This is a genomic window from Gluconobacter thailandicus F149-1 = NBRC 100600 (assembly GCF_000964465.1).
Taxonomy (GTDB): domain Bacteria; phylum Pseudomonadota; class Alphaproteobacteria; order Acetobacterales; family Acetobacteraceae; genus Gluconobacter; species Gluconobacter thailandicus.
The window spans coordinates 1-115,343 of the sequence record NZ_BANH01000002.1; the positions used below are offsets into that span (position 1 = coordinate 1).

The 115,343-nt window shown below is 57.0% G+C and carries 99 protein-coding genes, 4 tRNA genes and 1 pseudogene (1 of these 104 running past the window's edge); 33 read left to right on the forward strand and 71 right to left on the reverse strand.

The genetic code is table 11. From position 1 onward, the window contains the following. A partial coding sequence (locus tag B7444_RS00240) for a cation:proton antiporter (RefSeq protein ID WP_048855100.1) occupies window positions 1-2,242 on the forward strand: 2,242 nt, incomplete at its 5' end. On the opposite strand, the gene B7444_RS00245 is transcribed toward B7444_RS00240, so the two are convergent. Next, window positions 2,210-3,616 carry a peptide MFS transporter gene (locus B7444_RS00245; protein WP_007282033.1) on the reverse strand — a complete coding sequence of 469 codons (1,407 nt, stop codon included), beginning with the start codon at window positions 3,614-3,616 and terminating at the stop codon, window positions 2,210-2,212. The two genes, B7444_RS00240 and B7444_RS00245, sit on opposite strands and share 33 nt — an antisense overlap. Before the next feature lie 508 nt (window positions 3,617-4,124). Between B7444_RS00245 and B7444_RS00250 the strand changes: the two genes are divergently transcribed. Further along, window positions 4,125-5,813 (forward strand): porin family protein, encoded by a 1,689-nt coding sequence (locus B7444_RS00250; RefSeq protein WP_007282034.1) that lies wholly within the window; start codon window positions 4,125-4,127, stop codon window positions 5,811-5,813. Window positions 5,814-5,855: 42 nt separating this feature from the next. On the opposite strand, the gene B7444_RS00255 is transcribed toward B7444_RS00250, so the two are convergent. From B7444_RS00255 to B7444_RS00290, 8 genes are read right to left on the reverse strand one after another with little or no spacing between them, the layout of a single operon-like run. Beyond that, window positions 5,856-6,647, reverse strand: a complete 792-nt coding sequence (locus B7444_RS00255) for an MBL fold metallo-hydrolase (protein WP_007282035.1) — start codon at window positions 6,645-6,647, stop codon at window positions 5,856-5,858. Next, complete coding sequence (locus B7444_RS00260; protein WP_007282036.1) at window positions 6,644-7,429, reverse strand: TatD family hydrolase; 786 nt, start codon at window positions 7,427-7,429, stop codon at window positions 6,644-6,646. Before B7444_RS00260 ends, B7444_RS00255 begins: the two co-directional genes overlap by 4 nt. Next, window positions 7,426-8,964 (reverse strand): methionine--tRNA ligase, encoded by a 1,539-nt coding sequence (gene metG, locus B7444_RS00265; protein WP_035729046.1) that lies wholly within the window; start codon window positions 8,962-8,964, stop codon window positions 7,426-7,428. The genes B7444_RS00260 and metG overlap by 4 nt, the downstream gene beginning before the upstream one ends. 29 nt (window positions 8,965-8,993) lie before the next feature. Continuing rightward, window positions 8,994-9,917: a DNA polymerase III subunit delta' gene (locus tag B7444_RS00270; protein ID WP_007282038.1), complete on the reverse strand. Its 924-nt coding sequence runs from the start codon at window positions 9,915-9,917 to the stop codon at window positions 8,994-8,996. Next, window positions 9,914-10,579, reverse strand: coding sequence for a dTMP kinase (tmk, locus tag B7444_RS00275; protein ID WP_007282039.1), 666 nt, complete (start codon window positions 10,577-10,579; stop codon window positions 9,914-9,916). Before tmk ends, B7444_RS00270 begins: the two co-directional genes overlap by 4 nt. Continuing rightward, window positions 10,563-11,840, reverse strand: a complete 1,278-nt coding sequence (locus B7444_RS00280) for a D-alanyl-D-alanine carboxypeptidase family protein (protein ID WP_007282040.1) — start codon at window positions 11,838-11,840, stop codon at window positions 10,563-10,565. The genes tmk and B7444_RS00280 overlap by 17 nt, the downstream gene beginning before the upstream one ends. Continuing rightward, on the reverse strand, window positions 11,837-12,691 hold the full coding sequence (locus B7444_RS00285; protein WP_007282041.1) for a septal ring lytic transglycosylase RlpA family protein: 855 nt from the start codon (window positions 12,689-12,691) through the stop codon (window positions 11,837-11,839). Before B7444_RS00285 ends, B7444_RS00280 begins: the two co-directional genes overlap by 4 nt. Continuing rightward, window positions 12,678-13,661: a lytic murein transglycosylase gene (locus tag B7444_RS00290; RefSeq protein ID WP_007282042.1), complete on the reverse strand. Its 984-nt coding sequence runs from the start codon at window positions 13,659-13,661 to the stop codon at window positions 12,678-12,680. Before B7444_RS00290 ends, B7444_RS00285 begins: the two co-directional genes overlap by 14 nt. A gap of 179 nt (window positions 13,662-13,840) precedes the next feature. Here B7444_RS00290 and B7444_RS00295 point away from each other — a divergent pair, with 179 nt between their 5' ends. Together B7444_RS00295 and B7444_RS00300 are read left to right on the forward strand one after the other, a co-directional pair. After that, window positions 13,841-14,407, forward strand: a complete 567-nt coding sequence (locus B7444_RS00295; RefSeq protein ID WP_007282044.1) for a DedA family protein — start codon at window positions 13,841-13,843, stop codon at window positions 14,405-14,407. Between the two features lie 4 nt (window positions 14,408-14,411). Beyond that, window positions 14,412-15,476, forward strand: a complete 1,065-nt coding sequence (locus B7444_RS00300) for an ATP-grasp domain-containing protein (RefSeq protein WP_007282045.1) — start codon at window positions 14,412-14,414, stop codon at window positions 15,474-15,476. Between the two features lie 7 nt (window positions 15,477-15,483). On the opposite strand, the gene B7444_RS00305 is transcribed toward B7444_RS00300, so the two are convergent. Continuing rightward, window positions 15,484-15,948 carry an MlaD family protein gene (locus tag B7444_RS00305; RefSeq protein ID WP_007282046.1) on the reverse strand — a complete coding sequence of 155 codons (465 nt, stop codon included), beginning with the start codon at window positions 15,946-15,948 and terminating at the stop codon, window positions 15,484-15,486. A 128-nt stretch (window positions 15,949-16,076) separates the two neighbouring features. Here B7444_RS00305 and B7444_RS00310 point away from each other — a divergent pair, with 128 nt between their 5' ends. Further along, entirely contained in the window at window positions 16,077-16,919 is an 843-nt protein-coding gene (locus B7444_RS00310; protein ID WP_007282047.1) for an undecaprenyl-diphosphate phosphatase, read from the forward strand. A gap of 39 nt (window positions 16,920-16,958) precedes the next feature. Then, window positions 16,959-18,476: an APC family permease gene (locus B7444_RS00315; RefSeq protein ID WP_007282048.1), complete on the forward strand. Its 1,518-nt coding sequence runs from the start codon at window positions 16,959-16,961 to the stop codon at window positions 18,474-18,476. A 113-nt stretch (window positions 18,477-18,589) separates the two neighbouring features. On the opposite strand, the gene B7444_RS00320 is transcribed toward B7444_RS00315, so the two are convergent. Beyond that, entirely contained in the window at window positions 18,590-19,777 is a 1,188-nt protein-coding gene (locus B7444_RS00320) for a mechanosensitive ion channel family protein (protein WP_007282049.1), read from the reverse strand. 182 nt (window positions 19,778-19,959) lie between these two features. Here B7444_RS00320 and B7444_RS00325 point away from each other — a divergent pair. Together B7444_RS00325 and B7444_RS00330 are read left to right on the forward strand one after the other, a co-directional pair. Further along, window positions 19,960-20,034, forward strand: a tRNA-Met gene (locus B7444_RS00325). 69 nt (window positions 20,035-20,103) lie between these two features. Next, window positions 20,104-20,973 (forward strand): glycosyltransferase family 2 protein, encoded by an 870-nt coding sequence (locus tag B7444_RS00330; RefSeq protein ID WP_007282050.1) that lies wholly within the window; start codon window positions 20,104-20,106, stop codon window positions 20,971-20,973. Window positions 20,974-21,008: 35 nt separating this feature from the next. On the opposite strand, the gene B7444_RS00335 is transcribed toward B7444_RS00330, so the two are convergent. Continuing rightward, the gene (locus B7444_RS00335) at window positions 21,009-21,452 is read right to left on the reverse strand and encodes a DUF4167 domain-containing protein (protein WP_007282051.1); all 444 of its coding nucleotides are present in this window, start codon (window positions 21,450-21,452) and stop codon (window positions 21,009-21,011) included. Between the two features lie 251 nt (window positions 21,453-21,703). Beyond that, window positions 21,704-22,552, reverse strand: a complete 849-nt coding sequence (gene prmC, locus B7444_RS00340) for a peptide chain release factor N(5)-glutamine methyltransferase (RefSeq protein WP_007282053.1) — start codon at window positions 22,550-22,552, stop codon at window positions 21,704-21,706. A gap of 30 nt (window positions 22,553-22,582) precedes the next feature. Between prmC and B7444_RS00345 the strand changes: the two genes are divergently transcribed. Then, entirely contained in the window at window positions 22,583-23,041 is a 459-nt protein-coding gene (locus B7444_RS00345) for a hypothetical protein (protein ID WP_007282054.1), read from the forward strand. Between the two features lie 3 nt (window positions 23,042-23,044). Here B7444_RS00345 and prfA read toward each other — a convergent pair whose 3' ends face one another. Genes prfA through B7444_RS00375 form a run of 6 tightly spaced genes read right to left on the reverse strand, consistent with a single transcriptional unit; the run spans window position 23,045 to window position 30,175 of the window. Further along, entirely contained in the window at window positions 23,045-24,106 is a 1,062-nt protein-coding gene (gene prfA / locus B7444_RS00350) for a peptide chain release factor 1 (RefSeq protein ID WP_007282055.1), read from the reverse strand. 3 nt (window positions 24,107-24,109) lie between these two features. Beyond that, window positions 24,110-25,351, reverse strand: coding sequence for a histidine--tRNA ligase (gene hisS, locus B7444_RS00355; RefSeq protein WP_007282056.1), 1,242 nt, complete (start codon window positions 25,349-25,351; stop codon window positions 24,110-24,112). Next, window positions 25,351-26,496: a flavodoxin-dependent (E)-4-hydroxy-3-methylbut-2-enyl-diphosphate synthase gene (ispG, locus tag B7444_RS00360; protein WP_007282057.1), complete on the reverse strand. Its 1,146-nt coding sequence runs from the start codon at window positions 26,494-26,496 to the stop codon at window positions 25,351-25,353. The genes hisS and ispG overlap by 1 nt, the downstream gene beginning before the upstream one ends. 59 nt (window positions 26,497-26,555) lie before the next feature. Beyond that, complete coding sequence (locus tag B7444_RS00365) at window positions 26,556-27,797, reverse strand: helix-turn-helix domain-containing protein (RefSeq protein WP_007282058.1); 1,242 nt, start codon at window positions 27,795-27,797, stop codon at window positions 26,556-26,558. A 15-nt stretch (window positions 27,798-27,812) separates the two neighbouring features. Further along, window positions 27,813-28,847 (reverse strand): NAD(P)H-dependent flavin oxidoreductase, encoded by a 1,035-nt coding sequence (locus B7444_RS00370; protein WP_007282059.1) that lies wholly within the window; start codon window positions 28,845-28,847, stop codon window positions 27,813-27,815. Between the two features lie 5 nt (window positions 28,848-28,852). Beyond that, complete coding sequence (locus tag B7444_RS00375) at window positions 28,853-30,175, reverse strand: aspartate kinase (RefSeq protein ID WP_007282060.1); 1,323 nt, start codon at window positions 30,173-30,175, stop codon at window positions 28,853-28,855. A 175-nt stretch (window positions 30,176-30,350) separates the two neighbouring features. On the opposite strand from B7444_RS00375, the gene ubiG reads away from it, so the two are divergent. After that, window positions 30,351-31,106 carry a bifunctional 2-polyprenyl-6-hydroxyphenol methylase/3-demethylubiquinol 3-O-methyltransferase UbiG gene (gene ubiG, locus B7444_RS00380; protein WP_007282061.1) on the forward strand — a complete coding sequence of 252 codons (756 nt, stop codon included), beginning with the start codon at window positions 30,351-30,353 and terminating at the stop codon, window positions 31,104-31,106. A 40-nt stretch (window positions 31,107-31,146) separates the two neighbouring features. On the opposite strand, the gene B7444_RS00385 is transcribed toward ubiG, so the two are convergent. From B7444_RS00385 to B7444_RS00420, 8 genes are all read right to left on the reverse strand, one after another. Beyond that, on the reverse strand, window positions 31,147-32,418 hold the full coding sequence (locus B7444_RS00385) for a lactonase family protein (protein ID WP_035729048.1): 1,272 nt from the start codon (window positions 32,416-32,418) through the stop codon (window positions 31,147-31,149). A 104-nt stretch (window positions 32,419-32,522) separates the two neighbouring features. Further along, window positions 32,523-33,008, reverse strand: coding sequence for a DUF2147 domain-containing protein (locus tag B7444_RS00390; protein ID WP_007282063.1), 486 nt, complete (start codon window positions 33,006-33,008; stop codon window positions 32,523-32,525). Further along, the gene (gene grxC, locus B7444_RS00395; protein WP_007282064.1) at window positions 33,009-33,266 is read right to left on the reverse strand and encodes a glutaredoxin 3; all 258 of its coding nucleotides are present in this window, start codon (window positions 33,264-33,266) and stop codon (window positions 33,009-33,011) included. Between the two features lie 7 nt (window positions 33,267-33,273). Further along, window positions 33,274-34,050, reverse strand: a complete 777-nt coding sequence (locus B7444_RS00400) for a ComF family protein (RefSeq protein WP_261766700.1) — start codon at window positions 34,048-34,050, stop codon at window positions 33,274-33,276. 9 nt (window positions 34,051-34,059) lie between these two features. After that, window positions 34,060-34,242, reverse strand: a complete 183-nt coding sequence (locus B7444_RS00405; RefSeq protein WP_007282066.1) for a DUF3553 domain-containing protein — start codon at window positions 34,240-34,242, stop codon at window positions 34,060-34,062. Between the two features lie 27 nt (window positions 34,243-34,269). Then, on the reverse strand, window positions 34,270-35,676 hold the full coding sequence (gene pgmG / locus B7444_RS00410) for a phosphoglucomutase/phosphomannomutase PgmG (RefSeq protein ID WP_007282067.1): 1,407 nt from the start codon (window positions 35,674-35,676) through the stop codon (window positions 34,270-34,272). Beyond that, a complete protein-coding gene (gene galU, locus B7444_RS00415) occupies window positions 35,676-36,554 on the reverse strand; it encodes a UTP--glucose-1-phosphate uridylyltransferase GalU (RefSeq protein ID WP_007282068.1) in 879 nt (292 codons plus the stop codon). The genes pgmG and galU overlap by 1 nt, the downstream gene beginning before the upstream one ends. Window positions 36,555-36,773: 219 nt before the next feature. Beyond that, window positions 36,774-36,859, reverse strand: a tRNA-Leu gene (locus B7444_RS00420). 75 nt (window positions 36,860-36,934) lie between these two features. Between B7444_RS00420 and lipB the strand changes: the two genes are divergently transcribed. Further along, a complete protein-coding gene (gene lipB / locus B7444_RS00425; protein ID WP_007282070.1) occupies window positions 36,935-37,618 on the forward strand; it encodes a lipoyl(octanoyl) transferase LipB in 684 nt (227 codons plus the stop codon). Here the strand turns inward: lipB and B7444_RS00430 are convergent. Beyond that, entirely contained in the window at window positions 37,599-38,192 is a 594-nt protein-coding gene (locus B7444_RS00430) for a LolA family protein (protein WP_007282071.1), read from the reverse strand. The genes lipB and B7444_RS00430 overlap by 20 nt on opposite strands. Further along, window positions 38,189-38,479, reverse strand: coding sequence for a BolA family protein (locus tag B7444_RS00435; RefSeq protein ID WP_007282072.1), 291 nt, complete (start codon window positions 38,477-38,479; stop codon window positions 38,189-38,191). Before B7444_RS00435 ends, B7444_RS00430 begins: the two co-directional genes overlap by 4 nt. 67 nt (window positions 38,480-38,546) lie before the next feature. Here B7444_RS00435 and B7444_RS00440 point away from each other — a divergent pair, with 67 nt between their 5' ends. From B7444_RS00440 to B7444_RS00450, 3 genes are all read left to right on the forward strand, one after another. Beyond that, a complete protein-coding gene (locus B7444_RS00440; protein WP_007282073.1) occupies window positions 38,547-39,161 on the forward strand; it encodes a J domain-containing protein in 615 nt (204 codons plus the stop codon). A gap of 78 nt (window positions 39,162-39,239) precedes the next feature. Continuing rightward, window positions 39,240-40,256, forward strand: a complete 1,017-nt coding sequence (gene cobS / locus B7444_RS00445; protein WP_007282074.1) for a cobaltochelatase subunit CobS — start codon at window positions 39,240-39,242, stop codon at window positions 40,254-40,256. A gap of 6 nt (window positions 40,257-40,262) precedes the next feature. Next, the gene (locus B7444_RS00450; protein WP_007282075.1) at window positions 40,263-42,137 is read left to right on the forward strand and encodes a cobaltochelatase CobT-related protein; all 1,875 of its coding nucleotides are present in this window, start codon (window positions 40,263-40,265) and stop codon (window positions 42,135-42,137) included. On the opposite strand, the gene B7444_RS00455 is transcribed toward B7444_RS00450, so the two are convergent. Both B7444_RS00455 and B7444_RS00460 read right to left on the reverse strand, forming a co-directional pair. Continuing rightward, the gene (locus B7444_RS00455) at window positions 42,106-43,518 is read right to left on the reverse strand and encodes a pyridoxal phosphate-dependent decarboxylase family protein (RefSeq protein WP_007282076.1); all 1,413 of its coding nucleotides are present in this window, start codon (window positions 43,516-43,518) and stop codon (window positions 42,106-42,108) included. The genes B7444_RS00450 and B7444_RS00455 overlap by 32 nt on opposite strands. Window positions 43,519-43,592: 74 nt before the next feature. After that, window positions 43,593-44,411, reverse strand: a complete 819-nt coding sequence (locus tag B7444_RS00460; RefSeq protein WP_007282077.1) for a DUF1217 domain-containing protein — start codon at window positions 44,409-44,411, stop codon at window positions 43,593-43,595. Between the two features lie 119 nt (window positions 44,412-44,530). Here B7444_RS00460 and B7444_RS00465 point away from each other — a divergent pair, with 119 nt between their 5' ends. Next, window positions 44,531-45,403, forward strand: a complete 873-nt coding sequence (locus B7444_RS00465) for a DUF2125 domain-containing protein (RefSeq protein ID WP_007282078.1) — start codon at window positions 44,531-44,533, stop codon at window positions 45,401-45,403. Between the two features lie 19 nt (window positions 45,404-45,422). Here the strand turns inward: B7444_RS00465 and mfd are convergent, their stop codons facing one another. After that, window positions 45,423-48,923 carry a transcription-repair coupling factor gene (gene mfd, locus B7444_RS00470; RefSeq protein WP_007282079.1) on the reverse strand — a complete coding sequence of 1,167 codons (3,501 nt, stop codon included), beginning with the start codon at window positions 48,921-48,923 and terminating at the stop codon, window positions 45,423-45,425. A gap of 70 nt (window positions 48,924-48,993) precedes the next feature. On the opposite strand from mfd, the gene recG reads away from it, so the two are divergent. After that, complete coding sequence (gene recG / locus B7444_RS00475; protein ID WP_007282080.1) at window positions 48,994-51,096, forward strand: ATP-dependent DNA helicase RecG; 2,103 nt, start codon at window positions 48,994-48,996, stop codon at window positions 51,094-51,096. Between the two features lie 215 nt (window positions 51,097-51,311). After that, complete coding sequence (locus B7444_RS00480) at window positions 51,312-52,871, forward strand: putative bifunctional diguanylate cyclase/phosphodiesterase (protein ID WP_224777779.1); 1,560 nt, start codon at window positions 51,312-51,314, stop codon at window positions 52,869-52,871. 44 nt (window positions 52,872-52,915) lie between these two features. On the opposite strand, the gene B7444_RS00485 is transcribed toward B7444_RS00480, so the two are convergent. Beyond that, the gene (locus B7444_RS00485; RefSeq protein ID WP_007282082.1) at window positions 52,916-53,920 is read right to left on the reverse strand and encodes a lipid A deacylase LpxR family protein; all 1,005 of its coding nucleotides are present in this window, start codon (window positions 53,918-53,920) and stop codon (window positions 52,916-52,918) included. Window positions 53,921-54,197: 277 nt separating this feature from the next. Here B7444_RS00485 and B7444_RS17330 point away from each other — a divergent pair, with 277 nt between their 5' ends. Beyond that, the gene (locus B7444_RS17330; RefSeq protein ID WP_015073911.1) at window positions 54,198-54,902 is read left to right on the forward strand and encodes a cold-shock protein; all 705 of its coding nucleotides are present in this window, start codon (window positions 54,198-54,200) and stop codon (window positions 54,900-54,902) included. A 146-nt stretch (window positions 54,903-55,048) separates the two neighbouring features. Here the strand turns inward: B7444_RS17330 and smpB are convergent, their stop codons facing one another. The 4 genes from smpB to B7444_RS00510 are packed head-to-tail and all read right to left on the reverse strand — an operon-like array spanning window position 55,049 to window position 58,061. Next, window positions 55,049-55,543, reverse strand: coding sequence for an SsrA-binding protein SmpB (gene smpB, locus B7444_RS00495; protein WP_007282084.1), 495 nt, complete (start codon window positions 55,541-55,543; stop codon window positions 55,049-55,051). A 9-nt stretch (window positions 55,544-55,552) separates the two neighbouring features. Further along, window positions 55,553-56,476 carry a 4-hydroxy-tetrahydrodipicolinate synthase gene (gene dapA / locus B7444_RS00500; protein WP_231502743.1) on the reverse strand — a complete coding sequence of 308 codons (924 nt, stop codon included), beginning with the start codon at window positions 56,474-56,476 and terminating at the stop codon, window positions 55,553-55,555. Window positions 56,477-56,499: 23 nt separating this feature from the next. Continuing rightward, window positions 56,500-57,336 (reverse strand): prephenate dehydratase, encoded by an 837-nt coding sequence (locus B7444_RS00505; RefSeq protein ID WP_007282086.1) that lies wholly within the window; start codon window positions 57,334-57,336, stop codon window positions 56,500-56,502. Then, window positions 57,336-58,061, reverse strand: a complete 726-nt coding sequence (locus B7444_RS00510) for a 3-deoxy-manno-octulosonate cytidylyltransferase (RefSeq protein WP_048855102.1) — start codon at window positions 58,059-58,061, stop codon at window positions 57,336-57,338. Before B7444_RS00510 ends, B7444_RS00505 begins: the two co-directional genes overlap by 1 nt. A gap of 74 nt (window positions 58,062-58,135) precedes the next feature. On the opposite strand from B7444_RS00510, the gene B7444_RS00515 reads away from it, so the two are divergent. The 3 genes from B7444_RS00515 to B7444_RS00525 all read left to right on the forward strand — a co-directional run bounded on the left by B7444_RS00515 (window position 58,136) and on the right by B7444_RS00525 (window position 61,824). Continuing rightward, the gene (locus tag B7444_RS00515; protein WP_035729011.1) at window positions 58,136-58,930 is read left to right on the forward strand and encodes an inositol monophosphatase family protein; all 795 of its coding nucleotides are present in this window, start codon (window positions 58,136-58,138) and stop codon (window positions 58,928-58,930) included. Between the two features lie 92 nt (window positions 58,931-59,022). After that, window positions 59,023-60,270, forward strand: coding sequence for a phosphoglycerate dehydrogenase (gene serA, locus B7444_RS00520; protein ID WP_007282089.1), 1,248 nt, complete (start codon window positions 59,023-59,025; stop codon window positions 60,268-60,270). 36 nt (window positions 60,271-60,306) lie between these two features. After that, window positions 60,307-61,824 carry a YifB family Mg chelatase-like AAA ATPase gene (locus B7444_RS00525; RefSeq protein ID WP_007282090.1) on the forward strand — a complete coding sequence of 506 codons (1,518 nt, stop codon included), beginning with the start codon at window positions 60,307-60,309 and terminating at the stop codon, window positions 61,822-61,824. Here the strand turns inward: B7444_RS00525 and B7444_RS00530 are convergent. The 3 genes from B7444_RS00530 to B7444_RS00540 are packed head-to-tail and all read right to left on the reverse strand — an operon-like array spanning window position 61,804 to window position 64,126. Then, window positions 61,804-62,013, reverse strand: coding sequence for a hypothetical protein (locus tag B7444_RS00530; RefSeq protein WP_007282091.1), 210 nt, complete (start codon window positions 62,011-62,013; stop codon window positions 61,804-61,806). The genes B7444_RS00525 and B7444_RS00530 overlap by 21 nt on opposite strands. Then, window positions 62,013-63,230 carry a cystathionine beta-lyase gene (gene metC / locus B7444_RS00535; protein WP_007282092.1) on the reverse strand — a complete coding sequence of 406 codons (1,218 nt, stop codon included), beginning with the start codon at window positions 63,228-63,230 and terminating at the stop codon, window positions 62,013-62,015. The genes B7444_RS00530 and metC overlap by 1 nt, the downstream gene beginning before the upstream one ends. Then, window positions 63,227-64,126 carry a sulfurtransferase gene (locus tag B7444_RS00540; RefSeq protein ID WP_007282093.1) on the reverse strand — a complete coding sequence of 300 codons (900 nt, stop codon included), beginning with the start codon at window positions 64,124-64,126 and terminating at the stop codon, window positions 63,227-63,229. The genes metC and B7444_RS00540 overlap by 4 nt, the downstream gene beginning before the upstream one ends. Window positions 64,127-64,171: 45 nt before the next feature. On the opposite strand from B7444_RS00540, the gene B7444_RS00545 reads away from it, so the two are divergent. Continuing rightward, on the forward strand, window positions 64,172-65,248 hold the full coding sequence (locus B7444_RS00545) for an AI-2E family transporter (RefSeq protein WP_007282094.1): 1,077 nt from the start codon (window positions 64,172-64,174) through the stop codon (window positions 65,246-65,248). Next, window positions 65,245-65,871 carry an endonuclease/exonuclease/phosphatase family protein gene (locus tag B7444_RS00550; RefSeq protein ID WP_007282095.1) on the forward strand — a complete coding sequence of 209 codons (627 nt, stop codon included), beginning with the start codon at window positions 65,245-65,247 and terminating at the stop codon, window positions 65,869-65,871. The genes B7444_RS00545 and B7444_RS00550 overlap by 4 nt, the downstream gene beginning before the upstream one ends. A gap of 3 nt (window positions 65,872-65,874) precedes the next feature. Here the strand turns inward: B7444_RS00550 and cls are convergent, their stop codons facing one another. Continuing rightward, a complete protein-coding gene (gene cls, locus B7444_RS00555; protein ID WP_007282096.1) occupies window positions 65,875-67,287 on the reverse strand; it encodes a cardiolipin synthase in 1,413 nt (470 codons plus the stop codon). A gap of 115 nt (window positions 67,288-67,402) precedes the next feature. Between cls and B7444_RS00560 the strand changes: the two genes are divergently transcribed. Further along, on the forward strand, window positions 67,403-68,119 hold the full coding sequence (locus tag B7444_RS00560; protein WP_081603765.1) for an arginyltransferase: 717 nt from the start codon (window positions 67,403-67,405) through the stop codon (window positions 68,117-68,119). 4 nt (window positions 68,120-68,123) lie between these two features. Here B7444_RS00560 and parC read toward each other — a convergent pair whose 3' ends face one another. Next, window positions 68,124-70,334, reverse strand: coding sequence for a DNA topoisomerase IV subunit A (parC, locus tag B7444_RS00565; RefSeq protein WP_007282098.1), 2,211 nt, complete (start codon window positions 70,332-70,334; stop codon window positions 68,124-68,126). On the opposite strand from parC, the gene B7444_RS00570 reads away from it, so the two are divergent. Next, window positions 70,311-70,787 (forward strand): hypothetical protein, encoded by a 477-nt coding sequence (locus tag B7444_RS00570; RefSeq protein ID WP_007282099.1) that lies wholly within the window; start codon window positions 70,311-70,313, stop codon window positions 70,785-70,787. The two genes, parC and B7444_RS00570, sit on opposite strands and share 24 nt — an antisense overlap. On the opposite strand, the gene recO is transcribed toward B7444_RS00570, so the two are convergent. The 18 genes and pseudogenes from recO to B7444_RS00660 all read right to left on the reverse strand — a co-directional run bounded on the left by recO (window position 70,747) and on the right by B7444_RS00660 (window position 92,146). Next, a complete protein-coding gene (gene recO / locus B7444_RS00575; RefSeq protein ID WP_007282100.1) occupies window positions 70,747-71,544 on the reverse strand; it encodes a DNA repair protein RecO in 798 nt (265 codons plus the stop codon). The genes B7444_RS00570 and recO overlap by 41 nt on opposite strands. A gap of 129 nt (window positions 71,545-71,673) precedes the next feature. Beyond that, entirely contained in the window at window positions 71,674-72,582 is a 909-nt protein-coding gene (tsf, locus tag B7444_RS00580; RefSeq protein WP_007282101.1) for a translation elongation factor Ts, read from the reverse strand. 102 nt (window positions 72,583-72,684) lie between these two features. Then, window positions 72,685-73,470 (reverse strand): 30S ribosomal protein S2, encoded by a 786-nt coding sequence (gene rpsB, locus B7444_RS00585; RefSeq protein WP_007282102.1) that lies wholly within the window; start codon window positions 73,468-73,470, stop codon window positions 72,685-72,687. A gap of 171 nt (window positions 73,471-73,641) precedes the next feature. Continuing rightward, a complete protein-coding gene (gene dnaE / locus B7444_RS00590; RefSeq protein ID WP_007282103.1) occupies window positions 73,642-77,064 on the reverse strand; it encodes a DNA polymerase III subunit alpha in 3,423 nt (1,140 codons plus the stop codon). 61 nt (window positions 77,065-77,125) lie between these two features. Next, window positions 77,126-77,815 (reverse strand): ABC transporter ATP-binding protein, encoded by a 690-nt coding sequence (locus B7444_RS00595; protein WP_007282104.1) that lies wholly within the window; start codon window positions 77,813-77,815, stop codon window positions 77,126-77,128. Further along, window positions 77,808-79,055, reverse strand: a complete 1,248-nt coding sequence (locus tag B7444_RS00600; protein ID WP_007282105.1) for a lipoprotein-releasing ABC transporter permease subunit — start codon at window positions 79,053-79,055, stop codon at window positions 77,808-77,810. Before B7444_RS00600 ends, B7444_RS00595 begins: the two co-directional genes overlap by 8 nt. Beyond that, window positions 79,055-80,371 carry a proline--tRNA ligase gene (gene proS, locus B7444_RS00605; RefSeq protein ID WP_007282106.1) on the reverse strand — a complete coding sequence of 439 codons (1,317 nt, stop codon included), beginning with the start codon at window positions 80,369-80,371 and terminating at the stop codon, window positions 79,055-79,057. Before proS ends, B7444_RS00600 begins: the two co-directional genes overlap by 1 nt. A 15-nt stretch (window positions 80,372-80,386) precedes the next feature. Beyond that, entirely contained in the window at window positions 80,387-82,045 is a 1,659-nt protein-coding gene (locus B7444_RS00610) for a ribonuclease J (RefSeq protein ID WP_007282107.1), read from the reverse strand. 51 nt (window positions 82,046-82,096) lie between these two features. Beyond that, window positions 82,097-82,894, reverse strand: a complete 798-nt coding sequence (locus B7444_RS00615; RefSeq protein WP_007282108.1) for a type III pantothenate kinase — start codon at window positions 82,892-82,894, stop codon at window positions 82,097-82,099. A 16-nt stretch (window positions 82,895-82,910) separates the two neighbouring features. After that, complete coding sequence (locus tag B7444_RS00620) at window positions 82,911-83,633, reverse strand: biotin--[acetyl-CoA-carboxylase] ligase (protein WP_007282109.1); 723 nt, start codon at window positions 83,631-83,633, stop codon at window positions 82,911-82,913. Between the two features lie 20 nt (window positions 83,634-83,653). Then, a tRNA-Val gene (locus B7444_RS00625) sits at window positions 83,654-83,728 on the reverse strand. A 74-nt stretch (window positions 83,729-83,802) separates the two neighbouring features. After that, window positions 83,803-84,090, reverse strand: coding sequence for an HU family DNA-binding protein (locus B7444_RS00630; RefSeq protein WP_007282110.1), 288 nt, complete (start codon window positions 84,088-84,090; stop codon window positions 83,803-83,805). Between the two features lie 138 nt (window positions 84,091-84,228). Continuing rightward, complete coding sequence (gene lon, locus B7444_RS00635; RefSeq protein ID WP_007282111.1) at window positions 84,229-86,781, reverse strand: endopeptidase La; 2,553 nt, start codon at window positions 86,779-86,781, stop codon at window positions 84,229-84,231. Between the two features lie 158 nt (window positions 86,782-86,939). Beyond that, window positions 86,940-88,205, reverse strand: a pseudogene (gene clpX / locus B7444_RS00640) (ATP-dependent Clp protease ATP-binding subunit ClpX). Between the two features lie 198 nt (window positions 88,206-88,403). After that, the gene (locus B7444_RS00645) at window positions 88,404-89,048 is read right to left on the reverse strand and encodes an ATP-dependent Clp protease proteolytic subunit (protein WP_007282115.1); all 645 of its coding nucleotides are present in this window, start codon (window positions 89,046-89,048) and stop codon (window positions 88,404-88,406) included. A gap of 131 nt (window positions 89,049-89,179) precedes the next feature. After that, a complete protein-coding gene (tig, locus tag B7444_RS00650) occupies window positions 89,180-90,511 on the reverse strand; it encodes a trigger factor (RefSeq protein WP_007282116.1) in 1,332 nt (443 codons plus the stop codon). A gap of 56 nt (window positions 90,512-90,567) precedes the next feature. Further along, window positions 90,568-90,652 (reverse strand) — tRNA-Leu (locus tag B7444_RS00655). Window positions 90,653-90,721: 69 nt separating this feature from the next. Then, window positions 90,722-92,146: a bifunctional ADP-dependent NAD(P)H-hydrate dehydratase/NAD(P)H-hydrate epimerase gene (locus B7444_RS00660; RefSeq protein WP_007282117.1), complete on the reverse strand. Its 1,425-nt coding sequence runs from the start codon at window positions 92,144-92,146 to the stop codon at window positions 90,722-90,724. A 203-nt stretch (window positions 92,147-92,349) separates the two neighbouring features. On the opposite strand from B7444_RS00660, the gene B7444_RS00665 reads away from it, so the two are divergent. The 3 genes from B7444_RS00665 to B7444_RS00680 all read left to right on the forward strand — a co-directional run bounded on the left by B7444_RS00665 (window position 92,350) and on the right by B7444_RS00680 (window position 96,876). Continuing rightward, window positions 92,350-92,802 carry a hypothetical protein gene (locus B7444_RS00665; protein ID WP_007282118.1) on the forward strand — a complete coding sequence of 151 codons (453 nt, stop codon included), beginning with the start codon at window positions 92,350-92,352 and terminating at the stop codon, window positions 92,800-92,802. Window positions 92,803-92,891: 89 nt separating this feature from the next. Continuing rightward, a complete protein-coding gene (locus B7444_RS17400; RefSeq protein ID WP_306301641.1) occupies window positions 92,892-95,558 on the forward strand; it encodes a DEAD/DEAH box helicase in 2,667 nt (888 codons plus the stop codon). Next, a complete protein-coding gene (locus B7444_RS00680) occupies window positions 95,551-96,876 on the forward strand; it encodes a class I SAM-dependent RNA methyltransferase (protein WP_015073881.1) in 1,326 nt (441 codons plus the stop codon). The genes B7444_RS17400 and B7444_RS00680 overlap by 8 nt, the downstream gene beginning before the upstream one ends. Here the strand turns inward: B7444_RS00680 and B7444_RS00685 are convergent. The 8 genes from B7444_RS00685 to B7444_RS00720 form a co-directional block, all read right to left on the reverse strand. Further along, entirely contained in the window at window positions 96,821-97,177 is a 357-nt protein-coding gene (locus B7444_RS00685; protein ID WP_016738230.1) for a HesB/IscA family protein, read from the reverse strand. The two genes, B7444_RS00680 and B7444_RS00685, sit on opposite strands and share 56 nt — an antisense overlap. A gap of 18 nt (window positions 97,178-97,195) precedes the next feature. Next, window positions 97,196-97,561, reverse strand: coding sequence for an SUF system Fe-S cluster assembly protein (locus B7444_RS00690; RefSeq protein WP_007282122.1), 366 nt, complete (start codon window positions 97,559-97,561; stop codon window positions 97,196-97,198). After that, the gene (locus tag B7444_RS00695; RefSeq protein WP_035729012.1) at window positions 97,558-98,769 is read right to left on the reverse strand and encodes an aminotransferase class V-fold PLP-dependent enzyme; all 1,212 of its coding nucleotides are present in this window, start codon (window positions 98,767-98,769) and stop codon (window positions 97,558-97,560) included. The genes B7444_RS00690 and B7444_RS00695 overlap by 4 nt, the downstream gene beginning before the upstream one ends. Beyond that, window positions 98,766-99,959, reverse strand: a complete 1,194-nt coding sequence (gene sufD / locus B7444_RS00700) for a Fe-S cluster assembly protein SufD (RefSeq protein WP_007282124.1) — start codon at window positions 99,957-99,959, stop codon at window positions 98,766-98,768. Before sufD ends, B7444_RS00695 begins: the two co-directional genes overlap by 4 nt. Continuing rightward, window positions 99,956-100,726 carry a Fe-S cluster assembly ATPase SufC gene (sufC, locus tag B7444_RS00705; protein WP_007282125.1) on the reverse strand — a complete coding sequence of 257 codons (771 nt, stop codon included), beginning with the start codon at window positions 100,724-100,726 and terminating at the stop codon, window positions 99,956-99,958. The genes sufD and sufC overlap by 4 nt, the downstream gene beginning before the upstream one ends. Before the next feature lie 3 nt (window positions 100,727-100,729). After that, complete coding sequence (gene sufB / locus B7444_RS00710; protein WP_007282126.1) at window positions 100,730-102,217, reverse strand: Fe-S cluster assembly protein SufB; 1,488 nt, start codon at window positions 102,215-102,217, stop codon at window positions 100,730-100,732. Window positions 102,218-102,229: 12 nt separating this feature from the next. Further along, complete coding sequence (locus B7444_RS00715; protein ID WP_007282127.1) at window positions 102,230-102,712, reverse strand: SUF system Fe-S cluster assembly regulator; 483 nt, start codon at window positions 102,710-102,712, stop codon at window positions 102,230-102,232. 118 nt (window positions 102,713-102,830) lie between these two features. Then, complete coding sequence (locus B7444_RS00720) at window positions 102,831-104,120, reverse strand: DUF445 domain-containing protein (protein ID WP_007282128.1); 1,290 nt, start codon at window positions 104,118-104,120, stop codon at window positions 102,831-102,833. Window positions 104,121-104,245: 125 nt separating this feature from the next. On the opposite strand from B7444_RS00720, the gene B7444_RS00725 reads away from it, so the two are divergent. Continuing rightward, window positions 104,246-107,011: a phosphoenolpyruvate carboxylase gene (locus tag B7444_RS00725; protein ID WP_231502745.1), complete on the forward strand. Its 2,766-nt coding sequence runs from the start codon at window positions 104,246-104,248 to the stop codon at window positions 107,009-107,011. Window positions 107,012-107,097: 86 nt separating this feature from the next. Next, window positions 107,098-108,687 (forward strand): S10 family peptidase, encoded by a 1,590-nt coding sequence (locus B7444_RS00730; RefSeq protein WP_007282130.1) that lies wholly within the window; start codon window positions 107,098-107,100, stop codon window positions 108,685-108,687. A 512-nt stretch (window positions 108,688-109,199) separates the two neighbouring features. On the opposite strand, the gene fusA is transcribed toward B7444_RS00730, so the two are convergent. From fusA to B7444_RS00745, 3 genes are all read right to left on the reverse strand, one after another. Continuing rightward, window positions 109,200-111,302, reverse strand: coding sequence for an elongation factor G (gene fusA / locus B7444_RS00735; RefSeq protein ID WP_007282132.1), 2,103 nt, complete (start codon window positions 111,300-111,302; stop codon window positions 109,200-109,202). Between the two features lie 166 nt (window positions 111,303-111,468). Continuing rightward, on the reverse strand, window positions 111,469-111,771 hold the full coding sequence (rpmB, locus tag B7444_RS00740; RefSeq protein ID WP_007282133.1) for a 50S ribosomal protein L28: 303 nt from the start codon (window positions 111,769-111,771) through the stop codon (window positions 111,469-111,471). Between the two features lie 95 nt (window positions 111,772-111,866). Then, window positions 111,867-113,669: an ABCB family ABC transporter ATP-binding protein/permease gene (locus B7444_RS00745; RefSeq protein ID WP_007282134.1), complete on the reverse strand. Its 1,803-nt coding sequence runs from the start codon at window positions 113,667-113,669 to the stop codon at window positions 111,867-111,869. Here B7444_RS00745 and B7444_RS00750 point away from each other — a divergent pair. The 3 genes from B7444_RS00750 to B7444_RS00760 all read left to right on the forward strand — a co-directional run. Beyond that, window positions 113,668-114,576: an NUDIX hydrolase gene (locus B7444_RS00750; RefSeq protein ID WP_007282135.1), complete on the forward strand. Its 909-nt coding sequence runs from the start codon at window positions 113,668-113,670 to the stop codon at window positions 114,574-114,576. The genes B7444_RS00745 and B7444_RS00750 overlap by 2 nt on opposite strands. Next, the gene (locus B7444_RS00755) at window positions 114,573-115,004 is read left to right on the forward strand and encodes a DUF3574 domain-containing protein (RefSeq protein WP_007282136.1); all 432 of its coding nucleotides are present in this window, start codon (window positions 114,573-114,575) and stop codon (window positions 115,002-115,004) included. The genes B7444_RS00750 and B7444_RS00755 overlap by 4 nt, the downstream gene beginning before the upstream one ends. A 94-nt stretch (window positions 115,005-115,098) precedes the next feature. Next, window positions 115,099-115,343 carry the 5' end (the start) of an AI-2E family transporter gene (locus B7444_RS00760; RefSeq protein ID WP_007282137.1) on the forward strand. 865 nt of this gene lie beyond the right edge of the window, so 245 of the gene's 1,110 nt are visible here — the first part of the coding sequence; the start codon lies at window positions 115,099-115,101; its stop codon lies off the right edge, out of view.

The following is a 115,343-nucleotide window of genomic DNA, read 5'->3' on the forward strand; positions in this document are numbered from 1 at the left end:
CCTGGCCGTTGTGGCGGTCGTGGTTTCAACCGCCACAATCGGCTTTGCGCTCTATCCCTTTGCCGGACAAAGCCTCGTTGTCTGCCTTCTTCTGGGCTCCATCGTCGCCACAACCGATCCATCCGCCGTTGCCGGTATCTTCCGGGAAATCGGCGCAGCCTCGCGACTGACCCGCCTGGTGGAAGGCGAGGCGCTGTTGAACGATGCTGCCGCCATCGCGATCTTCGCCATCCTGCTGGCATCCGTAACGTCCCACCGGCATATCCATCTCGGTGAGGCCGTTGTTGATTTCGCGTCTGCTTTCGGCGGTGCAATCGTCGTGGGCGTTTGCCTCGGGCGGCTGACTCTTCTTCTGATCGCAGGCCTTGGTGGCGCACCCGCGGCGGAAATTACGCTCACGCTCGCATTGCCCTACACGGTCTATATCCTGTGTGACGAAATGCTCGGCTTTTCCGGCGTTGTCGCAACGGCTGCTGCTGGCCTGACGGTCTCTGCATACGGTCCATCGACCTTCCGCCCGCAGGTCTGGCGTTTTCTCAACGAACTCTGGCAGCAGCTGGTTTTCTGGGCGGGATCCCTCGTGTTCCTGCTGGCATCCATGCTGGTACCGCGTCTGCTGATCGGCATGACCCGCTGGGATTGTGTCCTGATCCTGATCGCCAGTGTGGCTGGCCTGCTGGCGCGCGGTGCCGTTGTGTTCGGAATGCTGCCCATCCTTGCTTTCACAAAGCTTTCGCCTCCTGTGCCGACACCCTTCAAGGCCACCATGGTTTGGGGCGGTCTACGCGGCGCGATTACGCTGGCGCTGGCACTGGCCGTGACGGAAAACCAGAGCGTCTCCAGCCCGGTCGCGCACTTCATCGGTATCATTGCAACCGGCTTCGTTCTGATCACGCTGCTGGTCAATGGCACGACCCTGCGCTCGCTTGTCCTGTTCCTGAAACTGGATCAGCTTTCACCGATCGATCAGGCCATTCGCCAACAGATCCTTGGCATTGGTCTGGGCGAAGTCGCTGAACGTACGCGCGTCATGTCCGACGAACTGGGCTTCAGCGAGCAGACCCGTATCGGCGTCATAAGCCGGATTGAAAAGCGTGCGGAAAAGGAGAGGGCGGCCAATAATTTTGAGTCCGTCCTGAGCGACCGTGCACGCGTGAATATCGCGCTGATCACGATCGCAAATCAGGAGCGCTCCCTGCTTCTGGATCTCTTCCGCATCCAGGGCCTGTCACGCCGCGTGATGGAGACACTTCTTCGCACGGCCGAGGCCATGTCAGACGGTGCCCGACTGGAAGGGCGCTATGGATACGTCAAGGCTCTGAAACGCCGCCTTCAGCCGCCTCTACGCTTCCGGATTGCTCAGGACCTGCACAGTCGCTTCCATTTCGATGAGCCGCTGATGTACGCGATGATGGAACGCTTCGAGATGCTCATCATTGCGCATCTGGTGTCTCTGTCGCTGCAACGCTTTGTCCGCCAGCGGATGGAGCCAACGCTCGGTCCACGCATTACGGAAATCGTGTCCGAAGTTCTGGGCCGTCAGCGGAAACTGCTCGACGATGCATTGGAGACGTTACGCCTTCATTATTCCGGTTATTCGGAAGCACTGGAAAGCCGTATCCTCCGCCAGATCGCGTTGCGCCTGGAAGACGAGGAATATGACGCTCTTCAGGCAGACAACCTGATTTCCGAGGAACTGCACCGGGAACTGCACCGCGATATTGAGCGCCGGAGTGCTCGCCTTGAAGCTCCTCTGCGGTTCAATCTGAAGAGCGGCATCGAGCAACGCCTGAGGGCCTTTCCGGCGTTCAATGGCGTGCCTGACAGTGTTCTGCACACGCTTTCCCGAAAAGTGGCGATGCGTTTCGTGTCTCCGGGCGAAGTTCTGTTCAAGCGCGGACAGAAGGTTCGGACGGTCTATGCACAGGTCGCAGGATTGGCGGAAGTCCATCTCCCGGAACGGGAAATCCTGTTTGGGAGCGGCGATCTGATTGGTGCGGCCAGCGTCATCAGGGGAGAGCGCATGCCTGGTACGGTCCGCGCGCTACAGTTCAGCCACCTGCTGGCTATTCCCAAGCCCGTCTTTGAGAGACTGATCCACGACTATCCGATTGTTCAGCGCCTTATCATCGCCCGCAGCAACAAGCGGGCTGACGGTCTGCTGGATCCATACGTTCTTCAGACGGCAGAGGGCGTCAGGCTGGCTCCGTCACAGGATATGAGACGGATCGTCTCTCCCTGAGGGCAGATTTTCCGGAGCCAGCAGGCTCCGGAAAAAGATCGAGCAGAAGAGCAAAATAAAACCTGCTACCAGACTGGCGCCACTATGCAGAAGCCAGAATGGAACGTCCCCGATATGCCCGATCAGCGTTGAGAGCTTGCCGATAGTCAGATTGGCCATGAAGAGGTGGAGCGAGAAGCAGGCCACGAAAATCGTATTCAAACTGACCGGAGCTGCACGGGAATACATCGCCATTCCAATGGCATAGCTCATGCTGAAACCGATATCGTTAATGATATGAAACGCCAGCCCCCAGAGCAGGCTGATCTGATGCGGTTCAGGGTAAAGCCATGACGCCAGGGCCAGCACAGCCGGACCTAATGAGGCGATAAAAGTCCCGATGGCGACCTTGGTAATTTCTACCGGTTCTACCCTGCGCTTGGCATACACCCGCCAGAACCAAAGCACGGAAATTGTCATCAAAGTGCTGATGAAACCATCGAACGAGACAAGGCTGCTGACCGGGAACAGATGTCCAAAGAACGTCAGCTGATAATGTTCGCGTCCCCATAACAGATACCCGTCAAAGATCTCATCATTAGGAAGTGCACCCAAGGCCAGCACTGGCAGCAAAACCAGAAGCAGAATGCCTGTTTTTTTCTCGCGAAGCGTAAGGCGTGGGCGAGGGGATGAAGCCTTGAAAATCGTGTCTTCCGGCAACCAGCGACGCCCGAAAAGATAGACGATCAACCCGATCAGCATTCCCAAACCGGCCGTCAGAAATCCCCAGTGCCAGGCTTTCATCGCCAGCATGCCGCAAAGGGCAGGTGACACAATGACGGCAGCCTGCACGCCAAGAGAATAGATCTGATAGGCGTCCGACCGCCTGCGATCGTCAAGCGCATAAAGTGCGCCAACCTGCGCCCGAAGACCGCCAGCCGCTCCAATGCCCAGCAACAGGAGCACGAAAGCCAGAACAAAGCTCCAGTCAAACGACATCAGGATGTGCCCGAGTGTCATCAGAATAGCGCCCAGAAGAATGGTTCTGGTCTTACCCAAAAGCCGGTCCGCCACGAAACCACCGAGAAGCGGTGTGGCGTAAATCAGAGCCAAAAAAAGGCCCGTGATGGCGCCAGCCGTCGCCTGAATCCCGACTGGAGCATAAAGGACGCTCAGAGCGGCTTTTACAACGCCCATACCCCAGACATTCTCGATATGCCCGGGCTGAAGAAGGTGATCGGCCAGATACAGGACAAGGATGGATTGCAATCCATACAGGGAAAACGCGACCCATCCTTCCGTAAGGACAAGAACCCAAAGCCCCCTCGGATGACCTAGAATTTCGTTGCGGTCAGGGACAGTCAAAGCATCGATAACGGGATCCTTAGGGAGCACTTCAGTCAAAGCAGACCTCGGAGGCGGGAGGGGAAAACCTTTCGTAGCGGCCAGTAGGAGGTAGGGTAAAGGGGGAGGAAAAGGTCATTGGCAAAATGCCAACAAGCAAACCTGTGGCAAAATGTCCCAATCAAGGAATATGGCATTTTGCCATCATCAATACGCTCACAATTGCTTGTGGCGTTCTGCCATAGGAAAAGTTTCCAGAAACGCGTCTTTCAAGAAAAATCGTAGAAAACTGCCCACGAAAGCATATATGGCAATTTGCCATATCTTCGCATCGCCAATGATACGGTCGTACAACCATGCAGAAACCCAGCAAAACGTTGATCTGAAAAGCTCAGGAACTCGGTTTTTCAAACGCCGGGAGAGGTTCCACATTAACTCACACGAATGTCGTATAAGATATATTATGCCAACTAATATATGTAGAAATGGCAGTATTCTCACATAATCGTGATACACGATGACTTGTTTCAAAGAATGGCCGTTTTGGCGCTAACGTGAAATGAAGTTCAATTTCTCCGGTCTCCGAACGCATTTCCGTGACCGGTTCATTCTATGGAACGGTCATTGCATGGGTCGCCTTTCTTTGCGTCAGATTGCTCTTCTGGGATGTGCTTTCACTCTTGGGTCTCTCACAGTTCTGCCTGCAACAGCGCACGCCGATGACTACACCGAACTCCTAGACATCCTACGGGCAAAAGGCAGCCTGACCCGAGGAGAATACAGCAGCCTGCTGGCACATCATCTCAGGCGCAGCCATTCCGAGAATTCAGGAAATCAGGACAGTTCTTCCCCCAGACGCAACCGTTACCGCCGTTACAACCCCACTCAGTATGACGGCTCTCTTAAGCCCCCCGATGTCACGACCATCGCCGCCTCTCAGGCAGCGCGCCGAGCGGCGCAGGAAGCCACAGCCAGCGCGCGCGACGCACGCTCCATGCTTGCTCAAGCCCGAACGAGCTATGACCCGGACAGCGTAGTCCGCGTTAAACCCTATGTCGCAGGCAAAGGCGTCACCGTTCAGGCCGGTCAGATCGAGATCAATCTTTCCGGCTTCATCAACGGATTCTATACTTATAACAGCCCAGGCGGAGGCCGCCCCGTTGCAGGTGGCATCTCCACAGGGTCCAGCGGTTTTGATTCTTCATCCGTTCGTAATGGCCTGCTGCCAGGCGGCCTGATCCTCAAACTGAACACCGTTCAGGATGGAATCAAACTCGGCGCGGTCTTTGGTATGTACCCAGGACTGAACAACGCGGATGTGGGTGCTCTTAACGCCAATTCTGGCGGTAGCCCTGTTGGCCTCGGTACTGCTGGCGTCGATTTCCGTCAGGTTTACATGACCGCGGGAACCGACAGGCTCGGAACCATCAAGATCGGTCGTGATATCGCGCTGTTTGCCTCCGATGCCATCCTGAATGACGCAACACTCCTCAGCGTCGGCAGCACCGGCAGTAATACCAATCCGGCCAATACATCTCTCGGCCGCATTGGTGTTGGTTACGTCTATACGGACTGGCTCCCGCAGATCACGTACATTTCTCCGAAATGGCACGGTCTTCAGGGCTCTCTTGGCATCATGACCCCACTGGACCAGTTCAACTTCGCAGGCAATGGCCTGTCTGCGACAACCACGCAACACAGTTCACCTATGGTTCAGGGCAAAGTCACTTACGATACAACTATCGCGGGCTTCACCACACGCTTCTGGACCAGTTTCCTGACGCAGCACGTCCAGAACCTGACCAGTTCAACTCTCGGTACAGATAGCCGCAAAGGAGCAACCGTTGCTGCTGGTGACGTGGGCGTGAAACTGTCTCGTGGTCCGTTTGAAGGCGTGGCCTATTACTATTACGGCAATGGTCTCGGCACGACCGGCCTTCTGTTTGATGGCATTTCGCAGAATGGACGCAAACGCAACTCTGAAGGTTACTACGTTCAGGCGTCTTATAAGATCCTGCCTCGCCTGAAACTGGTCGGAAGCTATGGTGTCAGTAACCTTTATCAGGCTGCTGGCGAAGACAATCCGTCACTGGTCCGTCGTAATGAGTCTGAAGTCGGCGCCGTCTATTACACCCTGACAGACTGGATGTTCCTCGTAGGCGAATATGCCCATACGGAATCCGCAGCGCATGGCCCGAACCGTGAAAGCGATCACACCATGTCCGCAGGTGCGATGATCACATTCTAACCCAGTAAAACCGGGCAGCGCCCTCTGCCCGGTTTTGCATTCTCAGAATTCCAGAACCATGCCGTCATAAGCAGGACGTACATCTGGCGGCAGCGTCTTGCACAGAATGTCGTAGTCCATATCCGTGCCCATATGGGTCAGAATTGTGCGCCCTGCCCTGATCTTCGTACGCCATTCCAGCACACGTTCCAGCCAAGCATGAGCCGGATGTGGTTCATACTGGAAGCAATCCACAACCCACGTTCCAACGCCATCCAGAAGCGTCAAAGACTCTTCAGACAGTGTTTCAACGTCCGTAGAATACGCAAATTTCCCGAAGCGCAGCCCCAGAGACGTAATCCGTCCATGCTGCTGCTCAAAAATGTCACCGTTCAAGCCAGGAAACGCAATGGCCTGGCCAATGGATACGACCTGCTCGTCAAAGACCGGACGATAAAAATCCGGCCCTTTCCAAGGTGTAAAAGCATAGGCAAAGCGCTGCCGCAGTTCTTCCAATGTGCTCTGGGTCGCCAAGAGCGGCAGAGGCTTATCAATAACGCGATTGATCGCCCGCAGATCATCCAGCCCGGCAATATGATCGCTGTGCGGATGGGTGTAGAGCACTGCGTCAATATGGCTCAGGCCACAATTCAGCATCTGAAACCTGAAATCCGGCCCGGAATCAACCAGAAGCCGAAAGCCGCCCTCACCTTCAATTACGATTGATGATCGCGTTCGCCGGTTCTTTGGATTTTCCGGATTGCAATGTCCCCAGATCCCCGTTTGTGAACCATCCTGCCCCCCAAGCATCGGGACACCGGCTGAACCACCACATCCGAGGATCGTGACTTTCACGGGCGCGTCCTTGCAAACAGTCGATGCACGTTAGCCGTCGTGATTTCGGCAATCCGGTCGGCAGAAACCCCGCGCTCCTGCGCAAGACGAGCCGCCGTGTGGGCAACGTATCCCGGCGTGTTTGGTTTGCCCCGCTTCGGCACAGGCGCAAGGAACGGACTGTCCGTCTCTACCAGGAGACGATCTTCCGGAACAATCCGTGCGACTTCCCGGATCTCCTCACATTTTGGGAATGTCAGAAGTCCGGAAAAGCTGATGTACCCGCCAAGTTCCAACGCAGCTTCCGCCAGCTTTGGACCCGACGCAAAACAATGGATCAAAAACGGAAAGGATCCTTTCCCGCTCTCATCCCGCAGGATCGCAATCGTATCGTCATCCGCCTGACGCGTATGGATAACCACCGGCAACCCAGTTTCCCGAGCCCCTGCAATATGCGTTCTGAACGCCGCATGCTGCGCTGGCTTGGCCTCGTCACCGCTATGAAAATAGTCGAGACCAGACTCACCAATAGCCACCACGCAGGACGGTTCCGCCTTGCGCACAAGTTCCTCGACGGACGGCAAACGCTCCTCACCCACATGATCAGGATGCGTCCCGATCGCACACCAGACGCGCAGATCCGGCGTGTCAAACCGCGTCAGGCCAATCTGCGTATCAGCCTGCGAAAACCGCGTCCCGATCGTAATCATTCCGTCCAGACCGGACTGCCGCGCGATCTCCAGCGCGGCAGGCACATCGTCAAGACGGTCCAGATGGCAGTGACTGTCAATCAGTCCCGTCATTCTGCTTCCTCGACGACGAAGCGCGGGAACAGCCCTTCCGGCTTCGGCAGTGTGCGGCCACCCGGCAGCGGCGTTTCAAGAGCCGCGAATGTGCGCTCGCCGTCTTCCACACCAAGCTGCGTCAGCATCTTGTCCATGGTGTTGGGCATGTAAGGCTGGAGCATCGTCGCGATACCGCGGATCACATCCAGCAACACACTCAGCACATGCGCCATGCGCTCCGGATCGGTTTTCTTCAGCGCCCAAGGAGCCTGGCGGTCAATGTACGAGTTGGCCGAACGGATGATCTTCCAGACTTCCTCAAGCGCGTCCGTGATCGCCTTACGCTCGATCTGTTCGCTCATGAGCGTTGGCAGAAGCTGGACGGAGGCCAGAATGGCCTGATCGTCTTCCGTCAGTGGGCCACGCTCCGGCACGACGCCGCCAAGATTGCGAGCCACAAGGCTCAGCGTCCGCTGGCACAGATTGCCAAGATCGTTCGCCAGTTCGACATTCGTGCGCGTAATCATGGAGCGACGGCTGAAGTTTGAATCGCCACCAAACGGCACTTCACGCATCAGGAAGAACCTCAGCGCATCCAGACCGAACTCATCAGCCAGCGCCTTCGGATCCAGAACGTTGCCGAGAGACTTGCTCATCTTTTCGCCTTCGACCGTCCACCAGCCATGGGCGAACACGCTCTTGGGCAGTTCAATACCCGCAGCCATCAGGAACGCGGGCCAGTACACGCAATGGAACCGGGCGATTTCCTTTGCCATAATATGTAAATCAGCGGGCCAGAACTTCGCACGCGGATCATTCTGATCCGGATAGCCCACAGCCGTCAGATAGTTGGCAAGCGCATCAAACCAGACATACATGACGTGATCCGGGTCGTTCGGAACCGGAATGCCCCATTTGAAGCTGGTACGGCTGACGGAGAGATCCTTCAGCCCCTGCTTCACGAAGCTCTCGATTTCCCGACGCGGTCCATGCGGGCCAATGAACTCGGGATTGTCCTCATACAGCTTCAGCAGACGGTCCTGAAACTCGGACAGCTTGAAGAAATATGATGGCTCCTTGACGCGCTCCACCGGCGCCCCGGACGGAGCAACCATCGTGCCGTCCGGTTTCTTGACCAGTTCGTCTTCGCCAATGAAAGCCTCGTCACGGGTCGAATACCAGCCCTCATACGCGCCGAGATAGATATGCCCGTTGGCCGCGACCTTTTCCCACAGAGCCGTTGCAGCAATCTTGTGGCGCTCATCCGTGGTGCGGATAAACTCATCCGTGGAGATCGCCATGTCCTGCTGCATCTGTCGGAACGACGCAGAAATCTTGTCGGCATAGGCCTGCGTGTCCATGCCCTGAGCGGTCGCCGTCTGCTCGACCTTCTGGCCATGCTCGTCCGTGCCGCTGACGAACAGGACATCTTCACCATTCAGGCGATGGAAACGGGCCAGAACGTCAGCCGCGATGGACGTATAGGCATGCCCAATATGCGGAGCGCCGTTCACGTAGAAAATCGGAGTTGTAATGGTGAAGCGCCGCGTCATGTCCACTCGTCTTGTCATGCCCGAACCATTCATGTCCCGGCAGCGCGTTCCACTGCCTGACGGATGGCCTGGGCCTTGTCCAGATTAAAACCGTCTGTCTGCCGCTTCAGTGTATCAAGTTCCGAACACTGACGGGCAGAAGAATCAGCAAGAAGCAGATCGCCACGTCGTGCAGCCGAGCGTGCGCGTTCTGCCAGCCCCTCGCCTAGCAAATCACAGAGCAATGCGAAACCTTCCGTCTCCCGGGCAATCCGGTCAATGAGAGGCAGCATCTCCGCATTCAGAGCTTTCCCGGCCAGAATTTCCGCCACAAAACCCGCAATGGCTCCATCCCGATCCTGCGCCAGAAACAGCGCCCGCCCCGGTGAGCCATGCGCCCTTGCCAGCACATCTTCCGGGACATCCGGCAGAATGGCCCGCATGTCATGGTTCGAAACCGGTGACAATGCCAGCGCCCGGCAACGGCTTCGGATTGTAGGAAGAAGCTTGCCGGGAGACGCCGTCGTCAGCAGCAGGATGGCACGCGGCGGCGGCTCTTCAAGGATTTTCAGAAGCGCGTTGGCCGCAAAACGGTTCAGAAACTCTGCCCCGTCCACAATGACCACACGCCAACCGCCTTCGGTCGCCGTGTGATGCAGGAAAGACTGGACGGGCCGCACGTCCGCAGCCGTAATTTCCCCGCGCAGACGCCCTTTTTTCTCGTCAACGGCACGGGAGATTTCCAGAAGATCGCCATGCGTGGCGGCCGTAATACGCCGACCTGCAGGAGAGTTCGGATCTTCACCGTTCAGAAGAATACGCGCGAGACGAAACGCCAGTGTCGCCTTCCCGATCCCCGCAGGACCGGAAATCAGCCAGGCATGATGAAGACGCCCCGAAGCCAAAGCAGCTCTGAAAACATTTTCCGCCGCTTCATGACCCCGAAGTTCAAACGTGTGCCGAGGATCCGTCACGCGCCAGAAACACTCACCGTCTGATCCAGACGTTGCAGTACAGCTTCAAGCAGGCCGCGGCTTACGGCCTCTGGCGTGCGACCAGCATTGATACGCTTCACACGTTCTGGCTCTGCACGGGCAATCGTATCGAAGCCCGTCAGGACACGCTGATGAAAAGCCTCAGCCTGCCCCTCATAACGATCCGTCCGCCCACCCCGGCTTTCCAGACGCTCAAGCGCCTGCTCCCGTGGAATCTCCAGCAGCAATGTCAGATCCGGCTCGCGCGCCACGAGACGACGAGCGCCCGTAATGAACTCCAGACGCTCCGCTGACGCATTCCCAACGCCGTAGCCCTGATAGGCCAGCGTCGAGTCATGAAACCGGTCACAGACAACAATTGCACCACGCCCAAGGGCAGGCAGGATCAGATTATCCAGATGGTCACAGCGCGCTGCCATATGAGCCAGCACTTCCGCACGCCAGGAAAATTCTTCTTCCCCGAACAAAAGCAAATGGCGAATGGCTTCCGCACCCGGCGTCCCGCCAGGTTCACGGGTGAGGATCGTCTCGTACCCGCGGTCTCGAAGCGCATCCGCCAGCAGGCGCGCCTGCGTGGATTTCCCCGCGCCTTCGCCACCTTCCAGCGTGATGAACAGGCCGTTCTTAATTTGCAGGGCCATGACCAAGGCGCGCCATTGCACGTCCAATCAGTCCGAGTTTCGCAACGGACGCGCCAGCCTGAAGCGCCACACGAATATCCGCCATGCCCGGCGCTGAAATCACGATCGCCCCACAGGACTGCCCGGCGACAACCGGCGCAATCACAGGCGACGCATAATCCACCGCGATGTGAGATCGCTGCTGCCAGCCAACCGGCATTGTCATCACAATGTCAGAACCAGCCACGAGCGGAACAGCCTTACGCTCACCCATCCAGACCGGCGCATGATCCACAACCTGCCCCTTCCGGAACAGAGTCGCATTTTCGAAGTTTGCGAAAGCCCACGCCATCAGACGCTCGCCTTCATGAGCGCGCTCATTGCTGGATGCCGTGCCGTTGATCACAACAATGACGCGGTTGCCATTACGGTTAGAGCTGGCGCACAGACCAAACCCGCCCGCATCGGTATGACCCGTCTTCAGACCGTCAGCGAGACCCTTGTCCACGAGAACATTCCGGTTGCCCTGCTTGATCTTGTTGAACAGGAACTCGGTTTCACCGAAGAAATGATAGTACTGCGGGAAATCGCGGATCAGGTGCATGGCAACGGTCGCCACGTCATGAGCGGACATGTAATGCCCCTCAGCCGGCAGACCCGTCACGTTCATGAAGTGCGAGTTGTTCAGCCCGATCTTCGGAGCTTCCTCGTTCATCATCGCGACGAAGCGCTCTTCAGACCCAGCGATGCCTTCAGCCAGCACAACGCAGGCATCATTGCCGGACTGGATCACCATGCCCTGGATCAGATCCTGCACCGCGACGCTCTCCCCAAGCGGCACGAACATCTTGGACCCCTGCGTCCGCCACGCTTTCTCGCTCACCGGAAGCGCCTGGTCCAGACGCAGACGTCCCGTCGCAAGCATGCCGAACACGATATACGCCGTCATCATCTTCGTCAGGGATGACGGTGCCATGCGCTCGTCAGCAGCTTTGTCCAGCAGGACGGCGCCAGTGTCGAAGTCCACGATATAGGCCCAGCGCGCCACGGTATCGAACGGCCCGATCGGTGTATTGGCGGGCGTTCCAACTGGTGCTGCAGGAGCAGCAGACGCTCCGGCAGCCGCCGCCTTGGCATGGCCAGCATGATGATGCGGGCGTGCCAGCGCACTCAGCGGCCCGCCAAAAGAAGCACAGGCGGCAAAACCTGCCACACCACCGAAAAGAGAGCGTCTAGTCCGCACGTTCGTCCCCAGTTTTTCAGCCTTAGTCACGGCCGTCATTCCACAATGATCCGCGCGCCCTCTACCCCGCACGCATGGGTCCGGTCCAGTGCCGCATCGGCCTGAGCGGTATCGCTATAGGGTCCAGACCTTACACGCCAGTCCAGTCCAGCTCCATCCGGCACACGCTGAACCTCGCCGGAACACCGTGCCGCAACGCTGGCGGCAGCCCCGCGACCAGAAAATTTTCCTAACAAGACATAAAGCCCCGTTGGCCCCGGACTACCCTGCGACCATGTCGCAGGCATCGGGGTCAGCGTAGATACCGCCTGATGGCCATCCGACGAGTCGCTTCCATAAATTTTTGCAGTTCCTCCATCGAGAGACTCTGCCCGCACCTCACCAACAGGTGCAGACTGTACGTCCAGATGAGGAGCACCGGTCAGCCCTTCCGTAAGGGCACGACTGGCAGCCTCATCCTCCGTCACCTCCACGGGGGTATCTGTGGTCATCCCCAGCAGATCCGCAGCTTTCGGAGAGAGCGCTATAATCCGCCCGGCGTTTTCTGGCCCGCGACGTGTCAGCCGAATACGCACGACGCGTCCGTTGACCAAATTTCGCACGGTCACGACCGCAGGAAGCTGCAAGGTCTGATGCGACCCAGTCATGCCATCTGCAGACCAGACCTCCCCATCAGACGCGAGCTGCCCTTTCAGAGGCGTTTCGCGCGTGGCAAGACCGGTCGCGCGATAATCAAACTGCTCATAAGGATAAAACCACCCCTGTGGTCCTCGCCAAGCATTCCCCAGTTCGTAATGAGGACGTGCGACGGGTGTAGGCGCGTCATCCTGATGACAGGCGCCAAACAGAGGCAGAAACGCCAGAAGTGGCGCACAATTACGAAGTAACAATGCCGGTTCCCAGAAGGCCTACGCCCAGTGCGTAATAATCAGACGGATTGTAACGACGGATCACGTTGAAATTGTGGTAAACCATAAAGGCCTGCGTGCCTGGACCATCCGGCTGAATGATCGCACCCTGCACGTCCGTCCTTGAGAAACGCCCCCCATCTGCCCGGCGCACACCAAGAGACATCCATTCCGTAAGCGTCTTCGTATTGGTCCGGCCGATCTGACTCTTATCGAGCGCATTCGCCAGCGTGACTTCCTGTCCCCAGGGTTCGTAAGGCTGCCAGCCGCATTTCCCCATGTAATTCGCAATGGACGCAAAAACATCTGGCTGCGACGTCCAGATATTACGCTTGCCGTCTCCATCTCCATCCGCCGCATAGCGCAGATAAGCGCTCGGCATGAACTGAGCCTGCCCCATCGCTCCGGCATAACTGCCCATCATGGCTTCGGGGGCGATATCGCCATCATTCAGGATCTGGAGCGCCTTCATCAGCTCTCCGCGGAAGAACGTGGAACGACGACCATCAAAAGCCAGTGTCGCCAACGCATCTACAACCGAGAACGTGCCGGTATGGGCTCCAAAGCCCGACTCGAGCCCCCAGATCCCCATGACAGCCCGATCATCACATCCGAAGCGCTCGGTCACAGGCGCCATGACGTTCTCAACGCCGGCATAGGTGGCGCGCCCTTTCTGAAAGCGCGACTCTGGCAGAACGCGATCACGGTACTGGGCCCAGGTCAGGGTGAACTCAGGCTGGTGCCGATCAAGCTTCAGAACCTTGGGGTTCGGTTCTTTCGTCAAGGACAAGGCACGGGAAACAATGCTGGACGACAGCCCCTGAGCCAGCGCCTGCGTTCTTACGCCCGCAAGAAACGCTCCGTAATCCTGCGCTTCAGCAGAGCGGATCCCCATCGCCGCTGTTCCGGCGACAGAGGAAAAAGCGGCAAGAAGGTTACGTCTTTTAAGCACTGGACTATCTGCCCCCAGAGGGTGGTTCATTTGCAGCGCACGCTAGCAACCTGTGATGCTCCCCGCCAGTCTCCCGTCCTTCTTTCCACATCAGTAAACTCGAAACACCAGCCTTGCGATTGTCGGCAGCGCGCCGACATGCGACATCAACGTTCCATGATCATGGAACATCCCCCGGCATGATAGCCATTGGCCCCGCCCTGGCGTCGCAGCCCGCCTGGCTGAAAGCCGTCAGCATCATTGTGGGGACATTCATCCTCGAGGATGTAGCCACCGTCCTGTCAGGCGTTGCAGCCCGTGCCGGACATGTCAGCATAGCACTGGCTCTTGGAGCTCTCTGGTTCGGCGTCGCTGTCGGAGATCTCGGACTGTACGGCCTCGGCGCTGCCGGAGCACGCTGGCCTTACCTTCGCCGCTTCCTGACCCTCCCAAAGCAGGAACGCACGCAGGACTGGTTCTCGAAAAACGTCATCCGCATCGTTGCCATTTCGCGCTTCGTGCCCGGCGCGAGACTACCGCTCTACACGGCATGCGGCTTTTTCCGGGCGCCATTCCTGCGCTTTGCCCTGACGGCCGTTCTCGCTACGCTGGTGTGGACAACACTGCTGTTTCTGCTGGCGATGCGGATCGGCGGCTGGCTCCTGGCGCATCAGGGCGGCTGGCGCTGGGCGGGGCTGGCGGGGTTTGTTCTTTGTATCGTCGTTGTCGGGCGTTTGATCGCCCGTATCCAGACCGTGAGCCAGTAACCGAATGTCCAAGACAGAGACCGAACAGAATCCTCTTTCCCTTTTTGAGTTCTGGCCAGGTTCCATCTTCTACACGCCCATTGTCCTGTACTGGATCGCCATGGGCCTGAAATACCGGGATCTCAGCATCCCGACCGCAGCCAATCCGCGCATTGAAACAGGCGGCCTCTGCGGTGAAAGCAAGTCCTCAATCCTGGACATGGCCGGCCCCGTCGCAAAAGACGCCATCGCGCCCTACGCGATTTTTGAAAGCGGTTTCGGATCAATGGAACGCGCTCTGACAGCGATGGAGCAATCTGGCCTCTCGTTTCCAGTCGTGGTGAAGCCTGACATCGGCTGCAATGGAACAGGCGTAAAGCTCGTGCACACCCGCGAACAGATGGAAGATGTTCTTCCACAGTTTCCGGACAACGTGGCGCTGATGGTCCAGGAACTCATTGATTACCCTGTAGAGGCTGGCCTGTTCTACATCCGCCATCCGGATCAGACACAGGGGCGCATTACCTCCGTGACTTACAAGGAAGCTCCGGTTCTGACGGGTAACGGACGCTCCACCATCGAAGAACTCATCATGCGTGACCCCCGCATGGGTCAGGTGCCCCAGCTTTATCTGCCTCGCCTTGCAGGCCGGGAGAAGACGGTCCTGGCTGAGGGAGAACAGTTACCTCTCGTTTTCGCTGGCAACCACTGCAAGGGATCCGTGTTCCGGGATGGACGTGCAGACACCACACCTGAACTGATCGCCCGTCTGGACGCCATCATGAAGGATGTCCCGGATTTCTATTTTGGTCGGGTCGACGTAAAGGTGCCTTCAATCGAAGCCCTTCAGCGTGGAGAAGACCTGCGGATCATCGAGATCAATGGCGTCGGCTCTGAAGCCATCCATATCTGGGATCGACGCACAACACTGTGGGAAGCCTATCGCGCCCAGTTTTCCCACTATCGACAGACATTCCTGATCGGTGCAGCCAACAAGGCTCGTGGGTGGAAGACCTCCGGCGCTTTTGGAATGCTGCATTCCTGGCGCAAGCAGCGTCGTCTGCTCGCGTCCTATCCCATGAACGACTGAGGGAACATCAGTTCCCGAGGTTGCCGCCACCGAAGATGTAGTTGCTGACCTGCTGCTCCAGCGACAGCTGATCACGGGTATCCTTGATGACACCACCCGCAGTCAGGGTCTTCGGGTCCTTGCCTGGTTCGATCTGAAGCGCATTATCGGCAGTCATGCTCGGAGCACCAATACCAAGGGCAGTATCCACTGGCAGATGAAGGCGCTCATCAACCGAGAACGCCACATCGGCCATCTGGCTCTGCGGATCCAGCCGGATGGACTGAACGCGCCCGACGGTGACACCAGCCAGATCCACATCCGCTCCGGCCTTCAACCCGTTGGCGGAGTTAAACTGCGCATGCATGACAATACTGTGCTGAACCGGGTCCTTGCGCAGCTCCTTGCCGTAAACAAGAAATGCCCCGGCGACGACAAGAACAAGGCCGCTTGCCAGAATGGCACCGCCGCGCCCGCTGTATCCTGACTTCATGCCGCGCCTCAACTTTCAGAAAACCTAATAGAAGGGCGAGTTAATCCGCCCCCAGAGCCCGGTCAAGGTTGCGTCCCTTCGCCCCATCAGGCAAGTGACTTCCTTTTCCGCCCATCCGTGCAGGCTCCATGACGCTTTTTCAGGCCATCATCCTCGCCATCGTTCAGGGTATCACTGAGCCCTTCCCCGTTAGCAGCCTCGGTCACGCCGTTCTGCTCCCCGGTATCCTCCACTGGAATGTGGACGAACATTCGGAAATGTTCCTGCCCTTCCTGACGATGCTGCATGTCGGAACCCTCGTGGCACTGGCCGGTGTTTTCTGGCGTGACTGGATGGCTATCCTTCGCGGGATGCTGGGTCTGCATGGGCGATACAACCAGCTTGAGTCGATTCGGGTCTTCGTTCTTCTCGTCATCGCGACAATTCCGGCGGTTATCTTCGGCGGATTTTTCGAACATCGCCTGCGCGCCATATTCGGTGCCCCACTAGCCGTCGCAGGTTTTCTGGTCCTGAATGGTCTTCTGCTTCTGGTAACGGAGTGGCTTCGCAGACAGCGCGGCCAGGCAGATCATCGCCCGATCTCCTCCCTCTCCCCAAAAGATGCCCTGATTATCGGGTTCTGGCAGTGTCTGGCGCTGTTTCCGGGTCTGTCGCGCTCTGGTGCCACTATGAACGGTGGCCTTCTGCGGGGCCTTGATCATGGTACGGCCGCCCGTTTCTCCCTCCTTATGGCTCAGCCAGTCGTTCTGGCAGCGACCGCCAAGGAAGCATGGCAGATGCGGCATATGACAATTTCCCACGACGTCATGTTTCAGTGCGTGGTGGGCGCCGTTGCAGCCGGTATCACGGCTCTGATTTGTTCTCTCCTGATGTTGCGCTTCTTCCGCAATCATGACGAATGGGCTCTCAAGCCTTTCGGCATTTACTGCATTGCTGCCGGTATTCTGGCAGGCGTTCTCATCGTTCTATAAACCTTTCCAGACGCCGCTTTTCCCGGCAGATTAGGGATCATGCCACTTCCGATACAATCCACCGCAACATCTGCCCGGCGAAAAAGTCTCGAACAGATCATGTCCGAGAATGCGTCGCATGGCCTGAAGCGCAGCCTCACGGCAACCCAGCTCATTCTTCTGGGCGTGGGATCCACAATTGGCGCTGGCATTTACGTCATGACGGGAACCGCCGCAGCAGAATATGCCGGGCCGTCTGTTCTTATTTCGTTCGTGGTCGCAGCTCTGGCATGCCTTTTTACGGCGTTCTCTTATGGGGAGCTGTCATCCACACTGCCCGTTTCCGGCTCGGCCTACTCGTACGCCTATATCTCAATGGGCGAAAAGGTCGCCTGGATCGTGGGGTGGCTCCTCCTGCTGGAATACGGAATTTCGTGTGCAGCCGTCGCCGCCGGCCTTTCCGGCTATGCGTCGTCCCTGCTCGCAGTCTTTGGGATTCATCTTCCAGAAGCCCTCACCCAGGCGACACTTCAACCTGTCCCCGGATCTAAAGGCACCGCAATCAGCGGAGGATGGCGGCTGGACATGATCGGGCTGGTTGCGGTTTCTCTGGTCACGGCCCTTCTGGTCCGCGGCATTGAAGAGTCTGCCCGCGTCAATACGGTTATCGTGTTTCTCAAGGTCGGCGTTCTTGGTCTGTTCGTGGCATTTGGCATACACGCCATTCATCCCGAGAACTGGCATCCGTTTATTCCGGCAAATCAGGGCGGTTTTCATTACGGCGTCAAAGGCATTTTCAGAGCAGCCTCTGTCATTTTCTTCGCCTATGTTGGGTTCGAAGCCGTTTCGACAGCCTCAGCAGAAGCCAAAAACCCGACGCGCGATGTCCCGGTCGGGATTATTGGAAGCCTGCTGATCTGCACAGTCGTGTACATGATTGTCGCAGCCGTGCTGCTGGGAATTGTGCCATATCATGAGCTGGATGTGCCGGATCCTCTGGCCATTGCCGTAAAAGCGATGAATACGCCATGGTTGGCCATCTTCATCAATGTTGGTGCAACGATCGGCCTCTGCTCGGTCCTGATGGGCCTGATGTATGCTCAGTCCCGCGTCCTGCTGACCATGAGCCGTGACGGCCTGATCCCGCCACTTTTCGCCAAGGTGCACACCCGGTTTCGCACCCCATGGCTCGGCACCATCGTTCTGGGTCTTGTTGTCGCTCTCATGACAGCAACTCTGCCCATCGACATCATCAGTGATCTTGTCTCCATCGGGACAGCAGCAGCCTTCGGCATTGTCTGCTTCACGGTCATCTGGCAGCGGAACACCCGACCGGACATCCAGAGACCATTCAGTGTGCCGCTTGGTGGCTTCCGTATTCGCGGCTTCTGGATTGGCGTGACGCCCTTGCTTGGCATTATATTTTGCCTGTTCATGACCATTCCACTCGTTATGGACATGGTCCATGCCGTGGCCAGCGGTAATCCCGTCCCATTGATCCTTCTGACAGGTTATGTAGCTCTAGGCGTCGTGACCTATGTCTTTTACGGACGACGCAACTCCACGATGGCGCAGTAAACCACTGCCCTCACGGATAAAGATGTTTGCGGCATCGTTTCAGACACAGAGCCATCCCGCAACCAAGGGCACACAAAACAAAAAAAGCCACCGGGTTACGGTGGCTTTTTCTTTTACACTCCGGGCGTTCCAGGGCCCATGTAACTCCCCGGCGGCGGCCGATCGATCTTGGGTGACAACAATTCGCTAGGCCACGCCTCTTCACCCGGACGCGGAGGCATCATGGCAAAGCGTGCACGCGGCAACGCCTCAGGACATTCCTGTCGGATCCGGGCAATGATCTTTTCTCGAATTTCACACCGCAAATCCCAGCTTTGCAACGCATTTCTGGCACTCGCAATGATACGGATCGACATGACCTGCGCATTGCAGTCCGCCACCTGTGCATCAAAAACCTTGCCGTCCCAGAGAGGGCATGTGCGAATAATTTCGTTCAGCATCTCCCGGACCTTGTCCATCGGCGCTTCATAATCCAGCCAGAGAAATACGACACCGATGATCGCTGCGGAATTATGCGTCCAGTTTTCAAACTGGTTTTCCAGAAAGTAGGAAATCGGCACGATGTGGCGCCGCCAGTCCCAGACACGAAGAACAACGTAGGTCGCGTTAATTTCCTCAACCCAGCACCAGTCACCATTGATGATGACAAGATCTTCCATCCGGATGGGCTGGGTCACGGCAATCTGAACCCCGGCAATCAGATTGGTCAGCAGGCCACGCGCGGACAGACCAACAATCAGCGATGCCGCCCCGGCAGACGCAAAGAGAGAAACCCCATACTGCTTGACGGACGGAAAGAGCATCAGTGCGGATGCCACCGTCACAATACCCACCATGATCTCCGTCAGGCGCCGTAGAACGCGGATCTGCGTCTGGTGCGTCCGGATCATGATGTCATCGGTCTGTTCTCGTGATGACAGGCGGTGAAGATAAGCCTCCGTCATGATCCGGAACACGATGATTGCAGAAAAACCGAAGGTCAGAATCAGCAGGAACAGGAAGAAGAGTTGGAGTTCCTGTTCCGTCTCATAGGAAAAACCCGTTGCGGCCGGCAGCGCAGCCAGCATGACAAGAAACGCAATCATGATCCTTATCGGCCGACGAAGAGCCGCCACGATCCTGCGAATGAGCGCCGCACTTCGGGAACCCGGAATACGCAACGTCAGGGACGTTACGAGATTACCGCAATAAAAAGCCAGAATACCCACGACCGCGAGCATCAGAACGGAGACGACAGGCGCCGGAAGCCAGGTAAAGTAAGACCGAACGGCAAACAGCGTACTGACGAAATGCTGCGTCACTAGGCGGAAGACTCCTTAACGAGAGGGGAGGATAGAAAGGTGCGTCAGGTCAGCCCTAACAGATATGACCAATGTGAAAAATGCGAAGACTGAAATCCTTCATTTTCCTTCGGATAACGTGTTGACACTCCGTCGGATCCCCCTTAAAAACCCGCCTCAACGCCGGGGCAGCCCGGTGGGATGGCGGTGTAGCTCAGCGGTAGAGCAGGGGAATCATAATCCCTTGGTCGGCGGTTCAAATCCGTCCACCGCTACCATCCTTCTCTCCTAAAATTATAAAAATCTTTCAGGTATCTGATCTGGAAGCATTTTTGTATCCTGACGACATGATCAAAAAGCCTCTCGCCGTCGTCACCATGGTTTACAATGAGCCAGAACATCTCCTGGCCTGGCGCAGGCATTATGGTGCACAGGTTGGAGAGCAGGCCTGCTATGTTATCGACCATGGTTCAACGGACGGCTCGACAGACCTCCTTGGTCAGATCAACCGGATCCGAATCCCCCGCTCACCCCAGGACGACGAGCGGCGTACCAGGGCAGTCGGGAAGTTCTGCGACAGCCTGCTAGAGTGGTACGAGAGCGTCATCTATGTCGACGTAGATGAACTCCTTCTCGCTGATCCAGCCTTATTCCCGTCCCTCACCCATTTCGCTCAAGCCAATATCCGGCCCGTCGTAACCGCTACCGGGCTGGACGTCATTCATCGCCCCGAGAGCGAAGCCGCGCTCGATTATACACGCCTTGTCTCCTTCCAAAGACAGCACGTGCGGTTTTCAAGCGCCATGTGCAAACCCGTCCTGATCCGCACATCCGTGACCTGGGCACCCGGCTTTCACTGCTGTGCTGAGATGGCACCTGAAATGGGCGCACCACTTTTCCTTTTCCATCTGCGCTATGCAGACCTGCCCTCCGGGCTGAACCGCCTTGAACGCACACGGACACAGCCCTGGTGTTCCAATGACGTCGGGCAGCATCAGCGTCTCGCCAATCAGGATTGGGAAAACATGCTTCGTAGCATGGCAGACTTGCCAGTCGTAGAAACAACTTTCGACCAGCACGACCAGCGTTTGCAAAACTGGCGACAAGCCGTCGAAGACAGCACTGCTTCACGGATCGACGAACGATACAGGCTGGATCTTCATCTCAACGGAACAGAACTGTGGCGTCTGCCAGAACGGTTTGTTGGGCGCATATAAAAAAAGCCGGCCCTTCATGGACCGGCTTGAAAACCTTATTCAGCTTCGGCCGGAGCCTCTTCTGAACGGGGCGATCTGAATGAAGGCTGTTCGTCACCTTCATGATGTCCATTCTCGTCACCGCCACGCTCACTACCTGGCTCACGACGCTCTTCATAAGCGCGCTGACGCTGCTGCTGGCGCTCGTTGCGCTCCTGCTGGCTCTGCTGGGCAGCCTGATTCATCGCATTCAGAATACGGAAATAATGCTCTGCATGCTGGAAATAGGCTTCGGCAAGAATGCGATCCCCTGTTCCTGTCGCATCCCGGCCAAGCTGGAGATACTTTTCGAAGAGCTGCTGGGCAGTTCCGCGAATTCTGAGGTCCGGGCCATTGCTGTCAAACACATGGTTGCGGTTCAGAGGGGTCTGGGAATTGCTACTGCGTGGTGTCCCGCCGCCAGCACGATGATGCCGGCCTCTTATACGCTTCATATTCATCGACCCGTGATGCACTTTCCTGATGGCGTGCCCCACTTCTGCCCGTGCAGAAGGATGCGTCCGCCGCTGCCGAAAAGACGTCTGTCTATCTCGCTGTGGCTGGACACTGGCCAGCCTCTCATCCGCTGCCGGCTCTTAAAAGACGGTCAGCAGGAGCAACTGCGTGAGGGAAAAACCGTCAATACGGCTTCTACTTCAAAACGCAGCTTCCAACTCATATCAACTCTTAGGCTCTAAGCCAACGTCTTTCCTCAGTTTTCTGTCCTTTGAAGAACAAGAGCGCGTGCAATACCGCCAAGATCGTTCTGCCGCGCGACCTCCCTCAGGCCGCGCGCTCTACCCAAAGCGGAAACAGCATCGATCTGCCCGATCCCCATTTCAAGGACGGCATGCCCACCAGGCGCCAGAAGGTCTGGCAGTGCATTGCACAGCAGACGATAGGCATCCAAACCGTCCCGCCCTCCGTCAAGCGCCCGTGCAGGCTCATATCGAGAAACTTCTGGCATCAACTCTGGAACGTCCGCACTCTCAATATAAGGGGGGTTCGAGATCACAACATCAAACTTCCCATCGAGCGCAGAATCCCAGTTTCCCGCCACAAAACAGCTTTGACTTCCCAAACCGTTCCGTACTGCATTCCGTCGAGCCAAAGTCGCCGCTCCGGGAGCCAGATCGACACCTACGCCCCAGGAATTCGGATATTCCGACAAAGCAGAAAGCAGGAGACAGCCTGTTCCCGTTCCGAGATCCAGCATGGAAAGAGATGCCGTCCGATCAGGCCGAACAGCCAGAAGAGCCTCAATCAGTGCTTCACTGTCTCCGCGCGGTATCAGCGTATCAGGAGACGTATAAAAATCGAGGGTCCAAAACCCTGTCTCCCCGACAATGAACGCAAGAGGCTCACGCGCCACCCGCCGCTCGACTCCAACCTGAAAGCGATTCGCTTCGACTTCTGAAACAGACGTCAGGGAAAACAATCCAGCCAGATCACGTTGCGTCGCCCAACCAAGCAGCAATCGGGCTTCCCGTCGTGGATCTTCAAGTCCTGCCTGCTGCAAAGCTCCTGTAGCTTGCCTGAGGAGTTCATCTTTTGCGGTCATCTTGCCCGTGAACCTGCTATAGCTGTCATCATGAAGTCCAAACGTGCATTCTTCTTTTCAGCCCTGCTTCTGGGATGCGCCCTGCAGACAGCACAGGCCCAGTCAGAACTGCCCGACACCTTCACCGTGACCGATGAACGCGCTTCGGAGGAAATATCCGAAGTTTCCCGCCTTTACCTTGACGGGAATCTTGTAGCCACATTCCGACTTGGGTTGTCCAAATCCCGCGAAACCAAAACCATCCCGCTTCCTGCAGGACGTTATGACGTTGATTACGCGCTCTGTGGCGAAATCACCATTATGCATAACGGGCACCAGGAAACACATCAGGTCAGCAGCGAAGGCCAACTCCACCATCCGGAAGGCCATACCCTCGATGCCGTCGGAAGCAACAATTTCACCGACTTCTTCCTCGTGGACTATAACGATCCGTCTGTCGCAACCCATCGTCATGGACGCGCCGCTGTCTGCGCCACTCCGAGTTCCTGAACCTTAAAACCCTTCGGCCGCGAGGAGTTCAGTCTGCTCTTCGCGTGTCAGGGCATCAATAATTTCGTCGAATTCCCCGGCCATGATGCGTTCGATTTTGTAGAGCGTCAGATTGATCCGATGATCCGTCACGCGTCCTTGCGGGAAATTATAGGTCCGGATTCGTTCTGAGCGATCACCCGTCCCCACCTGAGACTTGCGATCCGCGGCACGCGATTCATGCGCGGCAGATCTCTGGCGCTCATACAGGCGTGCGCGCAGGATCTTCATGGCCTTAGCACGGTTCTTGTGCTGGCTCTTCTCTTCCTGCATCGCCACGACAACGCCAGTAGGGATATGTGTGATCCGAACCGCACTTTCGGTCTTGTTGACGTGCTGCCCACCTGCACCAGACGCACGATAAACGTCAATCCGCAGATCGTCGTCATTGATCGTCACGTCCACTTCTTCCGCTTCCGGCAGAACGGCCACGGTCACCGTGGACGTGTGGATACGCCCCTGGCTTTCAGTAGCAGGAACGCGCTGAACACGGTGCACACCTGATTCATACTTCAGGCGAGCAAACACGGAACGACCGGAAATCGTCGCCATGCCATCTTTCAGGCCGGCAACTTCATTTTCCGCATATTCCATAACCTCAAAACGCCAGCCATTCTGTTCCGAAAAACGGCGATAAGCATCGAAAAGCTGGGCTGCAAAAAGCCCTGCCTCGTCACCACCCGCCGCAGGCCGGATTTCCAGAATGGCGCTGCGCTCGTCAGCTGCATCCTTGGGCAGAAGCGCAATCCGCAGATTATGCTCCAGTTCCGGAATATGGGCTTCAATATCTTCAAGCTCAGCTTGAGCAAGTTCCTTCATTTCCGGATCAGCAAGAAGAGCCCTAGCCCCTTCCCGCTGTTTCTCGGCGGCCTGCCAGGCCTGAATAGACGCAACAACAGGTTCAAGCTCCGCATACTCCCGCGAAAGACGGGTGAACTCTTCACCTCCCATTTCGCCAGACGACATCAGAGCCTGAATTTCTTCCGCGCGGGCGACAATCCGCTCAAGCCTGTCATCAAATGCCACGTCTCAGGCGCCCTTCAGGGCCTGTACGAGGTCGGATATGGTCACTTCCTGCTGCTCACGCGTACCGAGGTCCCGAAGCTGCACGATGCCACGCGCAAGTTCTTCATCACCAAGAACGACTGCATGAGACGCACCGGATTTCACAACGCGCTCCATACGCTTCTTCATGTTGCCGCGCGTCTCGATCTCGGCGCGCAATCCAGCGTCACGAAGAGACCGCGCAATGGCCGCCCCCTTGAGAACTGCTTCATCGCCCATGGGAACGATCGCAATACCAGCGGCAACTGAAGGCGTTTCATCCAGCAGAAGTGCCAGACGTTCGATGCCGCCCGCCCAGCCAATCGCAGGAATAGCCGGGCCACCCATCTGCTCGACCAGACCTTCATAGCGTCCGCCGGCCAGAACTGTACCCTGTGCGCCTAGCTTGGTTGTCACGAACTCGAATGCCGTGTGGCTGTAGTAATCAAGACCACGAACAATCCGCGGGTTCTCGACAAATTCCACACCAAATGCTGTCAGATAAGACCGCAGATCATCCCAGAACTTGCGAGACTCTTCGTTCAGATAATCTGCAAAAGCAGGTGCATCTGCCAGAAGAGCCCGATCCTGCTCGGACTTACTGTCCAGAATACGCAGAGGATTAACCTCAAGACGAACCCGACTTTCTTCCGAAAGAGCATCTGCATGCTGGCGGAAATAAGCGACCAAAGCTTCACGCCATGCCTGACGGGACGCGATATCACCCAACGTGTTCAGTTCCAGAACAACATGCTCGGACAGACCAAGCGCCTTGAGAATATCGTAAGCCATCGCGATGACTTCGGCATCCCGCAGCGGCCCCTCGGCACCCAGCAGCTCTGCACCGATCTGATGGAACTGGCGATACCGTCCCTTCTGCGGGCGTTCATAACGGAACATCGGCCCGTGATAGAACGCCTTTTGAGGCAGGGACTGGGTCAGGCCATTCGTTACGAGTGCACGGCAGATGGAGGCCGTGTTCTCTGGACGCAACGTGATGCTCTCGCCGCCCCGATCCTCGAACGTATACATCTCCTTGGACACAACATCGGATGTCTCACCCAGCGTACGGGAAAAGACCCGAGTGTCTTCAAAGATTGGCGTGCTCCATTCCTCGAACCCATAGGTTTCGAGGACCGAACGCGCCGTTTCCACCACATGATGATGGCGGCGCATGGTGTCGCCAATGAGGTCGTGCGTGCCGCGGGGTGGTTGCAGTCCTGACATCAGTTGCTCGCCGGGTCCATCTGCTTAGCGGTCGTAGCTTCTGCCGTACCTGCATCAATCGCAGCGACCTTGGCTTCAACCAGTTCCACGATGTGTTCGATCATGTTCTCGGCCGGCATCGTGTGATCCTGGCGACCAGCCGAATACACCATGTGACGACCAGAACCACCGCCCGTGACACCAATATCGGTCATCAGAGCTTCACCCGGACCATTCACAACGCAGCCGATAATGGAAAGCGTCAGCGGCGTCTTGATGTGCTGGAGACGATCTTCAAGCGTCTGAACCGTCTCGACCACATTGAACCCCTGACGGGCACAGGACGGGCAGGAAATGATCTTCACACCGCGATGACGCAGACCCAGAGACTTCAGAATATCCCAGCCCACCAGAACTTCTTCTTCCGGTGCGGCAGACAGCGAAACACGCATCGTATCACCCACACCAGCCCAGAGCAGATTGCCCAGCCCGATGGAAGACTTCACTGTGCCGGCACGCTTGGAACCAGCTTCCGTGATGCCGATGTGCAGCGGATGGTCACAGCAGTCAGCAAGCTGCTGATAAGCCGCAACCGCCATGAACACGTCCGACGCCTTCACACTGATCTTGAACTCATGAAAGTCATGGTCCTGAAGGATCTTGGCGTGTTCCAGAGCACTCTCGACCAGAGCTTCCGGGTTAGGCTCACCGTACTTTTCCAGCAGGTGCTTTTCCAGAGACCCGGCGTTCACGCCGATACGGATGGAACAGCCATAATCCCTGGCCGCATTCACAACCTCACGAACACGCTCGGCACTGCCAATATTGCCCGGATTGATACGCAGGCAGGCCGCACCAGCCTTCGCAGCTTCAATGGCACGCTTGTAGTGGAAGTGAATATCCGCAACGATCGGAACGTTCACTTCGTGCACGATTTCCTTCAGTGCTTCCGTGCTGGCCTCATCCGGACAGGACACACGGACGATGTCTACGCCTGCCAGTTCGGCAAGGCGGATCTGCTCGATCGTGGCCTGTGCGTCGGATGTCAGGGTATTGGTCATCGTCTGCACGGAGATCGGCGCATCACCACCGACCGCAACCTTGCCGACATGAATCTGGCGCGACTTGCGACGCTCGATGTGCTGATAGGGGCGGTAGCTGCTCATGATTTACCTCTTCGTGCCCGGAGAAACCGGGTCCTGTGGGTCAGGGGCTTGGCCCCTGTTTAATGCGATGGAGACGATTGATCCAGTTGCCGGGCGTTCAGATCGTCAGCAGAGAGTTCTGCGGAAGGCTTTGCAGGTGCTTTTGCCCGATGCGGCACAGGCTTAACAACTGGCGCAGGAGTATCCGGCACTCCAGCACCTGCTTCAGGCATAGAAGAAGGCGCAGATGACCCCGACGCGTCGGGAGCCGGTTGCGCAGGGAGAGCAACGCCATTGCCAAACGCACCGGACTTGATGGCTTGCGCCGTGACTTCGACGTTCCGACGAACCTCGCCCTGACGCCCAAGAGGCGCGCTGGTCGCGCCGTCTGTTGAGAGAACCACGCCACCGGCATTCCCGAACGACATGCGGAAGGGAGCCACCGCAGCATCGCCCTGCCAGCTTTCCCCTGCCTTGAGAACACGGGCGACAAGAACATGACCGTCCCTGTCTTTTACCTGCATCCAGACAGGAGCCAGAACACGCACCACAACCGACCCGACAGGCACAGCGGGGGCTGGCGTTTCTGCTGGTGCGTCCGTCGACGGCCCAAACTGGTCTGAGGGATTCTGATCCCGGTCTTCGGAGCCCGTGGCAGGCTCGGCTGACGTCATATCGGTAGAAGCAGGAGGTGCCTGAAGGGCTGGTGCAACCGCCTGTGGAGATGGCGAAGCGGGCACAGCTTCAGCAGGCGGTGCGCTGACAGGAACGGGAGGCTGCGAGACATGAGGCTCGGGTGTAGGCGCCCGCCCTGGCATTACCGATGCGACCTGCGGAGAGGTCGTTGCAGGTGTTGCCGCGCCAGGCATCAACTCCGCAACGGCCGGAACCCGACGATCTGCCGGGCTCTCATGCGATGCGAACCGGTACCACCCTGCATAGGCGGCAACGACAACAACAAGCCCTGCTCCGACCAGCAGTCCAATTGGGAGTCCACGCTCCCCTTCAGGCTGAGGAAATACGAGATCTGTCTTGCGGTTGACGACACCACGATATTCACGGCGGAAACGCGCGACAAGACCGTCCGCATCCAGCTGCATGGCATGGGCATACGTCCGCAGGAACCCCACGGCATAGGCTACGCCCGGCAGGGATGACAGATCATCCGCTTCCAGTGCGATGAGCAGACGGCTCCGGATACGCAGCCACTGAGCCACATCTTCAATCTGCCAGCCCAGCTCCTCCCGACGCGTACGCAGGATCGTTCCAACACTGGGCTGGTCTGAGCGAAGCGGCATCATGCGATCGGAAGGAGGAGACATGGCTGAATGACCTGATCAGGCGAGAGCGTGCACGCGGTCTTCCCGCTTTGCAAGGGCTTCCACAGCCTGCTCCACGAGGGTGGCAATAATCTCGGAAACCGGGCGGATTTCCTTGACCATACCCACAGACTGGCCAGCCATGACAGATCCGTTATCGACGTCACCATCCATAACAGCACGACGCAGCGCACCAGCCCAGAAATGCTCGATGGAGAGCTGGGCATCTTCCTTGCTCACATCACCGTTCTGGAACCTCTGAATGGTCTCGGCCTGATGCTTCAGGAAGCCACGGCTACCTGCATTGGCAAGACCGCGTACCGGAATAACCGGAAACTGCTCATCAAGCTGCACGGATGTCACAGCGTCACGGGCATTGGCTCGCAGGAACGCCTTCTTGAAATTCTCATGCGCGATGCTCTCCTGAGACGCGGCAAAAATCGTTCCAAGCTGCGCGCCAGAAGCGCCCTGCTCCAGATAGGATACGATGGCATCACCGCGGCCCAGACCACCCGCCACAAAGACGGGAACGTCCTTGATATGCGGCAGGATTTCCTGTGCCAGAACCGTCAGGGAAACAGGCCCGACATGGCCGCCTGCTTCGGACCCCTCAATGATGAGAGCTTCAATACCGAGCTTCACCAGACGCTTGCCCAGAGCCAGCGCAGGGGCAAAACCGATCGCACGGGCTCCCCCATCACGGACGCGCTTGATGATGGCGCTCGTCGGCACACCACCAGCCAGAACAATATGGGACACGTTGTGTGCAAGACACACATCCACAAGCTGCTCAAGTGCCGGATGCATGGTGATGAGGTTCACACCAAACGGGCGCTTCGTCAGAGCCTGCGTGGCAACGATTTCTTCCTCAAGGCGCTCCGGCGTCATCGCACCGCAGGCAATCACACCAAAACCACCAGCATTGGAAATAGCGGAGACAAGATTGCGCTCGCTCACCCAGGACATTGCGCCACCCAGAATGGCAACTTCGCTGCCCAGGAAGTCACATCCCGGCTTCCAAAGGCAGTTCAGGGTCTCGCGGGCGTCCGTCATTGCACTCACGTAGAGGGTTCCTCTTTCTTGTCCAGCCCGTACGCGGTGTGCAGTGCACGCATCGCAAGCTCTTTGTATTCCGAATCAATCAGGACGGAGATCTTGATTTCACTGGTGGAAATCACCTGCACATTGATCCCACGCTCCGCCAGCGTCCCGAACATGGTCGCAGCAAGCCCGGCATTGGACCGCATGCCAACACCTACAACGCTGATTTTTACCACGTTGTGAGACGTTTCAAGCTCGCCATACTGAATGATGCCGTGGGCTTTTTCCAGCACCGCACGGGCCGCAGCTTCATCACTCTTGCCGACCGTGAAGGTCATGTTCGTCATGCGGTCAACGCCCGTGTTCTGCACGATCATGTCCACATTGATGTTTGCCGCAGCCAAGGGTCCGAAGATGGCGGCCGCGATGCCCGGACGGTCCGGAATACCCCGGACGGAGAGCTTTGCTTCATCATGCGAGCTGGCAATGCCCGCAACCAGTTCCTTCTCCACGATCTCGTCCTCATCCACCACAATCGACCCACTGTCATCATCCGTCTCGGAGAATGACGACAGCACACGTACACGGACCCCTTCACGCATCGCCAGCCCGACACTGCGGGTCTGAAGTACCTTGGCGCCTACGGAAGCGAGTTCAAGCATCTCTTCATAAGTGATGCGATCCAGCTTCCGCGCACGCTTCACGATACGCGGGTCCGTCGTATAAATTCCATCAACATCCGTATAGATGTCGCATTGATCCGCATGGATCGCGGCGGCAATCGCTACAGCAGATGTGTCTGATCCGCCACGCCCCAGTGTGGCAATCCGGTTATCCGGACCCACACCCTGGAAACCGGCAATAACCGGCACAATCCCATTATCAAGGCATTTCAGCAGTTCCGTGCCATCAACACCATCAATGGACGCTTTGCCGTGCGCATCATCCGTCACAAGCGGGATCTGCCAGCCCTGAAAAGAGCGAGCCGGAACGCCTAGTGCCTGTAGCGCGATAGCCACAAGGCCGCTGGTCACCTGCTCACCAGATGCCACGACAGCATCATATTCCTTCGGGTCCGCCAGCGGATCCAGCTCGGCGCAGTATCCAACCATTTGATTGGTTACACCCGCCATAGCAGACACAACAACAGCCACCCGACGTCCCTGCGCATGCTCGGCCTTGACCCGCTGCGCAACGATCCGGATGCGTTCAATTGTTCCGACGGATGTACCGCCGAATTTCATGACGATCGTTTTCCGTTTCCCGCTATCCACAGACATGGAAAGAGTATCGGCACGACCGGAAACCTGGTCGTGAACGGGAGTATCGGACATGGACATCGCGGATAAGGCTCCAGTACGTGTCTGGCGTTGCGCGCTCGGGTCTGGCATCGGATACGACACAAAACAGATTTGCCGGCCGGTCTTCTGAACAGACTCTGCCGGTCCACATACTCGTCTCGCCACGCCGCGTCCAGCCGACGGCATCATGCAGACACACAGAAGGACAGTTCTGATGGCCTCAGAAACCGTTTCCGGAAGCGCCTCACATCGCTCTTCCGTTTCCGATTCCGAAATCGCCCATTTCAGTGCGCTGGCCAAAGACTGGTGGAATCCGCGTGGCCCAATGGCCCCTTTGCATGCCATGAACCCCCTGCGTACGGACTGGGTCGCCTCGCGAACGACCTCTCTCAAGCCCTCCGAAGGAAAACGCCTTTCCCTGCTCGATATTGGCTGTGGCGCAGGCCTCGCCAGCGAAGCCTTTGCAAAGCTGGGGTTTGAGACGCTTGGCCTGGATGCAAGCCCGGACGGGATCGAAGCTGCCCGTGCCCATCAGGCCACCTACCCGCTGCCGCCTAAGGCCGCGCCGCTATCTTATCGCAATGGTAGTGCGGAAGATCTGGTGGATGAAGGAGCAGAGTTCGATGTGGTGTCGGCCCTTGAAGTCATCGAACACGTCAATGATCCGCAGGACTTCCTGCATATGCTTGCAACCCTGACCCGTCCGGGAGGCATGGTTGCCGTCTCTACAATGAGCCGCACCCCGCGCTCATTCGCCATGGCAAAACTGGGGGCGGAGTACCTTCTGCGCATGCTGCCTGTCGGCACACATGACTGGAAGAAATTCATCAAGCCGGAAGAACTGGCAGCCATGGCCCGTAACGCCGGTCTGCGCATGACCGATATTGCCGGCATGAGCTACCTCCCCCCCCGCTGGCGCACGACCCGCGACACTGGCGTGAACTACATCGCGATGTTCACGAAGGGCTGAAAAAAAGGCGCTCCGAAGAGCGCCTTTTTCCACTGCAAGATCAGACTTGCGTATTCATGAATGCAAACGTCGTCGGACTACCGACAGGCGTGAAGTTCTCGGTAAACGCAAGCTGCCCGGTGTTCTTATCCACCTTGAAGGACGTCACCGCATCCGAACGCTGGTTGGCGCAGAACAGGAATGTTCCTGACGGATCGAACATCATGGCGCGGCCATAATCGGCATGCATCCAGACTTCATCCTGCAATGACAACGTTCCATCTGCAGCAATCGCGAACACAGCCAGCGAATCGCCCAGGCGGTTCGACGCATAGACATACTTGCCACTGGCCGAGATCAGAATTTCCGCGGCCAGCGTCGAGCCGCGGAAATGCGGCGTGACCGTGCTGACCGTCTGGATGTTCGTAATGGCACCCGTCAGCGGATCGAAGCTGGAAACTACAATCTTCGAATTTTGCTCGCACAGATTGTACATGATGCGCCCCGAGTGATTGAACTCGAAATGACGCGGCGCAGAACCCGGTTCCATGTCGTAATACGGCGTCTTGGCCGGAATAAGCTTTCCGGTCGCCAGATTCAGCGTCCAGACATAGACCCGATCCAAGCCTGCATCATCCGCAATCACAAACCGACCACTTGGATCAGAACGGATCATATGCGGATGTGAACCGGAGTGATCCGAAACGGCAAAATTGCCCTGCGGGTTATCAGCTGCACGCTCAGGCTGGCGCGGGCCCGAGTTATGGACAACATCCGTTGCGTCACCCAGCGACCCATCGCTCCGGATCGGCAGAACGCCAACACATCCGCCGACATAGTTCGCGACCAGCACATAACGTCCCGAGTGGTGAACACTCAGATGGGCCGGTACTGCGCCGCCCGAACTGACAGAGTTCAGCTTCCGCAGCGAGCCAGTCTTCTGATCAACAGCAAAAGCGGTGACAGATCCGTCACCATCCTTGTTGTAATCGTCGATCTCGCTCAGCGCATAAAGAAAGCGATTATCTGCAGACAGCGTGATGAATGACGGGCTGGCAATATCGGTATAGGTTGTGATCGGCGTCAGAACGCCAGATTCACGATCCATTTCGAAAACGGCAATCCCTTGCCCGTTGCCCGCACCGCCCTGAGGTGCATGTTTGGTATATCCACCCACGAAGCAGACGGTTTTGGAAACAACTTTGGGTGGTGGTGGCGGTACCGGTACGATTTTTGGCTCATCAGCCGCATAAGACGCACCTGCCAGGCCAGTAACAGAGGCACCGGCGGCCAGCCCGAGCGTAAAGTCGCGGCGGGAAACGGGGTGGGACATAGGGTTCCACGGTCCTTTCAGTTCAACAGCAGCAAAGACCAACGCCGGGCCTGCGCATCCTTGAAAGACCATATCTGAATGACATGGCCTCCCGTTGTAGTTTCTCAGTGAGGCTGCGGAGGCATCTTGCACTGCGGGCCAAAGGCACCGCCGTTATAACGGGTCCAGGTCTCGGTCTTCCCCAGCAGGGGCATTCCCAGAACATACCCACGCAGCTTCAGGACATTTGGCTCGGAAAGCCAGATGAAGGCCTGATAAACACGTCCGCTGCGAGGATCAAGAATGTGACCGCTCCATTTGTGCTCTTCAACTGGTACAAAGTCTGTCAACATCCACAAACCGCACTCGGCCCGGCCCCACGTGTCCTTCGGCATCTCTCCGTCATAGTCCATGCCAACCAGCCTGCCACACAGGGCATGTCCGTTGTTTCCACAGTGCTCAATCGAGAAGACACCATCCTTGCCGGAGGAAAGCCACAGGCCCAGTTCCGAAGGTACGGTGGCTGAAGAGACATTGGCCGCAGCCTCTGCCTGCCCCATTGAAGGAGACAGGCACAGCAGAAGACCTGACAGGATCAAACCACGGCGCATTCAGGCACCGCCAAGCAGGGAATCAAGTCGACCCGCTCGATCCAGTGCCACGATGTCATCACATCCGCCGAGAGACTGCCCGTCCACAAAGACCTGGGGCACAGTCCGGCGTCCTGAGCGCGTCATGGATTCTTCCCGCTCACGCGTCCCGTGAGGGGCATTGATTTCCTTAAAGATCACGCCTTTTGACCTGAGCAGATCAACCGCGTGAACACAATAAGGGCATCCCGGCTGGGTAAAAATTTCAATTTTTGACATACAGTTCTTACTCCTCGGGATACGGAACATCCCGTTCATCGCCCTTGCCGGTCCGGGCCGCAACAAGAATATCCACCGATAATGCTCCCGCCTTCAAGAGTGCATCCGTGCAGACCGACGCCGTCGCTCCCGTCGTCAACACATCATCCACCAACAGAACGGCCTGCCCTGCAATTCGTTTTCCTCTCCCAGCACGAACAATGATCGTGTCTGCAATTTCAGAATGGCGTTCCTTTGGAGACAGACGGGCAAGTGGTCTGGTCGCTCGCCGCCGTTCAAGACCATCCAGCAAGGCGGGAACCTTGCTATGCCGAGCTAGTCCACGCGCGAGAAGAGCAGCCTGATTGTAGCGGCGGCGCCACAGTTTGCCCCGATACATCGGCACGGGCACCAGCAGCGTTGCCTGCTCGAGCAATGATACCCCGGCTCTTTCCATTTCCCTGGAAAGCACGGTCGCGTTTTCCGTCTGGTCAGAATATTTGAGGGGAAGGATAATCCGCCGGGACCAGTCATCATAAACAAACGCTGCCCGGCCTTTACGCCAGGCTGGCGGCTTCAGTTGACAGGAAACGCAGATCTTTCTGGCACCCCCGTAGGCCTCGTTTACCAGTGGCGTACCACAGCGTTCACAGCAGGGAGAAACAATACGCTGAGCAGATGAAAAGCAGTCGGCACAGAACGCGCCATCCGTCATGACGTCGGCTCCGCATCCACGGCAAACCGGCGGGAGTATCACGTCCAGGACCGTCCGGCAGCAACGCGAGAAGAACGGCTGGAGGAGCATCCCGCGCAATCAGGAATGAACCAGTTTCAGTTCCACACGGGACGCATCAATCAGAACCTTGCCTTCATTCTGAAAATTGACGGTCACCCGCTCGCCGATCGCAGACTGGACCTGCCCCCAGCCCCATTCCGGGTAGTCTGGGTGCTGAACGATCTGGCCGGGTTCAAGAAAAGATTGAAATGGCATGGACATTATTCTGTCCATGCCATGAGAACACCATCAGTGCCCAGCATTTTCGCCAGAAAAATCTGGCGCAGCGAGGCCTGAGGTTTCAAGCTGAACTGCAACAGCCTGCTTCAGGCGCTCCAGTCCTTCATTGGTTAGCGCCTCTGCCCGGGCAACCAGAACCGCCTGAGTATTGGATGCCCGCAGGAGCCACCAACCATCATCCGTATTGACGCGCACACCATCAATTTCAGAAACATCAGCGCCCTCCTTGCGAAGACGCTCCGCAACTTCGGCTATGACACCGAATTTACGAGTATCATCACAATCAAAACGCAGTTCAGGTGTGCTGATCGTTTCCGGCAGAGCGCTGCGGACTTGCGAAAGAGGCTGCCCCAAACGGGATACGATCCCGATGAAACGCACAGCAGCGTAGAGCGCATCATCAAAGCCGTACCATTTGTCGGCAAAGAAGATATGCCCGGACATTTCGCCCGCCAGTGGAGACTTTGTCTCGGCCATCTTGGTTTTCACCAGAGAATGACCCGTCTTCCACATTAAGGGCTGACCACCAGCCTTTTCGACCTCATCGAAAAGAACCTTGCTGGCCTTCACATCCGCAATGATCGTTGCTCCTGGATGATCCCGCAGCACATCGCGCGCCAAAAGAACCAGAATCTGGTCTCCCCAGAGGATCTGCCCCTGATCATCGACAACGCCGATACGGTCCGCATCGCCATCAAAGGCGATACCGAGATCAGCACCCGCCTCCTGAACCTTGCGGATCAGATCCTGAAGGTTTTTGGGAACGGTCGGGTCCGGATGATGATTGGGGAAATGTCCGTCAATTTCCGCAAACAGGACCGTATGCTCGCCCGGCAGTTCCTTTACCAATCGGGAAAGCACATCACCCGCAGCAGAATTGCCATTGTCCCATACGACTTTAAGGGGACGTGATCCGTCATAATCCTGAAGAAGCCTAGCAATGTACGCGCTGGAAATATCTTCGTGACGGGAGGTCCCTTTAGCCGCAGGAATGACATCTCCCGTTGCGGCCAAACGGCCCAGTTCACGGATCTGATCTCCGTAAAAAGGCTTGCCACCGCTCATCATCTTGAAGCCATTATAATCTGGCGGATTATGACTGCCCGTGACCATAATTGCCCCGTCAGCTTTCAAAGCCACCGATGCAAAGTAGAGCATAGGCGTAGGGCCGCAGCCGATGCGGATAACATCCGCCCCTGACTCTACGGCACCTTTGACAAGGGCATCTTCCAGAACAGGAGAAGACAATCTCCCATCGAAGCCAATGACAACACTGCGCCCACCCTGCCGAATGACCATACTCGCAAAAGTACGGCCAATCGCAAAAGCATCTTCAGGGTGAAGCGTTTTTCCAACAATCCCGCGAATATCGTATTCGCGGAGACTGGTTGGATCAAAATCGTGCCTGAAAGACATTAAACAGCGTCGACATACTTCTTGAGGAATGCCTTCACTGCATCACCCAGGTCGGGGCGATCGATCGAAAAAGCAATCTGTGCCTCGAGGAAGCCCGCCTTATCACCGCAGTCATAACGCGTTCCTTCATAGCGCAGACCGTGGAACGGAACATGACCGATCATCTTGGCCATGGCGTCTGTCAGCTGCACTTCGTTGCCAGCGCCACGCTCCAGCTTGGAAAGATGCTCCATCACATCGGCCGTCAGCACGTAGCGACCAATGATGGACAGGTTGGAAGGAGCATCTTCAGGGTCTGGCTTCTCGACCAAACCCTTGACTTCCACGAGACGGCCATCGTCAGCACCGACATCAAGGATGCCGTAACGGTTGGTGTGTTCGCGCGGGACTTCCGTCACAGCGACAACGTTGCCGCCCGTCTGGTTGTAGGCCTCGACGAGCTGGGCGACGCAGCTGCGGCCGCTCTTCACGATGTCATCCGGAAGAAGAATGGCGAACGGGTCATCGCCGATGAAGGACCGGGCACACCAGATGGCATGACCAAGGCCCAGCGGCTCCTGCTGACGAACCGCTACAAGGGAGCCTGCCTGCACGCTGCTTTGCTGAAGGGCTTCAAGCGCGCTCTTCTTGCCGCGCTCTTTCAGAGTTGCTTCAAGCTCATAAGCGATATCGAAATAATCGATCAGGCTGTCTTTGCCACGTCCGGTGACGAGGCAGAATTCTTCGATGCCAGCTTCACGCGCTTCATCGATAGCGTACTGAATAAGGGGCTTGTCAACGACAGGAAGCATTTCCTTCGGCATAGCCTTGGTCGCTGGAAGGAACCGCGTTCCAAGTCCTGCAACGGGAAGAACTGCTTTCTTCAGGGGCTTGATCACAAAACCTCACACATCAGCCAGAACAATCATCCGACCGCCGAGCTGAATACTCATGGCGCTCTGATGAAAACGTAGAAAGGCATACCGTTGGATTAGCAGTCTGGCAACAAAATGGCACAGGTGCAAAACACCACGCTGGATGCCTTAACTCTGGCATTCAGGGTGAGTTTTGTTTTTGTGATTTTTTCGAGAATTTTTCCATCGCCCTGAGAAGGGAAATGGTGCGGCCGAGAAGACTCGAACTTCCACGGGGTTGCCCCCACAAGCACCTCAAGCTTGCGCGTCTACCATTCCGCCACGGCCGCCCCGTGACAAACCGTCTTGTGTAGTGCAAGACCGTCCGGTGAGGGGCGATATAGCCGATGCCTGAAGCGAGAGCAATGACCAGAAACGATATTTGTGAAGAAATTTTGTGGAAAAAATCAGATGGGCTAACCCCTTACCCTGAAGCCCTGGATTTCATGGCGATCCGTTCCCGGCAGATTTATGAAGGCGAGGCTAGCCCCCTCGTCTGGCTGGTCGAACATCCGCCGATCTTTACAGCCGGAACGTCAGCCCGGCCGGAAGATCTTTACAATCCACACGACTATCCAACCTACAGCGCCGGCCGTGGCGGTCAGTGGACCTATCATGGGCCCGGACAGAGACTGGCCTATGTCATGCTTGATCTGGGACAACAGAACGGAACCATTCCCCCGCGCGACCTGAGAGCGTTCGTCAAAGGGCTGGAGCAGTGGATCATTGCGACACTGGCATACCTTAGCGTGGAGGCGTTTACCCGTGACGGGCGTATCGGCGTCTGGACCATTGATCCTTTGAGCGGTCAGGAAGCAAAAATTGCCGCACTGGGCATTCGCGTCAGCCGATGGGTCAGCTGGCACGGCATCTCGATCAATCTTGACCCTGCATTGGACGATTTCGATGGAATTGTTCCCTGCGGCATCCGGGAATTTGGCGTCACGAGCCTTCGCCGCTTCAATCCAGCCCTGACCATGCAGGACCTGGACGAGGCGCTGGCCGTAACATGGCCAGCGCATTTCGGGTCTATCCCCCAGGAGGGGTGAAAACCGTGGGCGTGAACGTCACGCCCTCTTCCACACTATTCAACGATACACTGAAATGGTTCTGACGGGCATCTACGCCCTGAAGACCCATCAGCGACAGTTTCCCGTCCATATCGGAGAACTGGAGCGTCAGAAGGCCCTGGGAAGGGTTGTTGGCCTCAGCAACCGAGATCTGAAGCGATCCTTGCCCTCGCCTGACATCCGTGACCTGAATATCCTGATCGAACCGGATCGGATGATGAAGCAGCAAGCCCAGCGGGTTCCGCTTCAGGGACAGATGCGTCACAGCCCCGCTATCCATGTCATCCAGAACAAGATGACCATCGCCCGCTACAAGCTCCATCACGTGTGGCGTGACGTAATCGAGACGTAGATGCCCCGGCACATAAACGAATCGCCCGGCACTGTGACCTTCATCCGGCCCGATCTGATTGAAAGACGCCTGCATCCCGGTCACACCGTTCATGTAGGTTTCAATGCGATGAATATCCGCCTGCTGATCGGCGGGAAGATGTCCATAACCGCTTGTGGCGCAGCCAGACAGAAACAGAAGAGCCAGAAGGGCACGCTTCATGGAGTGGTTTCTCCGTGGAGGACAAGAGACAGGGCATGTAGTCCCGTTTCAAACTCCCCGGCGAGCAATCCGTTCACCAGACGGTGCCGGGCAATCCGGTTCAGACCGTCGAACTTCGCACTGGTGATGGCAATATTGAAATGCGTTTCTCCCGGACTACCCAAAGCTTTTGCCCCGGCGTGATGAGCATGACGGGCGCTGTCATCCTGAATTTCCAAAGCACTGGGAGCCAGTTCCCGCTTGAGAATTTCGGCAATTCTGTCCCGTCTCGTAAGGGGCTGCGTCATAGTCAATTAAATCCGACTTGGTTTGTCCGCTTGCATCAAACGGCGCACATTGCCCATATCAGACACCATGCAGCGTAAATCTACCAGACATCGGGCCTTCGATCCCGATCCAGAGGCACCAGACCAGACCTGCGATCATCCGGGCTGCATGGAACGTGCCGGCTATCGTGCTCCCCGCGGACGTGAAGCCCTGCGGTCCTACTTCTGGTTCTGCCTTGACCACGTGCGCGAATACAACTCCCGCTGGGATTTCTATCGTGGCATGACACCCGGCCAGATCGAGGCTCATCTGCGTGCTGACACCTCCTGGCAGCGCCCTTCCTGGAAACTGGGCACCGGTACGGCCAACAAAGCAGAGTTCAACGAAGAAGACATTCTCGACCCGTTGGATATTCTCGGTGCCAGCCGCCGGAACCGGGCCGAACGGGCCAAGGAAACCGCCAGACAGCGTGCCGCTGCCAGTGGTCCGCCAGAACCACTCCGCCAGCCGCTGGCCACACTGGATTTGTCCTGGCCCGTGTCTCTGGACGAGGTCAAAACCCGATATCGCGCGCTGGCGCGACGTCATCATCCCGATGCGAATATCGGAGACCAGAAGGCTGAAGAGCGTTTCAAGGCGATCGGATCCGCCTATGCGGTGCTGAAAACGCATTTCAGTCGCGAGTCAGAGTTCGTTTCCTGATTTTCTCTCTGGAAGAGTGGCGCACAAAGGCCCATCTTTTCAGAACATTCCTGAATTCAATGAAAGTCCGTTAGACCCATGAGTGATTTCGCGACGATCGACGCCCCGGAAACCGTCACCACCGCCGAGAGTTCAACGGTGCCAACCAGCGTTCTCGGTGCGCCTGACCTCATGGTGTCTTCGCGTGAGGTGTTCGGCATCAAGACGGATCTTCAGGTTCCAGCCTACTCGGTTCGTACCGAACACGTCCCCGATATCGACGATTCCTACAAGTTTGACGAAGACACGACCCGCGCCATTCTCGCAGGCTTCGCCTATAACCGCCGCGTCATGGTTCAGGGCTTCCATGGTACCGGAAAGTCGTCCCACATCGAGCAGATTGCTGCGCGCCTGAACTGGCCCTGCGTCCGTATCAACCTCGACAGCCACGTGTCGCGTATCGACCTGATCGGAAAGGACGCCATCGTCCTGCGGGACGGCAAGCAGGTGACCGAATTCCGTGAAGGTCTGCTGCCATGGTGCCTCCAGCATCCCTGCGCACTGATCTTTGACGAGTACGACGCCGGACGTCCGGACGTAATGTTTGTGATCCAGCGCGTTCTGGAAGCCGAAGGTCACCTGACCCTGCTCGACCAGAACCGCGTGATCCGCCCGAACCCGGCGTTCCGTCTATTCTCCACGGCCAATACGGTTGGTCTTGGGGACACGACCGGTCTGTATCATGGCACCCAGCAGATCAATCAGGGTCAGATGGACCGCTGGAACATCGTCGCCACTTTGAACTATCTGCCGCTGGAGCAGGAAGTCGCTATCGTTACGTCTAAACTGAAAATTGGCGCGGACGATAAGGACCAGACGAAGATGGTCGAGCGTATGGTGGCTCTTGCCAACCTGACGCGTTCCGGTTTCATGGCTGGAGACATTTCCACAGTCATGTCTCCCCGCTCCGTCATTGCCTGGGCAGAGAACGTTCAGATCTTCAATGACGTGGCTTTCGCCTTCCGTCTCACCTTCCTGAACAAGTGTGACGAAGCAGAGCGCGGTATTGTGGCCGAATACTATCAGCGCTGCTTCAACGCCTCCCCGGTGGAGTAAAAAGCCTTGTCAGCGCCCAAGAACTCCCCTCCTGACGAGAACCGTCAGGAGGGCTTCCGCCGCGCCACCATCGCGACCCTTCGCGCTCTTGGCGGCACGCCCGACCAGAACGTGGATTTCCAGGGCGTGGTCGTAGGCAACCGGCTGCCAGCTCCTCCGGCGCCGGGTTCGATCCAGTTGCCCTACATGTCGCGCAGCATGCACGACCGGGAGATCCAGAAAGTTCGTGGAGCAGCCGATGCTGCGGCCCTGAAACTGCGTCACCATAAGGATGGGCTGGACGCCCACTTCCCCGAGCCGCAGGCTCAGGAAGCGTTCAGCGTGCTTGAGCAGGCCCGCTGCGAGGTTTACGGCTCCCGGCATATGGCTGGCGTCCGCGCCAATCTGGACCAGCGCGTCATCCAGCAATGCGCCGAAGCTGGCTGCAACCGTATGGCCACCAAGGACGACATGCCGGCAGCCATGGCACTTGGCCTTCTGGCCCGCGAAGCCATGTCCGGCGAACATGCACCATCGCAGGCAGGTCCGGCTCTTGATGCATGGCGCTCTTCCCTTTCGCCATCCGCCAGGAACGCCCTTGCGGAAATGGCCGAAACACAGGGCGACCAGAAAGCCTTCGCCAAAGCCATCACGCATCTCCTGGGGGCCTGTCAGCTCACCGAACTGCCGGAAGAGATAGAGCAGCAGGCTCCGTCTGACGATTCCTCGGAAGACGAGCAGCAGTCTGAAGACGATGCAGCCGTCCCACAGGAAGACGAACAGACACCCGCCGGCGAAGAGCCGGATCAGGAAGACGGGTATCAACCCGAAAGCGGCGAAAGCGGCGTCACGGGTGAGACAGAAATGTCTTCCGACGCGCTCGATTCCCCTGAAACAGGTTCTGAAGAAGCCGCGGGCCCTTCCGATCAGACTGGTGAAGGATCTGGCGCGGGGATAGCGTCCTCTTACAAGGCGTATACGACGAAGTTCGACGAGGAAGTGGGTGCCGCGGATCTGTGCGATCCGGATGAACTGGATCGTCTCCGGCAGCAACTCGATCAGCAGCTTGTCCAGCTTCAGGGGCTTGTGTCCCGGCTCGCGCACCGTCTGCAACGGCGCCTTATGGCGCAGCAGCAACGCCGGTGGGAGTTCGAGCAGGAGGAAGGCATCATCGACGCCGGACGCCTCTCCCGTGTCGTGACAAATCCGACCCTGCCACTGTCTTACAAATATGAAACCGAAATGGAGTTCCGCGATACGGTCGTGACGCTCCTGATCGACAATTCAGGCTCCATGCGTGGCCGCCCAATTGGTACGGCGGCCATCTGCGGCGATATTCTGGCCCGCACGCTAGAACGCTGCGGCGTCAAAGTGGAAGTTCTGGGCTTCACCACCCGTCAGTGGAAAGGCGGCCAGAGCCGCGAACAATGGGTCAAGAACGGGCGACCGCCTGAACCGGGCCGCCTGAACGATCTGCGTCACATCATCTACAAGGACGCGGACACCCCATGGCGTCGGGCCCGGAAAAATCTGGGCCTCATGCTACGAGATGGTCTCCTCAAGGAGAACATTGACGGGGAATCGCTGCTCTGGGCCTGGAAGCGCCTGAAACGGCGCCCAGAGCACCGGCATATCCTGATGGTGATTTCAGATGGTGCGCCGGTGGATGACAGCACGTTCTCTGCCAATCCGCACAACTATCTTGAGAACCATCTGCGTGAGGTCATCAAGCGGATCGAAAGCGATCGCAACACGGAACTTCTGGCTATCGGGATCGGCCATGACGTAACGCGGTACTATCGACATAGCGTGACCATCAGCTCCGCCGAAGACCTCGGCGGAACCATGATGGCTCAGCTGAGCGAGCTTTTTACGCCCGTCGGGCAGCGGCGAGCGCGATAACAGCATCCAGCATACGATCGGTATCGGCGGTCGTGGTGCGGTGATTGACGATCGCCGCCCTCACCGCCAGCCGACCGTTGATCCGCGTCGTGGACGGCGCTGCGACACCACTTTCATGCAGGTCCTGCACCAGTTCGGATACGTCCTGATCTGACAGGCCATCAATCCCGAAACAGACAATATTCAGCGTCACGGGCGCCAGAAGTACCAGCCCGCTCGTCGTCTGCACCCGGTGTGCAAGATGTGCCGCCACATCACAGCACTCTTCAACCATCTGCCCCATACGTTCGGAGCCATAATGGCCCAGCGTCATCCAGACCTTGAGCGCACGAAATCCGCGAGACAGATCCGGTCCGAAATCACAGAACCATGGCGCACCGCTCGCCAGGCCCCGCGGTTCGCGGGTCAAGTAATCGAGGGACTGAGCGAAAGCAGCCGCATGGGCTTTCCGGTCACGCACGAGAACGCACCCCGCGTCGTACGGAACCTGTGCCCATTTGTGAAAATCAAAAGCCAGACTGTCCGCCTTCTCAATCCCTGAGAGCGCATTCTTAAACCGGGACGACAAACAGGCCAGAGCCCCAAACGCTGCATCAACGTGGAACCAGAGACCGTTCTCACGGGCAATCGCTTCGATCCCGGCAAGATCATCAATCGCGCCACAATCCACGGTTCCGGCCGTTCCGGCCACCATGAACGGGGTGTAGCCCGCTTCACGATCTTCCCTGATCATGCGCTTCAATGCGACCAAATCCATCCTGTGATCTGCCAGAACCGGAACCCGCCTGAGGGCATCACTACCAAAACCCGCCAGATCAAACGCTCTCGGAAGGCAACCATGAGCAGTCGTCGCGGCATAGCCGACCATTTTACGGCCCCCCGTGCCTTGGGAGCGTAAGGAAATATCCTGCGCGCGACTGGCTGTGATGATGCTGATAAAATTGGCCATGGAGGACCCCGTAACCAGACAACCGGACCCATCTTCCGGCATGCCTACCATGGAGAGAGCCCAACGGATAACTTCGCGCTCGACTTCATTGGCAGCATGACTGCGACCGCCGCAATTGGCGTTCATGCCCCCAGCCAGCATCTCTGCCAGCATCCCTACGGGCGTGCCTGCCCCGTGCACCCACCCCATGAAACCCGGATGGGTATTCCCATTGCCATACGGAACCACAAGATCCGTGAAGCGATCATGCAGATCTTCGAGAGACTGACCCTGTTCAGGAAAACCGGTTTTCAGAGCATCGCGAGCGTCCTGTGGCATGGGCTGCCAGACTGGCCCTTCCCCGACATGCTCCATACGATCAAACAGGGCATCGAGCATCTGGTGCCCCATCGCACGGATGCCGCTCCAGTCTTCAGGGTCCAGGCCCGCCATGAAGAGATCCTTTTTCGCTACCAGATGTCCCTAGCCGCGATACAGACCTCCAGCCGTGATGTCACGCCGCAGGCTCAGAAAAGCGCTGAATACAGGTTTGACGATGTTGAAGAGCTACCGCCCGTAAACAGGGACAAAACGCCATCAGAAGACCCGCTGCTGCCGTAGAGGGTAAGCATGCTCGCCGGAGTTGTAGTCTTGTCTGGATTGACCTGGAGAAGCGCCAGATACTGCTCTGCAAACCGCTGCACACCATTCGATGTGCTGAGCCGAGATAAGTCCAGCTTGTCACTTAGCAGCCGCACCTGCTGGTCATAGTCCAGTGCACCAAACTGGGTAGAATCAAATCCGGCGACTTTCTCTGCAACCTTGAGCAGCCGGGAATCCGACATGATATTTGTAAGCTTCGTCTCAGACGTCACGGTACGGGTAAAATACAGTGCATCGCCCAGACCAGGCGTTTCGTCCTGAACGCTACTTTCGTAGCCATTCGTCAGATAATTCTGCGTAATGGTGGAGACTGTATCGGCAGAGGCCAGCGGCGACGTGGACCAGTCTGAAAACGCTTTTGCAAATGCTTTCCAGGACGCATTACCGCTTCTTTGCGCCAGCGACGCCGAAGACGTCGGGTCCTGCGTCATAAGCTGTTTCAGAACAGCCGTCTGATCAATGTTGGACGACATGTTGTAGGCGCCAAGAACAACTTTCAGCGCCTTGTAGTTTTTCAGCAGTTCATCCGGCGTGGTGATGGAAGACGCTTCGCTCGTGAATGTCGCAAGCGCCTGCCGGGAGTCGGAGCTTGTCTTCTCCCATTTATTCACGGCTGTCTGTTCATCTTTCACGATGGACAGATACTGCGGCACCGCTGGCATGGCGGAAATGGACGAAGACATGCACACTCACCCGCAAGAAAGGTTATTGGGGAACCATTGTCTCTCCATAATCCTAAGAGAGTCTTAACGGTCTCTGAGCAACACGCTGCCCAAGAGATCAGACAACCAGCACCGAGGGCATGATGTCTTTCCGCACCCTTCTCCTGACGGCCATCGCAACGGCTCTCCCAGCCTTCGCGTCATCCGCTTTCGCAGACACACTGCCCAATATTCCCGCTTCCTGCTTCACATATTCGTTCAATGGTCATCAGGCTGCGTCACATGGGTTCTCCGCCTCAGGAATGCACGCAACCCTGACAGGCACCGGCATCGGGCTGGATATCGGCCCTATAACCCTGAAAGACCCGAAAGGTGCAGTTGAAGAATCGAAACTCGAACAGTTCAACGCTACAGCGGCCTATGCCGCCCTTAGTGCCTTCCGCGGAGGCCTGAGCCCGGCGTGTCAGGGGCAGGACGCGACCATCACGGTTCATAATATTCATGAGGGCACCCCGGAAGCATCCTGGAGCAGCGTAAAGCTTTCCCGCCCAGGTCATACGATGACCATTCAGCATGCGACCATCAATGCCGTCGAGACTAATCCCGATCTCCGTATCAAGGTCAACGGAACCGGCATCCACGATTCGAAGCAGCCACTTATTCCCTCTGCACTCTCGGCTGATCTGTCTGTTCATGGGCTTTCCGGCGCGTCACAGCAGATCACCATCAATGCCCTCCACGCGATCTCCGGCAGCAGCACGGTTGACGGTGCCGGAACCATTCAGATTGGGTCTTCCGCCGCCACATCCACCGCAGATACGCATGTCAGCATCACGAACATTGCCGACCTGATCGAAAAAATCCGCCAGACCGCGCCGACCAAGGTTGTGACGGCTCTGACGATTGCCCGCCTGATGGGTAAACAGAACGGTGACACAACCAGTTGGGATATTGCCCTTCAGGGTGGCGTTGTGACGGTCAATCGTATCCCGCTTCCAATCGCTGTTCCCTAAATGGAACTGGAAGACGCGTTCAATCCGCGTCTTCCACTTTTCGCACCAGTTTGCACAGAACGGTTGTTACCTTCTTGGCAAAGCCGATCCGGGTTGCGTTCGTCATTTCCCTGATCACGGCAAGCTTATGATCCGGGCGAATCTTCACCCCCGATTCCTTCTTTCGCGTCGCCCAATCGATCAGCCCAGCGGGATTGCGGAACCGGTTCTTGCGGAACTGAAGCACCATGCCCTTCGGTCCGGCTTCCAGACGTTCCACCCCGGCTTCACGGCACAGACGCTTGATGAGCACGACGTCCAGAAGATTACCAACTTCCTGCGGCAATGATCCGAAGCGATCCACCAGCTCGGCACGCATGGCTTCCACTTCCGCCTCCCCATTCAGAGATGCGATTCGGCGATAAAGCCCAAGACGGACGGGCAGATCAGGGACATAGGTTTCGGGAATAAGGACGGGCAGGCCCAGAATGATATTGGGCGTCCAGCTTTCGTCCTCTTCGGCCTTACGCCCCCGCTCGCGACGCAGATCCAGAACCGCGTCTTCCAGCATTTGCTGATACAGCTCGATACCGACTTCCTTGATGTGACCGGACTGTTCATCACCCAGCAGATTGCCAGCACCACGCAGATCCAGGTCATGAGATGCCAGCGTGAACCCAGCCCCCAGCGAATCGAGCGTCTGCATGATTTCCAGACGCTTCTCGGACGCTGCCGAGAGCGAGTTCGTCTGCGGCCAGGTCAGATACGCATAGCCACGCTGCTTGCCACGCCCCACGCGCCCACGAAGCTGGTAAAGCTGCCCCAGCCCGAACATATCCGCCCGGTGGATGATGATCGTGTTCACGCTGGGCATATCCAATCCGCTTTCCACAATATTTGTGGAAAGCAGGATGTCATACTTCCCATCCGCGAATTCGGTCATGACACGTTCGAGTTCGGTTGGTGTCAGGCGACCATGGGCCTGAACAACCTTGGCATCCGGCACGATCTCGGCCAGACGGTCTGCCATCCGATCCAGATCCGCCAGACGCGGCAGGACACAGAAGACCTGTCCGCCCCGGAAACGCTCACGCTGAATGGCCTCGCGGATCATGACGCTATCGAACGGTGTGATGAACGTGCGGACAGCCAGGCGGTCCGTCGGTGGCGTGGCAATCAGGCTCATTTCACGCACGCCAGACAGAGAAAGCTGGAGCGTACGCGGCAATGGCGTGGCGGACAGCGTCAGGACGTGCACGTCTTCACGCAGGGCCTTGAGCTTCTCCTTATGAGCCACACCGAAATGCTGCTCTTCATCGATAATGAGCAGGCCAAGGCGATTGAACGACACGGTCTTGGCCAGAAGCGCATGTGTGCCGACAACAATATCAAGACGGCCATCGGCCATCTCCTCGCGAACCTTCGTCGCTTCCTTGGGTGTCACCATGCGCGACAACTGAGCAATCCGGACTGGCAGTCCTTCGAAACGCGCGACAAAACCCCGGTAATGCTGACGCGCCAGCAACGTCGTCGGAACGACAACGGCGACTTGCATCCCCGATAGTGCTGCCACGAAGGCCGCACGCAGCGCCACTTCCGTCTTGCCGAAGCCGACGTCACCGCAAACAAGACGGTCCATCGGTCGCCCGGAACTCATATCTTCCAGAACATCCGCAATGGCGCGGGACTGATCTTCCGTTTCCACAAACGGGAAACGGGCACAGAATTCGTCCCACAGGCCTTCAGCAGGTGCCAGCGTCGGTGCTTCACGCATCGCACGAGCCGCGGCCGTCCGGATCAGTTCACCCGCCATAACGCGGATGCGGGATTTCATCTTGGCCTTACGCGCCTGCCAGGCCGTGCCACCCAGCTTGTCGAGCTGAACACTGGCCTGCTCAGAACCGAATCGGCTTAGAAGCTCGATATTCTCAACCGGCAGAAGAAGCCGCTGCTCCCCATCGTAGAAAATGGAGAGGTAATCATGGGCTACCAGACCTTCGCGGATGGTCTGCAAGCCCACATAGCGCCCGATACCATAGTCCTGATGGACAACCAGATCGCCTTCCGCAATTTCCCCAACTTGGGAAATAAACTGCTCACCACGCTTCTTACGACGGGGCGGACGGGAAATCCGCTCACCCAGAAGATCCTGTTCGGAGACGAAACACAGCCGATCCGAAACGAAGCCGCGCTCCAGCCCCAGCACCAGCAGTCCAACCGTGCCGCGTGGCATACCCGCAGCAGATGGCCAGTCATCATGGCTTTCCGTGGTCAGGCCATGTTCCTGAAGCAGATGGGCAATCCGCTCCCGCGAACCGCGGCTCCAGGCCGTCACATAGGTTCGTCGGCCAGATTGCGCCCAGTCTTCCACCTGCTTGCCGAACGCCTCGAACACGCCATCACGCGACCCGTCCTTGGCTCGTGCGAAAAGCGGCCCTGGACGATTGCCCGCATCAATGCCGTCACCAAGGTCTGGTTTTGCAAAAGCGTTGAGCAGCACAGATGGTATGCGGGAGAGCATCGCGTCCCAGCCATGCCGATCCAGATATAGCCGATGTGGCGGAAGTGCCCGATATGGCATTTCCCCTTCCCGAACGGGCACACGGCGGGCCTCATAATGGTCCGCAATCATGTCCAGCCGGGCTTTCAGAATATCCGGTGCATGACTGTCAAAGCTGACGGCTGCATCCGGAAGATAATCCAGAAGCGTTTCCATCTGATGGCCATCGCCATCGTGGAAAAGCGGCAGATAGTGCTCCAGACCCGGATAGCGGCGACCGTCAGAAACGTTCTCGTAAATCGTATCCGACGCGGCAGTCGGGCCGAACGTGTCACGCCAGCCTGTCCGGAAGCGACTGATGCTGTCGGGGCCCAGCGAGAATTCGGAAACGGGACGCAGTTCGAACCGGGCCAGCTTTTCAGTTGAACGCTGCGTCCCGACGTCAAAAGCACGAATATTTTCGACTTCATCGCCAAACAGATCGAGACGGATCGGGTCCGGCGCACCCGACGGGAACAGATCGAAAATTCCGCCACGGGTTGCAAATTCACCGGCTTCCATGACGGTATCGGTCCGGGTGTAGCCATTGGCGACCAGGACCTCGATGAGCATGGACTGGTCCAGCATTTCGCCAGTTGCGACGCTGATGGACTGCCCTTTGAACGCCGAGCGAGGCGGAACGCGTTGCAAAAGGCTGTGGACGGTCGTCAGAACAATCCGGCGCGCCTTGCTCGGTTCCAGCAGGCGGCAGAGCGTTCCGACACGCTCCGCTACAATCACGGAATTTGGAGAGACACGGTCATAAGGCAGACAGTCCCAGGCAGGCAGCCGCAGCACTTCGACCTCGGGCATCAGATAGGCCAACATGTCCGCCAGCGAAGCCACAGCGGCATCGTCCCGGGCAACGTGTAAAAGCGATCCGTCATGTTCAGACAATCGCTGGCGTAGCAGAAGAGCTACACTGCCATCTGGTACGCCCCAGACGGTTGGACCAAAGGATGCGAGGGGCATTTCACGGATCATGGTTTCGTTTTGTTCCATCCTGCTCTTGCCCTATACCTGCCGTTTCATAGCCTGACACATCAAGAGGAGCCGGGGAGCGCCCGTTGCAATGCAGTCCGAACAGCCGTCTCCAGATCTTCTTGCCCCGCTCTTTGCACCCCTGACGTCCCTGCCCGGTATCGGGCCGCGACATGCCAGTCTGCTGGAAAAGATCGCAGGCGGACGGCGCGTCCTGGACCTGCTGTTTACTCTTCCTGAGCGGATCGTTGATCGTCGTATTCTGCGCACAGTTGCCGCCGGACACAATCTCGCCCCAGGAGAAATCCTTACAACGCGTGTCCGTGTCGTTTCGATGCGCAAAGCTTCACGCCCCGGTCAGCCCTCCGTCATCCGCACGGAAGACGATACGGGGCGGCTGGATCTCGTCTTCTTCCAGCAGAAGAACATGCCTGCCCCAACCGTAGGCGCGGAACTGCTTGTGTCCGGCAAGACCAGCCGCTTTCAGAGCGAACTGACCATGCCCCAGCCGGATCATGTCACAAGCTGGAGCAAGCGGGACAGCTTCCCCCGACTTGAACCTGTGTGGCCCCTGACGGCTGGCCTGTTTCCCTACACCGTTCGCAAGGCCATGCGAACCGCCCTTGCCCTCCTGCCCGATTTTCCAGAATGGCAGGACCCGGCTCTTGTTCACAAACGACGGTGGCTGTCCTTTTCACAGGCCCTCAGGCTGCTACAGGCGCCGGAAAATATTCCCGCTGATGTGGAATGGGCCCCTGTCCGTGAAAGAGCGTTATCCCGCCTTGCAGCCGACGAACTTTTGGCTGACCAGCTGTGCTTTGGCCTTGCACGCCTGAAGGCCCGCAGTAGACCCGGTCGAAGCATGCCGGGAACTGGCGATATGCGCGCTGAACTCAGTCGACGCTTTGGCTACCCACCCACTGATGCCCAGTCGCGTGCCATCACGGAAATCCTGAAAGACATGGCCTCGCCCACGCCCATGATGCGCCTTCTTCAGGGCGACGTCGGAGCTGGCAAGACATTCGTCGCCATGAATGCCATGCTTCAGGCCGTAGAGTCCGGCGCTCAGGCGGCCATTATGGCCCCAACGGAAATCCTGGCCCGACAGCATTTTGAAACGTTATCCCGCCTCTGCCCCACGAACTGTGTTTATCTGAGCGGGACCATCAAAGGAGCTGCGCGGCGCGAAACCCTGGCTGCAATAACAGACGGAACAGCGCGCATCATCATCGGGACACATGCCCTTTTTCAGGACGGTGTCACTTTTTCTGACCTCGGTTTGGCAGTGATTGACGAACAGCATCGGTTCGGTGTCGAGCAACGAATGAACCTCAGCGCCAAAGGCGAGGCTACAGATATTCTGGTTATGACCGCCACGCCTATTCCCCGAACACTCCAGCTAATGGAGTGGGGCGAAATGAGCGTGAGCCGACTGGATTCCAAGCCAGCGGGCCGTCAGCCCATTCGCACAACGCTGCACAGCATGGATGCCATGCCGGAGATCCTGTCCGCCATCTCTCGCGCAGTAGCAGACGGTGTACAGGTTTTCTGGGTTTGTCCGTTGATTGAAAATAGCGAGACCCAGTCTGCCGCCGCCGCCGAAGAACGCTGGGCCATGTTGAGTGAGCGCTTTCCCGGTGCCGTCGGGCTGGCGCACGGCAAGCAGGACATCGCCATTCGACAGGCGGCGCTGGAAGCCTTCCGCACTGGCAAGACACGCATCCTTGTCGCCACGACCGTGATTGAAGTGGGGGTGGATATTCCGAATGCGTCCGTCATGGTTATCGAGCAGGCGGAGCGCTTTGGTCTGGCACAGCTTCATCAGCTCCGCGGCCGCGTCGGTCGAGGCGCCAAGAAGTCGTTTTGCCTTCTCCTGCATGACGGCATGGCTACACCGACCGCCGTCAAACGTTTGACCCTTTTACGGGATACAAACGATGGATTTATGATCGCTGACGAAGATTACCGGATTCGCGGTGGTGGGGATCTTGCGGGAAACCGTCAGTCTGGCCTCCCTGGTTTCCGTCTGGCCCAGGGCGCGCGTCTGTCTCTTCTGGTCACTGCAATGCAGCAGGATTCCGAGCGCGAACTGACACGCAACCCTCATCTCGAAGGGAAACGAGGAGCTTCTCTGCGGACGCTTCTGATACTTTTTGATCGCAATGAACCAGACCGACTTTTGATCTCTGGTTAGAAGATCATTAAAGAAAAATATGTAATCCAGACAGCGAGATGAGGAACTTTTGTTCTCTGTGATGGTTACCACCGCTTAGAGGGATTAGGCACCAAAGTATGATTTCAACTGGCACAAATCAGCATGTAAACTCTCTTTTAAAAGAAAACGTGCCTGCCAGTTATCGGCCTGCCCTCAGACTGGCTTGTACCCTGAGCAATTCTCCCTCAGCAGCTGTGCTAACTATTTCCGCCAGTAACGAAACGCCCACCGAAATTGCACAGTGGGGGCCTGTCTTCTCGGCCCATATTGGAAATTTTCCATTTTCCGAGCTGATGCGGTCCTCTTCCGCTACAAACTTTAGAACAGAAGACGGCCACACTATCTGCGGCGTGGTCATTGCCCAGCCTGCTCAACATCAACGAGCCTCCACTACATGTCTACTCGTTTTCGCTCCCAGCGGGACGGAGCTAAATCCTGACATCAATGCAGTCCTTGAGGACATCGCTGCGCTGACACGCGATCCGGTCGGCAATCCAATGGCGGTGATGCCCAACCGACTGCAGAGTATGGAAGCTATTCAGTCTCACATTGATCGGACCAAAGGCCTTACCAAGCGTGCGAGCTTCGGACTGATCCGGTTCAACCTCGATCATCTGTCTTTCATTAACGAGAGATACGGCTGGGATACTGCGGACCTGATGCTTGAAGAGATTATCAGACGCATCGAAAAGCTTCTGCCACAAGAAAGCTTCTTCGGAAGTATGGGGGGAGGAAATTTCGCCGTTCTGACCCCACCGGGTCACACGCTGGTCACAACACGCAGCTTGATGACCTCAATCCTGCGCATATCTGATACGCCCATCTCTCTTGCTTCAACGTCGTTTCCATTTTCCCTGTCCGTAGGCTGGAGCATGTTCCCTGAAGACGGGAAATCCGTTGAGGAACTTCTGACCGCGGCAAAGGCGGCTCTGGCAGAGGCTCAGCGAGCAGGGGGAGGCCACGAGAGACGCGCTTCCTCAGAGACGACCAGACTACACATCCTGTCCTCCAGCCTTGAGCAGGATCTTGCATTGGCTGCAGAGCAGGATGCTCTCTTTCTGAAATGGATGCCGATTGTTGATACCGCGTCGCAGAGAGTCGTTGCTCACGAAGCTTTACTGAGGTGGAACAGACCGAATCACGGAGAGGTTTCCCCAGAACTTTTCATCCGATGCGCTGAAGAAGCCGGAATGGTCGAAGTACTTGATACGTGGAGCCTTCGTCACGCATGCAAGGCCGCCGCGAAGTGGGAACCTCCTTACCGGGTCTGTGTGAATATTTCTCCGGTGTGGCTTGCAAGTGAAAGGCTTTCGAAGCTCATCGCAGAGATCCTCCAGGAGACCGGCCTCTCCCCTGATCGCCTGCAGATCGAAATGTCAGAATCCCGGTTCTTCGGGCCGGAAGATATTACATTCCGCGAGCTTGCCCGCGTCCGTGCGTTGGGCGTGAGGCTTGCTCTGGATGACTTCGGATCGGGACATTCTTCGCTGGAACGTCTTCGCTTCTACCCGCTCGACCAAATCAAACTGGATAGGGGCTTTATCAAGGGGCTGGGTGAAAACGATCGTGCCAACGAAGTCATGTCTGCCGTATTGGCTCTTGCCCGCGCCCTGAACATAACAACCTGTGCAAAAGGCGTAGAAACAGAATACCAGATGGCATTTCTGGATGCGTATGGTTGCGAGGAAGTACAGGGATACCTGCTGGGTTCACCCGTTCGGGACCAGACACAACCGACGTCTCAGCCGATATAAAAAAAGCCCCGGGATGCCGGGGCTTAAAAAACAGTCTGCGGTGATCAGAACTTCACGGAAAGCTTTATCGATCCGTAGTTGAAGAGACCCGCCTTCTGGGTCTTGAACTGGGCAGTCTGCCAGTTCTGGCTGTAGGATAGGCGCACGCCGTGCCACATAACAGCGACACCCGCGTGAATTTCACCCACATCCCAGACCTTGTCGACATGCGGCGCGTTCGCACGGACGGTGCTGCCCTGGAGGCTGGAGTCGTATCCAACTGCCTGACCTTCGACACCGCCATAGAAATACCACGCTAGCGGGCGAGTCGCACGGAAAGCATCCGTCCCGTCCGTTCCTGGGCCGATGGTCGAGTTTCCGAAATCACTGTTCAGACCCTGACCGATACGGAAAGTCGCAGCGGCATCAGCATAGGTCCGATAGTCGCCTGCAGCGCCAGATACGGCGGGCAGCACATCCATTCCAACGCCGTAGAGACTCACAATCGGTAGACGCCAGATACGACCTGCCTGAATCTGCATAATCGGCTGGTTGGCAAGCTGATGGCTCCAGCCCTTGTTGGGCGTATCACTGATCAGATTGTGAAAACCGTTCTGAACCTGACGGCCCAGACCGGCTGGTCCCATGACGCCAAACTGGATTCCCATGACCGTACGGGAAAGATCCGTGTCGTTAATAAGGTTGACTGTTCCAAGCATCAGCCCTGCGTAGGGACGGTCACCTTGCGGCGGCTGGGCCATCTGTGTTTGACGCGGCGTGAAGATCAACTGCTGCAGCCCGATGCTGATGCGCTGCTGACCATTGCCCATCAGAAAGTGATTCAGATTCGCAAAAGGAAGCGGCAGATTGTCAGTACCAGACGTCCAGTTAATGCGCAGACCCGAAGTATAATACTGGTCTGACGTTCCCTTGAGCGTTGAAACTGCGTCGTTTTCGCCCTGAATGGTCCAGGTGCCGTACGGATCCTGAAGAGGGGTCGCCATGGCGGACGAAGATGCCAGTGCAAGCAGGGCTGTTGCCCCAAGGGAAAAAGTCAGTCGGGTCTGCATGGGCACCTCTGTATCTCGCGCACGATCAGGGTCTTGGGGCTTGTATTGCGCCTGTATGTCATTTCCAGACTATGAAGCAAAGCCTTGTAGTATGCGTGACAATCTTAAAATCCACGCGAGTTCTGCCTTTCCATCACTTTCGTTGTGGCAGTGGGGCAAAAAAGCATGCTAGTGATTCCCTTAGAGGAAGGCGCTGGCGCTGACCTCACCTTTTTTGAAATACGTCACGGCAGGGAATTGAAGCCCTCCGCGGCGCCCCAGTCTCGGGATTAGACCGTTGAGAAACAACAGAACCGACCGCAGCTTTAACTCACCTCGCCGCGGCGGGTTTGACGGGGACTATTCGTCCCAGCCGTCCTATGGTGACCGTGGTGGCTTCGGTGGCGGCGGTGGTGGCGGCGGATTCGGCGCACCTCGTCGCGGTGCAGGCAGCAGCTTCGTCACAGCATCCGGCCCAGAAATCAGCTCCCGCGTTAAGTGGTTCAACACAGAGAAGGGCTTCGGCTTCGTTGAACTGGCTGACGGCTCCGGCGATGTGTTCCTGCACGCCAACGCTCTTGGCAATGCTGGCGTAAGCAGCGTCAACCCGGGTGCAACCGTCGTTGTTCGCATCGGCCAGGGCCCGAAGGGTCGCCAGGTTGCGGAAGTTCTTTCCGTTGACGAAAGCACGGCTGAAGCACCGCGTCCGCGCGCTCAGTTCGGTGCTCCGCAGCAGCCGCGCTTCGGTGCTCCGTCCGCTCGTCCGGGCCGTCCGGCTCCTGACCTGTCCGACGCACAGGACATCCGTGGCACCGTGAAGTGGTACAACTCCACAAAGGGCTTCGGCTTCATTACGCCTGATTCCGGCGGCAAGGACATCTTCGTCCACGCTTCTGCTCTCGAGCGTTCCCAGCTTGCTACCCTCGACGAAGGCCAGACGATCAACGTCAAGGTTGTTCAGGGTCAGAAGGGTCCGGAAGCTGCAGTCATCAGCGCTGACTGATCCAGCTTCGGCACTTTGCTGAATGAATAGAAAAACCGCCGTGGAATAAATCCACAGCGGTTTTTTTGTGCCTGTATGATCGAGAATGACAGCTGGCGAAATAAGGCGACCTTCCGCGCCTTTCAGAAAGCTGGCGATTCTACGATTTAGTAATCGCGTCCCTTGCTGCGGATCAGCCTTGCCTTGTCTCGCTGCCAGTCCCGCTCAGCAATAGCATGACGTTTGTCCTCTTTCTTGCGTCCCTGCCCCAGCCCGATCGTTACTTTCGCGACTCCACGAGCATTAAAGTGGATATCTAACGGCACCAGCGATGCACCTGCACGCGTTACAGCAGACAGGTAATGGGCAATCTGTTTTTTGTGCATCAGCAGCTTACGAGGCGCTCTTGGTTCAAAACGAGACAGAACACCACCCTGATACTCAGGAATATAGGCATTGAAGAGCCAGATCTCTCCGTCACGCTCTGCCGCATAGGCTTCCGTGATGGTTGAGCGACCTAATCTGAGGCTTTTCACCTCAGGGCCTTTCAGAACAATACCCGCTTCCGTGGTTTCAAGAATCGTATAGTCGAACCGGCCTTTACGGTTCTGAGCGACGATCCCATGAGAAATCATGCCGCTCTTCTCTTTTTTTCCGGCCATCTAGAAATATCAGTCCAATAGATCGAGAGAGCGCAGGGCGGCGTCGATTGCCTTGCGCGTTGCATCCTGAGGCTCAACCAGCGGCAAACGCAACGTGGCTGTGCATAGACCCAGTCTGGACATAGCGTATTTCACTGGCCCAGGGTTGCTTTCCATAAACATGGCATCATGCAGGGGGGAAAGACGGTCCTGAAGGGCAATGGCGTCCTTCACACGTCCTTCGTTCCAGGCGGCATGCATCTGTGCACAGAGATCCGGTACAACGTTGGACGTCACACCGATGCACCCATCGCCACCAGCAGCCAAAAATGAAACAACCGTGTTGTCGTCTCCGGAAAGCTGATTGAGCGGCTTCTTCACATGACGACGCACGGCAATCGGGCGCGCCATGTTGGCGGTCGCGTCCTTCACGCCCACGATGTTCGGATGCTCGCCCAGACGGCCCAGAGTTTCAGGCGTCAGGTCCACAACGGAACGGCCGGGAATGCAATACAGATACATCGGCAGCGGGGCTGCATCCGCAATCGCCATGAAATGGCGGTAAAGCCCTTCCTGCGTCGGCTTGTTGTAATAAGGCACGACGACCAGCAGGCTATTCGCGCCCACAGAATGAGCATGCTTTGCCATCTGAACAGCTTCGGATGTGCTATTTGAACCCGCACCCGCCATGACAGGCACACGCCCGTTGGATGTCTCGACGCAGTGCGCGATGATCTGACCATGCTCTTCATGAGACAGGGTCGGGCTTTCACCCGTAGTCCCTGCTGGAACAAGACCGCTGGTGCCAGCTTTGATCTGGCGCTCGATGAGCTTTGTCGCCACACCAAAATCGATACGGCCATCCGTATCCATCGGGGTAATCAGAGCCGTCAGCGACCCCTGATACATGCCCGTCTCCACCATCGTCTCGCCTCTGCTCATCATGCGTTCCATCCTGCTCTTCCGATCCGCCAGCGTCATGTGCCGGAACGAGCAAGACTGCGTGGGTATGCACCCAGAATCTTCAAATTGTCGCTGGACTGCTCCAGCTCTTTCAAAGCGGCGGCAAGCGCAGGCTGCTCCGGATGCCCTTCGACATCCATCAGGAACTGCGTCGCCGTGAAAGAGCCGTTCAGCATGTAGCTCTCAATTCGGGTCATGTTTATACCATGCCGCGAAAATCCACCCAATGCCGCGTACAGCGCACCTGCCGTGTTTCCAACCCGCATCAGAAGTGTGGTCAATGTGTCGTCCCGGCTGACGTCCGGAAATTTCGGCACAGGCGCTACACGATAAAACCGTGTGGTATTGTGTGCGGCATCTTCAACATTCTGCCGCAGAACCGTCAGGCCATTCAGTTCGCCGGCAAGAGAAGACGCAATGGCAGCATCCTCTTTGCGTCCCCATTTCGCCACCATTTCGGCAGCCCCGGCTGTATCGAACTCCGGCACGGCTTCAAGATTCAGCTCACGAATGAGCTTGCGGACCTGCCCGAGCGCTACCGGATGCGTATGCAGACGTCGGATATCGGAGATTTCAGCGCCCGGAACAGCCAGCAGGCAGTGCTCAACACGCTGGAAATGCTCTCCGACAATGTGTAGCCCAGCGTCCGGCAGCAAAGAGTGAATATCCGGCACACGCCCGGCGAGAGAATTTTCACAGGCCAGCAGCGCTTCATCCGCGCGACCCTCATGAACAGCCTCGATCGCAGCCGCAAAGCTTGGGCATGGGAGGGTCGTCCAACCAGGGCGGCCCTGACGGCACGCGAGGTCCGAATAGGCGCCAGGCTGCCCCTGAAAAGCAATTACCGGCATCAGACCAGTCCTCTCACTCGTTCCAGATCCTCAGGTGTATCAACCCCCTGAGGGGCATGTTCGATACGCGCGCACCCAATGGTCATTCCGGCTTCCAGCGCACGAAGCTGCTCCAGACTTTCCCGCCGCTCCAATGCAGAGGGAGGCAGAGACACAAAGCGTTCAAGCGCTTCCCGACGCCATGCGTACACGCCGACATGATGCCAGTGCAGCCCAGCGCCCCATGGAATTGGCAGGCGCGAAAAATAGAGTGCCCGTGCGACAGAAGCGTCCCCGAAGTCACAGGCGATTTTCACCACCTGTTCAGCATTTCGTTCCCATTCACTCTGCACAGGAGCGGCAAGTGTTCCGATATCGAAGCCATCATTTTCCAAAGGCTCAAGAACAGCCTTCAGACTGGCAGGCTCGATAAGCGGCAAGTCACCCTGAAGGTTGATGACCACATCATGTTCGCCAGCGGGATCAACCTGCTGAAGGGCCGCATGAACACGATCCGAACCGCTGGCCAAGGACGAGTCGGTCAGGACACCCTGAACGCCTTCCAGTCCACTGACCGCGTTGAGAATGTCCTGATCACCGGCGGCGACCACCACTTTCCCGATTTTTGCCTCAAGAGCCCGTTTCGCAACACGGACAATCATGGGAAGACCGCCAATATCTGCAAGGGGCTTGCGTGGAAGGCGGGTCGAGGCAAGTCTGGAGGGAATGACGATGATCGGACGCATGGCCCTTCTGATGCCGCCCGCCTGATCGGGCGTCAATCTCACTGTGGGCTTTCTGACGGAAATTGAAGGAAAATATGACACAAACAGTTCTGAACAAGGCGCTTGCCGTCGCCGAAGCCTGTGCCGATGCCGCCCGCAGGACTGTCATCCCCCATTTCCGGACATCTTTACAGGCCGATGCGAAGTCCGATGACAGCCCCGTCACCGTTGCGGATCGTGCGGCTGAAAAGGTCATGCGGTCCATTCTGGAAGAGGCCCTCCCTGACCACGCCATTCTTGGCGAGGAAAGCGGCATGAGTGGACATGAGGGCGACTGGCTCTGGGTTCTCGACCCGATTGACGGAACACGCGCTTTCCTGACAGGACGCCCGACCTTCGGCACCCTGATTTCGCTTTTTCATAATGGCCGCCCGGTGCTGGGTCTGATTGACCAGCCTCTCACAGGGGAACGCTGGATTGGTGTGAAAGGACAGAAAACCCGCTTCGTCTCAGATCGCCTTCCTGGAAAAATCGGAACACGCCTCTGCCCGGGACTGAAAGAGGCCGAACTGTCCTGCACCTCCCCTGAAATCATGACCCCTACCCATACGCCGCGCTTTACCAACCTTCAGAAGCACGTCCGGCGCACGTCCTGGGGCGGGGACTGCTACGCCTACGGACTGCTGGCACTCGGCCAGATTGACGTCATTGCAGAATGCACGATGAACCCTTGGGACTGGGGCGCTCTGGTGCCCGTTATCGAGGGCGCGGGAGGCAGCATCACAGACTGGCAGGGCCAGCCTCTCAGACTCGATAGTGACGGAACGGTTCTGGCCTGTGGCAACCCTGCCCTGCTCACAGAAATCGTGAGCCATCTTTCCCATCCGTGAACGATGCGTTAGGCATGACGCCCCGGTGATCATGGGCCGGGACAGGTTGGAATGAGAGCCGGAGCCTTCCGGTTCAGGACCGGGACGGAAATATGGACGCGCAATTCTCTCTCCCCAAGAACAAGATCCGCATTCTCCTGCTTGAAGGCATCCATGAGAGTGCTGTCGAGCATTTCAATGTGCAGGGTTATGCAGAGGTCACACGCCTGAAAGGCGCCCTTGAAGGCGATGCCCTCAAGGAAGCGCTTCAGGGCGTACACATGGTGGGGATCCGCAGTCGGACGCAGCTCACACAGGAGGTCATCGAATCCGCTGACCGCCTGATGGCCATTGGCTGCTTCTGCATCGGAACAAATCAGGTCGATCTGGAAGCCGCCCGTATGGCGGGCATCCCGGTCTTCAATGCCCCGTACAGCAACACACGCTCTGTCGCCGAGCTGGTGATGGGCGAAGTCGTCATGCTGATGCGCCGCATCCCGTCCCGTTCCGAGCAGTGCCATCAGGGTGGCTGGGACAAATCTGCCATCAATGCATGGGAAGTTCGCGGCAAGACACTGGGTATCGTCGGTTATGGCTCTATCGGCTCGCAGCTTTCCGTTCTGGCCGAAGCCTTTGGCATGCGCGTCCTGTATTACGATATCATGCCACGCCTTCCGCACGGCAATGCTGTGGCCGTTGCAACGCTGAAAGACCTTCTGGCCCAGTCAGACGTCGTCACCCTGCATGTTCCGCAGACGCCGGATACGAACCTGCTGATTGGCGAGGCCGAAATCCGGGCGATGAAGCCCAATTCCATCCTGCTCAACAACGCCCGCGGCAATGTCGTGGATCTGGACGCCCTGGCTGCGGCTCTCAAAGATGGCCATCTGATGGGTGCCGGCGTGGACGTCTTCCCGGTGGAGCCGAAGATTGCCGGCGAGCGTTTTGTCTCTCCGCTGCAGGGCCTCGAGAACGTTCTTCTCACTCCGCATATTGGTGGTTCCACCATGGAAGCCCAGGAGCGGATTGGTGTTGAAGTCGCTCGCAAGCTTGTTGACTACTCGGATGTCGGCTCCACCATTGGTGCCGTAAATTTTCCGAGCGTACAGCTTCCGGAGCGGCCGCGTGGCACGCGTTTCATGCATGTGCACGCCAACCGTCCAGGCATCATGCGTCAGATCAACGAACTGTTCGCAGCCGAGAACTGCAATGTCACGGCCCAGTATCTGCAAACGGATGGTGAAGTCGGTTACGTCGTCGTTGAAGCCGAATCGACTGGCCCTGACATGGACCAGCACCTGCTGGACGGCCTGCGCGCCATGGACGGCACGCTTCGTGCCCGCCTGATTTACCAGCGTTAACCATCTAGTAATATGTTCTGGCTACGATCTCGTCCCATGACGACATCCGGCCAGAACACACCTCCCAAGACCACACCTGCTCTTGCCCGTATCCAGAGCTTTGCCTTTTCAGGCATCGAAGCTGTTCCAGTCACGGTCGAGGTTCAGGTTTCTACCGGTTTGCCCGCGTTTCTAGTCGTTGGCATGGCGGATAAATCCGTTGGGGAAGCGCGCGAACGCGTTCGCGCTGCTCTGACCGCTATGGGTCTGGCGCTTCCACCCAAACGTATTCTGGTCAATCTTGTCCCTGCTGACCTCATCAAGGAAGGCGCACATTTTGACCTTCCAATAGCTTTGGGTCTGCTGGTGGCAATGGGCATTCTGCCTTTCGAGACCGTGTCTGCTTATGCCGCAGTTGGCGAGCTTTCTCTGGATGGGCGCGTCAATCCGATCAACGGCGTTCTGTCTGCGGCTCTGGGCGCAGCAACGCAGGGCTTAGGCCTGATCTGTCCGTCGCTTCAGGGCACGGAAGCGCGATGGGGCAATCCCGATCATGACATTCTGGCCCCAGAAACACTGCTGTCGCTCGTTTCCCACTTTCGAGGTGAACAGGTTCTGACACCTGTTCCGCCAGCGCAGGGCTACACGCCTGATTACGGACCGGACCTCGCAGACGTCAAAGGTATGGCGCTGGGCCGGCGCGCTCTGGAGATCGCCGCAGCCGGTGGACATTCCGTGCTCATGAGCGGCCCGCCCGGCGCAGGAAAATCCATGTTGGCGTGTCGTCTGCCCAGTATTCTGCCCGATCTCACGACTGAGGAAATGCTGGAGACAAGTCGTATCCATAGTGTCTCTGGTCTTCTGAAAGAGGGGCGCCTGACGGTTCGACCGCCTTACCGTGCCCCACATCATAGTGCGAGCCTTCCCGCCATGGTCGGCGGGGGTGCGAAAGCGAGGCCCGGCGAAGTCAGTCTGGCGCATAACGGGGTGCTGTTCCTTGATGAACTGCCCGAGTTTTCACGATCCTGCCTGGAAGCGCTGCGTCAGCCTATTGAGACAGGGTCTATATCCATTGCACGTGCCGCCCAGCACACGACTTACCCGGCCCGTTTCCAATTCATTGCCGCAATGAACCCTTGCCGCTGTGGTTATCTGGGAGACCCGGAACGCAGTTGCCGCAAAGCGCCCCGCTGTGGCGAGGATTACAGTGCAAAAATCTCAGGCCCGATGCTCGATCGCATGGATATCTGCGTGCAGATTGAGCCGCTTTCTCCTGTCGAAATCAGCCGGGCACCGCGAGGTGAGGACAGTGCCACAGTCCGCGCTCGTGTTGAAAAAGCGCGCGAACGTCAAATCGCGCGACAAGGCACGTGCAATGCACAAACCTCCCCAGACCTGTTCATTATGGATGATGATGCCCGTTCTCTTGCCGAACAGGCTGCCGAGAAAATGCGCCTCTCCAACCGTGGACTGACACGCCTGATGCGTGTCTCCCGAACCATTGCTGATCTGGAAGGCACACAGCAGATCCAGCGTCATCATGTTACCGAAGCCTTAGGCTTTCGGCGGCGGTAATCCGTTCTTGCGACGGCCCAGATCCCGAAAGGACGGGATCATAGCCACCATGATGAACAGCGTGATCCAGAAATTGATCTGATGGAACAAGGCCGTTCCGTACAGCCAGACACCATACAGCAGGGTCGCAGTCATGACGGCATAACCGACCACCATGACCCACCAGATGATCCATTCCTTGCTTGGCATTACTGATCCACCCCAGCAAGACCATCCAGTCCACGTGCAAGATCAGCCTTGAGATCATCCACGCTTTCCAGACCGATATGCAGGCGAAAGGTTGCCGCCTTCGGGCCGCCTTCTCCCGTCACGCGACGGACATGCCCGGTCGTGGGAAGTACAAGACTTTCATAGCCTCCCCAGGAGGCTCCAATCCCGAACATGCTCAGACCGTCAATCATGCGCTCCGCAGCCGCGACACTGATGTCTGACTGAAGCTCGACGCCGAACAGGCCACATGCGCCTGTAAAATCACGCTTCCAGATTTCGTGCCCCGGACAGTCTTCCAGAGCCGGATGCAGCACACGCGCCACTTCCGGACGTGTCTTCAGCCACTGGGCAATTTCAAGTGCCGAACGGGACTGGTGTGCAAGACGCACGCCCATGGTCCGAAGCCCTCGCAAGGTCAGCCAGCAATCATCCGGGCTGGCACACTGGCCAAGCTGGATGGAGGCATCGCGCAGGGTCTTCCAGTGCGTCTCATCATTGACGGTGATGGACCCGATAATGACATCCGAATGGCCGCCGGGATATTTCGTCAGGGCTTGAATCGAGACATCCACACCGTGCTCGAACGGCTGAAACACGCCGATCCCCCATGTATTATCAAGCAACAGCAGCGCTCCTGCATGATGCGCCACATCCGCCAGCATCGGCACGTCCTGCACTTCAAACGTGTGACTGCCGGGACTCTCAGCAAAGATGATACGCGTTTCAGGTCGAAGCAGGGACTCAACCTCTGTCCGCGTCGCCATCGGAGCGTAGTACGTTGTCGTGACGCCCAGACGTTTGAGCATGGTGTCAGCAAAGCGACGTGTTGGCCCATAGACCGAGTCGGGCAGAAGCAGATGGTCACCCTGCCCCAGAAACGCCAGCAACGGCGTCGTACAGGCACTTAAACCGGAATTGACGACCTGAGTGTGTGTACCCCCCTCAATGGTCGATAGAAGATTCTCAAGTTCATGCTGGATCGGCGTCCCCATCGCGCCGTAAACCGCCTTATGGGCGTGGCTGCGACCGTCCATCCGGTTCATGGATTCAAGGGTTGGGAAAAGGACCGTCGAACCGCGTGAGACTGGCAGGTTTACAAGCGTTCCGCTCTCTGTAGCCTCTGCACGTGCCGCTTGCACAAGTGTTGACGCCAAGCGGTTCCAGCCCGCGCTGACGCGTGTTTCCAGATCACTCATGCCTGTTCTCCCGTCACGATCGGCGCGTCGGGATCACTGCCCCATTCCGCCCAGGAACCATCATAAAGTGCTCCGTCCGGAAGGCCGGCAATGGCCAGCCCGGCCAGAAGCGTGGCCGCCGTCAGTCCTGACCCGCAGCTTGTAATAACCCGCCGCCCAGCGACCGGCACGAACAAGGAGCGAAGCGTTTCCTGGGGCAGGAAATGACCATGCTCATCGACAAGCCGCGTCCAGTCCATGCTGATGGCACCTGCCATATGGCCGCCGCGCACCCCCGGTCTTGGCTCAGGCACAGACGCCGTAAAGCGCCCATGGCTGCGAGCATCCAGTACGACTGTCTGAGCGGGCGCTTCCAGAATATCTCCGCTTCCTGCCAGCAGACCATACCGTGGGCGCGTTCTGTATCGAGCGGGCGATACCGGAGCGGGTTCACCATGCTCGACGGTGCCACCCGCTTCCTGCCAGGCCTTCAGTCCACCATCAAGAATTCTAACGGTCCGGTGCCCGAACAGGCGTGCCAGCCACCATCCCCGACAAGCCCCGACACTTCCCTTTCCGTCATAAAAAACGATCGGCGTATCCTCGGTCAGGCCTAGCTCGCCCATCAGTCGTGCGAACCGAGCAGCACCCGGCACGGTATGGGGCAAACTGCTTTCCGGATCGGCAAAGACATCAATATCGAATCGGCGTGCGCCGGGAATACGGGCCTCACGGAACGCAGCGTCCGGATTTCCGTTCTGACCGGGCAAGAGGACGCTGGCATCCAGCGAAACATACGCCGTAGTCCCTGCAAGGAGGTCCTGTGCGGCAAGAAGCGGTGAGTTCGTCATTCCACTACCATAGGTCGAGGGATGCGCAGGAGGCCAGAGCGTGGCAGACTGTCCAGCCATGAACATGCAGGTCCCTGCCTTGAAGCCACTGATACGCTGGAAGTCTGCCCCATGACAACCGAGCGGATCATTCTGGGCTTCGTCCTTGTCGGAATTGCCTATGGATGCGGCGTCATCCTCTGGCCGTTTCTTTCGGCCATCCTCTGGGCGGCTATCCTGACCTTTTCCAGCTGGCCAATCTACCGGTGGCTGAGACGCCATATCCGCCCATCTCTTGCGGCGCTGGCCATGATGATCCTCAGTGCGGTGACCATTATCGTGCCGCTGTCGGTTCTGACGTCGGCTGGCATCAGCGATATTCCGGAGACAATCGGCACTCTGGATACCCTGCTTCTCAAGGCAGGATCGGCTGGGCCGCCTCCGGCGTGGATGGCTCATATTCCGCTGGCAGGCCCTCATCTGGTCGAGTGGTGGCACCATCTGACCCATGATGTCGGTGCGGCTACAGAAATGCTGCGTCCCTATTTTGGCCAGATCGCCCATTACACACTCGCCATTCTGATGAAGCTTGCCAGTGGTCTGGTGGAGCTTGTTATGGCGCTGTTCGTGGCTTTCTTCCTTTGGCTAAATGGCGATTCCCTAGGTTTGACCATTACCGCCCTGATCGCCCGGATCGCTGGGCCTCGTGCCACACCACGCCTCATCAACGTCATCGGACGGACAATTCGCGGCACCGTTTATGGGGTACTGGGCACAGCGATTATTCAGGGCGTTCTGACAGGGATAGGCCTCATGATTGCAGGCGTTCCCTCACCGGTTCTCCTCGCAGGCATTGCAGCATTTGTGGCTGTCTTCCCGATTGGCGCCCCCCTGATCTGGATTCCGGCAGCGATCTGGCTCGGCATGACTCATCATGTGGGGCACGGCCTTTTCCTCGCCGCTTACGGGGTGATCGTTATTTCCGGAGCAGACCACCTGATCCGACCCATTTTCATTTCTCGTGGTGCTCAGTTGCCCTATCTGCTGACCGTGCTGGGCGTTCTGGGTGGCGTTGTCGCCTTTGGTGGGCTCGGCATCTTTCTGGGGCCGGTCCTACTGGCTGTCGGCTATACGCTTACGAGTGAATTCGCCGCTGGCCCTCATCGATCTGAACCGCGACATCTTTATATTTCGGAGTCTCCCAAGTGACAGTATCGCTTCTGTCCGGTTCGCCCTTTCGCATCCTGAGCTGGAATCTCCTCCGATGGGACGGCGCATCACTGGAAGACGTTCTGACTGTTATCCGCTCAGAAGATCCGGATATTGTGCTGATGCAGGAAGCACAGGAACCTGTCGACGTTCTGCCTGAAATTCTGGGCGGCTATTACGACCGCATTCCGCTTCCAGGTCGCCCTCATGGCACAGCATGCTGGAGCCGCCTGCCATTCACGCGACCACCGTCCTTTTACCATTTGCCACGTGGGCTGGTCGTGAAGCGAACGGCCCAGATTATCGATTTCGGAAGTTTTTCGCTGGCCAATGTGCATCTGTCTCATGGACAGATTCTCAACCGTCGGCAGCTTCGCAGTCTGACGACGAACATGCATCGGCGTGCTGTCATCATGGGAGACTTCAATCTGGTGGGACCGGTCATGTTGCCCGGATTCCATGATGTCGGTCCCAAGGAAAAAACCCATCGGATGCTGGATCGTCTTCCCTTGCGTCTGGACCGCTGCCTTGTGCGCGGCGTAAGCCGGCTTGAAGCCCGTGCACTCCCGCGTTTCGGCTCGGATCATCGCCCGATTTCCGTCACGCTACGGCTCAGCCCCTAAGCCTCACAGATAGGGCAGAAAAAGCCTGAGCGCCGCGTTGCGGATCTGGATCACATAGGGCGTCCGATCAATGTCATGATGGGTCAGCCGGTTCTTGCGATGTGTATCCATGAAGGCTGACAGGTCCCGAGCCACTTCGCGATCGTAAATCTCAAGGTTAATCTCGAAATTCAGGCGAAGGGAGCGTACGTCCAGATTGGTGCTGCCAACAAAACTCCACGCCTCATCCACGACCATCAGCTTGGAATGATTGAAAGGCGGATCAGCCATCCAGATCCGGCAGCCTGCATCCAGAAACGGTCGCAGATTGGCATCACGTGCGAAATCTATGATCGCGTGGTTGCTGCTTTTTGGCACGACAATGTCGATTACAACCCCCCTTAAGGCCGCAAGATTAAGAGCCGATGAAAACCGGTCATCAGGTAGAAAATAGGGGGTCATGAGACGCACATGTTTCTTGGCCAGGGTAATGGCCTGCAACATGCCGTATTCAATCTTTTCAAGATCAGCATCTGGTCCGGACGTCACGATCCGCATGGGAATGTCCCCAACCGGAAGCGGCTCTGGAAGGTAAGGCTCGCCCTTCAGCTCTTCTCCGGTCGTAAATGACCAGTCCCATGCAAAAGCAACCGACAATTGATGCACGATCGGCCCACGAAGCTGGAAGTGCGTATCCGCGACGGGAAGTTTCGTGCGCAGGCGAAGCATGTTTTCCTCGCCAATGTTCAATCCACCCATGAAGCCAAGCCGGCCGTCCACAACCAGAATCTTGCGATGGTTCCGCAGATTGATGAACGGCATGCGCCAGGGCCAGACGGAGTGCATGAACCGGGAACATTTGACGCCATTCCGCCGAAGTCGACGCTCTATCGCACAGCGGAAATATCCGCTCCCGATACCATCCACCAGAACACGGACTTCCACACCACGTCTGTGCGCATCGACAAGGACTTCGGCAAACTGTTCACCAATTCGGTCTGCCCGGAAAATATAGGAGCAGAGAATGACCGACGTTTTAGCCTGACGGATAGCCTTGATCATGATGGGATAGGCATTGTCTCCATCATGAAGAACCGTAATGGAGTTTCCGCGCATCAGCGGACGCTCCGTGAGACGACCCAGCATTTTTGCAAGAGGTGCGAGTTCCCCATCCATAACCTGCCGGTACTTGGCGAGAAGCTCCCTTCCTTCCCAGGAATGATGGTCGATCATTTTGCGCGCCCGGCGATGAACGCGATTGATGCCAAACATCAGGTAGAGGGCCGTTCCCAGAAATGGTCCGATCCAGCAGACACCAATCCACGCGGCACAGGCAGACGTGTTGCGTTTATAGCGCAGGGCGTGCAGCGTTACCAAAATGGGAAGCCCCCATCGCAGGAACGTCCCAATGAAATCCAGAACAGTCCAGTGCCTCATAAAACTCCCTGACGGACCGAGACTATCCCCTTCCCGTAAAGATGATGGATGCGTCCGCCTAATGTCTGGGCTACGCTAGAAAACCAACCCGGCATTTTCCGAGAGGAGCGACCCTGTGCAGCATCGTCCTCAGCTCTTCTATACGACGGAGCCAGCTCCCTGCCCGTACCTGCCTAATCGCATGGAACGCAAGGTGCTGACAGATCTTTCCGGTCCCAATGCCGCCTCTGTGCACGACCGTCTTTCACAGGCCGGGTTCAGGCGCAGCCATACGATCGCCTATGCGCCCGTCTGTATGGATTGCCGGGCCTGCAAGCCGATGCGTCTGCCTGTTGCCCGCTTCCAGCCATCGCGGACACAGCAACGAATCTGGAAGCGCCATCAGGACATCAAGGTCACCATTACAGCGCCGATCCCGACGCAGGAGCAGTTTGTTCTGTTCCAGGCCTATCAGGAAAGTCGCCACACGAACGGAGACATGGCCCACATGTCCTGGCAGGAATATGCTGATCTGATTTCAAGTACGCCGGTCGAGACCGTTGTCATGGAATTTCGCTCCACTACAGATCAACTGGTCTGCGTGTCTCTGGTGGACGTGATGTCTGACGGGCTCTCCGCCGTGTACACATTCTACGATACCAGCACGCCTGCTGACTCTTGGGGAACGTTCTCGATCCTGTGGCTGCGGCAGCTGGCCGAACAGCGCGGATACCTTCACCTGTATCTTGGCTATTATGTGCCCGGCAGCCAGAAAATGGCTTACAAAGCCAAATTCCAGCCTGCCGAAATCTTTCAGGGTGGCCACTGGGGCCCCCTCACCATTCCCGGTTGACACCCTAGCTTGATTTTCGCAGCATCCACTGTGGTGCCGCGCGCCCCACGGCTCCACGACGTCCTTCCAGAGGTGCAAGATCCGCAGCCGCTCGAACGCGCTGTCCTTCCTGCCACAGAAGACCATTCTCAAGCGTGAAGACCCGAAGGTCACGCAGGGTACTGTCTCCCATCTTCTGAAGAGATACACCTGATCCACGGGTCATTTCAGGCACCTGCTCCATCGGGAAGATCAGGGCGCGCTTGTTATGCCCGAGCGCCAGAACATGCGTTCCAACAGCAGGAATACAAGCGAAAATGCTCTCGCCGTCCTTGACGTTGAAGACCTGCTTGCCCGTCCGCTTCTCTGCCACAATCCCGGCTTCCGTCACGATCATGCCACGGCCACTTTCGGACGCGATCAGGCGCTTACCATCTTCCGTGACCGGGAACATCGCAACGACGCGCTCTTCCTGAGCAATGTCCACAAGGGTCCGGACAGGCTGACCAAATCCGCGGCCTCGTGGCAAGTCGGCAGCCTTGAGGGTAAAGGCCTTGCCCCCGCTGGCAATCAGGCAGACACGCTCCGTGCTCTGACATTCCGTCATGAGACCGGCCTCATCTCCTTCCTTGAAGCGATGCCCCTGTGGATCAAGACCATGACCCTTCATGGCCCTGATCCAGCCCTCGCGGGACAGCAGGATCGTCAATGGTTCTCGATCAACTTCCAACGCTGCGGAGATGTCGATAGCTTTGGGGGGCTGGGCAATCTGCGTCCGTCGATCACCCAACGCGCCACTTCCGAACTTTTTGATCGTCGCATCCAGATCCTTGCCAATCCGGGTCCAGCGACGCTTTTCGGAGCCCAATAGCGTCTCAAGAGACTTCCGCTCATCCGCAAGAGCGTTGCGCTCCTTGCGGATTTCCATTTCTTCCAGTCTGCGGAGAGACCGCAGACGCATGTTCAGAACAGCTTCGGCCTGAATGTCCGTCAAGCTGAATGTCTTCATCAGGCAGGACTTCGGTTCATCTTCTTCCCGGATGATCCGAATGACTTCATCCAGATTAAGATAGACCGCCAGAAAACCATCCAGGATTTCCAGACGGCGCAGAACAGCTGCCAGACGATGGTTTGATCGACGAACCAGCACTTCATGAACATGCGCCAGCCAGGCCTGAATGACCTGTTTGATCGACAGGACATTCGGTACTCGGTCTCCATCCAGAACATTCATGTTCAGGCTAAACCGGCTCTCCAGTGCCGTGTTGCGGAACATCGTCTCCATCAGGACTTCAGGGTCACACCCCTTGGTCTTGGGTTCCAGCACGAGACGAATGTCCATCGTGCTTTCATCGCGAACATCGCCCAGCAAGGGCAGCTTACGCTGCTCCATCAATTCGGCGATCTGCTCGATCAGACGGGACTTCTGAACCTGATAGGGAATTTCGGTGACAATGATGCACCATGTTCCGAAGCGACCCTGCTCCACTTCCCAGCGTGCGCGGGTCCGGAAACTGCCACGCCCGGTTTCATAGGAGCGGATAATCGAATCGCGATCCTCGACCAGAATCCCTCCCGTAGGAAAATCCGGGCCAGGAATGAACTCGACCAGTTCGGCAACTGTGGCGTCAGGCTTCTCAATCAGAAGCTTGGCTGCCCGGCAGATCTCACCAGCATTGTGCGGGGGAATACTCGTCGCCATGCCCACGGCAATACCCGCGGCACCATTGGCCAAAAGATTTGGGAACGTGCCCGGAAGAACAATAGGCTCATGGTCTTCATTATCGTAAGTCGGGCGGAAATCCACAGCATCATCGTTGATGCCATCCAGCAACGTCTGCGCAATTTCGGTCAGGCGACTTTCCGTATATCGCATCGCGGCTGCGCCATCGCCGTCGATGGAGCCGAAATTGCCCTGCCCTTCGACGAGCGGATACCGGACGGCAAAATCCTGTGCCAGACGCACGAGCGCTTCGTAAACGGACGCATCACCATGAGGGTGAAACTTACCGATCACGTCACCGACGACACGTGCACACTTTTTAAACCCTGATGTGGGATCAAGGCGTAGCTGCTGCATTGCATAGAGGAGGCGGCGATGCACCGGCTTGAGACCATCACGCACATCCGGAAGGGACCGCGACATGATCGTCGACATCGCATACGCAATATATCGCTCGCTCAAAGCCTCCGCGAGCTTGGTATCCTCAATATGACCCGCCAGATCAACGCCCATGCACTTCCCCTTTTCTCAGCAGGACTTAGACACTGGCGCCCGCTCCTGTCCAGCGCTGTACTTGTTCTTCTTTCGGCCTGTTCGCCTTACCGGCCGATCCTCCATGAGGAAGATACACTGGCCCGAAACGGCTTCGTCGCCCATCCGGCTGATACCACAGCCCGCTGGCAGATGATGAACCTGCTGCCTCCGAACAGTATGACCTATCGCATGCAGGGCAATATCGCCGTGATGCTCTATGCCGACCCAACCGCATGTGGATGCGTTTATATGGGCAACGTAGCAGCATACCACGCCTATCAGCTCAGCCATCACCTTAAAGCTGACGAAGAACAGCGCATGACGGCAGAAATTAACCAGCATCCGGGATGGGACTGGTCAGTCTGGAACTGGACTGCTGACCCGGATGTCGTCAGCGGGGTTCGTCCGGGCCCAGTTCAGGTTCGCCACTGAGGTCTCCGCCCGCCTTATCCCCTTCAGCCAGTCTGCGAACGCGCTCGAAAAGTCGCTCGCGTGCCGCAGGCAGTGGCTGATGACGAACGCCAAAAACCCACCTTGAAAGGAAATGGCCGGTCAGAATCATCCCCGCCAGCCAGTCTTTCGGGCCGCCCTCCTCCGTCTCATTCGCCAGGAACGCGGGAAGAGGCAGCAGACGATCCCGCCATACACCTGCCGCCTCTTCACTAACGGCGCGGCCTGATTTAGGGGATACGAAATGCAGGTTATCGCAAGTTCCGGTAACGGCGCAGGTGGAAAGATCCAGCCCGTACCCCAGTTCTCCCAGCAATTCCCGCTCCCACCGCAGATACGCAGCTATGGGAGGCGGCTCTGGGGCGACACCAATTAATGTCAGAAGTCTGATCAGCCTCATGAAGAGTTCGGGATGCGCCTCGCCTTGTGGGAGGGCTCCATCAGCAAGAGCACACGCACTGCTGACCATCGCTAGTTGAAGGGGCAGATCAAGCAGTCTCGCGCCTACACTCTGTACAGGCTCAGCCGTTACCGCACCAAGCTGATCGGACAGTCTGGCCCGCCAGCGTGCCATGACGAGATTGCCAGTCTGCCAGAGAGGGGCCTGTTTCCTGGAGCCGCCGCCCCGGACCATACCGTGCGAAATGCCATGCTCCTCGCTCAGCAGGTGCACGATAGCGCTTCCCTCGCCGTAAGGCCGGACGGAAAGGACTAGCGCCGCTGCTTCCCACTCCATCATGGTGCGACTACCCCTGAAAAAATGTCCGGAAAACAGAAAAACTCCCGCACGAGTACCGCACGGGAGTTTCCAGTCTCTTTCGGTTCCGGCCGAACAGGCAAGCCTGTCGGTCGGAAAAGAAGAAAGATCTTACTTCGTGCCAGCAGCAGCAGCTACTTCAGCAGCAAAATCGTTCTCTTCCTTCTCGATGCCTTCGCCAAGCTGGAAGCGCTCGAAGCCAACGAGCTTCGCACCAGCCTTGTCCACAATCTTGGAAACGCGGTTTTCACCGTCGAGAACCCAGACCTGCTCCAGAAGAACAACTTCTTCATAGAACTTGCGGATACGACCTTCGACCATCTTCTCGATAATAGCTTCTGGCTTGCCGGAATCACGAGCCTGTTCGATCAGAACAGCGCGCTCACGCTCCAGGGCTTCCGGATCAACGCTTGCAACGTCCAGAGCAGCTGGACGGGTTGCAGCAACGTGCATGCCGATCTGGCGGCCGAGCGTCAGGAGAGCTTCGGATTCAGACTGAGCTTCAAGAGCTGCGAGAACGCCGATCTTGCCAATGCCCGGACGCAGTGCGCTGTGAACGTAGCTGGCAACAACACCGGACTCAACGGACAGAACGCGAGCGCGACGGATCGACATGTTCTCGCCGATCGTAGCGATCAGGTGCGTCAGTTCGTCAGCAACCGTACGGCCGGACGGAACCTTGGCAGCCTTGATGGCTTCCAGGTCTTCGCCAACTTCCAGAGCAACATGAGCAACCTGCTCAACGAATGCCTGGAATGCTTCGTTACGGCCAACAAAGTCCGTCTCAGCGTTAACTTCGACCATGGCGGCGCGGTTTTCGCCGGAAACGACACCAACAAGACCTTCAGCCGTGGTACGGCCAGACTTCTTGGCAGCCTGGGACAGACCCTTGGTGCGCAGCCAGTCAATGGCTGCTTCCATGTCAGCAGCAGCTTCCGTCAGAGCCTTCTTGCAATCCATCATGCCTGCGCCGGTCTTCTCGCGCAGTTCGCGAACCAGGGCTGCGGTGATTTCTGCCATGTTCTCTTATCCCTCGAAAAGATCATGCGGCCGAGCGTAAACGCCCGGCCGCATGCATGTTTTTCAGTTGCCGTATCTTCAGAGATGACACGGCATGCTGTCTCAGTTAGCGGCTGGAGCCTGCTCTTCAGCAGCTTCCAGAACAGCCGTCTCAGCCGGCAGTTCTTCTTCAGCGCCGATATCATGACCCGAAGCAGCCAGTTCAGCGGAAATGCCGTCCAGAACTGCACCGGAGATCAGGTCGCAATACAGCGTGATCGCACGGATCGCATCGTCGTTGCCCGGGATCGGGAACGTGATGCCAGCCGGGTTGGAGTTGCTGTCCAGAATGCCGATGACCGGAATGCCCAGCTTGTTGGCTTCTTCAACAGCCAGCTTTTCCTTGTTCGTATCGATCACGAAGATCAGATCCGGCAGGCCGCCCATTTCCTTGATGCCGCCGAGAGAACGCTCGAGCTTCTCACGGTCACGCGTGATGTCGAGAACTTCTTTCTTCGTCAGACCAGCCGTGTCACCACTCAGCATCTCGTCAATCTGGCGCAGACGCTTGATGGAACCCGTGATGGTCTTCCAGTTCGTCAGCATGCCGCCGAGCCAGCGGTGGTTCACATAGTACTGGCCGCAACGCTGTGCAGCTTCAGCAACATGCTCAGCAGCAGCGCGCTTCGTACCAACGAACAGGACACGACCACCGTTGGCAACGGTTTCACGGACCAGCTTCAGAGCGCGGTCAAGCAGCGGAACCGTCTGCTGCAGATCGATAATGTGGACCTGGTTACGAACACCGAACAGGTACGGCGCCATTGCCGGGTTCCAGCGGCGGGTGTGGTGACCGAAGTGAACGCCGGCTTCAAGCAGCTGGCGCATGGTGAATTCTGGCATTGCCATGATTCAAATTCCTAGCATCTGGTTGGACCTCCGCATGGCGACGCTCCTTGCGGAACACCAGAAAACCTCAGGGCCATGCGTGCGGATTGACCGCCTTCTCCCATGCGGGATGCCAGCGGACGAGCGCGATATGGCCGATCTTCAGCCAGATTGCAAGGGATTTCCGCCAGATCAGCGCTGTTCAGCCTTCTCGACACCACGAACGGTCCGCAGACGTTCCGCAAGACGGGGTGTCACGCGATATGTGCCAGGAAGCGCAATTTCCACATCTCTCGTTTCTTCAAGAGAAGGCAGAAACACGACCTTTCCATGGCCTCCCCGCATGTCTGCAAGCATTTCAGAAAGCGTTGGAAGTGCATCCATCTGCTTCAGCCATACACGCATTTCGGATCGCTCAGCAGCGGCGGCCGTTTCAAGATCCATAACGCTCTGCGCCGTGATCCGCAGGGCATCTCCATCAAGTTTGAGTTCCGCCTGAACAAGAATGGCCTGTCCAGCAACCAGAAGCTCACGACATGATGTCAGGGTTTCCGCGAAAAGCGTGACCTCACAGCCACCACCACTATCCGAAAGATTGACCCATGCCATCTTCTTGCCGGTTCGCGTCGGACGCTCTTTCTTATCAACAACGCATCCTGCGATCTTTACGCGCATAGTCCCTGTTTTTGCAGCATTTTCTAGCGCGTTAGACGGCGTAACACCCAGCTTTCTGAGAACCGTGCGATAGGCATCCAGCGGATGGGCACTCATGTGGAAGCCGATAGCGGATGCCTCAAGCGACAGGCGTTCAAAATCGGGCCAAGGACGCCCTTCATTCAGTCTTAGAATTTCGCGATCCTGACCGCTTCCGCCGAACAGTCCAGTCTGGCCCATCTGCTGTTCCTGGGCGCGCGACTGCGCACGACGTAACAGGATGTCAGCACTGGAAAAAACAATATGACGTTCCTTAAGAAGGCTGTCGAAAGCTCCTGATTTTGCAAGACTTTCTATCTGTATCTTATTCAGACTCTTTGGATCACACCGTTCTGCGAAATCCGTAAGATCCTGGAAAGGTTTGGTCCCCCGGGCAGCAACGACGGACTCCATCGCGGCTGCACCGACGCGCTTGATCGCAGACAGTGCGTATCGGATCCCCTGTCGACCGTCTTCAAGTGTCTCGATGGAGAAGTCGGCCATCGACTTGTTGATATCGACAGGAAGGACAGGAATTTTCATCCGCCTGGCTTCCTGGCAGAGAGCAGCCAGCTTGTCAGTCTTTTCCCGGGCCAATGACATACAGCCGGCAAGGAAGGCAACGGGATAGTTCGCCTTCATCCAGGCTGTCTGATACGAGACCAGCGCATAGGCCGCAGCATGAGACTTGTTGAAGCCGTAATCAGCAAAACGAGCCATAAGATCAAAGACTTCGACGGCTTTGTCTTTAGGTATTCCTCTGGCCGTCGCGCCTTCAGTAAAGATCTCGCGCTGCTTCTCCATTTCAGACGCGATCTTCTTGCCCATGGCACGTCTCAGAAGATCAGCACCACCCAGACTGTAACCCGCCATCTTCTGGGCAATCTGCATGACCTGTTCCTGATAGACCATGATGCCATAGGTCTCTTCAAGGATGTCACGGATTTCCTCGTGCGGTGGCTCCCACGGCTCACCATGCTTGCGACGGCAGTAATCCGGAATGTTGGCCATTGGTCCCGGACGATACAGGGATACCCCCGCGATCAGATCTTCCAGACGGCTGGCAGCCATCTGTTTGAGCATATCCCGCATGCCAGCACCTTCGAACTGGAACACGCCGGCCGTATCGCCCTTGGCAAGCATGTCGAAGGTTTTGGCGTCATCTAAAGGAATACGTGAGAGATCTACGATAATTCCTTGTTCTTCAAGGAAATCCAGACCTCTCTTTAGAATCGTCAGTGTCGTCAGGCCAAGGAAGTCGAACTTCACAAGACCGGCCTGCTCCACAAATTTCATGTTGTACTGAGTAACAAGCATGTCGCTCTTGGGGTCACGATAGAGCGGCACAAGTTCGACCAGCTCACGGTCTCCAATCACCACACCTGCGGCATGAGTGGACGCGTGGCGATAAAGACCCTCAAGCTGAAGAGCGATTTCCAGAAGACGCTTCAGAGCCTCGTCGCTGTCCCGCATTTCCTGAAGGCGAGGCTCGCCTTCGATCGCCTGTGCAAGAGTAACGGGCTTGGCAGGATTGTTCGGGATAAGCTCGGCAACGCGATTAACCATACCATAGGGCAAACCCAGCACACGTCCGACGTCCCTGACAGCAGCTTTGGCCTGCAGCTTTCCGAAAGTGATGATCTGCGCTACGCGACTTCCGCCATATTCCTCGCGGACATATCGGATGACTTCATCGCGACGATCCTGACAGAAGTCGATATCGAAATCAGGCATCGACACACGTTCCGGGTTCAGAAAGCGCTCGAACAGGAGCCCAAACGGAAGCGGATCAATGTCGGTAATGGTCAGGGCGTAAGCCGCCAGCGAGCCAGCGCCTGACCCGCGTCCCGGCCCCACGGGAATATCATGTGCCTTGGCCCACTGAATGAAGTCGGCAACGATCAGAAAGTAACCGGGGAAACCCATCTTCGCGATGATGTCGAGCTCCGTCTGGAGGCGCTCGGAGTAGATTTTGCGCTTGTCTTCATCCGCATCAATCGCCTCAAGCCGCTTTTCCAGCCCTTCCCAGGCCATGGCTCGAAGTGTCTCTTCCTCAGTCGATCCCTCACGGACCTTGGGGCAAATTGGCAGCAGAGGCTTACGAGTGCAGGCTGCAACGGCGCATTTCTGCGCAATGATGAGGGTATTGTCGCAGGCCTCCGGCAGATCTTTGAAAAGCTCACGCATTTCAGCGGGCGTTTTGAACCAACTCTGTGGCGAGACATGCCAGCGATCAGCCTCTGCCATTGTCCGTCCCTGCGCGATACAGATCAGCGCATCATGCGCTTCATGCATCTGTGCCGTCGGGAAGAAGCATTCATTGGTCGCAACAAGTGGAATGTCGAGCTTATCCGCCAGAGGAATCAGGACGCTCTCGATTTCCCGCTCCCCGTTCTCGCCCAAACGGTTCAGTTCAACTGCGACATTGCCGGGGAATGCCTCAGCCAGTCGACGAAGCAGTTCCTCCGCCTCGTCTTTCTGCTCATCATAAATTAACCGGTTGATGGGCCCACGATTACCGCCCGTCAGCAGAAACAGGCCGTCCGCATGTTGGCACAGCACGTCTACGGCAACAGTTGGATCAGCAGGATCGCCGTTTAGAAACCCGTGCGAGGACAGGATCTGAAGATTGGCGAGTCCTGTCTCATTCCGGGCAAGGACCACCAGCGGCTCGGAGGGCGCACCCGGTTTTGTACTGCGCGGCGGAAGAGAAAGCTGGCAGCCAACAATAGGCTGAACACCTGCATTGCGGCAGTACAGAGAAAATTCGAGCGCTCCAAAAAGGTTGCCACTATCCGTCAGGGCGACGGCAGGCATAGCATTTTTGGCCGCCAAACCGACGAGATCGGAAATGCGGATGGCCCCTTGGCTCAGGGAATACGCGGAATGATTACGAAGATGAACGAAATCGGCATGAGACATGCGATCATTCTATCAGGACCAGCGAGCAGATGCAGCGCCCTTCTCGCCACTCCGTGCCAGTTCAGAACGCGACGAGCTTTCCACCCCGCAACGTGACCGTACGATCCATCCGTGCAGCCAATTCCTTGTTATGCGTTGCAATCAGCGCCGCAACGCCCTCTTCCCGTACCACGCGCAGCAATTCATCAAACACATGGTCTGATGTAGCGACATCGAGATTTCCAGTGGGTTCATCGGCCAGAAGAAGTTTTGGACGGTTTGCCAGCGCGCGCGCAATTGCCGTGCGCTGCTGCTCCCCACCGGAAAGACGCCCAGGCAACGAGTTGAGACGGTGAGACAACCCAAAACGACCCAGCAGATCCTCAGCACGTGCTTTCGCGGCTTTTGCAGAAACGCCCGCTACCAACTGAGGCAGCATCACATTCTCACAGGCCGTGAACTCGCCCAGCAAATGATGAAACTGGTACACGAAACCGATCTGGTCCCGGCGCACCGCAGTTCGTACGGTATCGCTCAGCCCACTGACCGGCTTTTCATCAATATAAACTGCACCTTCAGTAGGTGCCTCAAGCAGGCCAGCCAGATGAAGCAGCGTGGACTTACCCGTTCCGCTGGGAGCAACGAGGGCTACGATCTCGCCGGAAAACAACGAAAAATCTGCTCCAGAAAGAATTTCCAGCGTTTCTTCACCAGACTGGAAACGACGGGTCAGATTTTCCAGCCTTAAGGCCGTCATCCGGGCTTCACTCATGACGAAGTGCCTCGATTGGATCAGTTCGGGCGGCTCTCCAGGACGGATAAAGTGTCGCCAGAAGCGACAGCACCAGTGACATGGCGATCACTTCCCCAACCTGCGACCAGACCAGTTTCGCCGGAAGCCTCTCAAGAAAATAGACTTCCGGGTTAAAAAGATTGGTGCCCGTCAGAGATTGGAGCCACTGGCGGATACGTTCGATATTCAACGCGAAAGCAATACCCAACGCAGACCCGGCGGCAGTCCCAACAATCCCGACAAAAGCACCGTTCATCAGGAAGATTCGCATGATCGCTCCACGGCTCGCACCGAGCGTTCGCAGAACGGCGATATCGCGCGTCTTGTCCTTCACCATCATGATGAGAGAGGAAATCACATTGAAGGCAGCAACCAGAATGATAAGCGTCAGGATGAGGAACATAACGTTCTGCTCGACCGTGACAGCGTCCAGAAAACCATTCGCGCTCTGCGTCCAGTCCAGAACCCGAAGACGCGGATCATCAAGGCGCTGTGCAATGGCCTGACGCGTAGACTGGACGTTCGACGGGTCGTTGGTCGAGACCTGGATCAGGGAAACGGCATTCCCGAGCATCAAAAACTTCTGTGCGGCAGGAAGCGGCACCAGAACGATATTCGAATTATAGTCGTTCCAGTTGGCATCGAAGATCGCGGCCACATGATACGTCTTCACGCGCGGCATCGTACCAAATGGAGTAGCCTGCCCATCCGGAGACAGCAGCGTGATCGGAGAACCGACCGTCAGGCCAGCGCGATCCGCCATGGTCGTCCCGATGGCAACAGCATCGTCACCGGTGAAGCGATCAATCGAGCCAGTGATGATACCGCTACTCAGAGCGCGCCAATCACGAAGATCCTGCTGAGCGACGCCCTGAACTTCCGCGCCAGTTGAATAACGACCAGCTTCGACCAGTACAGTCCCCTGCGCCATGGGAATGACAGACTTCACCCCAGGGACAGAGCGGATAGCCTCCACGTCGTTCTGATAGGCTTCAATAGGGCGGCCATAACCAAACACGGTGAGATCACCGTGCAGGCCAAGGATCCGCCCCATCAGATCAGCCTTGAACCCATTCATCACCGACATAACGATGATGAGCGTGGCCACCCCGAGCGCAATTCCGACCAATGAGAAAACTGCAATGATCGAGGCGAAGCGTTCGCCACGGCGGGCACGCAGATAGCGCCCCGCCACCATACGCTCGAAGCGGCCGAACATCAGGCAGCTCCGATCTTGGCCAGCGCTTCAGCCACCGGCAGTTCGAACCGCTCACCGTCTGCACGGCGCTTCAGTTCAACCTTGCCTTCCTTGGCACCGCGCGGACCAACGATGATCTGCCAGGGATGGCCCATCAGGTCGGCATCATTGAACTTCACGCCTGCACGCTCGGAGCGGTCATCGTACATGAAATTCTCTGGATCAGCCCTGTAGATCTCTTCGCAGATTGCATCGCAGGCTTCGTCACCTGGACGCAGGTTCAGGATCGCAGCTTTGTACGGCGCGACTGAATCCGGCCAGATGATACCAGCGTCGTCATGGGAGGCCTCAATGATCGCGCCAACCAGACGGGACACACCAACGCCATAAGAGCCCATATGAGGCGAGAATTTCGCCCCATCGGCACCACTGACTTCGATACCCATGGATTCCGTGTACTTGGTGCCGAAGTAGAAGATATGGCCCACTTCGATGCCACGCCCTTCCCGTTTCCGGTCATCCGGCACTTCCGCCCAGGCAGCCTCGTCGTGCTTCTCATCCGTTGCGGCGTAGTGATCCGTCACGGACGAGAAGAATGCGGCGAGATCTTCCTCGTTGTCGCAGTCTACCGGACGACCCAGCCAATCCTGCTCTTCAAGAGCGGCGTCAAAGAACACGCCGCTTTCACCTGTCGGTGCCAGAACCAGAAACTCATGGCTGAGATCACCACCAATCGGGCCGGTATCAGCAACCATCGGAACAGCACGGACGCCAAGACGCTGGAAGATCCGCAGATAAGACAGCATCATGCGGCGATAACTGTTAACCGCGCCCTGATAGTCCGCATCGAAGGAATAGGCATCCTTCATGAGGAACTCACGGCCACGCATCACACCGAAGCGCGGACGAACCTCATCACGGAACTTCCACTGAATGTGGTACAGCGCCTTGGGAAGCTGTTTGTAGGAATTCACGGACGATCCGAAGATATCCGTGATCATTTCCTCATTGGTCGGTCCATAAAGCAGCTCACGACCATGCCGGTCCTGAATCCGCAGCATCTCCGGACCGTAAGCGTCATAACGCCCCGAACGGCGCCACAGATCGGCAGACTGAAGCGTCGGCATCAGGACTTCCTGAGCGCCAATGGTATCCTGCTCTTCACGGATGATCTGCTCGATGTTCCGCAGAACGCGCAGACCAGCCGGCAGCCAGGCGTAAATACCGGACGATGTCTGACGAACCAGACCTGCACGCAGCATGAGGCGATGAGACGCAATCTGCGCCTCCGCCGGGACTTCCTTCAGCGTCGGCTGAAAGGCTTTACTCAGACGCATACTCTATTTCTTCTCTTAGACGCGCAGCAGATGAACATCGACAAGCGGACGCTTCTGAAGCTTGCGCCCCAGTGCCCGGCGCAGGGCCGTCTTGGCTGCGTCACGGAATGCCGTGTCGTCCTGTCGCAGCTCATCCGGGATTTCGTCAATGGAATCAGCGAATTCTTCCTGAATGCGAATGCTTTCCGGATCTTCCGCTTCAAGCAGACCAGGCGCGCTGATCTTCGGCTCGCCGATCACATAGCCTTCGTCATCCACAGCGAAGCTGGCAATGACCATGCCATTGAAGAGCATCTTGCGGCGTGCCGCCAGAACGCCACCCGTCATGGGCAGAAGACGACCACCATCCAGAGCCAAGCGACCAGTCGGTGCCGTATCAACAACCTTCACTTCGCCCGGAGACAGGTTCAGGATATCGCCATCTTCCAGCAGAATCGGTTCAGAACCCATTTCATGGGCCAGAGCCGCGTGAGCCGTCAGATGGCGCCATTCACCATGGGTTGGAATGCTATATTTCGGCCGGACGATGCCATACAGGACACGAATATCATCGCCCGTTGCATGGCCGGACGTATGAACTTTGGCGTCCTTGTCCGTCAGAACAGTCACGCCACGACGGGACAGGTTATCCTGCACGGCCATAACAGCCTGCTCGTTCCCCGGGATAACACGCGAACTGTAAATAACCGTGTCACCCTCACCGAGGGAAATGTTCGGATGGGTATCAGAGGCGATACGGGACAGAGCCGAACGAGGCTCACCCTGACTTCCTGTGATGATCATCAGAAGATTGTCATCATGGATGTCGCGCGCATCCTGCTCCGTCAGAAACGGTGGCAGATCGCTGAAGTAACCGCACTCACGAGCAGCCGTTTCAAGATTGCGCAGGGAACGACCGACGATCATGACCGCACGACCAGCCGCCATGGCAGCCTTCGCAATGCTCTCAACGCGCGCTACGTTACTGGCAAAGCACGTTACAGCCACACGCCCCTGAAGACTTGTAATCAGATCCGTCAGGCCTTTACGGACATCAGCTTCGGACTCTGAGCGACCTTCCTTCATGACGTTGGTACTGTCACCCACCATCGCCAGAACGCCCTCGTCCCCGAGGCGACCGAACTCTTCTAGATCCGTCTTCGGGCCGACCAGCGGGTTCTCGTCGAGCTTCCAGTCACCCGTATGAACGATGAGACCATGCGGCGTCCGAAGAGCGACAGCCTGCGCCTCGGCGACAGAGTGGGTTACCGAGACGAACTGAAGATCAAACGGCCCCACATGGAAGCGCGATCCCGGCATCACAACATGGATTTTCACCTGATGGACCAGGTGAGCCTCATGCAGCTTACGGCGCAGGACGGCCGCAGCGAACGGCGTGGCATAGACCGGGCAGCGCAGATATGGCCACAGATGGGCTACCGCGCCCAGGTGATCTTCATGAGCATGGGTAATGACAAGGCCGCAGAGGTCTTTTGCTCGATCCGCAATAAACGTCGGATCTGGCATAAGCACTTCGGCTTCAGGCGTATCGTTGCCCGAGAAACCAATGCCACAATCGATGGCGAGCCAGGTTTCCTTATTATTTTTTGTGAGGCGATAAAGATTGAAATTCATGCCGATCTCGCCCGTCCCGCCCAGAGGCAGGAAGGACAAACCGTCAGGTGTATCCGTCATAGTTGTTCCTTACGTGTGTTAACATCATCAGTGATATTCATTGCCGAAAGCCTACATGCCTTCGGGGGAATTGGTGTGCATCGTCATCGCATTACGATCAGCCAGAAGACGGAGGCCATCCAGGGTCAAATCCGGGGCCATCACGTCAAACAGGTTGGTGCCCTCTGAAAACAGAGGCGCAAGGCCACCCGTTGCAATAATCTTGGGGCGTTCGCCCATTTCTTCGGAAATTCTTCCTACGATCCCTTCAACCAGGCCAACATAGCCCCAGAAGAGTCCGGAACGCATGGCAACGCTTGTGCTTCGACCAATAGCGTTCAGAGGGCGCCCGATGCTCATACGTGGCAGGCGGGCAGCCGCTCTGTGCAAGGCGTCGATGGAAAGATTGACGCCCGGAGCAATCGCTCCACCACAGTACTGGCCGTGTTCATTCACGACATCAAACGTCGTTGCCGTGCCAAAATCAACAACAATGAGAGGACCACCGTAAAAGTGCTGGGCTGCAAGACCGTTCAAACGGCGGTCTGCTCCAAGTTCGGACGGATTATCAACCAGCGCCTCTATGCCCCAGTCCAGCCCCGCATTCGCCACAAGCGGCTCAACATCCAGCCACTGCCGACAGAAACGACGCAGGTCGTATAATGCCGCAGGTACAACAGTTCCAATAATGGCACGTGTGATGGAGCCGGCATTCAGCCCAATGCGGTCAAACAGACCCAGAAGCCAGACGGCGTATTCGTCAGCAGTGCGGGAGTCGCTCGTGGACATACGCCATTGACCGGCCCACGACGATCCATCGTGGACTGCAAACACAACGTTGGTGTTGCCAGCATCAATGACGAGAAGCACGTTTCGATCCGGTCCTTCAGTCCAGCAGGATATCGCCGGTTACAACCGGTATGGTCTCACCATTTGGGAGAGCGAGAAGCAGACGCCCCTGCTCATCCAACCCTGAAAATGAACCTGATATATATGTTTCACTACGCTGAACCGCAAGATGACGTCCGACAGGATGGGCACGTTCAAGCCATGCCTCTCGAATGGGGGCAAATCCTTCTGCCTCCCATAAACCGATCCAGCGATCCATTTGAAGGGTTAGATCGCGCCCAAAAACTGCGGAATCAGGGGCGGCAGCCACTTCGGACAGCGCAGACAGTTGGCGGCCTTCAATTTGTGGAGCCTGTCGAAGGTTTGCCCCAATTCCCACGACAACCCACTTGCGATCTGCGTTTCCGCCTGCTTCGATCAGAACACCTGCCATTTTGCGTTCAGAGAGCAGAAGATCGTTCGGCCATTTCAGCATGAAGTCAGCTTCACCAGTACTGAACTGCCGTGCAGTCTCGTATAGGCTTACGGCCGTCAGAAAAGGGATTACAGCCAGAAAATCTATTGATTTCTCAGGTCGGAAAAGAAGGGATATTGCTAGGTTTCCGCCGGGATCTACCCAACTTCTACCGCGAGTTCCGCGCCCGGATGTCTGGGAAAAAGCCTGAATGGCGAGCTTGCCTTGTGCTCCAGCCTCAGCTTTCTCTTTCAGGAGATCGGAAGTCGATCCCAACGTCTCATAAAACTCGAAACGCCAGGTCATATGTACAGTCAGTCTTCATGTGGTGGGCGATGACAGGATTGAACTGCCGACCCTCTCGGTGTAAACGAGACGCTCTACCGCTGAGCTAATCGCCCTCAGAAAACACGTGGCCTATATACACGGTTCTGAGCGCCCGTAAAGACACCCAGAACCATAAAAGCGAATTTTTTTATTCGCTTACGGCGTCCTTAAGACCCTTGCCCGGCTTGAAACGGACAGAGGTGGATGCCGGAATGTCGATCTCTTCGCCCGTGCGCGGGTTGCGGCCCTTGGCAGCCTTACGCGTAGCGGTCACGAAGCTACCGAAGCCAACGAGACGAACTTCCTGCTTCTTGGCAAGCGTTTTCTCGATCGTGCTGAACACCGCATCGACAACTTCGCTGGCCTTTGCCTTCGGAAGATCGGCGGCGTCTGCAACGGCGGCGATCAGTTCCTGCTTGTTGAGGGGCTTCTCCATGATGTGCCTTTCTGGTGTTAGAGCACCTGAGCCTCCCTCCGAAGAGTCTTGTGGCTCAGGTGCTTGTTCGATCTGCGGCCGCACTATGAAGCGCTTTTTGGCCGCGTCAACTGTAAGAATCGCAGAAGGACCCAACCGTTAGTGCGGAAGTGTCGCTGGAGAGGCTTTCTCGCCAGCAATTCCAGTCATTGGATCCATGCTTTCATCCCATTCAATCGCCTCTGGCATCCGCGTGAGCGCAATCTTCAGCACCTCATCGACATGAGCTACCGGGATGATTTTGAGCGCATGACGGACATTCTCAGGAACCTCTGCGAGGTCCTTCTCATTGTCCTTCGGAATCAGCACAGTCTTGATTCCGGCACGCAACGCAGCCAGCAACTTTTCCTTGAGACCACCAATCTCGAGCACTCGACCACGCAACGTAATTTCGCCCGTCATCGCGACATCCCGGCGAATGGGGATCTGCGTCATAATGCTGACGAGAGACGTTGCAAGCGCAATACCCGCAGATGGACCATCCTTCGGTGTCGCTCCCTCCGGAAGATGAACGTGGATGTCCCGCTTTTCAAAAAGCGGCGGCCGAATACCGAAATCCTGGGCGCGCGAGCGGACATAAGACAAGGCTGCCGCGATGCTTTCCTGCATCACATCACCCAGCTTACCCGTCTGTTTCACCTGCCCTTTACCGGGAACCATGACACTTTCAATCGTCAGAATTTCACCACCAACCTGCGTCCACGCAAGGCCCGTGACAACTCCGACCATATCCTCCGTCTCAGTTTCCCCGTGACGGAAACGACGGACGCCAGCGTATTTGCCAAGGTTCTCCGGCGTGATCTCAACATGCTTTACGCCGGTTGTGATGATTTCCTTCACGACCTTGCGGGCCAGCCGGGCAATCTCACGCTCGAGATTTCTGACACCCGCTTCACGGGTATAAGACCGGATCAGTTCGAGAAGAGTCTCATCAGAAACCGTCCATTCATCCGGCTTCAGATTGTGAGCCTCGGCCTGCTTCGACAGCAGGTGTCGGCGAGCAATCTGTACCTTTTCGTCTTCCGTGTAGCCGGAGAGATTGATGATCTCCATACGGTCCAGAAGCGGCTGAGGCATGTTGAGGCTATTGGCCGTCGTCACAAACATCACATCTGAAAGATCATAATCGACCTCCAGATAATGATCGGCAAATGTGGAGTTCTGCTCCGGATCCAGCACCTCAAGAAGTGCGGAAGACGGATCACCTCGCCAGTCAGCGCCCAGCTTGTCGATTTCATCCAGCAGGAAGAGCGGATTGGACGTTTTTGCCTTTTTCATGCCCTGAATAATTTTTCCTGGCATGGAACCAATATACGTCCGGCGATGCCCGCGAATTTCCGATTCGTCGCGTACACCACCTAAGGACATACGAACGTACTGACGCCCTGTTGCCTTTGCGATAGACCGCGCCAGCGACGTCTTGCCAACACCTGGTGGCCCCACAAGACACAGAATCGGACCCTTGATCTTCTGAGACCGAGTCTGCACGGCGAGATATTCAAGGATGCGCTCCTTGACCTTCTCGAGACCATAATGCTCAGCCTCGAGTACACCTTCAGCGTGCGTGAATTCCTTGGTGATCTTGGAACGCTTTTTCCACGGAATACCCAGAAGCCAGTCCAGATAATTCCGGACGACCGTGCTTTCCGCAGACATCGGGCTCATACCACGCAGCTTTTTCAGCTCAGCATGGGCCTTTTCCTTGGCTTCACGGCTCAGGCGGGTCTTGTTGATCTTCTCTTCAAGCTCGGCCAGTTCATCCTTACCGTCCTCGCCCTCACCAAGCTCCTTCTGGATCGCCTTGAGCTGCTCGTTGAGATAGTATTCGCGCTGCGTCTTCTCCATCTGCCGCTTCACGCGGTTACGGATGCGCTTCTCAACCTGCAGAACACCAATTTCAGTCTCGATATGAGCAAAAACCCGTTCAAGGCGTTGCTCGGCAGACGGCATTTCAAGAATTTCCTGCTTTTCGGAAATCTTGAGGTTCAGATGGCTCGCAATCGTATCAGCAAGCTTGGACAGATCATCGATCTGATTGATCGAGACCATGACTTCAGGAGGAATTTTCTTGTTGAGCTTGATGTACTGTTCGAACTGGGAAACCGTCGAGCGCCCCAAGGCCTCAAGATCGCTACCTGGCGTCGCAGAAAGCGGCGCATCTGCAATCTCTTCAACCTCGGCCTCGAAATGGCCGTCCACATCAAACAGTCGGGTGATGTGAACCCGCCGCGTACCTTCAACAAGAACCTTTACGGTCCCGTCCGGCAGCTTGAGAAGCTGAAGAATGGTTGAGACCGTTCCGTAGCGATAGATATCATCAACGGACGGATCGTCCTGCGAGACATCCTTCTGTGCGACGAGCAGGATCTGCTTGCTATCCCGCGTGACTGCCTCGAGAGCCTTTACGGATTTCTCACGGCCGACAAAAAGCGGAACAATCATATGCGGGAAAACAACGATGTTTCGCAGCGGAAGGACAGCCATGACGTCGTGACGTACAGCCGGAGCCGCTTCCGTCACAACTTCTGCAGGAGCAGCCTCTTTGATGGCCTTAGGCGCACGAGGCTTGCGGACGGTCTTTTTTTCAACAACCGTAGCATCGTCCACTTTCTTTGTGCGGCGACGCGTCTTGGGCTTGGTATCGTCAGTCATTCACTTGATCTCCGTAGGGACGATCTTACGGCCCCCGCCCGCCTGGCGGCGCGAGCACCGTAATGTCTCTTCATGCAGAAAAGGCACGAACTCAGACAGCGTCTGTCTTCAATGTTGTGACAAAAAGGCCGACTGACAAGACGGCCTTTTCGACATCTTCACGCAGACTGTTCAGTCGGCTCGCTTTTACCCTTCCCGTACACATAAACCGGGTTGGCCTTGCTCTCCGACACTTCACGATTGATGACAACCTCCTCAACACCTTCCAGACCTGGAAGATCGAACATCGTTCCAAGCAGGATGTTCTCCATGATGGAGCGAAGACCACGAGCACCGGTCTTACGCTCAATCGCACGCTTGGCGATGCCGGAGAGTGCGTCTTCCGTGAAGGACAGCTTGACCCCTTCCATCTCGAAAAGACGACCATACTACTTGGTCAGAGCGTTCTTCGGCTTACTCAGAAGCTGGATCAGAGCAGATTCATCAAGATCGTTCAGTGCGGCAATAACCGGCAAACGTCCGATGAATTCCGGAATAAGACCAAATTTGAGCAGATCTTCCGGCTCAACCGTCTGAAGAATGGCACCAAGACGGCGTTCATCTTCAGAACGCACATCCGCCCCAAATCCGATGCCGGAACCTTTTCCGCGTGCCGAGATGATCTTGTCCAGGCCCGCAAAGGCACCACCACAGATGAACAGCATGTTCGTGGTGTCGACCTGCAGGAACTCCTGCTGTGGATGCTTGCGGCCACCCTGCGGAGGGACAGACGCAACCGTTCCTTCCATCAGCTTCAGGAGAGCCTGCTGCACACCTTCACCAGAAACATCCCGGGTGATGGACGGATTGTCAGACTTGCGGGAAATCTTGTCGATTTCGTCGATATAGACAATGCCACGCTGCGCACGCTCGACATTGTAGTCCGCAGATTGCAACAGTTTCAGAATAATGTTTTCGACGTCTTCGCCCACGTAACCAGCTTCGGTCAGCGTCGTGGCATCCGCCATCGTGAATGGCACATCGAGAATACGAGCCAGCGTCTGTGCCAGAAGGGTCTTACCCGAACCGGTTGGTCCAATCAGAAGAATGTTGGACTTCGCAATTTCGATGTCACTGTTCTTCTGGACATGTGCCAGACGCTTGTAGTGGTTGTGAACAGCTACCGAAAGCGCGCGCTTGGCCTCGAACTGTCCGATCACATAATCGTCCAGAACCTTGCAGATCTCTTTTGGCGTGGGAACGCCATCGCGAGACTTCACGAGATGCGTTTTGTGCTCTTCACGGATGATATCCATGCAAAGCTCAACACATTCGTCACAGATGAAAACTGTCGGACCAGCGATCAGCTTGCGAACTTCGTGCTGGGATTTCCCACAGAACGAGCAATACAGGGTGTTCTTGGAATCGCCGGATTTGTTGCTCATCGCTGTTCCTCTTTCCCCTCGCACACGCACCAACCGCTTTTCGGCAGCAGACATGCGGAAGCACTTAAACTCTAGGCCGAGGTCTCAGCCTTCGGCAACCCCGGAACCCAAGGCTCCAAGGCATGAAAAGCGGCATATCGGGATGCCGCTTTTGCATTCCAAGGGGAGTGACACCGCTCCCCTTTCCTCTGAAAGAACTTAGTCCTGGCTTTCAGCCACATTGGGATGACGCCGCACAACGGCATCGATCAGACCAAATTCCTTTGCTTCCTCAGCGGACAGGTAACTGTCACGCTCGAGCTTGCGCTCGATTTCTTCCAAGGTCTGACCTGTATGCTCACGATAAATTTCGTTCAGGCGCTGACGGATCAGCAGGATTTCACGTGCCTGAATTTCGATATCGGACGCCTGACCCTGCGCACCGCCAGAAGGCTGATGCACCATCACGCGCGCATTCGGCAGGCAGTAACGATGCCCCTTCTCGCCACCGGCCAGAAGAAGCGACCCCATAGACGCCGCCTGACCAATGCAGACCGTGCTGACCGGGCAGCGGATGTACTGCATCGTGTCATAAATCGCGAGACCGGCAGAAACGACACCGCCCGGGCTGTTGATATAAAAGGAGATTTCCTTGGTCGGGTTCACGCTCTCAAGATAAAGGAGCTGTGCACTGATCAGGGAAGCAACCTGATCGTAAACCGGACCGGTCAGGAAGATGATACGCTCCTGAAGGAGACGTGAAAAAATGTCGAAAGCTCGCTCTCCGCGGGCAGTCTGTTCGACTACCATCGGCACCAGAGAGTTGTTGAACACCTCGACGGGATCGCGGTCCCCAATGGTCATACTGTCTGTTCCTCAATGCCCGATGGGCTGTCTGTACTCTCTAACATGGACCCGGGAGAGCGTTCCGTCAAAGGGAGCAGACAGCAAAACGGGCACTCCAAGGAGTGCCCGCCTTTCCTGCGTCAGTACTCTCAGAGCTCTGCAGGCGGGATTTCTGCGAGTTCTTCCGGCGTCACTTCTTTTTCAGTGACGTCGGCCAGCTCGATCAGATAGTCGACAACCTTGTTTTCCAGGATCGGGCCACGAAGACCTTCAACAGCCTGCGGGTTCTTGGAGAAGAACTCGAAAACCATCTTTTCCTGACCCGGATAACGCTGAGCTTCCTGCTGCATCGCACCCAGCAGTTCCTCGCGGGACACCTGGATTTCCTGCTTGCGGCCGATTTCAGCCAGCAGAAGACCCAGCTTCACGCGACGCTCTGCAATGCGACGATAATCTGCACGCAGGGTCTCTTCGTCCTTGCCTGCGTCTTCCTCGTCCATGCGGCCAGCTTCGCGATCCTGTTCGACGCGAGCCCAGATCTGACCGAACTCGGCATCAACCATGCTCTGCGGTGCCTCAAAGTCAGTCTTCTCGGACAGGGCGTCCAGAAGCTCGCGCTTGATGCGCAGACGGGAAAGCTGCTTGTACTCGCCTTCAGCCTGCTCCGTGATCAGGGAGCGGATCTGCTCAATGCTATCGAGACCAATGTCCTTGGCCAGATCGTCGTTGATTTCCGGATCGACAGGCTTCTTCAGGGACTTCGCCTTGATGTCGAACGTCACGGCCTTACCAGCCAGTTCTTCAGCCTGATAGTCTTCCGGGAACGTCACGTTAATCACGCGCTCTTCCCCGGCCTTCATGCCTTCCATCTGCTCGGCAAAGCCCGGGATAAAGCCTTCGCCGCCGATTTCGACGTTCACGTCCTCAGCCGTGCCACCGTCGAACGGCGTGCCATCGAGCTTGCCCACGAAGTCAACACAGACCACGTCGCCCTTTACGGCAGCGCGATCTTCTTCAATGGCTTCAAACTTGCGGCTGCGACGAGCGAGGTCAGCCAGAGCCTTGTTCACAACTTCTTCGTCAACCTTGGAGGTCAGACGCGTCAGCTTCAGGCCGGACAGATCCGGAACTGCGATTTCTGGCAGAACTTCCATCTCGATCTTGAACTCAAGGTCGCCCTCGGAGTCCGGAGCGGAAACCAGATCGACCTTCGGCTGCATGGCCGGACGAACATCCTGTTCCTGCACCAGCTTGCCAACGGTGTCGTTGATGACTTCTTCCATCAGCTCTGCATTCACGGCAGCACCGTGACGCTGCTTGACGAGAGATGCCGGAACCTTGCCCGGACGGAAGCCCGGAAGCTTGATCGTGCGCGCAACTTCAGCGAGTCGGGCTGCACGACGAGCCTGCAGGTCGGCAGACGGAACAACGACAGTGAAGGCGCGCTTAAGTCCTTCGTTGAGCGTGGGCGTAACCTGCATGAGCCAGGCGATCCTCTCGGTCGGGTAAGTTAAAATCTCTTCTCAGGAAACCGGGTTGGTACGGGCGGAGGGACTTGAACCCCCACGACTTGCGCCACCAGAACCTAAATCTGGCGTGTCTACCAATTCCACCACGCCCGCTCAGCCCCGTCTCCGGGGTTCGTGTTACCGAACCTTGGAAGCGCGGCCTTTAGCGCATGACACGCTACTTCACAACAGGGAGGCCACCGGGTTTTTGCTTAAACCCGCCTCGAGAAGCTCCGTTGCACGGCTCCGGGCAGCTCCCATTGGGAGATCCAGATCCTCAGCCACAGGCCAACCGCCATGTTGTTTCGCGGCCTGTATTCCTGCTTCTCCATGCAGCCACACGCCCGCACAGCAGGCCTCCCAGACGTCCATCCCGGCCGCCATAAGAGTTGCGATGACACCAGTCAGTGTATCGCCCGACCCAGCGGTCGCCAGCGCGGATGTTGCATGGGCATTGATGGCAATGCGCCCGTCAGGGGCAGCAATAATGGTATCAGGCCCCTTCATGACCATAACGGCATTGAGCTTTCGCGCGGCTGCGAGGGCTGCATCCGGCCGACTGCCCTCGACCGGGCCGAAAAGTTTTTTGAATTCGCCAATATGCGGCGTGATGGCTGCAACCCCCTTCAAACGGGAAAGGTCTTCAGCGCCCCACGCAAGCGCACCCGCATCTGCCAGAACGGTTCGATTGGCATCCAGAAGTGCGGGCAACGCGTCGGCTACTTCGTCAGGCGTCAACCCCGGCCCACAGATCCAGACTTTTCGCCTCTGATCTTCCAGAAGAGATGACAACGGTCCGTCATCGATAATTAATCCGGGATCACCGAGTCGGTATGCTTCCGCCGCCTTACCTGCTGCAATCCTTACAAGCCCCGCTCCGGTCCGACGCGCAGCCTTTGCAGCCAACCGCGTCGCCCCAGGCATGACAGTGCCACCACACACACTCACAACGCCACGACGGTACTTGTAATCTCCGTCCCCGGAAACAGGGAGTGTCCAGAGTCCAGGCCAGTTCAGGCTGATTTTCGGCGCAAGGCCCTGCCATGCCTCTGCGGGCATGCCTATGTCTGCACAAACCAGTTCCCCGCACAGACCTTTACCCGGCTCAAGCAGATGTCCCGGACGGGGGCGAACAAACGTCACAGTCAGAGCACAGGACTGTGCCTTCCCCATCACCGCTCCCGTCAGTCCGGAAATACCGCTTGGCATATCAACGGCAATCCGCAGCGGAACAGCCTGCAACACAGCCGCTACGTCCTCCTGAACGGGTCGCTTGAGACCGGAACCAAAAACGGCATCCACAACCATATCCGCCCCTTCAACAGAACGTACATCGAACGGTAGGACCGGACCTTCCCAGTGACTGGCAGCTTCATGGGCGGGACTTCCCTCTCGGGGAGCGGCCATTGCCACCACACGCACTGACCATCCCCACTGCGCAAGCAGGCGAGCAGCGACATAACCATCCCCGCCATTATTTCCCGGACCGCACACCACTGCGACCCGGCAAGGGGCAAACCGCTTACGAATGGCGCGCGCCACAGCCCAGCCCGCGTTTTCCATCAGTTGCGAAACGGGAACCACAGCCGAGGCAGCACGATCCATCATATCGCTCTCTTGAGGGGTCAGCAGGGCGAGTGGGTATAAGGACACGACTCTGTTTCTCCTGAGGTCGTCACACTATTTACAGAAAGCAGAGACCACTTCCGCGTTCCCTATGGCGTTCAGACGATGGCCTCGGGTAACCTGGCGACGATATGTCAGGGATACTCCCTGCCCCGTCTTCACGCACTTGACCATGATGAGGATCAATGACCGGTTCAATTGTCTGGAGCCTTGTGCTCGCAATCCACCTTCTCTGCATGACCTACTGGATCGGTGGCTCCATCTATTCCGCCCTGGTCGTCCGCTCCACGGTTGGCCTGCTCGATCCCGGGCCACGCGCATCCGTTCTGCTGCAAAACTATACCCGGTTCTTCAAGGGACTCTGGCAGGTTGTACCGTTTTCGCTGATCAGCGGCTGGGCGCTGGTGATCCACGAAGGCGGCTTTGGCGCCGTGAACTGGACGATCAATGCTATGCAGTTGATCGGTATCGCAATGGCGATCGTTTTCATTACGACAGCCCGCGGCCCTTTCCTGCGTGCAAGACGGGCGCTCCGCCCTCAGCCAGCCATTTTTGACAGCTTGCGGAACCGGACTGCTTTGATGGGAGGCCTTGGCCTTCTGAACATTCTGATTGCAGCCATGGCGCATGGCATGTGATTGTGGTAGCGATATGGCGCTTCATGGGCTGTATCGCTTGCTTTTCCAGCGTTTAGCCGATAACGCACCACTTTAAAGTTGCGGGACACGTGCCCGCCCTCAACTCCGGCCCAGTCCATCAGGTCTGTGCCGTCAACGAGAGTCTCGAGAGTCATTTGAGCGCGAAAACGACCTCCGGTCCTTCCAAGTCCCGTACCTCTGCCCCTGCAAAACGCGGCCGCCCGGCTGGCGTTCGTGCGAAGGCAACCAAGAATTCATCGACCGAAACAGAAAGCCCTGATGTGGCTGACTCCCAGCCGGTCGTTACAGAAAAAAAGACGCGAGGTCGTCGCCCTGCGGCTGCAAAGGCCGGGGCTGAAACGGCTATGCCGGTTCGCCGACGCGCCAAGGCCGCAGAAAAGACCGCTCCGGAAGTGGAAGCCGATTCTGTTGAGTCTGCTCCAGTGCGCCGTACGAGACGAACAAAAATCCAGGCAGACGATTCTACGGCTGAAACCGCTCTCCCGTCACGCCGCCGGACGCGCAAAGCCGACAGCGTTGCGGAAGACCTCCCCGAATCTGCTCCACAAGACATTGCTGAAGCGCCTACGCCCAAACGCCGGGGCCGTAAGCCCAAAGCTGCGCCCGTCGAATCCACAGCCGAAGAGAACGTTGCTCCAGCACCCAAGAAGCGTGGACGGAAACCGAAGGCAGCCGTTGAGGGTGCTCCGGCTATTGAAGAACCCGTAGCTGTTGAGCCCACCAAGCCACGCCGTGGTCGCAAACCAAAAGCGGCGGTTGAAGCCGTAGCAGCAGACGTTGCCCCCTCAGCGCCCAAGAAACGTGGACGGAAGCCTAAGGCGGCCGTTGAGGACACTCCGACTATTGAAGAACCCGTAGCTGTTGAGCCCCCCAAGCCACGCCGTGGTCGCAAACCAAAAGCAGCGGTTGAAGCCGTAGCAGCAGACGTCGCTCCCTCAGCGCCCAAGAAACGTGGACGGAAGCCAAAGCCTTCCCCTGAAGCCGCGCCAGTTGCGGAAGAATCACCTTCGGCTGCTGTGGCAAAACCTGACCTTTCAGCGACGCCTAAGCCACCCTCACGCCGTGGACGGCCGAGAAAAAATCCTCTTCCGGTTGAAGTGCCTGCAGAAGCACCTGTGACAGAAGTTGCAGCAATCGTGGAAGTCGAAACGAAAACGACAGAAGCACCAGTTGCGCCTGAAACGTCGGAGACTTCTGCCGATCAACCGCGCTTTGCGGATTTGGGTCTTGCAGAACCCATCATGCGGGCTATTCAGGAACTGGGCTACGAACACCCGACACCTATTCAGGCTCAGGCCATTCCTGAAGTTCTGAAAGGCCATGATGTGCTGGGCGTTGCCCAGACGGGCACCGGAAAGACGGCGTCCTTCACCCTGCCAATGCTTGAGAAACTCTCAGGCTCCCGCGCTCGCGCAAGAATGCCGCGTTCGCTCATTCTGGAGCCAACGCGGGAACTTGCCCTGCAGGTTGCAGATAACTTCAAGCTCTATGGCAAGTATCTTCGCCTGACCCATGCGCTACTGATTGGTGGCGAAAGCATGGCTGAGCAAAGAGAAGTTCTGAATCGCGGCGTAGATGTCCTGATTGCTACGCCTGGTCGTCTTCTTGACCTGTTCGGCCGTGGTGGAATCCTCCTGACACAGACCAGCACCCTCGTCATCGACGAAGCTGACCGTATGCTGGACATGGGCTTCATCCCTGACATTGAAAAAATTGTCAGTCTGCTGCCCAGAAATCGCCAGACACTCTTCTTCTCGGCAACGATGGCCCCTGAAATCCGCCGCCTCGCGGATGCGTTCCTGAGCAATCCGGTGCAGATCACAGTTTCGCGCCCCTCTTCCGTCGCAACCACGATTGAAGAAGGCCTGATTGTCGTCGAAGAAGACGAAAAGCGTCGTGCTCTCCGCAAGCTGCTGCGGTCCCAGGATGTTCAGAGCGCCATCGTGTTCTGCAATCGCAAGCGCGATGTGGATATGCTTCAGCGCTACCTGACGAAACATGGTTTTGCGGCTGGTCATCTTCATGGCGATCTGGCGCAGTCATTGCGTTTCTCAACGCTGGATAGCTTTAAGTCTGGCGAACTGAAGATTTTGGTCTGCTCTGATGTCGCCGCACGCGGAATCGATATTGGCGGCCTGTCTCACGTTTTCAATTTCGATCTTCCGTTCAATGCTGAAGACTATGTGCACCGTATTGGCCGTACAGGCCGCGCAGGTAAGCACGGCCATGCATTCAGCATTGCCGGTCCCCGCGACCGCCGCCTGCTGGAAGCCATTGAGACGCTGACGGGTAAAGTCATTGCGCGCCTTGAATTCCCGGAAATTCATTCCGTGGATTGGGCTCAGGAAGACGAAAACGGTCGCCCGATCATGGCACCGAAACAGGCTCTTCCCGCACAGCAGACCGCTCCTGCCGAATCGACTAATGAAGACGAATCAGAAGGACAGCGCAGAAAGCGTCGTCGCGGGGGACGAAAGCGGAACCGCAACGGTCGTGACGATGCTACGGAAACAGGTGTTACCATCATTGAGGAAACATCAGCTCTCCAGCCCGTTCAGGACCGCAAGTCTGTTGAACTTGCACCTGCCTTCGAAAACGATGCTCCGAAGACGGGATTTGGTGGAGACACCCCCGCCTTCATGCTGGTTCCCCGTCGACGCCGGATGGTAGTTTCTGGAGAGACCGATCTGACGCTCCCTGTTCAGCACGATGCACGTCATTACGGTGATGAATAACCCGGGAACCGGAGCTTTTCCCCTCCGGATTGAAGGTCTCGGCGCCGCAGGTGACGGCTTCGCCCGTTATGATGGGCATGTTCTTTTTCTTCCTGGCACATTGCCAGGAGAAGAGGTGCTTGCTCGTTTTTCAGGAACTCGCCCTGAACTGATTGAAGTTACGAGCCCTTCACCAGACCGCGTCACGCCACCATGCAGCCTCTTCGGTGAGTGTGGTGGATGTGCGATTCAGGAAATGTCGCTCCCTGCTTTGCTGGAGTGGAAGACAGCCCGCGTTTCTGCTGCTCTGGATGCAGCAGGATTCGAGAATATTGCTCTTCCCAAGCAGTACCAGACAGCGCCTTACACTCGTCGACGGATGGATCTCGCGGTTCAACGTATTCCTGGCGGGATTATTCTTGGGCTGCATCGCCGGAACGGTGACCCCGTCGATATGACGGAATGCCACCTGCTCCACCCAGAGCTCTTTGCGCTTCTCTCTCCCCTGCGAGAGGTTCTGGGAACACTAGGTGCGCTGACCGGACGGGGCAGCCTGGTTCTGAACCTACTGGATAGTGGGCCAGACCTGACATTGTCGACACCTGCAGAACTGACGAGCGTTGATCGCAGCAAGCTGGCGGCATTTGGTCGAGAGCACAAACTGCCAAGAATTTCATGGCAGAACCCAAAAGATCGCTCGATTGAAACAGTTTCTCAGACAAAACCTGTCAAGGAACGCTTCGGGGACGTGGAAACATCGCCGCCACCTGCGGCTTTTCTTCAGGCGACTCGCGATGCTGAAAACGCAATCGTCCAAGCTGCTGTCGAAGGACTTCCTTCCCTCAACAAGAAAGACATCACCGTAGAGCTTTTTGCCGGATGCGGAACGCTCACGTTCCCGCTTTCTGAAAAAGGGCGTGTGCTGGCATATGAAGGTGAACTGGCTGCGGCCAATTGCCTGAAATCCGCAGCAGGTGGTCGACGTGTTGAAGGTTACCAGCGCGATCTGATGCGCCAGCCCCTTCTTCCGCATGACCTGAAATCAACGCGTGTTGTCGTTCTGGACCCGCCTTATGCAGGCGCTGGAGCACAGACAATGCCTCTCGCCAAGTCTGGCGTGAAGGACATTGTCTATATCAGTTGCAATCCAGCAGCCCTGGAAAAGGACGGGCGCGCTCTGAGAGAAGCCGGATATTCCCTGCTGAACTGGACTGTTGTGGACCAATTCCTATGGTCCACAGAAGTAGAGACGGTTCTGGTGTTTTCACGTGACCCTAAACGGATCAAACGTGAAAACTCTCGCCGCAACCACAGCGCCCCTTCTCATTTGGATTCCTGAACGTAAACCCGGCTTCGAGGTCCTTGACCTCGTAGTCCATCACCGTTCCGGTCAGAAACAGCGTAGCCTTGCGATCCACCAGCAGGGTTACGCCCTGATCTTCTACACGCTCGTCAGTATCGGCCGGTTCTTTCACGAAATTCATTTCGTAGGACAGGCCTGAACAGCCCCGTGTCCCTACTCCGATCCGTAAAAGCTCTCCTTGATGAGCTCCGGCATAGAGGACACGCAATCTTTCCGCAGCCCGTTCAGATACCGTCATGAGCGCCGGAAGCGGTCGCCGTGTCAGAGTTTCGGACATGGTTTTTGCCCTTTCAGATCAGAACATATTGAGCGCAAGACGCGCATCATCACTCATGCGACTCATATCCCAAGGCGGATCCCAAACGATTTCCACCGTGGCATTCGTCACGTTCGGCACTTTTGAAATGGCATCACGCACCATTTCCGGAAGTTCCTGAGCGCTCGGACAATTGGGCGCAGTCAAGGTCATTTCTACATTGACCCGGCCATCATCGTGCAAATCGATGGCATAGATCAGGCCCAGTTCGTAGATATTGACCGGGATTTCTGGGTCATAGACCGTGGCAATAGCCGCAATAACAGCATCCTGATCCGGAGTTGTTCCGTCAGGTGCAGGTACGGCCGTTTCTTCAACTGGATTTTCGGTCATGGCTTCACTCATGTGAGCATCATCCGGGCTCGTTCAAGGCCTGTCAGCAGAACGTCAATCTCATCCTGCGTTGTATAAATGCCAAAACTGGCGCGCGCAGTAGCATGAAGACCGAGGCGACGGATCAGCGGCTCCGCACAATGTTGACCCGCCCGAATGGCAATTCCCAGTTGGTCCAGCAGTGTCGCCAGATCATGCGGATGCGCTCCGTCCATAGTGAATGACAGAACACCTCCCCGAACTTCCGGTGCCCCAAGAACCGTAAGCCCTTCCACTTCACCTAACCGCCGCTCAGCATAAGCAGTCAGTTCAGTTTCATGGTGAGAAATGGCGTCGTAACCAATGTCTTCAACAAATTCGATCGCTGCCTTGAGGCCAATCGTTTCCAGAATGGCAGGCGTACCAGCCTCGAATTTATGCGGAACACTCGCCCAGGTTGCACGCTCGAAAGAAACGTTCTGGATCATCTCTCCACCGCCCAAAAAAGGCGGCATAACATTAAGAAGCTCTCGCCTACCCCACAGCACCCCGATGCCCGTGGGCCCGTAGAGCTTATGCCCCGTGAAGGTAAAGAAGTCGGCTCCGATGTCTTGCACGTCGATCTTGCGATGCACCACCGATTGCGATCCATCAAACAGAATTCGAGCGCCATGAGCGTGAGCAATTTCCGCCAGCTTTTTCGCTGGCGTGACTGTCCCCAGCACATTGGACATGTGCGTAATGGAAACCAGAGCCACATTGCCGTCTTCCAGAAGCGCTTCATAAGCTTCCAGATCAAGGTCTCCGTTCTCCGCCATAGGCGCAACGCGGAGTTCGATCCCTGCGCGATCGCGCAGCATCAGCCAGGGAACAATATTGGCATGATGCTCCAGCTCAGAAATCAGGACGACCTGCCCAGGCTTCAAGAGTGAACCGAGACTATGGGCCACCAGATTGATGGCTTCGGTGCTGTTTCGCGTGAAAACGACTTCATGCCGATCCGGCGCATTCAGAAGCCGTACGACCGTATCACGCGTGCTTTCATAGGCTTCCGTCGTGCGCTCGCTCATCCAGTGAAGGCCACGATGGATATTGGCGTACTGATGATACGCCGCATCACGCATGGCCTCGATCACGCGCTCAGGCTTCTGCGCTGAAGCGGCAGTGTCGAGAAATACGAGCGGGCGTCCATGCACCTGCTCGGCCAGAATCGGAAACTGCGAACGCACCGCCGGGGTCATGCGCGGATGCTCCTTTGCAGCAGATCACGCAAGATTTCATCCGTCACCAGATCCAATGCATCCAGCAAAAAGGCCCGGACCAGAATGTCGCGTGCTTCAGCTTCCGGAATACCGCGAGACCGCAGATAAAAAAGCTGCTCGTCGTCCAGTGCCCCCACCGTTGCGCCGTGGCTGCACTTTACGTCATCCGCGTAGATTTCCAGCTCAGGCTTACTGTTGATCTGTGCCTTCTCTGAAAGAAGAAGCGCCTGATTCATCTGGTAGCCATCAGTCTTCTGAGCAATCCGATCCACGAGGATCTTGCCCTGGAATACGCCCTGCCCGTTTTCGGACAACACGGTCTTGACTGTCTGACGCGATCCGCAATCCGGCGCAGCGTGATGAATCATCGACGTCAGATCGTTCAGGCGGTTGCCATCGACGATCTGAATCCCATTCACATGCACCTGCGCATGAGGTGCGTTAAGAGTCGAAACAACCTCATGACGCGCCAGTTCGCCACCATGGTTCAGCGTGAAACTGTCGTAGTTGCCACCAGCGTCCACAGAAGCCGCGATGATGGCAAGATGCCCTGCCGTCTGACTGTCCTGTTGCAGCTTAACGTGCGTTAACCGCGCGCCCTTACCCACGACAATGTCAAAGCGCGGATTAGCGACATAGCGTCCTTCTCCCGCATTGAGATCGTAGAGTGTCAGGGATGCGCCTTCTTCGAGCACGATCCGATGCCGGAGATGCGTGGAAACAGCATCCCCTGACGTCAAGGACGCCAGTGTCAGCATCCCGGCATCCGTGCCTGCAGCCACCCGGACAGACAGTCCATCCTGCGCCAGGGCAGCATTCAGCACCGCCGAGAAACGGTCTTCAATCGGGTCCACTGGTTCTGCTGCGCTTACCAAGATACTCTCAGAGAGGCTATCAAGTACATCGAACTTACGACCATTAGCGAAAACCACACGGCTTCCAGCTTCCGGAAGTGGAAGATCAGCAAGCAAAGCCTGCACCTGTGCGTCCGAAAGAGCGGGAGCCTCAGCCCAGACTGTGTCGGCAAATGCGCGCAGCGGCGTATAACGCCACGCCTCAGCACGACGCGTCGGAATACCCATGGCTGCCAGCGCTGTTCCGTGCCCTGCGGCACGCCCGACAAAAGCCTCCAGTCCTGGAGAGGTCTGAACCGTCGTCTCTACGCTCACGCTGCCGCCTCGAGGAACTGCGTATAACCCTGCTTCTCAAGCGTTTTCGCTACTTCCGGACCGCCGCTATAAATGATCTTGCCCTTGGCCATCACATGCACACGGTCTGGCACGATATAGTCGAGCAGACGCTGATGATGGGTAATGACCAGAGCGGAGAAATCCGGGCCACGCAGCGAGTTTACGCCATCCGCAACAATACGCAGCGCATCAATGTCCAGCCCACTATCCGTCTCGTCAAGAATGGCGAAAGACGGCTGCAACAGGCGCATCTGAAGCACTTCGTTGCGCTTCTTTTCACCACCCGAGAAGCCCACATTGACAGCACGCTTCAGCATCTCGTCCGACATGGAAAGACGCTTTGTCTCTGCACGGACGGCCTTCAGGAAAGCAACCGCGTCCAGCTCTTCTTCATCACGTGCCCGGCGCACTGCATTCACGGCCGTACGCAGGAAATTTGCGTTGTTCACGCCCGGAAGCTCAACCGGGGACTGAAAGGCCAGAAACACGCCCAGCGCGGCACGCTCTTCGGGTTCCAGCGCCAGCAGATCTTCCCCCTTGAAGGTCGCGCTGCCGCCAGTCACTTCGTAGTCTTCACGGCCGGACAGCACATAAGACAGCGTGGACTTGCCAGAGCCATTTGGGCCCATGATAGCGTGGATTTCGCCCTTGGGAATTTCGAGATCGATCCCCTTGAGGATCTCCTTCGGCGTACCATCGGCATCAATGCGGGCCTCGAGACCCTGGATTTTCAGAAAATCACTCATGTCTTAACCCACACTTCCTTCGAGGCTGATCTGCAGCAGCTTCTGAGCCTCGACCGCGAACTCCATCGGCAGCTCCTTGAGCACCTCGCGGCAAAATCCATTGACGATCAGACCAACCGCGTCTTCTTCAGACAGTCCACGGGAGCGGCAGTAGAAAAGCTGGTCTTCGGAAATCTTTGACGTCGTCGCTTCGTGCTCGATACGCGCCGTCATGTTCCGGCTTTCAATGTAAGGCACGGTATGTGCACCACACTGGTCGCCGATCAGGAGGCTATCGCACTGCGTGAAGTTGCGCGCATTGCGAGCCTTCGGCTGCATGCGAACGAGACCGCGATATGTACTGTCCGACTTACCGGCGGAAATGGTCTTGGCGATGATGGTCGAGCGCGTATTCGGCGCCAGATGGATCATCTTCGTACCCGTATCGGCCTGCTGATGATTATTGGTCACGGCGACGGAGTAGAACTCGCCAACCGATCCTTCACCCGCCAGAACACAGGACGGATATTTCCACGTGATGGAAGACCCTGTCTCAACCTGCGTCCAGGAAATCTTTGAGCGTGCGCCACGGCAGGCGCCGCGCTTGGTCACGAAATTATAGATGCCACCACGCCCTTCATCATCCCCCGGATACCAGTTCTGGACCGTGGAATACTTGATAGAGGCGTCATCCATCGCGATCAGCTCGACAACGGCAGCATGAAGCTGGTTTTCATCACGCTGAGGAGCGGTGCAGCCTTCAAGATAGGAAACACTGGCCCGCTCTTCGACGATGATGAGAGTCCGTTCGAACTGCCCGGTATTGCGCGCATTGATGCGGAAATACGTAGACAGCTCCATCGGGCACCGCACGCCCTTGGGCACGTACACGAAAGACCCGTCCGTAAAGACAGCGGAGTTCAGCGCGGCAAAGAAGTTATCACCTGCAGGAACGACCGAACCAAGGTACTGCCTGACCAGATCCGAATGTTCGCGAATGGCTTCGGAAATCGGGCAAAAGATAACCCCTGCCTCTTCCAGCGTTTTACGAAACGTCGTCGCCACGGACACGCTATCGAACACCGCATCCACTGCAACCGGCATACGCTTCTGCTCTTCCGCGCCCTCGACACCAGCCAGCAGAGCCTGCTCGTGGAGGGGGATTCCGAGTTTCGCGTAAGTTTTCAGTAGCTCTGGATCAACTTCATCCAGGCTCTTCGGACCAGGCTTCTTTTTCGGCTGGGCGAAATAATGAGCATCCTGATAGTCGATCGGCGGATGGCTGACCTTGGCCCATTCCGGCTCTTTCATTTCCAGCCACATGCGGAAAGCCTTCAGACGCCATTCCAGCATCCATTCAGGCTCTTCCTTGCGCGCGGAAATGAGGCGGACTGTCTCTTCATTCAGGCCTTTGGGAGCGATATCCATCTCGATATCGGTCTCGAAGCCCCACTCGTAGCTGGACTTCGCGAGCTTTTCGACTGTCTCGCGGGTCTCCGTCACGGCTGGCATCGTCTCGTGTCCTCAGTTCACCGGATCCGCTACGGGCATAGCCGCGGTGCCGGTTGTGTCGAGAGAAGGCTCCCTGGAAACCTTCCCGCTATGCAGGGCGGAATGTCTGTCCATATCCGCAAGGGTAATGCCATTGAGCGTTCGCAGGATGGCGTCGTTCACCATGTCCCACTGACCCGAGAGGCCGCACAGGGAACTGTGTTCGCACTCGCGCCCGTCACAGCAGGCCGTAATCGAAATCGGACCGTCGACAACGGCAATGACCGTGGCGATCGTAATTTCATCCAGCGTTCGGGAGAGGCGATAGCCGCCACGAGCTCCACGATGGGAAATGACCAGCCCGCTTGAGGCCAGTCCCTTCAGAAGCTTCGCAACGGTAGGCTCAGGGACACCCGTCTCTCCGGCCAGAGCGGCCGCTGTTGCCAGACCCTCATGCTGCCCGAGATGGACCAGGAGGACGGTAGCATAATCAGCCAGTTTGGAGAGCCTCAGCATCGCTTGCACACTCACATTGCATTCATTCAAGACTTAGGAAGTCCTGATTAGGTTCCAGATGACCCATGCTGTCACAAAGGTCAAGAAGTTTGTGATGTCCGGAAAAGGTATAAGCCTCTCAGACACCGAAAAACAGACGGGAAATGGCATCAAGGCCAGCTCCCGCCAGAAAGCCGACGACCGTTCCGTTGACTCGGATATACGCGAGGTCACGGCCCACGCGGGCCTCCAGACGCTGCGCGAGGTCGTCACCGTCCCAACCCGCCATGACATTCGCGATAAACCCGGCCAGCTTGTCCCGCACACCGGGAAGCAGCCTCGACACCATCCGCTCTACAGCCTGATTGATGCGCTCTCGCAGGGCGTCATTTTCACGCATGGAACTGGCCAGACCCACGATGGCAGTATCGAGAACCGATGCGCTCCAGCCATCTTCCTTTGTACAATCCTGTTCCGCCATACGACGGACCCGATCCCAGAGCTCCCCACTCCAGGCTTTCAGGCTGGAATGGGTCAGGACCGACCCGATGGCCTGCGTCATATCCTGTCGGCGCTCCGGATCTGTTTCCATGCGGTCGATTTCTGCCCGCACCCATGCCGTAAAACCATGCCGAATGTCCGAATCCATCGGATCGATGCGTTCGATTTCAGCCTGAAGAGCCGTCAGAACACGATTGGCAACAGATCCGCCAATGGCCCATCCAATAAAACGCCCCCCCTGCTCCCGGACGCGCTCTTCAACGAACTGCCGCAGGTCACCCTCTTTTGCCGCCACAGTCATCTTGAGCTTCGCCAGCAGGAAAGACAGGACCTCCTGATGCATTTCGCTGTCGACCATGGCCCGCATGGCACGCGAGACCAGTGGCGCCATTTCCTCGCCATTCAGAAGGACAGGCAATGCCCGGGACAGAGCGGCACTTGCTCGCCCGTCTTCAAGGCGATCGAAAAGACTGGGGATACTTGCGCGCAGGGTAGCCACCAGCGTGAGACGGGTCGAAGACTCGCTGAGGGCGTCTGCAATGAGGCCAGGAAGGTCAATTTTTGAAAGGGCGCGATGAACGTCGGCGTCCGTGAAAAACTGACCGGAAACAAATTTTCCGAGCGCCTGCCCCAGACGGACTTTCTGACGTGACAGGATGGCCGTGTGCGGAATGGGAAGACCCAGCGGATGACGGAACAGCGCCGTCACAGCAAACCAGTCTGCCAGACCGCCTACAACACCGGCCCTTGAACCGGCGCGAAGAATATTGAGGGCCCAGCTCTCATCGTAGACATGATGCGCGGCAAGATAGGTTGTTCCTGTCGCGAGTGCGCCCATACCAATGAGGAGAGCCCCGGCCAGTCTCGGGGGCGAAGCGGCCCGTTGTGCACTGGCCTGACTGACATCTTTCTTCATATCCGGATGCATGTACGCTCCGATAGCATCATCCGTACGCCCTGTCGCGCCCGCAACAAGGTTGCGCTTGCAGGCCGGGCATGGAACATAACTTGCCCGTTTTCAATTTACCTTCCGCAGAAGCGAGACTGCTCCCGATGTCTGACTGCGCCTCCCGGCACGACACATCCCTTTCCGCACGCATCGACACCATGACCACGCACCTCATTCAGGAGCGTAATGGTCTGGGTGATCTGATTGCCTCTATTGGTGAGGATCTGTCGGTCAGCAAAGGCGAGAAAATCGAGGAGCTGGAACAGACAGTCCGGGCATTGCGCGATGAACATTTCATCCAGCGCGCTGCTCATCTGCGGCAGTATGTCGGCCTCGAAGACGCCGATCCTGCTTCCCGGCTGCAACAGGTCGCTGCCAAGCTTGTAGAGCAGGCCGCCTCACCGGAAGCGCTTTCCAAGGCCGCAATCGCCGCAGTTTTCACGGCTCATCCGACCTTCGCTCTGGCCGACCATGTTTATGCCCTTCTGGCGGAACGGGCTTCAGATCCTGAACTGCCGTTACCGTGCCTGACAACGCACCGCCGCGCTGCGCCGCCAACACTGGCCCATGAACAATCCCTGGCACTTGCTGCGATCCTGCGTGGCCGGGATGCACTTGATGAGCTGAGCACGTCACTTATCGGGAAGATGACCGCACGATGGGCGAACGAGGCCGATCATATCGATCCGGCTCCGGTCATTCTGGCAAGTTGGGTCGGCTTTGATACAGACGGACGAAACGATATCGGCTGGTGGGACACGATCCGGATCCGGCTGGAACTCAAACTCTCACAGCTTGAGCGTCTTGAGACTGGTCTTGCCAGCCTGACCCTTCAGGACTCAGCCCTCGCCATGCGCGTTCGTCGCGCGATGGAAGCTGTCAAAACACAGCATGCTGCCTGCCCGTCTGGAAAAAATGCTGCACCTGAAGCTATTCGTGACTTTGCCCACACACTGATCGCGCATCGCGAAAAAGCTCTTCTGGACGCTCAGGAGCTTTTACCGCTGTTCCGGGATGCCGCAGCGGGCCTCGATGCTTCGGCGATACTCAATCTACGCACGATCCGCGCAGGCTTCATGAGCCATGGCCTGGGCATTGCGCATATTCATACACGTCTCAACGCAGCACAGATCTACAATGTTGCCCGGACGCGTCTTGGCCTCACAGATGACCCCGCTCTTCCGTCACGACGCCGCGTTCTTCTGTCCCGCATTAATGATGCACTGGATGACTTGACGCCGCGCCATGTGGATTTTGGTTCGCTCCTTGTGGAGCCGGCATCTGCCGCCCGTCTGATGATGACGATGGCGCAGATTCTAAAGCATATTGATTCCGGTTCTCCTATCCGCTTCCTGATTGCCGAAACGGAGAGCGGTTACACTCTTCTCGCAACACTCTGGCTTGCACGCCTGTTCGGCATTCAGGACCATCAGATCGAGATTTCCCCACTTTTCGAGACAGAAAGTGCGTTAGAAAATGGCGAGACGATCCTTGAGGAAGCGTTCCGTTCTCCGCACTGGCGAAACTATCTGCGCGCCAACGGGCGCCTCTCCCTGCAATTTGGCTATTCGGATTCCGGCCGTTATGTCGGGCAGCTTGCGGCAACGAACCTTGTCGAACGCCTGCGAATGCGGACACTGGCTCTTCTGAAAGAGCATGATCTCGAAGACATTTCCCTGACGCTTTTCGACACTCATGGCGAAAGCATTGGCCGCGGCGCCCATCCGTTCACTCTCCGCCAGCGCCTCGATTATTTTTCCCCTGCCCGTACGCGGATTGCCTTCCGCGATGCTGGTGTCGGCTGTCGAGTGGAAACGGCTTTCCAGGGCGGAGACGGCTATACGCTTTTCGGAACGAACAGTATTGCAGCGTCCACCATCGCTACATTAGCCGAGCATGTTGCCCATGTTCCGACCAATGTGAACGATCCGGTCTATGACCGTCCGGACTTTGCTGCCGACTTTTTCTCCACAATTGCTCTCGATATGGGCGCGCTCGTCAATGATCCCGGTTATGCAGCGCTCTTGAGCGCGTTTGGGCCGTCCCTTATCGACAAGACAGGATCCCGCCCTTCAGCGCGCCAATCGGACGCAGCTACTGTGACGCGGATCACGCATCCAAGCCAGCTCCGGGCCATTCCGAATAACGCAATCCTTCAGCAGCTCGGCTGGTGGGCAAATGTCCTGCACGGCCTGGGCAATGCTGCGCAGCGCCATCCGGAGACATTCGAGCATTTCGTGAACAGTTCGCCCCGTTTCCGCGAGGCTATGGATTTTGCGCGGCAGGCTCTTGCCCATTCGGATCTGGAAGTTCTTCGCGCGACCGTGCGGCAGCTTGATCCTGGCACTTGGCTGGATCGCGCTTCAAAGGCTCATGATGAGGAAGAACGTCAAAATTTCCTCACCATCTCACATGGTCTCGAAGTCCTGCAATTCTGGACAAGCGCCCCAGCGATGTTCCGCCGAATCCAGACGGATCACATTGCCCTGCGAGCTGCCTGGCCAGAAGCACCGCAGATGGAGCCGCGCGAAAAGCTGCTTCATGCCATCCGCTTCGCCCTGATCGACAGACTGTGGGTGTTGTCTACTCGCATCCCTTATTTTGGACCACGCAACAACCTGACGCGGGACTCCATTACCAATCTGGTCCTCTGTCTCGATATTCCCCGCTCGCTGGATCTGCTCGATGATCTGTTCCCTGTTTCCGCACTCAGCGTGGCCAATCTGGATTTTGGTGAACCGGGAGGCGCCGGAGAAGAAAGCGGCTTCGCACGTGAGCATCGTGAGATCTTCCAGCCTCTGGAACGCTACTTCAACCTGCTAAGGGAAATTGGCATTGCGGTCATGCATGCCAACCGTGCTTTCGGCTAAAAACGAAACATTATAACAACGTCTTGTCTGCAAGGCAGCTATGCGTTTAGAGAAGGGCAGAACAATTAGCAGAAAGCCCTTTCTGAATGCTTCGCAAGGCTCTTTTTCTAGGCGTTGCCATGATGGCAACGCCTGTTCTTGCCGCTGAGACAGCCAAGAACACTCCCGCCCCGAACGCCGATAGCGTAACCCGCGGCACCGTCGTTGTTGATGGCATGACCATCCCTTATCAGGCTGTTGCCGGAACCATTCTGGTGCATGGTGCAGGCTATAATGACTCGAACGAAGTCCTGACCAAGCGCGGAATCAAGGTTGAAGCAGGCAAGGACGACGAGGAAAAAAATCCTCCTGTCGCGTCCATGTTCTACACCGCCTATTTCAAGGACGGCGTTCCGTCCGCCAAACGCCCGATCACCTTCCTGTATAATGGGGGGCCTGGCTCAGCGTCTGTCTGGGTCCATATGGGTACGTTCGGGCCACGCCGCGTTAACACGCCAGGCGACCAGCATCTGCCAGCAGCCCCATACGCTCTGATCAACAATCCGCAGTCCCTGCTGGATGTCTCGGATGTCGTGTTTGTTGATGCACCGGGAACAGGCTTCTCCCGGATTGCAGGCAAGGACGCCGCAAAGGAATTCCTGGGCGTCGATGGCGACGGTGAAGCGTTCACGCACTTCATTTCCAAGTTCCTGGCGAAGTATCAACGTTATAACTCACCGAAATATCTGTTCGGTGAAAGCTACGGCACAATGCGTTCTGCAGTCGTCATCAACGACCTTGAGCAGGAAGAGAACATCGATTTCAACGGCGTTATTCTTCTTTCTCAAATCCTGAACTATGACAACAGCGCCGATGGTCCGCAGTTCAACCCAGGCGTTGATGACCCGTACGTTCTGGCACTCCCGACTTATGCCGCCACCGCTTGGTATCACCATTGTCTGCCGCAACAACACGCTGATCTGAAAGCCTTCCTGAAGGACGTCGAGCATTTTGCGGTCACGGACTACACGATGGCACTTCGCCAAGGGGCCGACCTGCCTGAAAACGAACGACAGGCTATCGCCGAAAAGCTTCATGACTACACAGGCCTGCCAGTCGATTACATTCTGCGATCAGACCTCCGCGTAAATGGTGGCCAGTTCGAGCAGCAGCTTCAGGCCAAGACGGGCATGGCGACCGGTCGTCTGGACACGCGCTATTCCAGCCCGACACTTGATCCAATGTCAAAAGAAGTGGATTACGATCCACAATCCAGTGCGATCAGTTCTGCCTATGTGACGGTCTTCAATGACTATGTGCGCAACACACTGAAGTATGGGACGGACGAAACCTATCGCCTGTTCAACCCTGAAGATCACTGGGACAACAAGCATACCCAGCCGGGTCATGGCTACCAGCCGAAGGGCGTCCCAAATGTCATGAGCGATCTCGCCATGGCTATCAAGACGAACCCCAACCTGCATGTGATGCTGAACGGTGGCTACTACGATCTCGCGACGCCTTATTACGAAGGCATTTATGAGATGAAGCACCTGCCGATGCCTCTGAACCTTCAGAAGAACATCGAGTATGCGCAGTATTCTTCTGGCCACATGGTTTACGTGGACCCGACAGCGCTTCAGCAGTTGCATGACAATGTTGCGGCCTTTATCCGCCGCACCGATAATCTGCACTGATTGAGGGTTCTGTGGCGGGTGATGCAACACTCTCCCGCCACAGACACAGCCATTTACCCCAAGGATGATTCTAGCCATCCGGTCCAGATTAACACATTATCCGGGCCGTTAACTGCAAACTCATACCTTCCCCACGGCTTCAATGATGGCGCATTGTCTCCAATAATTCGACCGCTGAAAACGGGAGCCAGACGATCTACGTCCGGTCGACTGAGATACAGACAAAATGGATTGTGCATACCATCAAGCCATCCAGGCACGGCCTGCGTCAAATGCAGTTCACACCCCATCGACCGCAATCAGGATTCTATAATCCGACGCCTTATCTCCTAATCGTTGAAAATCCAAAAAAAATTCTCTGCTTCTTCCATGTGATTTACTGGAAGAACGGCAATGACTGACCGAGAAATGGTCTGGCACTCGCAAGGCAGAGAACGAAACCCAACGACATTCAATAAAAAAACCCGCCAGATTGCTCTGGCGGGTTTTTTCTTTCACCGGAGTGAAAAAGATCAGGCAGACTTCGCCATGATCTCTTCTGCCACGTTACGTGGCACCGGATCGTAGTGATGGAACTGCATGGTAAAGGATGCACGACCCTTCGTTGCAGAACGCAGATGGGAAATATAGCCGAACATTTCCTTCAGCGGCACCTGAGCGCGGATCATCACGGTCGAACCGGAAGTTTCCTGGCTCTGGATGATGCCACGACGACGGTTAAGATCGCCCACGACGTCACCGACATGATCGTTCGGAGTCGTGATTTCCACGTCCATGATCGGCTCAAGGATCACCGGACCGGCGTTCTTCATGCCTTCACGGAAGCAGGCCTTGGCGGCGATTTCGAAGGCCAGAGCCGACGAGTCAACGTCATGGTACTTACCGTCGAGGAGCGTGAACTGGAAGTCCACCGTCGGGAAGCCAGCCAGAACACCCGTGGTGCTCTGCATCCGGATGCCCTTTTCGACTGCCGGAATGTATTCCTTCGGAACCGTACCGCCGACGATTTTGTTCGTGAAGATGATCTCGTCCGGCTTGTCGGAAGGAGCGAACTCGATCTTGACTTCAGCGTACTGGCCCGAACCACCCGACTGTTTCTTGTGGGTATAGGTCTCGACATGCGGCTTCGTGATCGTCTCACGATAAGCAACCTGAGGTGCACCGATGTTGGCATCAACGCCGTATTCACGACGCAGACGGTCAACGATGATGTCCAGGTGAAGCTCACCCATTCCGGACAGAATAGTCTGACCCGTTTCCTGATCTGTCTTCAGGTGCAGGGACGGATCTTCAGCCGTCAGCTTCTGCAGTGCCAGCGTCATCTTTTCGACGGCATCCTTGGTCTTCGGCTCGACGGAGATGTCGATGACCGGAACCGGGAACTGCATACGCTCCAGGACCACCGGATCAGCGGCATCTGCCAGCGTGTCACCCGTGACCGTGTCCTTCAGACCAACGAACGCAGCAATGTCACCCGCACCAACGGACTTCACTTCCTGACGCTTGTCAGCATGCATCTGGAACATGCGGCCAACGCGTTCCTTGTGACCCTTCGTCGTGTTCAGGATCGTATCGCCAGCGTTCAGAACGCCACGGTAAACGCGGACGAAGGTCAGCGTGCCGTACTTGTCAGAGATGATCTTGAACGCAAGGCCAGCGAACTTGCCGTCCGGATCAACCGGAACGATTGGCAGGAAGTTCTCGTCGACCTCTTCGCCTTCCGGCGGAGCAATGCGGATGCCTTCGACTTCATCCGGAGCCGGCAGGTAGTCGATGACGGCATCGAGCAGAGGCTGAACGCCCTTGTTCTTGAACGCCGTACCGCACATGACAGGACGGAATTCGCCGGAAATCGCACCCTTCTTGATGCACTTCTTCAGGGTTGAAACGTCAACGTCGCCCTTCTCGAAGTACTCTTCCATGGCGTCGTTATCCATGGCGAGTGCCGTGTCCAGAAGCGTCTGGCGAGCTTCCTCAGCCTTTTCCTTCAGGTCAGCCGGGATCTCTTCGTAGTGGAACTTGGCGCCGAGTTCGCCGCCTTCCCACACGATGGCGCGCATTTCGACCAGGTCGACAACGCCAACGAAGTTTTCTTCGGCACCGATCGGCAGCTGCAGCGGAACAGCAACGATGTCCAGCTTCTCCTTCAGCGTGCTGAAGGCGTAGTAGAAGTCTGCACCCGTACGGTCGAGCTTGTTGATGAAGATGATGCGCGGAACGTTGTAGCGGTCAGCAAGACGCCAGTTGGTCTCGGACTGCGGCTGCACGCCTGCCACACCTTCAATCACGAAGATGGCACCATCGAGCACGCGGAGCGAACGGTTCACTTCGATGTTGAAGTCGATGTGGCCCGGGGTGTCGATGATGTTGATGCGGTGGTCGTTCCACTCACACGTCACGGCAGCGGACGTGATGGTGATGCCGCGCTCACGCTCCTGCGCCATGTAATCGGTGGTGGTGTTACCGTCGTGAACTTCACCGATCTTATGGGAGACACCCGTGTAGTACAGGATGCGCTCGGTCGTGGTGGTCTTACCGGCGTCAATATGCGCGGTAATACCGATGTTGCGGATCTTCGAGAGAGCCGATTTGGCTTCCTGAACGCTTTCGGACACGGAGAACCTCCAAAAAACAATAAAAGGTGTTTCAGCCTGAACTGAAACACCTCCGCTGCGGCTCGTTAAAGCCGAACCTGATTTGTCCCAGTGGCGGCTGAATGACCCAGACCGCCATGGTTTTCAAGAGTAATCTTTATGAACCGGCCGAGGCCGGAAAGATTCCTCAGGCGGTCTGTGCAGCCTTGCGTTCCTGAACTCGCAGGATACGGCGCTTGATGACCTGAGCTTCTTCAGGAAGCTTGCGGTTTGGCGTTCCCAGCAGGAACGAATCCAGCCCACCATTGTGCTCGATCGTGCGGATACCGTTGGTGGACAGGCGCATGCGCACTGACGAACCAAGAATATCGGAGATCATCGTGGTCTCCTGCAGATTCGGGAGAAAACGACGGCGGGACTTGTTATTGGCGTGGCTGACGTTATTGCCCGTCAGCACGCCCTTGCCCGTGACCTGGCAACGGCGAGACATGGTAGCACTTTCCTCGATGCTGGATGACGCAGGACAGCGAGGCCCGGCGCGTTCCGTAAATCAGGCGCGGCTTATGGCGAACGATAGGACTTTCGTCAAGCCCTCATGACCGTTTCGCCAGCCTGCACCGACCACATTCGTGCATAATAACCATTTTTGCGGAGCAATTCCAGATGAGTTCCACGCTCCACGATACGCCCGGCATCCAGAACAACGATCTGGTCTGCCTCCTGAACCGTTGAAAGACGATGGGCCACAATCACGGTCGTCCGGGACTGCGCCAACTCCTGCAATTCCTGCTGTATCGCGGCTTCCGTCCAGGTATCGAGAGCACTCGTCGCTTCATCCAGCAACAGAATTCTCGGGTCTTTAAGCAGAACGCGCGCAATGGCCACACGCTGTTTTTCACCTCCTGACAGCTTTAGTCCCCGCTCACCGACAACTGTTTCATATTTTTCTGGCAGTCCGCTGATGAAGTCATGAATCTGAGCCTTTTGCGCCGCCAGATGAACTGCCTCTTCCGGCGCGGCAGGATCTCCATAAGCGATATTTTCCCCAATCCCTGTATTGAACAGAACAGTGTCCTGCGGGACCGTACCGATGACGCGCTGAAGATCTTCCAGAGCGACATCCCGCAAATCGTGACCATCAATCCGAATTGCGCCTGACGTCGGATCATAGGCCCGTGTCAGCAGGCGCCCCATGGTAGATTTGCCAGACCCTGTGTGCCCCACGATTGCCAGAGACGTGCCTGCCGGAATTTCCAGTGAAATATCATGGAGAATTTGGCGCGCCGGATCGTAGCTGAACGAGACATGATCAAATGTGATCCTTGCAGCGCCGCCATCAGCCAATCTGACTGGAAGGTGAGCAGGCTCAGGCGCTTCAATGATTTCCGAATGTGTTCCAAGAAGCTCAAGGTAGTTTTCGAGATCGACCCGGGCATTGCGCCAACCGGCACTCACATAATTCAGCGCCCCGACAGAACTATACAAACCACGAAGATAGCTGCCGATCAGCACGAACTGCGCAACACCGATCCGATGCAGCACAATATCATGCGCTGCAAGGCCAAGAAGAGCCGTCGTTGCGCAGGCAATCAGAAGACTTCGTGCCATCTGGGAAAAACCGACTAGTCTTTTCAGCCTGATTTCCGCGTTTTTCAGAGCCTGTCTGGAGCGGTCATACCGCAGGATCTCCTGGTGACTGTTGGCAAAACTGCGGACAGTCTCGAAATTCAGCATACTGTCGACAAGCTGATACTGCGCCTGACTGTTGGCTTTATTCCGTGCCCGCCGCGCTGTCATACGCATCCGCGTGAAGACATAGGACACAGCCGCATAAACACCGATGCCGGCGACAACAATCGCGACATATCGCCAGTCAAACACACGCAGAATGACGAAAAGCGTCATTGCCAGCTCAATGGTATTGGGCAGCACGTTGAAGAGAACGAGACTGAGCAATGTTCCGACAGCGTCGGAGCCACGATCAAGAGTTCTCGTGAGCGCTCCGGTCTGGCGATCCAGATGAAATCGCACGCTCAGGGCATGGAGATGCTCAAGCCCGACCAGCGCCACCCGACGCTGAAGGTCGGCCTCAAGGGGGGCAATCAGCATTTCGCGCAATGGAGTGGAAATGCCGGCAACGACACGAATGACCGTGTATTGCGCGATCAGCCAGACAGGAATCGCAAGAAGTGCCTGATGCTCCGAAAGGGCAGCCACCATGCGACTGAAGACCCAGGGGGTTGCGACAGTCGTTCCACTTTCAACAAGGAGGAGAACCAGCGCCACACCGACCCAGAAGAAGGTGCGAGCAGGATTTTCTGGGCGGATTTTCTGCCAGAGCTGCCCCAGTGGCAACATTTCCGGCGTCGAATCGTATTTCTTTGACATGCCGGACTATGAGAAAGACAGGCTTCGCTTTGCAATCTCTCCTGCGCATGCGAAACTTTCCATTGTGTTTGATAAATCCATATCCTCGTCCCTTTCTCATTTTCTTCGCCATATCGAGGCCTGCAATAGCGCCCGTCTGCCAGGAAACAGGTTTCCGTTTTTCTGCGCACAGGAGCAGATCGGGTGGATCTCCCCTGAAATTGCAGATTGTCTGGAGGCATCCGGTCTGAAAGGTCAGACTGGCTTTGGAGTTGCCTCGGGACAGGAGCTTTTTCCCCTTTCCCAGAGATTGGCCGAACAGGGCATTTATGCTTCCCACGACGAGCCGTTTGACGTGAGAAACGACCTTGGCATTGTCGTTGGTCAGGTGGATCGGGGCGCTATTCCGGTTCTGGGCATTGCTGCCGAAGGTGTGCATCTGAATGGTCTGGTCGAAGATCCTTCAGGTCCCATGCTGTGGATTGCCCGGAGGAGCATGACCAAGCGACTGGACCCAGGGAAGCTGGATCATCTTGTGGCCGGCGGCATGAGTGCAGGTCTGGATCCCCGCACAACAGTCATTAAGGAAGCCAAGGAAGAGGCTGGAATTCCTGAAACCCTCGCACGCCATGCCAAGGCGGTCAGCCGCCTTCAATACGCCATGGAGCGTCCTGAGGGGCTTAGGCGAGATATTCTGCATTGCTACGACCTGCTGCTGCCTCAGGATTTTACCCCTATTGCGGAAGACGGCGAAGTCGAGAGCTTCCATCTGCTTCCGCTAACGGAAGTTTTTGCACGCGTTCGGGACACGGATGATTTCAAGTTCAACGTCAATCTTGTTCTGATTGACCTTTTCATCAGACGTGGACTTTTCACGCCCGGTGAGAGCCTCATTCTTCAAAATGCTCTGACACGAAAAACATCATGAGAAACCTTGGCCTTGCCACCCTTTTGCTCACCCTTCCTCTTCTGGGAGGATGCGTTGTGCCCGTGAGCGTTACGCCTGATCTCTGCCGAGAAATGCGTGCTCAGGATACTTTGCAGATCCGGATGATGTTCGGGCAGACCCGTCCAGGTGGCCTACCGATCACAGATAGCGAATGGCAGGATTTCGTGGCGAAAGAGATCACGCCACGTTTTCCGAGCGGTCTGACCGTTTTCAATGCTGACGGTCAGTGGATGAACACTGTCACGCATATTGTTGCCCGAGAGCCGTCCCGTATTCTCTGGGTCGTTGTCCCGGCTGATAAGAACCTGCAACATAATCTTCGTGCAATTCAGGCTGCTTACCGGCAACAATTCTCTCAACAGGCCGTTGGGCTCACCATTCAATCCGGATGCTCTCTGTTCAACTGACAGTCATAGTGTTTTCCGGAGCCTGCAGGTCAGACCTGTCTGACGCAGGTAGCCATCGCTATCTTTTCTGCAGGCTTCCATTTTCAGGATCCCCATGATCGACCAGCTCCCTCCTCGCTCCCCTGAAGCCATCCCGGTAGAAGCGTCTGACTCCACCGGAACCATCCAGCGGCGGGCTCGCGGATTTCTGGCGCTCTTTTTTGTCGCTATCGGTCTCTACACGCTCAAGAGCTTTCTGCCGGCTCTGCTATGGGGTTGCGTTTTCGCCATTTCGCTTTGGCCTCTATATCAACGGGCCGAGCGACGTTTTGGCCGAAGCGACTGGCTTCCAATGATCTT

Excerpts from the sequence above, each read along its gene's own strand:
- B7444_RS00570 (WP_007282099.1), top strand. The coding sequence starts at position 70,311 with ATGACCCGCCAGATCAACGCCCATGCACTTCCCCTTTTCTCAGCAGGA.
- B7444_RS00505 (WP_007282086.1), bottom strand. The coding sequence starts at position 57,336 with ATGCCGGTAATTGCTTTTCAGGGGCAGCCTGGCGCCTATTCGGACCTC.
- cls (WP_007282096.1), bottom strand. The coding sequence starts at position 67,287 with ATGAGGCACTGGACTGTTCTGGATTTCATTGGGACGTTCCTGCGATGG.
- B7444_RS00730 (WP_007282130.1), top strand. The coding sequence starts at position 107,098 with ATGCTTCGCAAGGCTCTTTTTCTAGGCGTTGCCATGATGGCAACGCCT.
- B7444_RS00460 (WP_007282077.1), bottom strand. The coding sequence starts at position 44,411 with ATGTCTTCGTCCATTTCCGCCATGCCAGCGGTGCCGCAGTATCTGTCC.
- ubiG (WP_007282061.1), top strand. The coding sequence starts at position 30,351 with ATGGCCTCAGAAACCGTTTCCGGAAGCGCCTCACATCGCTCTTCCGTT.
- B7444_RS00715 (WP_007282127.1), bottom strand. The coding sequence starts at position 102,712 with ATGCTGAGGCTCTCCAAACTGGCTGATTATGCTACCGTCCTCCTGGTC.
- lipB (WP_007282070.1), top strand. The coding sequence starts at position 36,935 with ATGACCAGAAACGATATTTGTGAAGAAATTTTGTGGAAAAAATCAGAT.
- parC (WP_007282098.1), bottom strand. The coding sequence starts at position 70,334 with ATGGGCGTTGATCTGGCGGGTCATATTGAGGATACCAAGCTCGCGGAG.
- B7444_RS00430 (WP_007282071.1), bottom strand. The coding sequence starts at position 38,192 with ATGAAGCGTGCCCTTCTGGCTCTTCTGTTTCTGTCTGGCTGCGCCACA.
- mfd (WP_007282079.1), bottom strand. The coding sequence starts at position 48,923 with ATGGAACAAAACGAAACCATGATCCGTGAAATGCCCCTCGCATCCTTT.
- B7444_RS00725 (WP_231502745.1), top strand. The coding sequence starts at position 104,246 with ATGTCTGACTGCGCCTCCCGGCACGACACATCCCTTTCCGCACGCATC.
- B7444_RS00525 (WP_007282090.1), top strand. The coding sequence starts at position 60,307 with ATGACGACATCCGGCCAGAACACACCTCCCAAGACCACACCTGCTCTT.
- rpsB (WP_007282102.1), bottom strand. The coding sequence starts at position 73,470 with ATGGCAATGCCAGAATTCACCATGCGCCAGCTGCTTGAAGCCGGCGTT.
- recO (WP_007282100.1), bottom strand. The coding sequence starts at position 71,544 with ATGATGGAGTGGGAAGCAGCGGCGCTAGTCCTTTCCGTCCGGCCTTAC.
- dnaE (WP_007282103.1), bottom strand. The coding sequence starts at position 77,064 with ATGTCTCATGCCGATTTCGTTCATCTTCGTAATCATTCCGCGTATTCC.
- B7444_RS00540 (WP_007282093.1), bottom strand. The coding sequence starts at position 64,126 with ATGTTCATGGCTGGACAGTCTGCCACGCTCTGGCCTCCTGCGCATCCC.
- B7444_RS00750 (WP_007282135.1), top strand. The coding sequence starts at position 113,668 with ATGCCGGACTATGAGAAAGACAGGCTTCGCTTTGCAATCTCTCCTGCG.
- B7444_RS00280 (WP_007282040.1), bottom strand. The coding sequence starts at position 11,840 with ATGACGGCCGTGACTAAGGCTGAAAAACTGGGGACGAACGTGCGGACT.
- B7444_RS00250 (WP_007282034.1), top strand. The coding sequence starts at position 4,125 with ATGAAGTTCAATTTCTCCGGTCTCCGAACGCATTTCCGTGACCGGTTC.
- tsf (WP_007282101.1), bottom strand. The coding sequence starts at position 72,582 with ATGGCAGAAATCACCGCAGCCCTGGTTCGCGAACTGCGCGAGAAGACC.
- proS (WP_007282106.1), bottom strand. The coding sequence starts at position 80,371 with ATGCGTCTGAGTAAAGCCTTTCAGCCGACGCTGAAGGAAGTCCCGGCG.
- dapA (WP_231502743.1), bottom strand. The coding sequence starts at position 56,476 with ATGGAACGCATGATGAGCAGAGGCGAGACGATGGTGGAGACGGGCATG.
- lon (WP_007282111.1), bottom strand. The coding sequence starts at position 86,781 with ATGACTGACGATACCAAGCCCAAGACGCGTCGCCGCACAAAGAAAGTG.
- B7444_RS00295 (WP_007282044.1), top strand. The coding sequence starts at position 13,841 with ATGATAGCCATTGGCCCCGCCCTGGCGTCGCAGCCCGCCTGGCTGAAA.
- grxC (WP_007282064.1), bottom strand. The coding sequence starts at position 33,266 with ATGTCAAAAATTGAAATTTTTACCCAGCCGGGATGCCCTTATTGTGTT.
- B7444_RS00375 (WP_007282060.1), bottom strand. The coding sequence starts at position 30,175 with ATGTCCATGTCCGATACTCCCGTTCACGACCAGGTTTCCGGTCGTGCC.
- B7444_RS00680 (WP_015073881.1), top strand. The coding sequence starts at position 95,551 with ATGAATAACCCGGGAACCGGAGCTTTTCCCCTCCGGATTGAAGGTCTC.
- B7444_RS00400 (WP_261766700.1), bottom strand. The coding sequence starts at position 34,050 with ATGCTCCTCCAGCCGTTCTTCTCGCGTTGCTGCCGGACGGTCCTGGAC.
- B7444_RS00365 (WP_007282058.1), bottom strand. The coding sequence starts at position 27,797 with ATGTCTCCTCCTTCCGATCGCATGATGCCGCTTCGCTCAGACCAGCCC.
- B7444_RS00600 (WP_007282105.1), bottom strand. The coding sequence starts at position 79,055 with ATGTTCGGCCGCTTCGAGCGTATGGTGGCGGGGCGCTATCTGCGTGCC.
- metC (WP_007282092.1), bottom strand. The coding sequence starts at position 63,230 with ATGAGTGATCTGGAAACACGCGTCAGCGCGGGCTGGAACCGCTTGGCG.
- B7444_RS00455 (WP_007282076.1), bottom strand. The coding sequence starts at position 43,518 with ATGGCGGGCCTGGACCCTGAAGACTGGAGCGGCATCCGTGCGATGGGG.
- B7444_RS00720 (WP_007282128.1), bottom strand. The coding sequence starts at position 104,120 with ATGCATCCGGATATGAAGAAAGATGTCAGTCAGGCCAGTGCACAACGG.
- B7444_RS00305 (WP_007282046.1), bottom strand. The coding sequence starts at position 15,948 with ATGAAGTCAGGATACAGCGGGCGCGGCGGTGCCATTCTGGCAAGCGGC.
- B7444_RS00515 (WP_035729011.1), top strand. The coding sequence starts at position 58,136 with ATGACACAAACAGTTCTGAACAAGGCGCTTGCCGTCGCCGAAGCCTGT.
- sufC (WP_007282125.1), bottom strand. The coding sequence starts at position 100,726 with ATGAGTGATTTTCTGAAAATCCAGGGTCTCGAGGCCCGCATTGATGCC.
- B7444_RS00440 (WP_007282073.1), top strand. The coding sequence starts at position 38,547 with ATGCAGCGTAAATCTACCAGACATCGGGCCTTCGATCCCGATCCAGAG.
- B7444_RS00330 (WP_007282050.1), top strand. The coding sequence starts at position 20,104 with ATGATCAAAAAGCCTCTCGCCGTCGTCACCATGGTTTACAATGAGCCA.
- cobS (WP_007282074.1), top strand. The coding sequence starts at position 39,240 with ATGAGTGATTTCGCGACGATCGACGCCCCGGAAACCGTCACCACCGCC.
- serA (WP_007282089.1), top strand. The coding sequence starts at position 59,023 with ATGGACGCGCAATTCTCTCTCCCCAAGAACAAGATCCGCATTCTCCTG.
- B7444_RS00485 (WP_007282082.1), bottom strand. The coding sequence starts at position 53,920 with ATGCAGACCCGACTGACTTTTTCCCTTGGGGCAACAGCCCTGCTTGCA.
- pgmG (WP_007282067.1), bottom strand. The coding sequence starts at position 35,676 with ATGTCTTTCAGGCACGATTTTGATCCAACCAGTCTCCGCGAATACGAT.
- B7444_RS00345 (WP_007282054.1), top strand. The coding sequence starts at position 22,583 with ATGAAGTCCAAACGTGCATTCTTCTTTTCAGCCCTGCTTCTGGGATGC.
- B7444_RS00300 (WP_007282045.1), top strand. The coding sequence starts at position 14,412 with ATGTCCAAGACAGAGACCGAACAGAATCCTCTTTCCCTTTTTGAGTTC.
- rpmB (WP_007282133.1), bottom strand. The coding sequence starts at position 111,771 with ATGTCTCGCCGTTGCCAGGTCACGGGCAAGGGCGTGCTGACGGGCAAT.
- sufB (WP_007282126.1), bottom strand. The coding sequence starts at position 102,217 with ATGCCAGCCGTGACGGAGACCCGCGAGACAGTCGAAAAGCTCGCGAAG.
- B7444_RS00315 (WP_007282048.1), top strand. The coding sequence starts at position 16,959 with ATGCCACTTCCGATACAATCCACCGCAACATCTGCCCGGCGAAAAAGT.
- B7444_RS00755 (WP_007282136.1), top strand. The coding sequence starts at position 114,573 with ATGAGAAACCTTGGCCTTGCCACCCTTTTGCTCACCCTTCCTCTTCTG.
- B7444_RS00510 (WP_048855102.1), bottom strand. The coding sequence starts at position 58,061 with ATGCGTCCGATCATCGTCATTCCCTCCAGACTTGCCTCGACCCGCCTT.
- B7444_RS00260 (WP_007282036.1), bottom strand. The coding sequence starts at position 7,429 with ATGACGGGACTGATTGACAGTCACTGCCATCTGGACCGTCTTGACGAT.
- B7444_RS00630 (WP_007282110.1), bottom strand. The coding sequence starts at position 84,090 with ATGGAGAAGCCCCTCAACAAGCAGGAACTGATCGCCGCCGTTGCAGAC.
- B7444_RS00385 (WP_035729048.1), bottom strand. The coding sequence starts at position 32,418 with ATGTCCCACCCCGTTTCCCGCCGCGACTTTACGCTCGGGCTGGCCGCC.
- tig (WP_007282116.1), bottom strand. The coding sequence starts at position 90,511 with ATGCAGGTTACGCCCACGCTCAACGAAGGACTTAAGCGCGCCTTCACT.
- B7444_RS00610 (WP_007282107.1), bottom strand. The coding sequence starts at position 82,045 with ATGACGGATACACCTGACGGTTTGTCCTTCCTGCCTCTGGGCGGGACG.
- B7444_RS00620 (WP_007282109.1), bottom strand. The coding sequence starts at position 83,633 with ATGACCTGGCGTTTCGAGTTTTATGAGACGTTGGGATCGACTTCCGAT.
- B7444_RS00405 (WP_007282066.1), bottom strand. The coding sequence starts at position 34,242 with ATGTCCATGCCATTTCAATCTTTTCTTGAACCCGGCCAGATCGTTCAG.
- hisS (WP_007282056.1), bottom strand. The coding sequence starts at position 25,351 with ATGTCAGGACTGCAACCACCCCGCGGCACGCACGACCTCATTGGCGAC.
- ispG (WP_007282057.1), bottom strand. The coding sequence starts at position 26,496 with ATGAGCAGCTACCGCCCCTATCAGCACATCGAGCGTCGCAAGTCGCGC.
- B7444_RS00645 (WP_007282115.1), bottom strand. The coding sequence starts at position 89,048 with ATGACCATTGGGGACCGCGATCCCGTCGAGGTGTTCAACAACTCTCTG.
- prmC (WP_007282053.1), bottom strand. The coding sequence starts at position 22,552 with ATGACCGCAAAAGATGAACTCCTCAGGCAAGCTACAGGAGCTTTGCAG.
- B7444_RS00465 (WP_007282078.1), top strand. The coding sequence starts at position 44,531 with ATGATGTCTTTCCGCACCCTTCTCCTGACGGCCATCGCAACGGCTCTC.
- B7444_RS00390 (WP_007282063.1), bottom strand. The coding sequence starts at position 33,008 with ATGCGCCGTGGTTTGATCCTGTCAGGTCTTCTGCTGTGCCTGTCTCCT.
- B7444_RS00530 (WP_007282091.1), bottom strand. The coding sequence starts at position 62,013 with ATGCCAAGCAAGGAATGGATCATCTGGTGGGTCATGGTGGTCGGTTAT.
- B7444_RS00690 (WP_007282122.1), bottom strand. The coding sequence starts at position 97,561 with ATGAGTGAAGCCATGACCGAAAATCCAGTTGAAGAAACGGCCGTACCT.
- B7444_RS00660 (WP_007282117.1), bottom strand. The coding sequence starts at position 92,146 with ATGATGGATCGTGCTGCCTCGGCTGTGGTTCCCGTTTCGCAACTGATG.
- metG (WP_035729046.1), bottom strand. The coding sequence starts at position 8,964 with ATGACGCGGCGCTTCACCATTACAACTCCGATTTTCTACGTGAACGGC.
- B7444_RS00745 (WP_007282134.1), bottom strand. The coding sequence starts at position 113,669 with ATGTCAAAGAAATACGATTCGACGCCGGAAATGTTGCCACTGGGGCAG.
- B7444_RS00685 (WP_016738230.1), bottom strand. The coding sequence starts at position 97,177 with ATGTCCGAAACTCTGACACGGCGACCGCTTCCGGCGCTCATGACGGTA.
- recG (WP_007282080.1), top strand. The coding sequence starts at position 48,994 with ATGCAGTCCGAACAGCCGTCTCCAGATCTTCTTGCCCCGCTCTTTGCA.
- B7444_RS00335 (WP_007282051.1), bottom strand. The coding sequence starts at position 21,452 with ATGAATATGAAGCGTATAAGAGGCCGGCATCATCGTGCTGGCGGCGGG.
- B7444_RS00695 (WP_035729012.1), bottom strand. The coding sequence starts at position 98,769 with ATGACCCCGGCGGTGCGTTCGCAGTTTCCGATTCTGGCCGAGCAGGTG.
- smpB (WP_007282084.1), bottom strand. The coding sequence starts at position 55,543 with ATGGCCGGAAAAAAAGAGAAGAGCGGCATGATTTCTCATGGGATCGTC.
- B7444_RS00595 (WP_007282104.1), bottom strand. The coding sequence starts at position 77,815 with ATGAGTGAAGCCCGGATGACGGCCTTAAGGCTGGAAAATCTGACCCGT.
- tmk (WP_007282039.1), bottom strand. The coding sequence starts at position 10,579 with ATGGCCCTGCAAATTAAGAACGGCCTGTTCATCACGCTGGAAGGTGGC.
- B7444_RS00435 (WP_007282072.1), bottom strand. The coding sequence starts at position 38,479 with ATGACGCAGCCCCTTACGAGACGGGACAGAATTGCCGAAATTCTCAAG.
- B7444_RS00545 (WP_007282094.1), top strand. The coding sequence starts at position 64,172 with ATGACAACCGAGCGGATCATTCTGGGCTTCGTCCTTGTCGGAATTGCC.
- B7444_RS00665 (WP_007282118.1), top strand. The coding sequence starts at position 92,350 with ATGACCGGTTCAATTGTCTGGAGCCTTGTGCTCGCAATCCACCTTCTC.
- B7444_RS00310 (WP_007282047.1), top strand. The coding sequence starts at position 16,077 with ATGACGCTTTTTCAGGCCATCATCCTCGCCATCGTTCAGGGTATCACT.
- B7444_RS00370 (WP_007282059.1), bottom strand. The coding sequence starts at position 28,847 with ATGACGGACGCCCGCGAGACCCTGAACTGCCTTTGGAAGCCGGGATGT.